Consider the following 112,530-nt stretch of genomic DNA (forward strand, 5'->3'; position numbering starts at 1 on the left):
GACTGGGGCGAGGACGGCTACAACGACCTCGTCACCCTGGAGTACGACAACGTCGACAAGCGCCGCAAGCTGTGGACCTACCCCAACAACGGCCTGGGCACCGCGACCGTCAACTTCGGCAAGAGGAAGCAGGAACTCAAGGTCTTCTGCCCGGTCGCCGATCCCGAGGGCACCTGCCCGGCCGGCAACGACCACTGGCAGAACGCCAATGCCCAGATCCTGTCGCCCGGCGACCTCAACGGCGACAAGATCCCCGACCTGCTGGTGCGCGACGGCAAGCTGCTCTGGGCCTACTACGGCGCACGCAACGACTACCTGGACAACGCCGACCCGGTCCTGGTCGGCGGTGACGACTGGGACAAGTTCACCGTGATCGCCCCCGGCGACATCAACGGCGACGGCGTCCCGGACCTCTGGCTGCGCAACGAGAGCACCGGTGAGCTCCTGCGCTCCCACGGCAGCAAGGACGCCAACGGCGTCATCGACCTGGCCACCTGGGGCACCAAGGACCGCGCCGTGATCGGCGGCAACCTCACCACCGCCCTCTACCCGACGGTCGGCTCGGTCGGCGACATCAACGGCGACGGCATCGCCGACCTGTGGGCGCGCAAGGCCGACAACACGCTCTACGAGTGGTACGGCAAGGTGACCGGCGGCACGGTCAACTCCTTCTCCGACGACGTGACCGTCGACGGCGTCATCGGTGCCCGGATCCCCTCCGGCACCAACCTGGCCTCCGGCCAGGAGTACGCCACCGGCAACGCCAAACTCACCATGCAGGCCGACGGCAACCTCGTGCTGACCAAGGCCGGCAAGGTCTTCTGGGCCTCCAACACCGCCGGCAACCCGAACGCGTTCGCCCGGATGCAGGCCGACGGCAACCTGGTCGTCTACAGCGCCGACGGCTCCAAGACGCTCTGGAACACCCACACCGACGGCAAGCCCAACTCCTACGCGATGGTCCTCGGCCACGGCGTCCTGGTGATCTACAACGCCATCGGCCAGGGCCAGTGGACCAGCGGCACCCAGACCCGTCCCGACTTCAACGCGGACGGCAAGACCGACGCCCTGGCCCGGGACGCCAATGGCGACCTGTGGGTCTATCCCGGCAGCGGCGGCTCCGGCACCTCCACCTTCAGCGGCCGCTACTTCGCCGGCAACGGCTGGTGGCGCGACTACTGGACCGGCCTGTACCCCACCGACCTCAACAACGACGGGCACACCGACATCGTCGCGGTCAGCCGCGAGGGCCAGATGTGGCTCTACCCCGGGACCGGTCGCACCGACCGGACGGTGGCCGACCCGATCCTGATCGGCACCGGCTGGACCTACCCCACGCTGGCGTTCGGCGACATCACCGGCGACGGGAAGACCGACGTCATCGCCCGCGACAACGGCGGCACCCTCTGGCTGTACCCGGGCACCGGCGGCACCGGCACCAGCACCTTCAACAGCCAGGTGTTCTTCGGCAGCGGCTGGTGGCCCGACAGCTGGACCACCATCCGGATCGGTGACGTCAACGGCGACTTCAAGCCCGACATCATCGGCCGCACCGACGGCGGCGAGATGTTCGTGTACCCCAACACGAGCACCTACCAGAACCCCGCCCTCGGCGCGCGCTACAGCTGGGGCATCGGCTGGTGGCCGGCCGAGTGGAACCCGTTCGTGAGCGACTTCGACAACGACGGCAGGCTGGAACAGATCGGCCTCTACCGGACCGGTGACCTGTACGACTACCTGCCGGGCGGCCGGTCGCTGGTGGGCACCGGCTGGAGCTCGTTCTTCGACCTCCTCCTGTAGCACCTGTCCTCCAGCGCACCCCCGGTGCCGGCCCACCGCCGGCCCGCCGAACCCGCGACGGCCCACCGCCGTCGCGGGTTCGGCTTTTCCGCGGCGGTCCCGCTGCCCTTCGGGACCCTTGTTCCCCCGGCCCGGGACCTACGGCCCGCAGACCCGCCGCCGCCGGACCGGCAGGCTGTATCCCAGCAGGACAGCACGGCACCGAGGAAGACCCCAACACCGCACCGCTGCACAGCAGTTGAACCGCACTACGGCACAGTCGCACGGTCCGGTCCGACAACCGTCGGTCCGCCGAGGTCCCGCCCGGGACCCCCCACCGAGGAGCCCGTCATGGCCGTTCAGCACGCCGCCGCCCACCGCAGCTTCGGCACCCCGCTGCGCCGCACCGCCGTCGATGCCACCCCGCGCACCCTGACCGCGGCCGGCGCCGCCCTCGCCACCGCCCGGATCGCGCTCGGCGCGGTGTTCCTCTGGGCCTTCGCCGACAAGACCTTCGGGCTCGGCTACTCCACCGCCGACGGCCGCGCCTGGATCGACGGCACCTCGCCCACCGAGGGCTTCCTGAGCCACGTCGCCGCCGGCCCGTTCCGGGAGACCTTCCACTCGATGGCCGGCCAGGCTTGGGCGGACTGGCTGTTCATGCTCGGCCTGCTCGGCATCGGGCTCGCCCTGGTCGGCGGTGTCGCCCTGCGGATCACCGCCGTCGGCGGAACCGCGCTGCTCGCCCTGATGTGGGCCGCCGAGTGGCCGCCCGCCCGCCACCTCGCCGACGGCAGCGCCAGCGGTTCGACCAACCCACTGCTCGACGACCACGTGCTCTACGCCGTCCTGCTCTTCGCCCTCGCCGCCACCGGCGCCGGCCGCACCTGGGGCCTCGCCCGCCGCTGGGCCGCCCTCCCGATCGTCCGCGACCACGCCTGGCTCCGCTGACCCACCACCCCCGACAGCCGGGGCCGGTCGCGATCTCCCCCGCGACCGGCCCCGGCTCGTTCCGCTTTTCGGGCCTCCTGAGAAGCTGGCGCCATGCCCAGGAAGCGCCCACGCACCGCCACCATGGCCGAACTGACGGCCGGCCTGCCGCCGGTCCAGTACACCTACGGCGCGGGCGTACCGTCGCCCGGCGGCCGGGCGGAGTTCGTCGACGACCTCGGGCAGCGCTGGCGCAAGGTCCGCGGGCCGCTCGACCCCCGGCTGGTGAAGCGCCTGCTCACCACGGCCGACGCGGTGATCGTCGGCGGCGCCGGCGGCTTCGCCTTCCGGCACATCGCCGCAGCCGACCGCGCCGACACCTGGCAGGCCGTCAAGAACCGGCTGTCCGATACCGGCGAGTCCCCGACCTATCGCCCCTTCGAGTTCGTCTCGGCCGACGGCCGGACCCTCCTCTACCTGGAGGAGTGGTGCTGAGGCGCTCCCCCGTCGCCCTCACCTTGCGCAGTGGCGCTTGCCGGGCGCCTGCGGAACGTATCCGGAGTGGTCAATTCACCTGCGAAGGTGCGGTAGTGGCGCTAGAGTCGCGCCCGTAACGACCGCCGCCCCGACCGCCGGCGGAGCACACGGAGCACCCCGTACCACCGCACGCACCAGCGGCCCGGTCCGCCGCACCGGCGCCGGACCGGGCCGACATGCCGCCGAGCAGACAGGGACCCCGTGCCATGACCGTCCGACCCGGCCGACGAACGGCGACCGCCGTCGCCGCCGCCGCCCTCAGCACCGGAGCACTGCTGGGAGCCGCCCCCGCCGCACCCGCCGCCCCGGCCACCTCCACCGCCTCCACCACCACCCCCGCCATGACCGCGCTGCCGACCGGCGTGCCCGGGAAGTCCTACAGCGACCCCACCGGGGTCAACGGCGCCGGCGTCGTCGTCGGCTACGCCTACGCCTCCGGGCAGGGCGTCGAGGCCAGCGCCGTCCGCTGGGCCGCCGACGGCACCCCCGCCACCCTCCCGCCGCTGCCCGGCGAGAACTTCGCGCAGGCCCTGGGGGTGAACGACGCGAACCTCGCCATCGGCATCTCCTGGCCCACCGGCCGCACTTCCTGGCAGTCGACCGCCGTCCGCTGGGCCGCCGACGGCACGCCCACCGCCCTGCCCCCGCTGCCCGGCGACCTGTACAGCAGGGCGGCGGCGATCAGCGGCAGCGGCATCGTGGTCGGCACGTCCTACACCGGTTCCGCCGGCACCCACGCGGTGGCCTGGCGCCCGGACGGCACCACCGTCACCCTCGCCCCGCTGCCCGGCGACACCGCCAGCGAGGTCACCGGGGTCAACGCCGCCGGCCTCGCCATCGGCCGCTCCTACACCACCGTCGGCTCGTTCCACGGCATCGTCTGGAGCCCGGACGGCACCCCGGTCCGGTTCCAGAGCGGCCCGACCTCCGGCAGCGGCGACTGGCCGGTGGGGATCAACGACGCCGGCACCGTGATCGGCGTCGCCGACCGGCCGCAGGGGATCGGCACCAGCCGCCACGGCCTGGTCCGCTCGCCCGGCGGTGCCCTGCGCGACCTGGGCCCGTACACCTCGCCGACCGCGATCAACGCCTCCGGCACCGTCGTCGGCCAGTACCAGCCGGACCTGGGACAGCTCACCACGCACGCCGCCCGCTGGAGCCCGGACGGCACCCTCACCCCGCTGCCCCGGGAGCCCCTGACCGGCGGCAACTCGGTCGCCGTCGGGATCAACGGCTCCGGCACCGCGATCGGCTACGCCTGGGACGGCATCCCGGCCCGCCAGTACCAGTCGGGCCGGATCTGGGCGCCCGACGGCACCCTCACCAACCTCGCCCCCAACAGCTCCGACAACACCACCCTGTTCGTCAACGACGCCGGTCTGGTCGTCGGCCTCTTCCTGCTCCGCTCGCCGGGCAGCCTCTACCCCTCCCACCTGACGGTGGTCTGGCGCCCCTGACGCCCGGCCGCCCCGCCGGCCGGCCACCCCGCCGGCCGGTTCACACGCTCATGCCGTAGCCGATCTCCTCCGCGGCGACGCACCAGAACGAGTTCTCGTCGGCGACGGCCGCGGCGTCGAGCTCTCCGAACCCCTCCAGCAGCCGTTCGGTGAGCGCCTCGGCCGCCTCCTCCGCCGCCTCCCAGGCGGCATCGTCGTCCGGGCCGTCACCCGCGCCGTCACCCGGGCCGTCGTACGCGGCGGCCTCGGTGGCGGCCGCGTCGTAGGCGCGGGTGAACGCGACGAAGGCCGCGACACCGCTGTTCACCAGATCGCGCCCACCGCCCTCCGGCAGGCACCACAGCGAACCGTCGTCACGCCGGACCGCGAGCGCGCTCAGCCCCGGGTCGACCGCGACCAGGGCGAAGCGGACGCCGTCGACCACGCGTTCCGCGAACGGGGCGTCCTGCCAGGCGCCGGGGTACGGGCAGCCGGCGCGGCCGGCCAGGAGGGAGGCGAGTTCGGCGTCGTCCATGCCGGCAAGCTACCCCGCGCCACCGACATCGCCCTCCCCGGCCGCCTCCACCAGGACCAACGTCCCGGTGCTGCCCGTCCGGACGGCGTGCCGGGCGCCCGCCGGCACCCGGTACAGCTCCCCCGGTCCCACCGTCACCCCGGCCCCGTCCACCAGCAGTTCGAGCCGGCCGTCGAGCACCAGCAGCAGCTCGGCGTCCTCGTGCACCTCGACCGGCAGCGGCCGCCCGTCCATCCGCAGCACCTTCACCGCGGCCGTCCCCACCCGCCCGAGCACGGTGGAGTCCCACGGCGTCGGCAGCTCGGACGCCGTCGCGTACAGGTCGAGCGGGTTCATGGCGGCCTCCTCGGCGGCCCCGCCCGCCGGGGAGGCGAACGGGGCTCACGGTGGTGTTCGGAAGGGACGGCTCCGGACGCTACCCGACCACCCGCTCCGGTTGGTCGACCGTTCGGTAAAACCTCTCCGCCGCCTCCGGCCCGGGCCCGGACCCGGTGCCGAGTCGGCGTCGCAGCAGCACGGCGGCCAGCGCCGCCAGCGCGAATCCCGCTCCGACCCACGGGAGTTGGCGCACTCCCGGGCCGGCGACGACGAGTCCGCCGACCGCGGTGCCGAGGGTGATGCCCAGGTTGGAGAAGGAGATGAACAGGCTGTTGCCGAACTCCGGCGCGTCCTTCGCGTCCCGGGCCAGCCAGGTCTGGCTTACCACCAGCCCGCCCGAGTGCACCGCGCCCCAGAGCAGCACCGCGAGCACCATCGGCGCGGGCCACGGACCGACCGCCCGGACCACGGCGTAGACGAGCACGAACAGGACGGGGAAGGCGGTCACCGTCCGGACCGGGTGGCGTTCCAGCAGCCGCCCGAAGACGAGGTTGCCGAGCACCATCACGATCCCGAAGGCCATCAGCAGGGCGCCGACCGTGGACCCGCCGAAGTGCGTGACGCGCTCCAGGTACTCGGCGAAGTAGCCGTAGACGGAGAACATCGCGGCGAACACGGACACCACGGCCGCCAGCGCGAGCCAGAGCCGGGGGCGGCGAAGGATCCCCAGCTGGGTGCCGTAGGAGAGCCGCCGCTCGGCGGGCATCTCCGGGAAGAGCGCCAGGATCCCGATCAGGGCGAGCAGGTTGGCGCCCGCCCCGAACCAGAAGGCCGCCGCGAGGGAGACGTGCTCGGCGAGCGCGGAGGTGACCGGCACGCCGAAGGCGAAGCCGAGCGTCACCCCGGCGAAGACGGTGGTGGCGGCCCGGGTCGCCTTCTCCGGGGGCACCAGCCGGGCGGCGGCGGTGAGCGCCACCGCGAAGAACACCGGGTGGAAGACCGCCGGCACGATCCGGAAGACCAGCATCACCGCGAACCGGTCGGTGAGCGCGTAGACGGCGTTGGACAGGGCGAACACCGCGAGGGCGACCGCCAGGACGGTCTTGCGCCGCACCCCGGAGGCCAGCAGCGTCGCGAACGGGCCGGCGACGGCCACCACCAGCGCGAACACGCCGACCAGCCACCCGGCGGTGGAGGGCGGCACGGAGAGTTCCTCGGAGACCCGGGGCAGGACGCCGACGACGCCCATCTCCGTGGTGATGATCCCGAACACCCCCAGCGAGAGGGTCAGGACGACCGGACCGGTCTTTCCCATGGCAGACCAACCTACAAATCTAGATAGTTAGATGAATTTTCCGCGCAGAAAGGCCCGCAGGAGGGCGCAGCGGGGCACGGTGCGGCCTCCTCCGGGCGTCAGAGCTCGTCGCGGACGTACGCCGCGAAGGCGGCGATCGTCTCCTCGTCGCGGCGGTAGAAGGTCCACTTGCCGATCCGCTCCGAGACCAGCAGTCCGGCGTCCCGCAGGATCTGCAGGTAGCCGGAGACCACCGACTGGGCCAGCCCCGAGCGTTCGCGGATGTCCGTCACGCAGACGCCGATGTGGAAGCCGACGCCGCGCTCGCGGTAGTACGCCTCGTCGAAGTAGCGCTCGGGCGTCTTCAGCCAGTGCAGGAACTCCGCCCGCGCGGGGTTCGCGAGCGCCTTGTGAACGGCCAGCGGGTCCACCGTGCACTCCTTTCGCGAGCCCCTCAAGACGCATCCAATATTCTCGATACGAAGAAACCTGTCAACCCGCCCGGCGGTCAGCGGGAGAGGCCCGCGTGGTGGGCGAGGATGGCCAGGCGGACCCGGTCGCGGGCGGCGAGCTTGTGCAGCAGGCGGCCGATGTGGGTCTTGGTGGTGCCCTCGGTGATGTGCAGCCGGGCGGCGATCTCGGGATTGGTGAGGCCGTCGCCGACCAGGGCGAGGACTTCGCGTTCGCGGGCCGTGAGGGCGGCGACGGCCTGGCGGGCCCGGGCCCGCGCCGGGTCCTCGGGGGCGCCGGCCGGCCCGTCGGCGAGCAGCCCGGCGATCAGCCGGCGGGTGACCCGGGGCGCGAGCGCGGCCTCGCCGGCGGCCACCGCCCGGGTGGCGGCGAGCAGTTCGGCCGGCTCGGCGTCCTTGAGCAGGAAGCCGCCGGCGCCGGCGCGCAGCGCACCGCGCACGTACTCGTCCAGTTCGAAGGTGGTGAGGATCAGCACCCGGCTGCCCGACGGCCCGGCGGTGATCCGGCGGGTGGCCTCGATGCCGTCCAGGCCGGGCATCCGGATGTCCATCAGCACGACGTCCGGCCGTTCGCGGTGGGCGAGTTCGACGGCCTGCGCGCCGTCGGCCGCCTCGCCGGCCACCGTGAAGCCGGGGGCGAGGCGCAGGATGCCGGCGAACCCGGCCCGCACCAGGGCCTGGTCGTCGGCGACCACGACACGGATCGTCACGCCCCGGCCCCCGTCGCGGCGGCCGGCGGCAGCCCCGCGTCCAGCGGCAGGCCCGCCGTGACGCGGAACCCGCCGGACGGCGTCGGCCCGGCGAGGCACCAACCGCCGTACGGGGCCACCCGTTCGCGCATTCCGGCCAGGCCGCTTCCGCCGGACGGCGCGGCGGCGCGGGCGCGGCCCTCCGCTCGGCCCTCCGCTCGGCCCTCCGCGGGACCGTCGTCGGTGACCTCCAGCCACAGCTCGCCGTCCCGGTACTCCACCTCCACCCGGGCCGCCGCCGCACCGGAGTGGCGGACCACGTTGGCGAGCGCCTCCTGCACGATCCGGTAGCCGGACAGGCCGACGCCGGGGGCCAGTTCGCGCTCCCGGCCGCGGATCCGCACCCGCACCGCGACGCCCGCCGCACGGGTGCGCTCCGCCAGCCGCTCCAGGTCCGCCGCCGCCAGACCGGGCGCGGGGGCGGACGGCGGCTCGCCGGGCCCGGCGTCCTCGCGTAGCACGGCCAGCAGCGCCCGGATCTCGCGCAGCGCCTCCGCGCTCACCGTCCGGATCGCGGCGAGCGCCGCCCCGGCCGGCCCGTCCTGCTGCCCGGACCGCTCCAGCGCGTACCGCCCGTAGCCCGCCTGCACGCTCACCACGCCCAGGCTGTGCGCCACCACATCGTGCAACTCCCGCGCCAGCCGCAGCCGTTCCTCCGAGGCCGCGGCGCGTTCCAGGGCCACCGCCCGGGCGGCCAACGCGGCGGTGTGCGCGCGGTGGCGGCGCACCGCGTCCCCCACCGCCCAGCCGGCCGACTGCCCGATCACCGCGAGCAGCACATTGCTGCCCACCTCGGCGGGCGCCGCCAGGGTGACCGCCCAGCCGACGGCCTGCGCGCCGAGCGCCACCCGCGCGGCCCGCCGGTCCCGGGCCGCCGCCGTGTACGCCACCAGCGTCCCGACCAGCACCGCCCAGAACCCGACGACCAGCGCGATCGCGGGCTGCCGGCAGGCCACCACCGTTCCCGCCCAGGCGAACAGGGCGAGCCCGCAGGCCCCGACCGGGTCCCGCCGCCGGGCGGCCAGGGCCATGCCGAGCACCACGGTGGCGAGCAGGGCGACGGCCACGGTGGCCGGGCTGTCCGGCGGCGGGTTGCCGCGCCCGTGCGGGTCGAAGTGCCGGGCGGCTTCGAGCACCCGGGCGGCGGTCACGGCCGTACCGGCCAGCGCGGTCAGCGGGTCGGTCCACACCCGGTGCGCGGGCGTCAGCCGCTTGGTCCACGGGACGGGCGCGACCCGCTCGTCGTTCTCCACCCGGCCAGGCTAGCCACGGGCGGGCGGGCCGGCATCCGACCACGGTCGTATGCCCACGGCCGGACGCGCCGGACGATCCCGGGGCGCCACCGTGGGGGCCGCAGAGACCAGCCCGCCCCCTCGGAGGAACAGCCCCATGGCGCACCACCCGCCGCACCACCGTTCACGCCCGGCCGTCGCCGCGCTCACCGTCCTGCTGGCCACCGGCGCGCTGGCCACCACGGCCGTCCCCGCCGCCCGGGCCACCCAGGCCGCCGGGGCCGCCGTCACGCGCACGGGCACCGGTACGGGCGCCACCGCCCCGATCCCGATCACCCTGCCCGCGCCCACCGGCCCGCTGCCCGTCGGCACCACCACGCTCCACCTCGTCGACCCGCAGCGCCCCGACCGCTGGGCCCCCACCCCGCGTCCGCGCGAACTGATGGCCCAGCTCTGGTACCCGGCCGCCGCCTGCGGAGCGCCCGGACACCGGCTCGCGCCGTGGACGGGTCCGGCCGAACAGGCCCACCTGGAGTCCGACTACCTCGGCGCCGCCCCCGGCCGGCTCGCCTGGCCGGTCACCCACTCCCGCGAGAACGCACCCGCCGACCGCACCGCCCGCCACCCGGTGGTCCTCTACTCCCCCGGCTCGCGCTCCGACCGCTCCTTCGGCACCCTCGCCGCCGAGGACCTCGCCTCCCGCGGTTATGTGGTGGTCTCCCTCGACCACACCTTCGACGCCGGTGAAGTCGTCTTCCCGGACGGCCGGCTGGAGGTCCGCAACAAGCCGGCCGTGTTCGCCATGACCGACGAGGAGATCGTCGCCTACCGCACCGCCGACACCCGCTTCGTCCTCGACCGCCTCACCGACCTCGCCGCCGGCACCAACCCCGACGCCGAGCAGCGCCCCCTCCCGCCGGGCCTCGGCGCGGCCCTGGACCTGGGCGCCGTCGGCGTGGCCGGGCACTCGATGGGCGGCGCCACCGCCGTCCAGACCCTGCACGACGACCCGCGCGTGCTCGCCGGGGCCTCCCTGGACGGGCCGGTCTTCGGCACCGTCGCCACCGACGGCCTGGACCGCCCGCTGCTCCTGTTCGGCGCCGCGGACGACCGGCCGACCCGCGACGCCATGTGGGACTCGCTCTGGCCGCGCCTCACCTCCTGGCGCCGCCAGCTCCTGATGGACGGCTCCGGGCACGGCAGCTTCGCCGACCTGGAGGTGCTGTTCTCCGCCGCCCGCTCCGCCATGTCCTGGACCGACGAGGAGGTCGACCACCTCATCGGCACGGTCCCACCGCTGCGCGCCGTCGCGGCCCAACGCGCCTATCTGGCCGCCTTCTTCGACCTCCACCTCCGCCACCGGCCGACCCCGCTGTTCACCGTCCCGTCCCCCGCGAACCCGGAGGTCCACCTGGTCCGCTGACGGCGGCGGCGCCCACAAGAAGCACCCCGCGATGACGGGCCGCGCCACGCTCCTCGTGCACGGCTTCGGCTTCCACGTCGCCGTCCTCGACGCGCCCGGTCACGGCGACCGCCCGCGCGGCGCGGACGACGAGCGCGACATCGCCGCCCTGCGCAAGGCCCAGGCGGCGGGCGAGCCGGTGGGCCCGATCGTCGTCCCGTACAACGCCCGCCTGGCCGAGTCGACGGTGGGCGAGTGGCGGGCGGCCCTGGACGCCCTCCAGGAGCTGCCGGAGATCGGCGCCGACGGGCCGGTGGGCTACTTCGGCATCGCCCTGGGCACCGCGCTCGGGATTCCGCTGGTGGCGGCCGAGCCGAGGATCAGGGCGGCCGTCTTCGGTCTGCACTGGCCCGACGCCCTGACCGAGTACGCGCGGCGGATCACCGTCCCGGTCGAGTTCGCCCTCCAGTGGGACGACGAGCTCATCCCGCGCGAGGACAGCCTCGCCCTGTTCGACGCCTTCGCCTCGCAGGAGAAGACCCTGCACGCCAACGCGGGCAAGCACTTCGACTTCCCGAGGTTCGAGGCCGACAGCGCCGCCAGGTTCCTGGCCCGCCACCTCGGCCACTGAGTCGAGCGATCCCCCGCCGCCACGCACCCTCCGGCGGCGGGGGATGAGCAGCCACTCACCGAGAACGCCGCCCACCGACCAGGTGGCGGGGCCGTCCCGGACGCCGTCGCGGTGGCGACGGCGTCGCGGGCACCGCCGGGGCTTCCGTAGGATCTCGTGCGTGGCCAATCGACGTGACATCGAGCGCGACGTCCTGGGCGCCATCGCGGAGTTGTCGGCGTGCGGGCTGTCGACGGGCGAGCTCTTCCGCGGCCTCCACACCCTGCTGGCGGGCCCGCTCGGCTTCGACGGCGGCTGCTGGCACGGCACCGACCCGGTCACCGGCTTCCCCACCTCCACCGTCGCCGACGGGCTCGACCCCAGCCGGTTCGAACAGGCCGTGCACCTGGAGATGTTCAGCGAGGACAGCACCAACTTCACCGCCATCCGCGCCGCCGGACACCGGGTGCAGACCCTCGACCGCGCCACCGGCGGCCACCGCGAGACCAGCATCCGCTACCGGGAGTTGCTCCGGTCCTGCGGCTACGGGGACGAACTGCGCATCAACTTCGACCTCGGCGGCGGCCGCTGGGCCAGCGCCGCCTTCATGCGCGGACACGGACGCGGCCGCTACGGCCCGGCCGAACTGCGGCTGGCCGAACGCATCACCACCCCCATCGGCGCCGCCCTGCGCAACGCCCACCTGGTGACGCTGCGCCGGGCCCGCACCGACGGGCCGGTGCAGGCCGGCCACCCGCCGGCCGTCGCGATCCTGGACGGGCAGGGGCGACTGCGCTCGGCCGACGCGGGAGCCCGCGAGCTGATCCGGCGGATGGCCGAACCCATCTCCCACGCCTGCGCCGTGCCCACCGGCTTCCTCACCGTCGCCTGCCAGGCCGCACGCAACGCCGGCACCTCGGAGGTGCGGGTGTGCACCCCGGACGGCCAGTGGTTCGCGCTGTACGCGTCGCCGCTGGACGGCGGCGGCGGCGGGGGCGGCCGGGGTGGCGGGGGCGGCGAGGTCGCCGTCCTCATCTCCCCCGCTTCGCCCCTGCACCGCCTGCCGGTGGCGATCCTCGCCCACGGCCTGTCCCCGCGCGAGCGCCAGGTCGCCCTGCACGCGGTGCGCGGCAGCAGTACCAAGGACATCGCTGCGCTGCTCCACCTGACGGTGCCCACGGTCCAGCAGCACGTCACGGCCATCCTCGACAAGACGGGCGTGCGCAACCGGCGCGAACTCGTCGCCCTCCTGACGGCCGATCACCTGCCGACGCTCGGCCTGCCTCCGCGGACGTAGCGGGGATTCCCGCAACGAGCGGCCGGCCGGTCCGAGGACCGGCCGGCCGCCGGAGACGGGCCGTTCAGTCCCAGGGGTTCGCGGGCTGGCCGCTGATCGCGGTCCAGAACCGGGTGCCCGTGGGCAGTGTGCCGTTGGCCCACAGGCCCCAGCCGTGGCCGTCGTGGAACTCCGCCATCCGCCAGCCGCCGCCGAAGCTGCCGGCACACTTCGCGTCGGCGACCGCGAGGCTCGGGAGCTGCCAGCCGGCCAGCCCGGTGGTCGCCTTCACCTCACCGCCCGCCCAGGCGTGGAACCCGCTGGTGGGTATCCCGTTGGGGGCCGAGCGTCCGTCCTGGCGGATGCACAGCACCGGCAGCACCGCGTTGGCGGGGTGGTCGCCCTGGTACGGGTTGCTGTGGCTCAGGTCGTCGAACCCGACGTGCACCAGGTTGTCCGCGCGCTGCTCCAGGGTGGTCCAGGTCATGCCGGCGTGCCCGCCCGGGGCACCCCAGACCGTCTCGTAGGTGGTGCGGTCGATGTCCCACTGCTGGAGGGCGGAGCCGCCCTGGGCGCAGACGTTCGCGATGAGCGTCCAGCCGCCGTAGCGCTTGCCGACGTTGTCCAGGCACCAGCCGGTGTCCGGGTTCCTGATCTTCATCCCGACCAGGCCGTAGAGCGCCGGCGAGGGTTCGTAGCGGGTGATCGAGAACAGCTGCTTGGCGTCCCACGGCGCGCAGGACTTGACGGTCGGCTTCACCTCGGTGAAGGACAGGCAGCCGTGGCCGCGGGACTCCGCGAGCATGAACTGGTCGGGCCCGAGCCGGTTGATCACCCACATGCCGGGGTTGTCCGACGGGGCGCAGGGGTGCATGTCCTGGCCATTGACCGCGCCGTCCGGACAGCGCTGGGAGGCCTGGTTGAGCAGCACGGTCGCCGGGCCGTCCGCCGAAGCGGCGGTCGGCAACAGCCCCAGACCCGCCAGTGCCAGCGCGAGCGCCAACAGGACACGTCTGACTGAGGTGAAACGCACGAAGCACTCCATGGTTGGTCGACTGGTGCAGGAAGAGGAGCGGGCCGGCCCGATCGGCCCCCAGTTTGTCCGTGTCCGGTCGACATCCGGTATCCGAGTTTTCTAGGAGGGCCCGCCCCCGCGCTCCCACCGAGCCTGTTGACCCTCACGCGACGGGAGGATCTAGCGTCCGGGGTCATGAAGATCATCGTTCATGACACGGCGAGCGGGATGCTCGCGATGTTCCGGCGTCCGATGGCCGAACGCAGGGACGCCCTGAGGGAGTTGTACCGTCCACTGGAGGGCGCGATGAGCGCGGTGATGGGCGAGGTCGACCTGGTCGCGATGCACGAGCGCCTGGGCGGCGGCTGCCGGCTCGACCGGGAGGACGACCGGTACCTGCCCGCCGTGCGGCGGATGCGCGAGGCGGGCGTCTGGCAGCGGGTCGAGGAGACGCTCGCCGCCGCGTGGGAGCGGATCGACGGCGCGGTGCCCGGCGTCGCGCACGCCGACACCGTGCACGTCGTCCTGGTGCTCGGCGACCCCGACGACGAGCACCTCACCGTCCGCAGCAGCGGCTACCTCGGCATGGGCGGGATCCCGGGCGCGATCCAGCTGGTCATGTGGCCCACCGAGACCGCCCTGGCCAGGATCGGCCACGCGGCGGCCCACGAGCTCCACCACAACGTGCGCTACGCCAACGTGGCCTGGAACCCGATGACCGTCACCGTCGGCGAGCAGGTCGTCGCCGAGGGGCTGGCCGAGGCCTTCGTCCGGGAGCTGGCCGGCGAGCGGGCCATGGGCCCGTGGGCCACGACGCTGACCGGCGAGGAGCTGGAACGCGCCTACCGGAAGGTCACCGCCGGGATCGACGTCGCCGGGATGGCGAACCTGCCCCCGTACGTGCACGGCGACGCGACGGCGCGGATCCTGGGCTGCGAGCCGGTCGGGCTGCCGGACTTCGCCGGGTACGCGGCCGGGCTGCGGATCGCGGACGCCCATCTGGCCGCCACCGGGCTGACCGCCGCCGCGAGCGTCGCGCTGCCCGCGCGGGAGGTCCTCACCAACGCGGGCGTGCCGACGACCGCCTGACCGGGCCGACGCTCCGAGCGTTCCAGGGCGGCGGAGTGGGAAGTCGGCGGGTCCGACTTCCCACTCCAGCGGCGGGTCAGCCCGGGATCCGGGCCCCGATGCCGTCGAGGACGAAGCCGAGGCCGGTCCGGAAGGTCCGGTCGGCGTCCAGGTGGGGGCCGTCGTGCACGACCGCGGCCAGCGCGGGGAACCGGCCGGTGGCGAAGGTCCGCCGCAGATACGGCCCGAGGGCGGCCTGCCACTGCTCCGTGTCCATCCCGCTGGTCCGCTCGGCACGCCGCTCGGTGACCTCCCGGCGCACCGCGCCGACCACGTACGCGGTGACCGCGCCGATCGCGGGAACCGCGACCTCCAGGTCGACACCGCCCATCGCCGCCGCCACCGTCTCCCCGCAGGCCAGCGTGTGCGGCCCGAGCTGCGGCCGCCCACCGATCAGGTCGGCGAACCACTCGTGGCGCTGGGCGGCCCCCCGGGTGGCGTCGGCGAGGGAGTGCAGCACCTCCCGCCAGCCGTCGCCGGACGGACGGATCTCGGCGTAGACCTGGTCGACCATCAGGTCGAGCAGCTCCTCCTTGGTGTCGATGTAGCCGTACAGCCGCATCGGCCCGACGCCCAGCACGGCCGCGACCTTGCGCAGCGACACCGCCTCCAGCCCGTCCGCGTCGGCCAGCCGGATCGCCGACCGCACGATCCGCTCCCGGCTCAGCGGGGCCGGCACCGGCCGCTCCGGCGGCTCGGGCCTCTCCCACACCAACATGCCATCACCCTACAGGGGTTGAGCGATACAGTGTATCGACCGATACAGCGGATCGCCGGGGGGCACCCATGACCATGAACATCGCCATCGTCGGAGCCGGCCTCGGCGGCCTGCTCCTGGCCCGCGTGCTGCACGTGAACGGCATCGACGCCGTCGTCTACGAGCGCGAGGCCTCGCGCGGCGCACGCGCACAGGGCGGCATGCTCGACCTGCACGCCGGGACCGGGCAGCAGGCGCTGCGCACCGCCGGTCTGATCGAACGGTTCCACACGATCGCCCGGGCCTCGGGCCAGGACATGCGCCTCCTCCAACCGGACGGCACCCTGCTGTGGCAGGAGGACACGCCGGACGACGCCCCGCTCGACCGCCCGGAGGTCGACCGCGCCGATCTGCGCAAGCTCCTGCTGGACGCCCTCCCGGAGCACACGGTGCGCTGGGGGCGCGCGTTCGAGTCCGCCGACGACGGCCGGCTGCGCTTCGCCGACGGCGGCAGCAGCGCCGCGCACGACCTGCTGGTCGGCGCCGACGGTGCGGACTCCCGGGTGCGCAGGCTGCTCAGCGACGCCCGGCCCGTGCACACCGGTCAGAACGTCGTCGAGCTCGGCATCCCCGACGTCGACCGCACCCACCCCGACCTCGCGGCGATGGTGGGGCGCGGCAACTACTGGGTGCTCGGCGACGGCCAGTCCCTGGCGGCACAGCGGAACGGCGACGGCCGCGTCCGCGTCTACCTCGGCTTCTACGACACCGGTGAGGACTGGTTCGCCGGCAGCGGGATCCCGTTCGACGACCCGGCCGCCGCCCGGGCACGGCTGATCGAGCTGTTCACCGGCTGGCATCCACGGTTCGCCGCGCTGATCGCGGCCTGCGACGACACGGTCCTGCCCCGGCCGATCACCACGCTCCCGGTCGGCCTGACCTGGCCGTCGACACCGGGCGTCACGCTGCTCGGCGACGCCGCGCACCTGATGCCCCCGGTGGGACAGGGCGCCAACATGGCACTGCTGGACGGCGCGCGGCTCGGCCTCGCCCTCGCCGCGCACCGGGACGACATCCCCGCCGCCGTCGCGGAGTACGAACGCGAGATGTTCGAGCGCACCGCTGCCGCCGGCCGGCAGTCCGCGCGGATCCAGGAGCTGCTGGCCTCGCCAGACGCCGCTCGCAAGATGCTCGCGTTCTTCCAACCCGCCTGAAGGCGAACGGCGGTGGAGTGGGAAGTCGGAGGGGCCGACTTCCCACTCCGGGGTTCAGTGGGGTGTGGCGGTGGAGGTGGCGGGACGGGGGGCGGGGTGGCGGTGGTCGCCGTGGTGGCGGGTGGTGAGGGGGTAGGCCCACGCCAGGAGGGCGAGGAGCAGCACGAACGGGAGCACGGTGCAGAGCGCGGCGCCGCCGGCGACGGCGGGCGGCGGTGCGCTATCGCGGGGTTCAGCGGGCATCGGTGAGGTCGAGTTCGGCCCAGACGGTCTTGGCGTTGGGGTGGCGGGGAACGGTGCCCCAGCGGTCGGCGAGGGCGTCGATCAGCACCAGGCCCCGGCCGGACTGCGCGTCCGAGGCGCTGCGGGCGGTCGGCAGGACCGGGAGGACGGGCAGGCGGTCGCCCCGGCAGTCCGAGACCTCGATCCGCAGGGTGGCGCCCCGGCGCACAAGGGTGGTGAGGCGGAGGTGCAGCTCGAATCCGCGCCCCGCAACGCGACCGTGCCTGATCGCGTTCGACGCCAACTCCGCAACGATGATCAGAGCGGAGTGGAAGGGCTCACCGAACGCGGAATCGACTCCCCAGAGGGCGAGTTGGCGTCTCGTCACGGCGCGGCAGAGGCAGGCTCCTTTGGGTGTGGCGTCGAGTGTGATGGTGTGGCGGCGGGGGTTGTCGAGCGGAATTTCGGTCGTCATGGAGAAAATCGTGGCGGCCCGGACGTACGCTGACCACGAGTCCGGCGGGCACGGAGCGTGCTTGTGCGGACGCGGAGGGTCGGCCGGTCGGGGCGGCCCGGATCATTCGGTCGCATACACGTGTGAGCAGGGGTGATTCCCATGGTGAGTGGCGTCGAGCGCACGGTCTTCGACGACGGGGAGACGGCGGAGAACTCGGACGGGGTGGCCGAGTTCTACAGCGCGGTGGGGAAGTTGATGAAGATGTTCCGCGAGCGGGCGGGGCTGACGCAGCGGGAACTGGCCGACATCATCGGCTACAGCGAGGACATGCTCGGCGCGGTCGAGCGGGGGAAGCGGACGCCGAGAGTCGAGATCCTGACGAAGGTGGACGACGCGGTGGGCGCGGGCGGGGCGCTGAAGCTCATCGCGGACGACGTGATGAGGGCGAAGATCCGGGTGAGTGAGCGACACCCGGCATTCTCCAAGGCCTTCACGGCCGAGGAGTCGAAGGCGATCGAGATCCACGAGTACAACAGCCTGCAGATTCCCGGACTGCTGCAAACGGAGGCGCACGCACGGGCGCTGTACGACATGCGCAGGCCGTGGCTCTCCGTCGAGGAGGTCGACGGGTGGGTGGCCGCGCGCATGGCCCGGCAGGAAATCCTGAGCCGCTGGCCGTTGCCGCTCATGAGCTGGGTGATCGACGAGAGCGCCCTTCGTAGGCCGTTGGGCGGCCGGGACATCCACCAGGCCCAACTGCGCCACCTCCTCAAGGTCGCCGAGATCCGCGGCGTGGAACTCCAGGTCATGCCGCTCGATCGGACAGAGAACGCGGGCATGGGCGGTTCGTTCATCCTCCTCACGCCGAGCGGCCGCACACAGATCGCCTACGTCGAAGTGCAGCACGTGAACAGGCTGATCACGGATCCGGCCGAGGTCCGTAAGATGGCTGCACGGTACGGCACCCTGAGGGGTCAGGCGCTCACCATGAGGGAGTCCCTGACCCTGATCGAGCAGATTCTGGGAGAGCGGTAGGCATGGCCGAACTGGCGTGGTTCAAGAGCAGCCACAGCAGCAATGAGGGCGCCGCGTGCGTCGAGGTCGCCGAGACCCCCGGCACCGTCCACGTCCGTGACTCCAAGGACAAGAGCGGCCCGCAACTGGCCTTCGAGCCGGCCGCCTGGAAGGCGTTCGTGTCCTTCGCCGCGAACGCCGACGTCTGAAACACCACCCCACCGACGGCCCGCCGCTTCCCCAGCGGCGGGCCGTCGGCGCATCCTGAACCCATGACCGAGCCGACCTGGTTCAAGAGCAGCCACAGCAGCAACGAGGACGCCCAGTGCCTCGAAGTCGCCAAGACCCCCGACACCGTCCACGTCCGCGACTCCAAGGACAAGACCGGCCCCCAGCTCGCCTTCGACCCCGCCGCCTGGCAGGCGTTCGTGAACTTTGCCGCAAGCTACGACATCTGAGCTACCACCACGATGGCCCGCCGCTCCCCAGCGGCGGGCCATCTGCGTTCCCGGCACTCAAACGCCACCCCTGCCGACAAGAGACAGCTGGACGGCTTAGCCGACGGATTGATACGCCTTGAAAAGTTGCTGACCCCGCACCGCAGGGAGTACTCCTGGTAGCGAATCGACTACAGAACGGGGCGACCCGCCGAGGCGGATGTTCCACCTCAGCCGGGATTGCACAACCCGGACACCTGGTCGAGCTGTTGATCCCGTCAGTACCACCAGCGAATTGGAGCGCAGCACAGATGGCAACCGCACCGTGGGGTACCACCCGCATGGGGCCGTTCACGGCCACCGTCCCGGTCCCGAAGTACCTGCCCACCATCGACCCCGAGACGCAGGTCGCCGTGTTCGTGGACGAGCACGGCCGCACCATCGAGATGGGCGGTCACGGCACCAGCACGAGCGGCCTGACGCCCACCGCGACGACGCCCGGGGACAGGTCCAGCCCTGGTGGCGCAACTGACTCGGACAGCACCGAGTCGTACGACCAGGACCAGAGTTCCGACTGATGCGCGACAGCAGGTCGGTACTGGCGCTGACCAACCCCTACGACGTTGACAGCGGACGTGGTGCTGAGACTTCGCGCTACCGTCAAGACCTGATGACGTGACGCGCACACCGATCGAGGTACCCGCGTCGGTGACACGTGCGGTCGCGTCGTCTCTCGCCGAACTCCTCTTGCATTACGGCGCGTTCGACTTCGCCGTGACCACCGCAGGCGACTGGTACTTCCTCGAGTGCCATCCGCACGGCCAATGGGCGTGGCCAGCCGGCGCAGACCACCGCCGCCATCGCCCATGCTCTTGCCGACCAACTGGAGAAAGGCCCCGACACGTGAGCACATCGGCTCAGCTGCGCAGCGCCCTGACGGAAAGCCTCGCCGAGGACGGCACCCTCACCGGACCCGAGTGGCGCAGCGCGGCCGCCGCGGTTCCCCGCGAGCTGTTCACGGGGTCCTACTTCCTTCCGGTGGCGGGCACCCTGCCCACCAGCTACCGACCCGTCCGCGAAGGCGAGCCCGGGTGGCTGGAGGGTGTCTACTCCGACCAGACGCTGATCACCCAACTGGACGGGCGGGTCAGGCCCGACGACGTGACCGAGGACGCCGTGACCGGCTCCCCGTCGTCGTCGTCCACCCTGCCGTCCCTGGTGCTGCAGATGTGGCAGCAGCTCGGCACGGAGGCCGGTCACCGGGTGCTGGAGATCGGCACCGGAACCGGGTACTCGACCGCCCTCGGCGCGCACCGCCTCGGGGACGCCAACCTGACCAGCATCGAGTACGACCCGGTGGTCGGCGGGGCTGCCGCCACGGCGCTCAAGGCGGCCGGGTTCGCGCCCCGGCTATTCATCGGTGACGGGCTGCGCGGCGCCCCACAGGATGGGCCGTACGACAGGCTCATTGCCACGTGCTCGGTCCGGTACATTCCCATGCCTTGGCTGCACCAGGTGAAGCCCGGCGGGAAAATCCTGGGCACCCTCTCCGGGTGGAGCTACGCCAACGCCCTCGCGCTGCTCGACGTGACCGGCCCCGGAGAGGCCGCGGGCCGGTTCCTCCCCGGGTACACGAGCTTCATGATCGCCCGGCCGCACGACCGGCCGCCGCGCGCGACGCTGGCCCTGCTGCCCGGGGAGGAGCGTCCAAGTCAGATCGACCCCGCGAAGCTCGACGACTGGACCGGAGGTTGGATCGCGCAGCTCGCGGCTCCCTCGGCCGAGCGCATGGGAGCGGGAGCCGAACAGATCCTCTGGGACGTGGCCACCGGTTCGCAGGCGCGGACCACGCCCAACCCTGACGGTGGGTGGACAGTCGTCCAACGCGGTCCCGTCCGCCTGTGGGACCGGGTGGAACGGGCCGTGCAGCGCTGGCAGGCCGCCAACGAGCCGCACCAGGAACGGTTCGGGATCACGGTCTCGGCCGCCGGACAGCGGGTCTGGCTCGGCACCGAGGCCGGGCCGGGCTGGAGCCTGCCCATCTGACGTGATCGATCCATGCGGGTGCACGCCGACCGCGCCGCCCGGGCGTGCGCCGCCGTGGCAACCCGGCCCACCACCGAGTGCCTACGGCACGGGACGGGGACGGTGACGGCCAAGGCCGTCCAGCGCGGCTCCGGTTGGGCCCCCTCCCCCAACCGCGCGCGTGGGAAGTCGGCCGGCCCGACTTCCCACGCGCGGACCTACGAGGCAGATGCCCTCACCTACGAGCAGGAGAGCGGGGCGAGGCCGCCACTGGTGAACACGTAGCTGACCGATCGCTTGTCCGGTCCCGGATAGGAGACGACCACGGCGCTCCCGTGGCTGTTGGTTCCGCCGTACTTCGGCGTGATCTGCGTGTAGGCGCGTCCGCGCAGATCGGCGGCCCAGGTCGCGGTGGGATCGGTCCAGGTGATCACGTCTCCGGCGACGTGGACCCAGTCGATGGCATCCCCCTCGACCACCGTCACCGGCGCCGGCCACCCCGCCCTCCAGGCGTACAGGTTCTTGTTGCCCGCTCCGGTCCACGCCCAGGTGGTTCCGTCGCTCGCCGAGGCCGGCGAGCCGTCGGCGGCGGCCAGCGCCTCGGGGAGGCTGCTCGGCGCGCCCTGCTCGGTGACCCCGGTGAGCTTGGTGGGGGTGTCGATGGCGAAGGCCTCCGGCCAGACCAGCGTGTCCCCGGCGAAGAACGAGGGCGCCATGCGCCCGGTGTGCACGATCCGGTCGCTCCCCGAGGCGAGATCGTAGAGATGGACCTGCCGCTGGACGTCGGCGAGCTTCTGGTCCTTGGACCCGTCGCTGAATCCCTGGACCCAGGTCGCCTTGCCGTTGTTGACCCACGGGTACAGGAACGGGCCGGGCACCGCGTTCCCGTCGGCGCCGACCTGGGTCCTGGCGATGCTCCTGGGCTCTCCGCCGGCCCGGGAGTCCCAGGCGAGCAGCTCCCACTTGGAGCCGACGTCGTTCGAGGCCAGGACGCTGAACACCAGCCAACGGCCGTCGAAGTCGGCCAGGCCGAGGCCGCCCTGGCCGGCGTTGGCGGCGGTGTAGACCGTGGTGCGCTCGCGCCCCTGGTCACGCACCCAGACCAGGGCCACCCGGCCGTCGTGCCGGCTGGCGGCGATCACCGAGGAGCCGTCGGGCGACACGGCCATCGGGTCCAGGGACTCGCCCGGCGCCGCCTGGAGGGCGCCGGCGGTCTGGGCCCGCTTCCAGGCGTCCGGGGTGTCCACCTTGCAGAACGGCTTGCCGGAATCGGCCGCGGGCAGCGAACCGGACGGCTGGGAGGACGCTGCGCTGTTCGGAGTCGGAGACCCTGCTGTCGCCTCGGACGTGCGCGGCGTCGACGAGCACCCGAAGGTGCCCGCCAGCGCCACGCCCACCGCTGCGATCAGCAGTCTCCTACCAGTTGTAACCACGGCCGCCCATGATCGTCACGAGGGTGCTGTTGGGCATTCCGCTCCGTGCCGGCACGCTGGACCACACGGTGGTCGCCGAGTCCAGGTAGGCCGCCCAGTCCCCGTCGTAGCCCTGGAACGGGAACCAGTGGTAGATCGTCGTGCCGCTGTTGGGGTGGCCGACGAGGTGCGGGCCGTTGTAGACCTCCATCGCGTTGCCGACCAGGGAGGCGCCGGCGTCGGTGTCGGCTATCAGGCGGCTCTTGAACGCGGCGACGTCCGAGCTGCTCGGGGAGTAGGGCAGGTCGACCCGGACGTACTGGAACCCGCCCGACTCGTCGTTCAGCTGCTTGCCCATCGCGTCCACGCCGGTACCGCCGTTGTTCGGCGAGATGCCGACCCAGTAGGCGAAGGTTCCCTGGTCGTACTTCCAGATCCCGCGCATGCCCAGGGCCATCACCAGCGTGGCGGGCCCGCAGTAGTTGTTGTACCACTGGCCCTGGTGGGTGTTCGCGAGCATGTTGGTGGTCGCGGTCGTCAGGGACTTGGGCTTGTTGGCCGCCATGTACGCCTCCTTCGAGGCGAGCTGGGCAGCGGTGGCGGGCGTGCCGCCCCAGCCGTCCTTGGACCTGTCGTTCCGGTCGTCGACGGCGGCCTTGGCCGCCCCGACCTCCTGCACGGACAGGGTGCCGTTCCCGACCGAGGGCGCGGACTGGGCCGCGGCGACCTCGGGACCGATGAGTCCGGCGATCACGAATGCGGCCAGCACCCCTGCCGTGGTGGCCTTCGCGGCAACTGCCATGATGTCTCCTTCGGATGATTGGTGGGCTGTGGGGACGGGCCTGCCGAGAATCCGTCGAAGGAATCCGGCCGTCGACCGTGTCCGAGTGCCCTGAGTGCTTGTCCACTCGGCCCGTCGGCCCGCCACCGACTCTTCCAGGCCCCGGCAGGCAGGTCGTTGGCGTGCAGTCCACAGTGCCTTGACGGAGAGTCGACTCGGTCGTCCTCGGCCACCCTGGGTGGATGTCGAATCACTCATCGACCGACGGAATCATCCCGTTCGGGCGCATACGGCCCACCCGGGAGGGGCCGGACCGAGGAAACCCTTGAACGGGCCGCACCGCTGGCTGTAAACACGTGGCCATGCTCCCTGAGACCACGTTCCGCAGTGCCGACCTGCCTCCCGCCGAACGCTTCGAGTGCTGGCGGGCCCTCATGTCGGAGACGCACGCACCGATGGAAATGCGGAGTGGGAACACCGCCGATTTCCAGGTGAACCAGCGGATCATTGCACTCGGCGAGATGACCGTCTATCCGCTGGAATGCGACCCCCTCACCTTCCTCCGCACGCCGAAGCTGATCGCGAGGTCCGACCCCGAGGCGTACCACCTTTCGCTCGTCAGACGCGGGGCCGGGGTGGTCACCTTAGGAAAGGACACCGTCGCGCACGGCGCATTCGAGTACCACACCAGCGACACCGGACGCCCGTTCGAGGTCGACACCGGCCTGGAGCCCTTCGAGATCACCGGAATCGAGATACCCAAGGCGCTCCTTCCGCTGCCCCCGCGCACCGCCGAGCAGGTCATCGGCAAACGCATCTCGGCCCGGGACGGCATGGGCGCCCTGCTGGCCACCTTCCTCACCCAGGTGACGAGGGACAGCCGCTCCTACCAGCCGGCCGACGCCCCACGCCTGGGCAACGTGCTCGCCAACCTGGTCGCCGCGCTCTTCGCCGGCGTCCTCGACGCCGACCGGTCCTTGACCCCCGAGACGCACCGACGCACCCTGACGCTCCGGATCATGGCCTTCGTCCGCGACAACGCCGACGACCCGGAGCTTGATGTCCCCGCGATCGCCGCCGCGCACCACATCTCCGTCAGCTACCTCCACCGCCTGTTCCAGCTGGAGGGAAGCGGCGCGACGGTCTCGGGCTTCCTGCAGCAACAACGACTCGCGCGAGCGCGCCGGGACCTGGCGGACCCGCTGAACCGGAGGGTGCCGGTGAAGGCCATCGCCGCCCAGCGGGGCTTCAGCCACGCGGCCGCCTTCAGCCGGGCGTTCCGCGACGCCTACGGCATGCCCCCCACGGACTTCCGGACGAAGTCCCTGCTCCCCTGACGCCGGCCGCGCCCCGCCGGGACGGCCCGGTGGCCCCGGTGGGGCACCTCGTCGCGTAGCGGAAGGTCACCGGAACCGCCTGCCGATCAGTGCCATGATCGGTTCGGTACGGGCGCGTTCACGACTGGAAGGTGATCACAGATGCTGCTTCGCGATGTCGGGCACGGCGACGTCGACGCCTACGTCCGGATGCGGTGCGACCCGCTCATGATGGCCGAGTTGGGCGGTCCGCAGCCCCGGGAGGGAATGGCGTCGAGGGTGGGCCGGGACATCGAGCGGGTGGCGGCGGGCACGGACTGGATCAAGATGATCGTGCCCGACGCGGCGGCGCCGGACGTGGTCGCCGGGGCCGTGAACCTGTGGATGCAGGGGAGCGGGGACGAGCGGACCACCGAGATCGGGTGGATGGTGCTGCCGGAGTTCCAGGGGCGGGGGCTGGGCAAGCGGGCGGTCCACACCCTGCTGGAGCAGGCCCGCGAGGACGGCCGGTGGGGGCTCGTGCACGCCTACCCGGCGACGACGAACGCCCCGTCCAACGGCATCTGCCGCACGCTGGGCTTCCGCCTCCTGGGCGAGCAGGACACGCCCTTCGGGGACCGGGTCATCCGGTCCAACCACTGGGTCCTGGACCCGCGCGGCGATCTGGCCTGAGCCCCGGGCGGTGGCGCGGCGGTCAGCCAGCACGGGCGCGCAGGTGGGCGCTGCGGCCCTTCACCTGCCCGGCCGACCGCACCCACCCGTTCAGACCGCCCGCCGCTCCTCCGCGGCGGGCGGTCTCCGGGCTAGACGCCGGTCTCGTACGTGACCCAGGTCGTGCGCTCGGCAAGGGTGTTGTACAGCGCCTGGGCCTGGTGGTTGTCCTCGGCGGTCACCCACTGCACGAACGTCCGCCCCTCGGCGGCGGCGAGTGCGCGCAGCTGCTCGATGAGCGCCCGTCCGACGCCCCGGCCGCGGACCTCGGGATCGGTGAACAGGTCGTCGAGGAAGAGGCCCGTCGTCCCGGTGTACGGGGAGGGGACGGGGCGGTGGTGCGCGAATCCGACGACGGCTCCGTCGACCTCCGCGACGAGGGCGTCGCACTCGTGCCCGGGATCCGTCAGCCAGGCCCAGGCGCGGGAGACGACCTCCTCGGACTCCTCCAGCCGGTAGAACGCGCGGTACTGGCGGAACAGCACGCGCCAGCGGGCTTCGTCGGCTGCGGCGAGGGGGCGGACGGTCGGGGAGTTCGTGCTCATGTGGTGCTCTTTCCTTACGTGGTGCTTGATCGGTGCGCGGGCGGCTTTCCGGTGAGGTCCGGCGCGTTATGCGCGGACGGCGGACAGGGACCGCTTCTGCCGGCCCTCCCCGTCGAAGTTCTCGGGCGAGAGCCACTGCCGCAGCGCCCCGCCGACCTGCGGCCACTCGGTGTCGACGACGGAGTACCAGGCGGTGTCGCGGCTGCGGCCCTTGTAGACCACGGCCTGGCGGAAGATCCCCTCGAAGGTGAAGCCCAGCCGCAGGGCCGCCCTGCGCGAGGGCTCGTTGAGGCTGTCGCACTTCCACTCGTAGCGGCGGTAGCCGAGCTCGTCGAAGGCGTAGGACATCAGCAGGAACTGGGCCTCCGTGGACAGCGGGGTCCGCTTCAGCAGCGGGGAGAAGGTCACGCTGCCGACCTCGACGACGCCGTTGGACGGGTCCTGGCGCATCAGGGCGAGGGTGCCGACGGCCCGGCCGGTGCGCGGGTCGACGACCGCGTACTGCAGGGGGTCGTCCGCCCGCGTCTCCGCCGTCACGTGGGCGCGGTAGTCGGCCGGGCCGTCGAACGGGCCGGACGTCATGTACGTCCAGTCCGCGCCGTCCGCCGCGAGGGCGTAGGCGGCGTACAGGTCGTCGGCGTGACGGTCCGCGTCCAGGGGTTCCACCCGGCAGAAGCGGCCTTCGAGGGTGACCCGGGCGGGCGCCGGGCGGGCCGTCCAGCCGGGCAGGGGGTGGCCGACGGGCTGGCCGTATTCGTTGGGACGTGCGGACATGTTCTTCTCCTGGTGTGCCGGTCCTTCCAGGCTAGGGAACCGCGTGGACCCTCGATAAGGTCCACGGTACGGTCGTTCCATGGAGCCACGACGTGAGACCCTCGGGCCGCAGCTCGACTTCCTGCTCCACGAACCGCTGTCCCGCACGCGCGGCGGGGACTCCCTGCAGAAGCAGCTGCTGCACCGCCTGCGGGCGGCCGTGCTCGACGGCCGGCTCCCGGCGGGCAGCCGCCTGCCGGGCTCGCGCGCCCTGGCCGAGGGCCTCGGGGTGTCACGCAACACCGTGACGCTCGTCTACGACGTGCTGGGCACGGAGGGCTACATCGAGCCCAGCCGGCAGGGCACCCGGGTCGCCGCACTGGCCCGCCCCGAACCGGCGGACCGCGCGTACCCCGCCCCGGCCACCCTGGGGCGGCGTGCCGCGCGGATCCGCAACCGCGACCCCGGCGGCGTCGACTCCTTCGCCTTCGCCTCGGGCGTCCCCGCGCTGGCCCAGTTCCCCCTCCCGGCCTGGCGACGCTCCCTGGACCGGGTGCTCCAGCGGGGCGGGACGGAGCTGCTGGGGTACGGCCCGCCGCGCGGCGAACCGGCCCTGCGGACGGCCGTCCTGCGCCACCTCGCGCTCGCCCGCGGCATGCGCTGCGCCCCGGAGCAGGTCGTCATCACCGAAGGGGCACAGGAGGCGCTCTCGCTGTGCGTGCGGCTGGTCACCGACCCGGGGGACACCGCCTGGGTCGAGGACCCGGGCTACCGGGGCGCGCAGACGGCGCTCGCCGGCGGCGACCTGACCGTCGTCCCCGTCCCAGTCGACGGGGACGGCCTGCGGACCTCCGCGTCCGACTGGACGGACCGCCCGCCGCGCCTCGTCTGCACCACCCCCGCGCACCAGTACCCGACGGGCGCGGTCCTCACCGCGGCCCGACGCCTCGACCTGATCGAGAAGTGCCGCCTGCACGGCGCCTGGATCGTCGAGGACGACTACGACAGCGAGTTCCGCCACAGCGGCGAACCCCTCACCTGCATGCAGGGCCTGACACCCGCCGCGCCCGTGTTCTACGTCGGCACCTTCAGCAAGACCCTCTTCCCCTCCCTGCGGCTGGGGTTCCTCGTGCTGCCCGAGCAACTGGTCGACCGGGCGGCGCCGGTCGTGGACGAGCTGCTGCGCGGCGGGCACCGTCACGAGCAACTCGCCCTCGCGCACTTCATGGAGAGCGGCCAGTACGGCCGGCACCTCGCCCGCATGCGCCGCCTCTACCGCCGCCGGCGCGACGCGCTCAGGGCGGCCCTGGTCGAACACTTCGACGTGCCCCACACCGTGACCGGCGGGGACAGCGGGATGCACCTGACCGTACGGCTGCCGCCGGACGTCCCCGACCGGGCCCTCGCCCACGCCGCCCGCCGCCACCGACTGGCCCCCCGGCCGCTGTCCCCGCACTCCCTGAACCCCGACACCGCCCCCAACGGACTCGTCCTGGGGTACGGCAACACCCCCGAATCGGCGTTCGCCCCCGGCCTGCGTCAACTCTCTTACCTGGCGCGGGCCTTGGACTGACCTCCAGGTCCCGGAACATCGACGGTTTCGCTACGGCTTCATGCGTTCCGCTCCCCCGCCGACGGCTTCCCTGGGACCATTCCCGCAGGGGGTTGCCATGAACGCTCGGATCAGGAAGACCACGCCTCCGGGCCGGTTCCGGCCCTCCGGAACCGTCTCCCGCCGACTGATACCGGCCCTGCTCGTCCTGGCAGGACTGGCCACCACCGCTCTCGGCTTCGCCTGGTTCGCCGACGCCGACATGCGGATGAACGCCTACCGCGCCGCCCCGCCGTGCAGCACGGCGGAGGCGCACGGGCCCGACGCACGCTGCGTGCGGCACGAGCCGGGCACCGTGACGGCCAAGGCCGTCCACCGCGGCTCCGGCCCCTCCGCCGACGACCCCGAGAAGGAGCACAAGCTGACCGTGGCGCGCGAGGCGGCTCCCACCCGCAGCTACGAGGTCGGCAGGGCCCTCTACGAGGACGTGGAGATCGGCGCGACCGTCGACCTGACGGTCTTCCGGGGGCGGGTGGCCGCGATCGCCTACCGGGGGCACCACATCGACACCCCGCGCCCGTCCATCACGGTCTACTTCGGAACGGTCCTCCTGGTCGGCCTGGGGGCCGCACTCACCTCCCACGGCCTGTCCTGGCCCCGCCTGGGCCCGAGCCCGGCCCGGTTCGCCACCGTCGGCGGTGCCGCCGCCGGCCTGGCCTTCCTCAGCGGCATGGCCTTCATGTGGCTGCCCCTGTCGTCCGGCCTCCTCCTCGCCCTCCCCGTCCTCCTCTGGCTGATCGTGACCGCCACCGCCACGGCGATCACCTGGAACGACTGACCCCGGCGGATGCGGAACCCCTGCAGAAGGCGGCTGTCGGCCGCCTACTTCGGTCGGCTCAACGTGGCGGTCGCGTCGAGGCTGACGATCGGCAGGCCCACCTCGTACGACACGCCGATGCCGCCGGCCAGCTCGGCGACGGCGTCCTTCAACTGCTTCGACGTCGTGCCTGCCTTCGTGGTGGCGATCCTGATGCCGGATCCGTCCGGGAGCATGGCGACGGAGTGCACGGGAGCCGGGAGCCTGTTCGACTTCGCCGCCTCGGCGATCAGATCGAGCACGGGGTCGACCTCCTGGCCGCTGTCAGGCGGCTTGGGCGTGAAGGTGGCCGGTGGCGGGGTCGAACGGACCGACGGACAACAGAAGTTCCCGGATGCGCAGGCCCAGGTGCAGGGTGGTGCGGTCCGCGCCGTTGTTGAGGTCGAGGCCGGTGATCTCCTGGATCTGCCGCAGTCGGTAGTACAGCGAGGTGCGGTGGACCCGGAGTGCTTCGGCCGTCCTGGGCATCGATCCGGCGTGGTCGAGGAAGCACCGCAGGGTCGCCTCCAGCCGAGGCCCGTTGCTCGATTCCAGCAGGGTGCGCAGCGGCCTCGGGAGCAGTGACTCGTTCAGGGCGTGGTCCGGCAGTTGCAGCAGCACGGCGAACTCGCCGAGGTCGTCCCAGGAGCCGATGCCCCCCAGTCCGGGCATCCGGCGCGCCGCACGCACCGCGACGAGCGCCTGCTCGTAGGAGGTCCGCGCGCCGGTGAGGCCCGTCTGGTGGGCGCCGATGCCGATGACGGGGTCGGCCGAGGCGCCCAGCCGGGTGCCGAGGGCGTCCAGGAGGCGTGCGGACTGCTCGCGGAGGGCGTCCTGGGTCAGTGGCCGGTCGGCGAGCTGGAGCAGGACGGCCCGGTGCGACGAGACCGCGAAGGCGGCGCTCACCGACCGGGTGCGGCCGAGTCCCTCCAGGGCCCGGTGGAGCGCGGTGGTCACCTGCCCGGCGGGCAGCTGGGAACGTTTCACCTGCACGACGCCGACCACCGCGTGGGGCGCGTCCGGGAGCAGCGCGTCGTCGAGCAGCCGCTGCCGGGACTCGGCGCGCGTGGCGGCGTCCGGGCCCAGCAGCGACAGCAGGAGCTCCCGGTGCCCGGTCCGCTCCTCCTCGGCCGCGAGGCGGTCGGCGTACAGCTGGCCGACGACGGCGGGCGTCGCCCGGGCGATGGCCCCGGTCTCCTCCGGCGTCAGGCGGCCCTCCGGCGCGATGACGGTCAGCAGGCCGAAGAAGTGGCCGCGCTCGCGCAGCGGCACGCAGTAGCGGGGAAGCAGGCCGAGATCGTCCCGGCCGTCGAGGTACCCCGGCTTCGACCACCGCGCGACGCCCCGGTCCAGGACGTGACGCGCGACCTCGCCGCAGGCCTCTCCGTGCAGCAGGCTGTGGACGCGGACCGGGTCCGCGTCGTCGAAGTGGCGGCTGGAGCAGAAACGCCTGACCGAGGGGTCGACCAGGGTCACGGACCGCCGGAGCGACTCCGCGAGGTCCTCGATCAGCGCCTGCAGCGCGGTACTGCAGCCGGGGGCTCGCAGCCACCGTTCGGTCATGGCGGTCCCCGTTCGCGCTCGCTGTCCCGTTCGTTCTCAGGACACGCTGGCACCACCGCGATGCCCCACGGTGCACGGTTCTTGTCCCTGTCCGCAGCGTCCGCGGCGTCCGGGGCGGCGCGCGGCGGCGCTCACCCTCGTGGCGGGGACGTCACCGTGCCGCGGAGCCGCCGCCACTCGCTCGGGGACACCCCGTGGGCCGACCGGAAGCGGCGGCTGAAGTGGCTCGGGCTGCTGAACCCGCAGCGGGCGGAGACGGCGGCGACGGTCAGCCGGTCGTACCGCGCGGAGGCGAGCATGCGCCGCGCCTTCCCGAGCCGCTCCTCGATGAGCCACTGCTCCAGGCTGATGCCCGCCCCGCCGAGCAGGGTGTAGAGGCGGCGGACCGAGACGGCGTGCTCCGCCGCGATCCGCTCCGGCGTCAGGTCACGGTCCGCCAGGTGGGCCCGCGCGTACGCCATGACCCGGGTGAGCAGGGTCTCGTCCATCGTCGACCTGACCTCGACGCTCTCCTCGGCGTGCGCGGCCGAGAGGAGCAGCGCGCGCACCAGTTCCGTGGTGGCGGACGCCAGGGCCTCCGCGCCGGGGTCGGCCTCCAGCCGGGCCGGATCGTGCCACAGGCCCCGCAGGTGCTGCAGCACCAGGCCGTGCAGCGGGCTGGCGCGCAAGCGCAGGGACGCCCGCTCCACCGTCTCCACCGGCACACCGAGGCGGTGCATGTCGAACATCAGGGCCTGGGAGGCGCCGTCCCCGGACCAGCCGTAGGTGCGGGGCGACAGCTCGTGGAAGACGCAGATGTCGTGGGAACCGAGGAGTTCCCGCCGGCCCGCGACCTCGGCCCGGTGGACGCCCAGGGGCTGGAGCGAGACCGAGACCACGGGGCTCTCCCGGTGGTGGCGGACGTGCTGGGCCGTCCGCCGGACCTCGAAGCCCGAGTTCCGGGTGGCGAAGAGGTCCAGCCCGCCGACCTGCCAGAGCTCCATGCGGGCGTGGATTCCGGCTTCCCCCTCCTCGTGGGCGATGTCGTTGGGCACCAACGAGTCGGTCAACGCATGACGGAACGCCTCCACGCGCTCACGCGGCGGAACGGTGTGGAGGTCGAGCAGCAGCACACTTTCTCCCAGGAAAGCCGGATTCGGACGGTCTGTCGCACCGGCCAACAGCGAGAACCCCGCACACCTTCCCGACCCCCGCGCGCGAGCGCGTACGCGAGCGGCGCGGCCCCGCTACTGCAGCCACACTCCGTCCCGCATGATGACGCGCCCGCGCAGTTCCCGCTCGCCGCGCCAGGCCCGCACCGCGCTCGGGACCACCCGGATGTACAGATAGGGGCTCTCCTCCGTCCGTGGGTCCCACCCGAACTTCTCCAGGAAGCCCTCAGCCGCCGCCGCGGGAACCTCGTGGTCCGGGAAGCACTGCGCCTCGCCCTGGAGCATGACCACGTCGGCGGTGTCCGGCAGCGCGAGGCGCACGCGCGGCTCCTTGCGCACGTTCCGCACGGTCACGGACGTGGCACCGGTGCACACCCACACCGCCTGACCGTCCCACCGGAACCACAGCGGCACCTGGTGCGGCCCGTGGTCGGGGTGGGCCGTCGACACCCAGACGTCCCTCTCGGTGGCGAGCCGTTCCAGGGTTTCGCGCTGACGTTCCGCCGCCCCGCGGCGGACGATCTCCGTGCTTTCCATGAGGCCCGACCCTAGCCACGCGGACCCCCGGCCGCCTGCGGCGCAGGACCTGGTCCGGCTACTCCCCGCGACCGATCACCCCCTCGGCCATTGTGCTGACCTCAGCCGTCGAGGCCCCGGTCAGCAGACCGTGCCCGGGCGCGCCGCCGTTGCCCGCAGGAGGTCCCGCAGCAGGGCGAAGTCGACGGCCTCCGGCCGGCGGAAGCGCAGACACCCCTTGCCCGTGTTCGGGCCCGCCAGCCGCTCGGCGAACGCCTCCCGCACATCACTGCGCATCACGTAGAACGAGATGTACTGCTTCTGGCTCGCGAACGCGGCCTCGGCGACACCGTCCCGCTCGTACGCGGGCATTCCGTAGGCCATGACCTCGGTGAAGCCCGTCAGTTCCCGACGGCAAAGCCGCCGCAGTTCGGCCAGCACGGCTCGACGGTCCTCGGGCGCCTCGGCCAGGTAGTCGTCCACCGTTGCCGCGGAGCTTTGCACCATATTTCAATGATATGCCGAATTCTCCATCGGGTTCGGCCGCTGTTCAGCGGCGTGTGGCCCGGCCGATGATCTCCGACCAGAACCGGTCCCTACCGTCGTGGCCCACACCACTTCGGGAGCGAACATGCACGACATCCACGAGTCCGGGCACGAGTGCGGGTGCCCGCGGACCGCCGACCTCGACGGGGACGGGCCGGCGGCGGCGGGCCGGCGCCGGTTCCTGCGCGGGGCGGGCCTCCTCGGGGCCGGGGTCGGGACGGTGGGACTCGGCCTGCTCGGCGCGGGGCCCGCTCAGGCGGCCGAGCCCGGGGCGGACCCGGCGACGGCGGACGGTGCGGCGAAGCCGGCCAAGGCGGCGAAGGCGGAGAAGGCCAAGAAGGGGCGCTGGCAGCCGGACCCGGACGCCCGGCGGTTCACCGTCGTCGTCATGCCGGACACCCAGTACCTGTTCGACCAGGACCGGATCCACCCGGCGCCGGTGGAGGCGTCGATCCGCTACGTGCTCGACGGCGGGGTCAACCGGGAGGACGGCACGGACGACAACATCGTCTTCCTGGCCCACCTCGGCGACGTCACCGAGAACGGGCTGCCCGCCGAGTTCGCCGCCGTCTCCAAGGTGTTCGGCCGGCTGGACGACGCCGGCGCGGCCTACGGCGTGCTCGCCGGCAACCACGACGTGCGCTCCTCGACCGACGACCAGCGCGGCAGCACCCCGTACCTGGAGACCTTCGGCAAGGCGCGGGCCGCCCGCACCTCCGGGTACCACGGCTCCAGCCCGGACGGCTACAACACCTGCCACGTCTTCACGGCGGGCGGCCGGCCGTGGATGCTGCTCTCGCTGGACTGGCGGCTCTCGGACGCGGGCTTCGCCTGGGCCAACGCGGTGATCGCCGCCAACCCGAAGGTGCCGGTGATCCTGACCACCCACGACCTGGCGTACGCCGACGACGCCGGCCGGGCCGAGCTGTCGGGCTACGGCCGGAAGCTCTGGGACCGGCTGATCAGCGGCAACGACCAGATCTTCCTCACCGTCAACGGCCACTACTGGCCGCCCGGCCGTACCGTGCTGCGCAACAAGGCCGGCCACGACGTGCACGTCCACATCACCAACTACCAGGACCGCTACTACGGCGGCGCCGCGATGATCCGGGCGTACCGCTTCGACCTGGACCGGAACACCGTCGACGTGTCGACCTTCTCGCCGTGGATCCAGGAGATCGCGGCCGAGGAGCGCAACACCCTGGCGGCGCAGCAGGTCGAGCTGACCTCGGACGTGGACCGCTTCTCGCTCGCGATCGACTTCGACCGGCGCTTCGCGGGCTTCGCGCCCGTCCCCCAGCGCCCCGCGCGCCGGGCGGCCGAGCTGCTGGGCCGGGACACGGTGGCGTACTGGCGCTTCGACGGCGGTGGCGGTGACGGCACGGCCCTCGCCCCGCAGCAGGTCGTCAAGGACCTCACCGGGCAGGGCAACGACCTGCTGTGGCGCAGTTCCCCGGGCACCCCCGACGGCGCGCTCACCTGGTCCGCCGAGCACCACCCGGACCAGCCGGGCCACGGCAGCCTGCTGTTCAAGGGCACCCGGTCGCCGGTGCGCGGCAGCTACCTGGAGACCGCGCCCACCGCGCCGCTGAACCGGGAGACCTTCGAGCGCGGCTTCACCGTCGAGGCCTTCTGCAAGCTGCCCGCCGACTGGGACTCCGGGCAGAGCCGCTGGTCCGCCCTGCTCAGCCGGTGGGGGACGGCGAGCGAGGCGGGCCGCAGCGGCCCGGGCACGGACGCGGACGAGCCCGTCGTCACCCTCAGCCTCTCCGAGGCGCCCGCCCTGCAGTGGTGCGTCTACCCGCTCAACCAGACCGGGGCGTCGACCTGTTGGGGCCACCAGCTGCCCCTGGACCGGTGGTGGCACGTCGCGGTCGTCAACGACGGCAGGCTCAGCCGGATGTACGTCGACGGCTGCGAGGTGGCCCGCAACCCGTCGACCCCGGCCGTGGGGCTGGCCACGCTGGGCCGGCCGTGGATGCTGGGCGGCTACGCGTACGCGGGTGTGCTGGACAAGGTGTTCCACGGGCACATCGGCGACGTCCGGATCGTCAAGCGCGCCCTGCGGGTGCGGGAGTTCATGACCGCCTGAGGTCGGCCGCGGCCGTGGAGCGGGGAGCCGGCCGGCTCCCCGCTCCACGTGCCACCGGTCCTGCGGGCGGGGGCGGCGTTACGGTGCGGTCGGGCAGACGAGGGAGCCGACGACGGGCGGATCGGGGAACTCGCTGCCCTGGTAGGTGCCGTTCGAGCCGTACTCGTAGTAGAAGTAGTAGATGCGGAAGTCCATGCGGGCGCCGATGGTGCAGTCCGAGTCGGCCGTGAAGTGGTAGGGCAGGGTCACGGTACGGCTCTCACCGGGCGCGATGGGGACCGTCGGTGAGACCAGGTTGAAGCGGACCGTCATGGGCGCGACCTCGCACCAGCTCGCACCGGTGCACCCGGTGAACTCGCGGCGCGCGCCGGTGATCGGCGAGCCCGCCTCGGAGGCGACGAGCGTCGTGTAGAGGAAGGTGACCGGGCTGGTCTGCCGGTTGGTGAAGGTCACCGACAGCGCGCCGTTCTGGCCCGGCGTGAGCGTGGTGTCGTCCAGGCTCAGCGCGAAGGAGGGCGCCGACACGGGCGGGGCCGCGGCGAAGGCCTGTTGGCCGAAGCCCAGCAGGCTGAGGAACAACGTCAGTGCGGCGACGAGGCGCACACGCCTCATCGCCGAAGTGGGGGTAGACATGGTCGCCCAGCGTAGGCACGCGCATCCCGCCCGTCTGCCCCGCGCCCGGGAAACCGGCCATGATCGGCCGCGTACGCGCGCGTTCACGAGTGAAGGGGGGCTACGGATGCTGCTCCCGCGAAGGCGCCCGCCACATGCTCGGCCGTTCCGCCAACTCACCTGCTGGACATCAGCATTGAGTCGCCGTCAGATCGGTGAACGCGAATACGCCCCGAAGGGGTGGTTTGCAGCCGCACGGCTCAAGGATTCCGGGAATCGGGGACCACGATGGAGTCCGGCGCTTCGCTCTCGAAGCACCGGCCCACCAACCGATTCCCGGATTCCCGGATTACCCGTGCGAGGAACGATGAAGCTTCTGCGTGCCCTGTCGGTGGCGGCCTCGGCCGCCGTGCTGAGCACCCTCTCGCTGGCCGGTCAGACGGCCCCGGCCTCCGCCGCCGGCTCCTTCGTGGTCAGCGAGTCCCAGTTCAACCAGCTGTTCCCGAACCGGAACGGCTTCTACACCTACCGCGGCCTGGTCGACGCGCTCGGCGCCTACCCGAAGTTCGCGGCCACCGGCGACACCCCGACCCGCAAGCGCGAGGCGGCGGCGTTCCTCGCCAACGTCAGCCACGAGACCGGCGGCCTGAAGTTCGTCGTCGAGCAGAACACCGCCAACTACTCGCACTACTGCGACTCTTCGCAGTCGTACGGCTGTCCGGCCGGCCAGTCCGCCTACTACGGGCGCGGTCCGCTGCAGTTGAGCTGGAACTTCAACTACAAGGCGGCGGGCGACGCCCTCGGCATCGACCTGCTGCACAACCCCAACCTGGCCCAGAACGACCCGGCGGTGTCCTGGAAGACCGCGCTCTGGTTCTGGAACACCCAGAACGGCGCCGGCCGGATGACCGCGCACGACGCCATCGTCAACAACAAGGGCTTCGGCGAGACCATCCGCACCATCAACGGCGCGCTGGAGTGCGACGGCAAGAACCCCTCCCAGCGCGACGACCGGATCAACCTCTTCAAGAAGTTCGTCGGCACCCTCGGCACCGACATCGGCGGCGGCAACCTCTCCTGCTGACGCACCGGCCGACGCATGACCGGGAGGCCGAGCCCACCGGCCTCCCGGTCATGCCCGCCAGTGCACGAAGGTCGGCGGCGAGCAGTCCCACAGCTCCCCCGCGATGCTGATCGGCCAGGACTCCCACCCGTCGAAGTCCTCCTGGACGATGCGCCGGAGGAACTCGACCATGCCGAACGGGTGGAGCACGAAGGCCGGGGTCGTGTGCCGGCCGAGGACCAGGACGGGCCACCGGTCAGGGTCGCCGTCGTCGGTCAGCCAGCAGAGGATGTCCGCGCCGGCGGTGACCCCCCAGGCGAGGATCCGGGCCGGGTCGACGTCGAGCGCGGCCCGGCCGCCCTCGGCCTCCCAGCCGAAGCGGGCGTTCTCGGTCTCCTCCTCCAGGTCCCCGCCCCCGCTCATGCCCTCCTCGGGGAGGGGGAGCAGGACGAAGGCCTGGCCGTTGATCGAGCCGCTGCCGTAGAGGGCCATGAAGGCCTTGTAGTCGGCGGGGAACCGGACGGCCCAGCGCGCCTCGGCCGCCGCCCAGTCGACCTCCTCGTCGGCGCCGCGCTCCGGCGACATGATCCGGGCGAGCGCGGCGAGGCCGGGGTGCTCCACGTGCGTGTTCCTTTCCTTCGGCCGTAGGAGATCACCTTAGCGACCGGGGCGCGATGGACAGCGGGAGACCGCGGACGCTTGCCGGGCGGACGATCCGTCGGCGTCCGATCGGCCCCTCGGCGGAGGTTCGGATTCGATTCCCCCGCGAAGGACCGCCCTTGGCCGCCGAGGCCGCGAGCAGCGGAAACGTCCGCCGGGTCGCGGCGGCGGGTCGGCGGGTGGCGGTGAACGAGAGCTGCGATTCCTGAACAACGGTAAATGGCCGACGAGTTGGATGGTGTGCGATCTCCCCGTGAAGCAGCGCCGCGGGCGCCGGTGCGCAGCGTGAAGCCTCGGGCACCGTCCGCAGTCACTCGAGCCCCAGGAGTCCACCCGGATAGCGCCGACCCCGTTCACATGTCAACCACACAACCTTGAAGCGACATCCTCAACAACCATTGTGGCTCCGCAGTCCCGGCGGGTAGAGTCCCGGTCCGCCGAGTACCGAACACGTGCTCGCACGGCATTCTTTGGGGCGGGCATGACAAATAACCGCAACATCAACGGGGCCACTTCCGACCTGATTGACGCGTTCACGGAAACCGTGCGCCGATATCCCGCACACCCGGCGATCGTCCACCACGGACAGAGTCTCAATTATCGCCAACTGCACGAATCGGCAAGCAGTTTGGCCACACGCATCGGCACCGGGCCGGGTGTGGTGGCGGTTCCGGCGACGCATACGCCGGACACCGTCATCGGCCTGCTCGGCATCCTGGCCGCCGGCGGGGCGTACTGCCCCGTCGACCCGGCGTTCCCGCCGCAACGGCAGCGCGAGATGCTGGCGGCGGTCGGGTGCCGAACGGCGCTCGGGCTCGATCCCGAACTGCTGCCGGAGACCGCCGAGTTACCTCGATTAGCCGAGACCTCCCGGGACGGCACGGAACACCCGGGGCGGCCGGCCTATCTGCTCTTCACGTCGGGCTCGACCGGGCAGCCGAAACCCGTCGTCACACCGCGACGGGCGATCTCCGCCGCCGTCGGCTCGCTGCGCACACTCTTCGGCCTCACCCCCGAGGACCGGGTGCTCCAGTTCGCCTCGCTGAACTGGGACACCTGCTTCGAGGAGATCCTGCCGACCCTCACCACCGGCGCCGCACTGGTCCTGGACCGCGAGGCGCACAGCGGGTCGTTCCCGCGCTTCCTGCGGATGATCGAGCGCGAGCGGATCACCGTGCTCGACCTGCCCACCGCCTTCTGGCACGAGCTCGTCCTGCACCTCGCCGAGGAGGGCGCCGGGCTGCCCGGTTGCGTGCGGCTGGTGGTGATCGGCGGCGAGCCGGCCGGCCCGGCGCGGCTGGCCGACTGGGCCGCCCTCGACACCGGACGGGTCCGGCTGCTCAACACCTACGGCTCCACCGAGACCACGCTGATCACCCATGCCGTCGACCTACACGGACCGCTGGCCGCCGTCCGGGACCGGCCCTGGGCGGCCGGCGACCGGGTGCCGATCGGCCGGGCACTGCCCCATGTACACGAACGGATCGACGAGCGCGGCGAGTTGCTGATCGGCGGACCGGCGGTGGCGCTCGGCTACCTCGGCCTGCCGGAGGCCACCGCGGCCCGGTTCACCGAGGACGCCGAGGGCGTGCGCTGGTACCGCACCGGCGACCGGGTGAGCCGGGCACCGGACGGCGTGCTGACCCACCAGGGCCGGATGGACGGCGAGCTCAAGGTCCGCGGGATCCGGGTCGACCCGGCCGAGGTGGAGGCGCACATCGGCGGGCACCCGGGCGTGCAGGCGGTGGCGGTGACGGGGGCGACCGTCGCCGGGCGCTCCGCGCTCGTCGCGTACGTGGTCCCGCGCGCCGGGACGGCGGCCGGGACGCTGGACGCCGAGGTCCGCGCCCACCTGCGGGACCGGGTGCCCGGCCACCTCGTGCCCAGCCGGATCACCGTCGTACCGGAGCTGGTGCTCACGGCGAGCGGCAAGGTCGACCGGGCCGCCTCGCACCGCCGCCACTCGGCACCGGCACCCGCCTCCCCGTAACGCTTCCACCCTCACGCGCCCCGGGCCCGCGCGCACCCAACGGCCCACCACCCTCACGCGGTACCGCCCCGGCGCGCCGCGACCCCGACGGTCCCTAGGAGACCCCGTTGAGCAGCGTAGACACCACCCCCGCCGACACCGAGGGCGTGACGGCGATCTTCCGTCGCGTCCTGGAGACCGAGGACGTCACGGCGGACTCCGACTTCTTCCTCCTCGGCGGCGACTCCCTCATCGCCACCCGCGTGCTGAGCGCCCTGGCCCGGACGTACGGCGTCGAGCTGTCCTTCGAGGACTTCGTGCTCGCGCCCACCCCGGCCGGCCTCGTCGCGCTGATCGCGGGCGTCAGATGACCGGCGGCAGAGCGCGCTCCGCGGTCGTCGTCGGCGCCGGACTGGCGGGCCTGACCGCCGCCGAGGGGCTGGCGGCCCGCGGGGTGGACGTCACCGTGCTGGAGGCCCGCGAGCGGGTCGGCGGGCGTACGCACGGGATCGAGGTCGCCCCCGACGCCTGGATCGACGCGGGCGCCGCCTACCTCGGCGCAAGACACACCGAACTCCTCGATCTCATCAAGGAGTTGGAACTCCACACCACGCCGACCACGATGCTCGGCGCGAGCCGCTTCGCGCTGGGAAGCCACCAGGACGGCGAACACGCCACCCGGGACGGCCGGTTCCCGCCGCTCAACGCGGTGGCGCTCGGCGACCTCTTCGACCACCTCGCCGAACTGACCGCCGTCGTCCGCCCGGAGGCGCCCTGGCTCACCCCGGACGCCGAGCGGCTGGACAGCCTCACCGCCGCCGAGTGGGCCGAGCAGTACCTCGACCACCCGGACGCCCGGCTGTTCTTCCCGCTCTTCCTGGGCGAGATGATGGCCGCCGACCCGGCCGAGGTCTCGGTCCTGCACATGGCCTTCTACCTGCGCTCCGGCGGCGGCCTGCGCTATCTCAACGCCTTCGAGGGCGGCGCCCAGCAGGACCGGATCGCGGGCGGCGCGCACCTGCTCTGCGAGCGGCTGGCCGGCCGGCTGGCCGAGCGGCACCACGGCGCCGTCCGGCTCGGCGAGGCGGTGCGCGCCGTCACCCAGGACGCCGACGCGGTCACCGTGCACACCGAGCGCGGCGCGACGTACCGGGCCGACGTCGCCGTGGTGGCCCTGCCGCCGCTGCTCGCCGACGCCCTGGACCTGGGACCCGAGCCGCCGGCCCGCCGGGCGGGCGAGCCGACCGGGCGCGGCTGCGCCGTCAAGGTCAACCTGGTCTACCCGTCGCCGGTCTGGCGCGAGCACGGGCTCTCCGGCTGGTCGGTCAACGCGGAGGGCCCGCTGCTCTCCACGGTGGACGACTCACCGGCCGGCTCGGCGGTCGGGGTGCTCACCGGCTTCGTCACCGGCGCCGAGGCGCACCGCTACGCCGCCCTCGGGCCGGGCGAGCAGCGCGCCGCCGCGGTCGCGCAGGCCGCCCGGCTGTTCCCGATGCTGCCCGAGCCAATCGGCTTCCACGTCACCGACTGGGTCAACGAGCCCTACAGCAAGGGCTGTTACGCCGCACTCTTCGGGCCCGGCGACTGGCTGCGGCTCGGCCCGACGCTGACCGCGCCGCACGGCCGGGTGCACTGGGCCGGCACCGAGACCAGCACGGAGTTCTTCGGCCTGCTGGAGGGCGCGATCCGCTCCGGCCACCGGGTCGTCGCGGAGATCCTCGACGGCGAGGCCTGACCCGCCGTCCCGGCCGACACGGCACAACCGCAAGACGGCAAGACGGCAACCGCACCACCCACCACCGCTCCCCCCGCCGCCCGTGCTCCCGTTCCACAAGAACCGCGGGCCACCCCCCTCTCAGGAGACGCCATGAGCGACCCGAGTTCCGCCCTGAGCAGCACCCCGCCCACCCCGATCGCACCGCTCGCCGCCCGCGAGCGGCTGATGGCCGAACCCGGCCTCGGGGCGGGCAACTTCCTCGACCACGCCATCGCGGTGAACCCGAACCGCGCGGTCCCGTTCGCCTACAGCCACCACACCGACCACCGCGGCGCCGTCGTGCTGCGCGGCCACAGCCTGCTCGACCTGGCCGCGCAGCGCGACCGGTACGCCGCCTGGTACCACGCCAACGGCGTGCGCCCGGGCGAGCCGGTGGCCGTGGTGATCGCCGAGGGCCTGGAGCCGCTGCTGCACTTCCTCGCGCTCAGCGCGCTGGGCGCGGTCCCGGCCCTGGTCAACGACGCGATGCGGCACGATGTGCTGGTCCGCTACCTCAACCACGTCGGCGTGGTCGGCGTGGTGGCCGACGACACCACCCGGCTGGCCGCCGCCTACCGCGAGGACCCGCAGCGCCGCCCCCGGTTCCTCGCGCTCGCCGCCGAGGTCCGGGCCTTCGACGTGGAGGCCTCCGGTGCCCTGCCGGCGCAGTACCCGTACCGGCACGCGCCGGACGACGTGGTCGCGCTGATCCACTCCTCCGGCACCACCGGCACCCCGAAGTCCACCATGCTCGGACACCGCCAGTTCTGGGACGGCAAGCAGCCGCGCATGGTGCGCTTCCCCGCCGAGCCGTCCGACCGGCTGATGTCGCTGATGCCGCACACCCACGCGGGCGGCCTGAGCTACTTCCTCACCGCGACCCTGCTCGGCCTGCCGACCGTGGTGATGGCCGACTGGCGCCGGGCGGTGGTCGAGCCGGTGATGGAGGCCTTCCAGCCGACCATGGTCGCCTCCTTCCCCCGCACCTTCGTCGAACTCGCCACCGGAGATCTCCCGGTGAAGGGCGCCGCCAAGGTGCACTCCTGGTTCAACACCGGCGACAGCGCGCACTACGGGCACATCCGCCGCCTGGTCCGGCTCGGCGAGCGCCCGGCCGGGCTGATCCGGCCCTGGCTGCTGCCGCAGGAGAAGGCGGAGCAGCCCGCCCTGCCCGGTTCGCAGTTCGTCGACGGCCTGGGCTCCTCCGAGATGGGCATGGCGCTGTTCGGCCAGGTGACCACACCGGAGTCGGACCGCAACGACCGCTGCGTCGGCAAGCCGCTGGAGGTGGTGCGCCGGGCCGCCGTGCTGGACCAGGACGGCGCCGAGGTGCCGGACGGCACGGTCGGGCTGCTGGCGATCGACTCGCCCTCGCGCACACCCGGCTACTGGAACGACGGGCGGCTGACCGGCAGCTTCGAGCTGGCCGGGTACTGGCTGACCGGGGACGTCGCCCGGCGCGACACCGAGGGCCGGTTCTACCACCTGGACCGGACGGTGGACGTCATCGACACCGCGGTCGGCCCGGTCTACAGCCTGCCGATCGAGGAGGTGCTGCTGGCGGACTGCGCCGAGCTGGTGCGGGACTGCTCGGTGGTCGGTGTGCCCGGCGCCGCCGGAGAGGGCCAACGGCCCATCGCTGTCGTCCAGTTGCAGCAGGAAGCGGAATCGGCGACGGACCCGGAGGTGCTGGAGGCCGCCAACAAGGCGCTCGCCGGGGCCGGCCTGGCCGCGCTCGCCGCCGTCCGGATCGCCCGCACCGCGTCGGAGTTCCCGCTCGGGCCGACCGGCAAGGTGCTCAAGCGCGAACTGCGCACCCGCTTCGCCACCCTCTTCACCGGCCAGTAGCCCCCGGATGGACGACCGCCACGCTGCCGCCGCGCACCCCGCGCCCGCGCAGCCCTACCAGTACGTCCGCACACCCCTGGTGGAACCCGACTGGCGCCGGCTGCCCGGCTGGCGCGAGGTGACCGGGGCGCAGTGGCGCGACGCCCAGTGGCAGCGCGCCCACTGCGTCAAGAACACCCGCCAGCTGCGCGCCGTCGTCGGCGACTTGCTCACCCCCGAGTGCTACGCCCAACTCGACGCCGACCAGGCCGAGTTCGCGACCATGCCGCTGCTGGTACCACCGCAGATGCTCAACACCATGGCCGCGAACGCCCCGACCACCCCGGAGGAGTACACCGCCGCGTTCCTGGCCGACCCGGTCCGCCGCTACATGCTGCCGGTGCTCGCCGACCGGCTCCCGCACTGGCCCAGCCACCCCAAGGCCGAGCGCGACTCGCTGCACGAGGCCGAGATGTGGGTGACCGAGGGGCTCACCCACCGCTACCCCACCAAGGTGCTGGCCGAACTGGTCGCCACCTGCCCGCAGTACTGCGGCCACTGCACCCGGATGGACCTGGTCGGCACCTCCACGCCCCAGGTCGCCAAGACCCGTCTGACGCTGCGGCCGGAGCACCGCCAGGAGCAGATGCTCGACTACCTCAAGCGCACCCCGGCCGTGCGCGACGTGGTGGTCTCCGGCGGCGACCTCGCCAACGTGCCCTGGCCGCAGCTGGAGTCCTTCCTGCGCCGGCTGCTGGAGCTGGAGACGGTGCGCGACATCCGGCTCGCCAGCAAGGCGGTGGTCGGCCTGCCGCAGCACTGGCTGCAGCCGCGGGTGCTGGAGGGCGTGCACCGGATGGCCACGCTCGCCGCCGGCCGGGCCGTCAACCTCGCCGTGCACACCCACGCCAACCACGTCCGCTCGGTGACCCCGCTGGTAGCCGAGGCGGCCCGGGCGCTGCTCGACGCGGGCGTGCGGGACGTGCGCAACCAGGGCGTGCTGATGCGCCGGATCAACGACACCCCCGAGGACCTGCTGGACCTCTGCTTCGCCCTCCAGGGCGAGGCGAACATCCTGCCGTACTACTTCTACCTCTGCGACATGATCCCCAACGCCGAGCACTGGCGCACCAGCCTCCACCAGGCGCAGCGCCTGCAGGAGGCGATCATGGGCTACCTGCCCGGCTACGCCACCCCGCGCCTGGTCTGCGACGTGCCGCGGCTCGGCAAGCGCTGGGTGCACCAGGTGGTGGCCTACGACCGCGAGCGCGGCATCTCGTACTGGACGAAGAACTACCGCACCGGCCTGGAGGCCCGCGACGCGGGCGCCGCCCCGGCCGGGCACGACGCGCTGGACCGCCTCCACCCCTACTACGACCCGGTGGACACCCTCCCCGAGGCCGGCCGCCGCTGGTGGGCGGAGCGGGCCGGGCACCCCGCACCCCAGGAAGGAGCCGCACGGTGAACCCGTCCGCCCCGCAGGACCCCGCCCCGCACGACCCAGGCCCGCACGACCCAGGCCCGCTGCGCCGGATGTGCTGGATCTTCCCCGACCGCGAGTCCACCCGGACCACCGCGACCTGGCACCACTACTTCTGGGACCTCTACGCCGAGGTGGCCGAGGAGCTGGGCCTCACCTGGTGCCGGCACGCGCCGGACGCGGTCACCGTGGACGCCACCGACCCGGCCCGCCCGCTGGTGTACGTCGACGAGGAGCCGGTGACCCCGCAGGACACCCTGTTCATCACCGCGCTCTACTCGCTGCCGTACCAGTCGATGGACGTCTTCAACCAGTACGCGCTGTACGCGGTGCTGGAGCAGGCCGGCTTCTACCTGCCGTTCCCGCCGCACATCTCGCTGATCGGCAACGACAAGCTGGCCACCGTGCTGCACCTGGCCGGCTCCCCGGTCCCGCCGATCCCGTCGATCCGGATCGGCACCGGCCGGGACGTCGCCAAGCACCACTACGAGGTGGCGCTCGGCTCGCTGACCTACCCGGCGATCGTCAAGCCGGCCGGCTGGTGCGGCGGCGGCGGCATCAACCTGGCACGCGGCCCGGAGGACGTCCGCGGCCTGGCCAGCCTCGCCCAGGGCGGCGACACCACGCTGATCGCCCAGCCCTACCTCGGCGACGGCACCGTGGACTACCGCGTCTACGTGATCGACGGCAAGCCGTACGCGGCGCTGCGGCGGGTGCCCGAGCCCGGTTCGCCGGTGGCCAACGCCAGCCGCGGCGGCTCGATGGAGTTCCCGCCGGTACCGCCCGAACTCGCCGAGGCCACCGCCTACTTCGCCGAGAAGCTGGCGATCCCGTTCTTCTGCGTGGACTTCCTCTACGACGGCGAGCGGTACTGGTTCTCCGAGCTGGAGCCGGACGGCGTGATCGCCCCGGACTTCGACGACCCGGGCCGCACCCTGCAACGGGACATCACCCGGGCCCGCTTCACCGCCTACCGGGACGCCCACGCCAAGTGGCTCGCGAACCGCCCCCTGTCCCCCACCCTCCGATCGGACGCCCGATGACCGACGCCTTCTCCCTGCCACCCGAGGCGGCCGAGGCCCGACTGGCCGTCGCCACAAGGACGTTGGAGCTGCTGCGGACGGTGCCCGGGCTCGCCCCGCGCTACGCCGCGCACCCCGGCGGCCTGCGCACCCTGGACGAGCTGGCCGCCCTGCCGCCGCTGCTCAAGGACGAGCTGAACACCGCGCTCGCCCACCTGGAGCCGCGCAGCGCGACGGCCGCCACCTGGCTGTTCCAGAGCGGCGGCTCCACCGGCGCGCCCAAGGTCGGCTACGCGCCGACCGGCTTCTACATGGCCGGCGTCCAGGAGCACTGGCGGGCGCTGGACCGCGACGACGTGTTCGCCAACGCCTGGGGCGCGGGCCGGATGTGGGGCGCGCACTTCCTGGCCGCCGCGCTCGCCGACCGGGCCGGCTGCCGGGTGATCGCGCTCGGCTCGATCACCCGCGAGGAGTACCCGGACTGGCTGGGCTTCCTCGCCGACCGGGGCGTCACCGCGATCGGCGGCACCCCGAGCGTGCTGCGCCTGTGGTTCGCGCACGCCCGCGCCGCCGGCCTCAAGCTGCCCGCCCTGCACAAGGTGCTCTGGCTCGGCGAGGCCTGGCAGCCGCAGCTGGAGGAGGACCTCGCGGCCGTCGCACCGCAGGCCCGCCGCTGGGGCATGTTCGGCTCCACCGAGACCTGGGTGGTCGGCACCAATACGCCCGACTGCCCCGCCGACACCTTCCACCCGCTGCCCGACCAGCTGGTGCACGCGGGCCCGGACGGACTGCTGGACTTCACCACCCTCAACCCGGAGATGCTCAACCCGGTGCTGCGCTACCGCACCGGTGACGCGGGCGAGCTGACCGACTGCCCGTGCGGGCGCCCGGGCCGGGCGATGCGGGTGCTGGGGCGGCGCGACAACGTCGTCCAGGTGCGCGGCCTCGGCCTGCACGTGGACGAGCTGGTCGCCCGGGCCGAGCGCGAACCCGGCGTCTCCCGGGCCCAGGTGGTGATCACCGAGGACGGCGGCCGGGCCACCGGGGTGGACGTCCTGCTGCTGGCCGACCCGGACACGGCGGTGGACGCCGCCGCGCTGCGCGCCGAACTGCTCTCCGCCACCTTCACGTTGAGCACCGCCTTCCAGCACGACCCGGAGCACGTCACGGTCCGGGTGACGGACGCGCTGGTCAGCAACGACCGCACCGGCAAGACGGCCTCCCTGGTGGTGCGCGCGTCCACCGAGGCCGCGGCGGCCACCGACGGGGAGGCCTCGTGAAGCCGCGGCGCCCGGAGGACCTGGGGCGCGGCTTCAACCTGTTCTGGGCCGGCCAGACGGTCAGCGTGGTCGGCGACCGGATCACGGTGTTCGTCGTCCCCACCCTGATGATCTTCGTACTGCACGCCTCCGCGCTCCAGGTCGGCGTGGTGGCGATGGCCCAGTACCTCGGCATCCCGCTGCTCGGCCCGGTCGCGGGCGTGCTGGTCGACCGCTGGGACAAACGCCTCACCATGCTGGTCTGCGACCTGCTGCGGCTGGCCGCCGTCCTGGTGATCCCGCTCGCGTACTGGCTGGACTTCCTCTCCACCGCGCTGCTGTTCGGCTGCGTGGCGGTGATCAGCGGCGCGACCATCTTCTTCAACGTCGGTTATCTGATCGCCGTCCCCGCCGTGGTGCCCGAGGACCGGATGGTGCGCGCCTACTCCCGGCTGGAGGGCAGCAACTCGGTCTCCGAGGTGGCCGGGCCGTCGATCGCCGCCGGCCTGTACAGCGCGCTCGGGGTGGGCGCGCTGCTGGTGGACGCGGCCAGCTACCTGGTGTCCGCCGCCTGCTTCCGCTCGATGGGGCCGTGGGGCGAGCGGACCGTCGTCGAGGGCACCGTGTGGGAGCGGCTGACCGCGGGCTTCCGGATGAACTGGGCCGACCCGGTGCTGCGCCGGGTGGTGCTGGCGGCCGTCACGCTCAACTCCGGCGGGCCGGTCTTCGTCACGGTGCTGCCCGTGCTCGCCTACCGCGGCCTCGGCGTGTCGGTCGGCGTGCTCGGCGCGGCGATGTCGGTCGGCGCGGTGGGCGCGCTGATCGGCGCCGTGGTCGCCCCGCGGATCAGCGCGCGCCTCGGTCTGGGGCGGACGCTGGCCTGGTCGCTGCTGCTGCACTGCCTGGTCGGGCTGGGCGTGCTGGCCGCGCCCGCGCTGCCCGCCGGGCCGGTGATCGCGGTGACCATGGGCTGCTACGGCTTCTTCATGTCCTGCATCAACGTGTGCAGCGCGCCCACCCGGCAGTCGCGGATGTCCGCCGAGCACCAGGGCGTGATGCACGCGGCGTTCCGCACCGTCACCTGGGGCGTGATCCCGCTCGCCGCGCTGGTCGGCGGCCTGGCCGTGTCGGCGCTCACCGAGCCGCTGGGCATCCGGGACGCGGCCCGCTGGGTGATGGCCGGCGGCACGCTGCTGGCGGCCTGCTCCTTCCTGCCCGCGCTCGGCATCCAGCCCCGGATGGACGCCGCCGCCCGCGAGGAGCAGCAGCAGGCGGCGGACATCTCGGCGGAGCTGACGGAGAGCGCGTCATGAGCGGCGACGTCCTGCTGATCACCGGCTGCTCCTCGGGCATCGGCCTGGCGACCGCCGTGGCCGCCGCCCGCGCCGGGTTCACCACCGTCGCGACGCTGCGCGATCCGGCCCGCTCCGACGCCCTGCGCAAGGCCGCCGAGCAGGCCGGGGTCACCCTGGACGTCCGCCCGCTCGACGTCACCGACGCCGCCTCCGTCACCGCCTGCGTCGACGGCGTGGCCGCGGCGTACGGGCGGCTGGACGCGGTGGTCAACAACGCCGGGGTCTCCAACTTCGACCCCACCCTGGAGATGTCCACCGACGCCGCGCTGCGGGCCAACCTGGAGGTGAACTTCTTCGGCGTGATCGCCGTCAGCCGCGCCGCGCTGCCGCTGCTGCGCGCCTCCGGCGGGCGGCTGGTCAGCGTCGGCAGCGTGCACGGCGTGGTCGGCCAGCCGTTCAACGAGGCCTACTGCGCCGCCAAGTTCGCGGTCGAGGGCTTCATGGAGAGCCTGGCCCCGGTGGCCGCCGCGCACGGCGTGCGGGTCTCCGTCGTGGTGCCCGGCTTCGTGCCCGACACCGGGTTCGGGATCTTCCCCGACATCGACCGCCGCACCATCGCGGCGGCCTCCGGCCCGTACGCGCCGACCTTCGCCGACTACCTGGCCCAGGTCGCCGGCCAGGGCTGGGAGGCCGCCGGCCAGCCGGCCGCCGAGGTGGCCGAGGTGGTGGTGCGGACGCTGCGCGCCGAGCGCCCCGCCTTCCGCGTGCCCACCAACGCCTGGGCCGCCGACCATCTGGCCCACAAGCTCGCCGACCCCGACGGCTCGGCCGTCCAGGCCCTCGCCCGCGACTGGATCGGCCTTCCGGATTCTCACTGACACATCATCAGGAGCCCTGTCATGCCTGCCAAACCACTCCCCGAGCTGGTCGACTTCGCCCGCCGCAACTCCCCCTTCTACGCGGAGCTGTACCGCGACCTGCCGCCGCGGATCGAGCACCTCGCCCAGCTGCCGCTGATCGAGCAGACCGCCTTCTGGGCGGCCAACTCCTGGCCGGACAACCGCCTGCTCACCGGCCCGCTGACGGACGCCGGCGTCTACAAGACCGGCGGCACCTCCGGTGTCCCCAAGTTCTCCCCCTGGTCGCGCACCGAGCACACCGACTCGGTCAGCGCCTTCGGCGCGGGCCTGGTCCAGGCCGGCCTCAAGCCGGGCCACCGGGTCGCCAACCTGTTCTGGGCCGGCGAGCTGTACGGCGGGTTCCTCTACATCGAGAACGCCCTGCACCACGCGCCGGTCGAGAACGTCCGGCTGCCCGTCGGCGCCGCGCCCGAGGCGTACATCGCCGACCTGATCCACGACTTCGGCGTGGACGTGCTGGCCGGCGAGCCGATGAAGCTCAGCTCCGTCGCCGAGCACCTGGTCAAGGAGGGCAGGGTCGCCGAGCGGATCGAACTGCTGCTGTTCGGCGGGGACCTGCTCTTCGCGGACCTGCGCCCGATCCTCTCCCGGGCGTTCCCCAACGCGGCCGTCTCCTCGATCGGCTACGCCTCGGTGGACGCCGGCCTGGTCGGCGCGCCGGTGCCGGGGGACGACGTCCGGGTGCACGAGGCCTTCCCGAACCGGACGGTGGTGGAGCTGGTCGACGACACCACCGGCGAGCCGATCACCGAGCCCGGGACGCCCGGCCGGGTCGTGGTCACCAACCTGTTCCGCACCCTGATGCCGATCCTGCGCTACCCGACCGGCGACCGCGCCGAGTGGGTCGACGTGGAACGCGGGCGGTTCCGCCTGGTCGGCCGGTCCACCGAGGGCGCCCGGGTCGGCACGGTGGCGATGCCGACCGAGGAGATCCGGGCCGTCCTGCTCGCCCACGACCCGGAGCAGATCATCTCCGGCCTGCAGATGGTGCAGCGGCGCTGGGACGGCAAGGACGGACTGATCCTGCGGCTCGGGTACACCGAGGAGCCGCCGGCCGGGCTGGCCGAGCGGCTCGTCGAGGCGGTCTACCGGGCCCGCCCGCTCTACCCGGACGACGTGGCGGCCGGGGTGATCCACGACCTGGCGATCGAGTGGGTGCCGCGCTCGGAGCTGGTCACCAACCCGCGCACCGGCAAGCTCCAGCAGGTCATCGACGAGCGTCCGCCGGCCTGACCCGGGCGCCGCCCGGGCGGGTGTCCCCCGCCCGGGCGGACGTACCCGGCCCTCGTGGCCGTGCTCAGCCCGTGTGCGGCGCTCCGGCCAGCATCACACTCTGGCCGCGGAACTCCGCGATCACCTTTCCGGCCGCGTTGCGCACCGTCACGTCGTAGACGCCGGTGCGCCCGGAGCGGGTGCGCTCCACCGCCTCCGCGGTCAGTTCGTCCCCCACCGCCGCCGGCGCCAGGAACGTCACCTGCGCGCCCTGGGCGACCGTCACCGGGCCGTAGCTGTTGCAGGCGTAGGAGAAGGCCGCGTCGGCGAGCAGGAAGAGAAAGCCTCCGTGCGCGATGCCGTGGCCGTTCACCATCGCCGGGCCGACCGTCATCCGCATCACCGCGTGCCCGGTGGACACCTGGTCGAGCGCGATGCCGAGCCCCTGGCAGGTCCGGTCGCGCTGGTAGAGGGCGGCCATCCGGGACTGCGGCACGGAGGTCTCCGCCGACGCCCCGGAAGCCGCGACGGCCTCGGTGTCCACGCTCATGACGCCCTGCTTTCCCCGGGAACAGCCCGAAACGGTCGGTGTCGGTGTGCCGTGCGTGCGTATTGCACCCGCATTACACCGAGGCCCGCGACGGGCTGTCAACGGCCTTCGGACGTGGACGGAAAGTCGGTCGGGGGAACTCAGAGCAGCCGCTTGATGTCGCCCCGGGCGCGGTAGAACGAGCCGCTGCCGGACTCCAGCACCTCCGCCACCAGGTACCGCGCGCCCGGCACCCGGATGTCCTTCGGGAACTGCACCCGGCGCAGCGGGTCGAAGCCCGGCGACACCACCCGCACCCGCAGCCGGGCGCCGTCCTGCACGCACTCCACCTCGATGCCGCCCGTCGCCGCCGCCGACCCGACCGTCACCGACTCGATCGCGGCGCCGGCCACCGCCGCCGTCCAGCCGCTGCCGTCCACCTCGGCGGCCTGCGGCAGCCGGCCCTCCTCGGCCGCGCGCACCGCCTGCTCGCTCGCGTCCAGGCAGACCAGCGAACCGTCCGTGGTCACCAGGTAGAGCCGGCCGTCGCGGTACTGCATGCTGTACGCCGAGCCGCAGCCGGTGCCGAGCTTCCACAGCCGGGTGCCGTCGGCCGCGAAGCAGTACACCGAGGAGTGGTTGTCGCCCGCGAACACGTAGCGGCCGTCGGGCGAGGCCGCGCAGGAGAACACCGCGGCGTCGCAGCGGTAGCGGGCCGCCTCGGAGCCGTCCGCCTTGCGCAGCCGGTGCACCGAGCCGCGCGAGGTGCCGGCGAACACCTCGTCGCGCTCCTGCCAGCCGAACAGGACCGCGCCGTCGGTCCCGGTGTGCCACACCGGCGCGCCGCCGCGCGAGGCGTAGCGGGCCACGCCGCGCGAGTGGCCGTGGTAGACGCCGTCGGCGTCGCAGCGCACCATCCAGCCGTCGGTGCCCTCGGCCTTGCGGCGCCACTGGAACTCGTCCTCGTGGTCGACGGTGGTGATACCGCCGCGCGCGTCGGCCACGCCGAGCACGCCGTCGTGGATGTCCAGCCAGTAGATGTCGACGTCCTCGGCTATCTCGTACGCCACCCGCGGCACCTTGCCGCCCAGGTCGTACACCTTGCCGTCGTCGCAGCCGGCGTAGATCCACCAGTCGTCGGCGACGATGCACTTGACGCCGTCGGGCAGGCCGTAGCGGCCGGTCACCTCGCCGTCGTGGGTGAGGGTGTAGACGTCGCCGCGCTCGTTGCCGACCCAGGCGTGCTCCTCGCCGACGAAGATGCCGAACGCCGCCGCGCCGGAGCGGAACCGCCACAGCACCGGCGCCTGGCGGGCCGTCGAGCGGGTGCTGACGATCGCCCGGCGGGTCACCGCCCGGTGCTGCCGTACCCCGCGCACCGCCGGGGCGTAGCCCTTGCGGACCTTCTCGCCGATCTTCTTGGCGGCGGCCGAGGCGGCCTTCTCCGGGGAGGGATAGCTGGTGGTCCTGGTCTGGCCGCTCTCGCCGATCCGCCCGTAGGTGATGGTGACGGCCGCCCCGCTGACCAGGACCTCGTAGAACTTGTGCGCGCTGCCGCTGTCCTCGGAGAGCTCCAGGTAGGTCGACTGCGCGTCGGTGGCGGTGGCTGACATGGCGTGGGCCCCTTCCGGGCACGGCGTGGCGTGGGCCGCTGGGTGTCTCGGTATCCGGCGACACCTCAGAACCTAGCCGCCGGTACCGACAACGGCGTCGCCGGGCCCCGCGGGCGCGGAGTCTGCCCGAAGGGGCCTTCCGCCGGGTCCGCCGCTCTGGCAGCATCGTCCGCTATCCGGTCACCAGGCACCGGAAGCGGAGGGAGCCGACGGATGCGGGACCCGGCGCCGCCCTCCGGGCTCCCGACGCACCCCGCGCGCCCCGGCCGGCGGCCCGCGCGGTGGGTGCGCACCCGGCTGCGGGCCGCGCCCTGGACGGCACTGCTCAACGCCGTGCTGGTGTTCGCGGTCGTGCTGCTCGCCACCGGCCTGCCCCGGGGCGTCGACCGCGGCGAGGACGCCGCGCTGCGCGACTTCCTGCGCGACCGCGGCATCGGCGCGACCAGCCTGGTCACCACCGCCGGGCTCCGCCAGGGCGACGACTCCGCCGAACTGGACGCCGTCGCCGAGCGGCTGACCGCCCACACCGGCGGGGAGTTCCGCGTCTCGGCGAGCGGACCGGTCTACGGCGTGCAGGGCAGGCAGGCCCGGACCCTCACCGACCCGCAGCTGTCCCGGCCCGACGGCCCGTCCCCCAAGCTGTCCCTGCGCCACCTCGCCGGCCTCGCCGAGCACACCGCCCTCGCCGAGGGCCGGTGGCCCGCGCCCGTCCCCACCGACCGGCCGCTCCAGATCGTGGTGTCGCGGACGACCGCCGAGAAGCTCAACGTCCGGGTCGGCGACGTGCTGACGGCCGAACCCCTCCCCCTCGCCCCGCCGTCCCCCGGCACGGAGGTGGTCGGCACCTTCGACGTCCACGACGAGGCCGACCCGTACTGGACGGACCTCGCCTGTCTGACCAGGCCCTGCCTCAGGATCCCCGACACCTACGAGCGGCTGCGGCTGTGGGAGGCCACCGGTCTGACCAGCGGCGACGACCTGTCCGGCCTCCAGCGGTGGGCGGACGGCGGACAGCTCTCCTGGCGGCTGCCGGTCGACACCGACGTGCTGCGCGCCGACCGGCTGGCACCGGCCGCGCGGGAGCTCGCGAGCTATCTGACCGGCCCCACCGCCGTCCGGCTCGCCGCCGGGACCGGCCGCTCCGACCTGCACACCTTCTCCTCCCTGCCCGAGCTGTTCGACCTGGCCACCGCCCGCCGGGACGCCGCCGCGCCCCTCGCGGCGATCGGCCCGGCCGGGCTGTCCGGCGTCGTGGTGGTGGTGCTGTGCCTGGCCGCCGCGCTGGCCGCCGACCGGCGCGGCCCCGAACTCCTGCTGCTCCAGGCCCGCGGCGGCTCCCGCCGGGGCGTGCTGCGGCGGCTGCTCGGCGAGGGCGCGGCCCTCGTACTGCCCGGGGCGGCGGCCGGAACACTGCTCGCCCTCCTGCTGCTGCCCGCCCCGCGCTGGGGCTCCGCCGTGCTCGCCGGCACGGCGGCCGCCGCCTTCGCGCTGCTCGCCTTCCCGGCCCGCGCGCTCGTGCTGCTCCACCCGCGCGCCCGGGCCCGGCAGCGCGCGCGGGCCCTGCCGGGCGCGCGACGCGGCGGCCCACGCCGGGTGGTCGGCGAGTTCGCCGTACTCGCCGTCACCGCCGCCGCCGTGGCCGAGGTCCGCCGGCGCGGCGCCGCCCCGCCCGGCGCCGGGATCGACCCACTGCTCGTCGCCGCCCCGCTGCTGGTCGCGCTCTGCACCGGCCTGCTGCTCGCCCGGCTGCAGCCGCCCCTGCTCGGCGCACTCGCCCGGGCGGTCGGCCGGCGGCGCGGCGCCGTCGGTTTCCTCGGGCTCGCCGGAGCGGCACGCGGATCGGGTCGCTCGGGCGGCTCGGGCGGCTCGGGCGGCTCGGGCGGCTCGGGCGGGAACCCCCGCCCGACCGTCCTGCCGGTGCTCGCGCTGCTGCTCGCCGTCACCACCGCCGGGTTCGGCGCGAACCTGCTCAACGCCGTCGACGCCGGCCGCACCCGCGAGTCCCGCCTCGCCACCGGTGGTGACGTCATGGTGAGCGCGCCCAAGGGCTTCGGCCTGGCGGCCTCCTTCACCGAGGCGGCCGGCCGACTGCCCGGCGTCCGCGCCGCCACCGCCGTCACCCTGCTCACCGACGCGGCCGTGCTGCGCCCCGGACAGCGCCACCTCACCATCAGCCTGATCGTGGTCGACCCGCCGGCCTACGCCGAGATCTCCCGCTCCCTCGGCCGCGGCGCCTTCGACCCGGCCCGGCTCGCCGCCCCCGACGGCCCCGTCTGGCCGGCCGGGCGCGACGTCCCCGTCCCCGCCCTCTACTCCCGCGGCCTGGTCGAGCAGCTCGGCGGCCACGCCGGGGCCGAACGGATCTACCTGACCAGCACCGGCGAACTGCGCGCCCAGTACGCGGGCACCGTCGACGCCACCCCCGCGCTGCGCGACTCCACTCACCCCTTCATCGTCCTGCCCGCCGGCCCCGCCACCGCCCGGGTGCCCGAACTGGCGGACCACGGCCACTGGTTCGCCGTCGGCGACCCCGACGAGGCGGCCGTCCGACGGCTGCTGCACGACCAGCCGGTCCACCCCCTGCTCGCCGACACCGCCAGGCTGAGCGGCGTCCCCTACGTCGGCCCGCACCCCGAGTCCGTCCCGGACGGCTACCTGCTGAAGACCGCCGCCGGCCTCACCGCCGCGCTCGCCGACGACCCGCTGCAACGGGCCGCCGCCCGGGCCTTCCTGGCCACCACCGCCGGCGCGGGCGCCTTCGCCCTGCTGGCCGCCCTGCTCACCCTGCTGCGCGCCGCCCCCGACCGCGCCGCCGCCCTCGCCCGGCTGCGCACCATGGGCCTGCGCCCGCGCCAGGGCCTGGCCCTCATCCTGGTCGAGGCCCTGCCGCAGACCCTGCTCGCGGCGGCCGGCGGCGTCCTCGCCTCCCTGGCCGCCACCGCCCTGCTCGGCCCCGCCCTCGACCTGTCCGCGCTGCTCGGCACCCCCGTCCCGCCGGGCGTGCCGCTCCGCCCCGCCGCCGTGCTGCCCCCGGCCCTCGCCCTCACCGCCCTGGTCGCGGCCGGCGTCCTCACCGAGGCCCTGCTGACCGGCCGCCGCCAGGTGACCACCGACCTCCGGGTCGGCGACGCGCCCTGACGGCGGCGCCCGCCCGGCCTCAGCCGATCTCGGCCAGGTACCCGCCGACCAGCTCCGGAGTGGCCAGCCAGGCGGCGTAATCGGCGGGCTCGGCGTAGGTGTTCGCCAGCCGCCTGGCCACCGCCTCGTGCTCGGCGGCGGCGGCGAACACCGCCTGGAGGTGGTCCGGCATCGTCAGCAGCGCCGCCGTCAGCGCCACCCCGTGCCGGGCGTGCCGCTCCCAGAACTCCTCGAAGACCTCGCTCATCCACGCCGCGGTGAACGGCCCGTCCCCGCGCTCGACGATCGCCCGCAGGTACGCGTCCGCCGCCCGCGCCGCGCTGTTGGCGCCCTGCCCGGTGATGGGATCGTTCACCACCACCGCGTCCCCGATCCCCCACACGGCCACCCCGTCACCGAGGTCCGCCACCGGCCGCCGCACCACCGGGGTGAGCGCGCCGTACAGCGAGCCGCCGGGGTCGGTGGGCTCGGCGGCGGTCCACAGCTCCGCCTCCCAGGGCAGGTACTCCCCCATCAGCTCCCGCATCCTGCCTAGCTGTTCGACACCGTCCGGCCGGTCGCCGAAACAGTCGAACGGGCTGCCCGGCAGCGCCTCCCACAGCAGGATGTCGCACGGCCCCGACAGCGTCAGCGCCGGCTGAAGGTACAACTCCCCCACCCCGGGCACCGCGTGCATCCGCGCCCGCGGCCCGGCCGCCGGATCCGGCGCCCCCACCCCGTGCGCGTACACCGCCGCCAGCCGTCGCTGCGGCGCGTCGAACGGCGAACGGGCGTCGTCCCGTTCGAAGATCCCGGCCAGCTCGCCGCGCCCCGCCGCGACCACCGTCAGATCGTGCGCCGCCGCCACCTCCCGCAGCCCGGCGAGGTCCAGCTCCCGGTACTCCACCCGCCCGCCGCGCTCCTCCACCAGCTCCAGCCAGCGCGCCATCTTCACCCGCTGGTCCACCGACTGCGCCGGCTCGTCCAGCGTCATGGTGAACTCCATGGCCCGCAGCCCGGGTTCGGGCACCAGCACGGCATCCACCGACCGCACCCCGGGCGCCTGCCCCTCCCACAGATCCAGCCCCGCCGCCCGCTCCACCCGCAACGCCGGCCCGAACATCGCCTGCGTCGACATCACCCGCCCACCCCGCACCTGCGCCGGCGTCCGCGCCGCCACCACCGTCACCTCGTACCCACCCACCCCCAACAACCCCAACCCCACCTGCAACCCCGCCTGCCCCGCCCCCACCACCGCGATCCGCCGCACCACGACACACCGTCCCTTCCCACAGGTCTACATGACGTCCGATCAGTTCTACCTCTTCTCCCCGACCACCGGACCAGAACACCAGCGGCCCCACCGGAAACCGGTGGGGCCGCTGAGCTCCCCGACTACGGAATCGCGTCGGCCACCTTCAACGACGACCGCACGGTCACCATCGCGGGTCAGTGGCTCGGTATCAAGGACAACCGCACGGACGCGGGAGCTCCCGTCGCAAGGAGGACCTTCCCCGGCTCAGGGGGGTGGCCACTTCTCCGATGAGCTGGGGCGGGTGATGAGCTCGGCGGGGAGTTCGAGGCCGGTGGTGGGGGTGGGCTCGCCGCGGACCTGGGCGAGGAGGCGGGTGACGAGGGCGGTGGCGATGGGGCGCAGGGGGAGGCGCAGGGAGGTGAGGGGTGGGCGGAGGTGGCGGGCGAGGGGGGTGTCGTGGAAACCGGTGACGGCGAGGTCGCGGCCGATGTGCAGGCCCTCGGTGCGGGCGGCCTCGTAGATGTCGAGGGCGGCGAGGTCGTTGTCGGCGGCGAGGGCGGTGGGGCGGTCGGGGTCGCGCAGCAGGGAACGCAGCTCGCCGTCGGCGGGCGGCGGGACGAGGGTCAGGCCGAGGCGGACCGCCTCGCGGTGGAAGCCCTCGCGGCGGGCGGCCAGCCAGGGCAGCGGGCCGGTCCCGCCGACGTAGCCGACCCGGCGGTGGCCGCGTTCGGCGAGGTGGCGGGCGGCCTCGGCGGTGGCGGCGGCGTTGTCGATGTCGACCCAGTGCTGCGGCAGGCCCGGCCCGGTGCGGCCGAAGGCGGCGAAGGGGATGCCGAGGCGGGCGGCGTGCACGGCGCGCGGGTCGTCCGGCAGGACGTCGGCGAGGACGAGGCCGTCGACCTGGCGGGCCGCCGTCACGGCGTCGATCACCGCCCTCGCGTGCTGCTCCCCCGCCGCCGGGCGCAGGAGCAGCACGTGGTGGCCCTCGGCGCCGGCGGCGTCGACCAGGGCTTCGAGGAAGCCGGCCATCAGCGGGTTGGGGTCGTGCGGGTCGTCGACCGGGGCGAGGTAGCCGATGGTGCGGCGCTCGCCGGTGCGCAGCGAGCGGGCGGACTGGTCGGGCCGGTAGCCGAGCCGGTCGATGGCGGCGGCGACCCGGGCCAGGGTGTCGGGGTGGACGCGCTGCGGGGCGTTGAGCGTGTTGGAGACGGTCTGCCGGGACACCCCGGCCGCGCGCGCGACGTCCGCCACGGTGGTGGCGCGGCGGGCCGGGCGCGGTGCCGGGGTGGTCATCGGCTCTCCTCGGAGGGGAGGGGCGGGGCCTCAGACCCGGCGGAGGGTCAGCAGGCCGCCCCGGGGGACGTGGACGGTGGCCCCGCCGTCGAGGTCGACGGTCGAGGTGTCGACGGTCCGGCCGCGGGCGTCCTGGACGGTGGCCTCCGCGGTGCCGCGGCCGCCGACCAGGCGGACGTCCGGGTCGGCGTCGGCATTGGCGACCAGCAGGTTACGCCACGTGCCGCCGGCCGCGACCGGCAGCGCCGTGTAGCGGCCGACGATCACCTCGCCGTCGCCGACGGCCGTCACCAGCGGGTAGCCGAGGTCGGGCCGGGCCGGGCGCAGCGCGCCGAGCTGCAGGGTGTCGACGTGGGCGCGGGCGACGCCCAGCCAGAAGGCGAGCGCCTCCCGCTGCCCGGCGTTCTGCGCGGCGAGGTCGACGGAGATCTGCGGGACGCCGAACAGGACGTTGATCAGGTGGCAGGCGACCTGCTCGGCCGTCTCGGTGGGGTGCCACATCAGCATGTCGGAGTGGACCGCGAGCGGCCCGGCGACCAGCCGGGTGTCGACGATGCGCTGGCGGTTCTCGTGCGGGCTGAGCGGGCAGTCGGTGGCCCGGACCATGGTGGCGTAGGGCCACAGGCCAGGGCTGACGTAGGGCTGGCGGTGTTCGATCATCGCCTCGGGGCGGGCGGCGTCGACCCGGCGGCGGATCTCGCCGAGCAGCAGGCGCAGGCCCTCGTCGACGGTGGCGCAGTCGGCCTCGGGGCCGGGGGCCGGCGGGTCCTGGACGCCGAACCAGTCGACGAAGTCGACCTTCAGCCCGTCCATGCCCCACTCCTCGGCGGCGCGGGCGAGGCGGTCGGCGAGGTGGGCGCGGACCTGCGGGTAGCGGGGGTCGACGACGACGGCGCCGAGGTGGCCGACGTCGGCGAGTGCGTACTGGGAGAGGGTGTCCCAGGCGGCGCTGTCCTTGCCGATGAAGGGGAGCGCGTACCAGAGGAGGTAGCGCACGCCGAGGTCGTGGACGCGGGCGACGTGTGCGGCGGTGTCGGGCAGCGAGTGGGGTTCCCAGTCGCCGCAGTGGGCGTAGCCGCGGGTGCGGTCGGTGGTCATCCAGCCGTCGTCGACGATGATCGTGTCGAGGCCGAGGTCCTTTCCGAGGGCGGCCTGGCGCTCGACGGCCTCGGGGGTGATGTTCTGGTGCAGCGCGTACCAGGTGGAGTAGGCGGGGCGGCGCGCGGCGTCGGGGACGTGCGCCGGGCGGTCGGCACCGGCGGCCCACCAGTCGGCGAGGTCGGCGAGGCTGTGGGCGAAGTGCCGGCCGGAGGTGTCGATGCGGACGGTGAGGCTGTCGGCGGCCTGGACCCAGAAGCGGAACTCCCCGGTCTCCTCGACGACCCCGGCGCTCGCCCGGGCGTCCTCGCGGTCGGCGGCGAAGGCGCAGAGGGTGGTGTCGCCGACGCCGACCAGGGCGGCGACGGGGGCGCCGCGGGAGAGGGTGGTGCGGCGCGGGGCGCTCCAGGCGGCGGGCAGCCAGCCGGTGCCGCGCGGCTCGGGGGTCCAGAAGGAGGTGGCACCGGTGCAGGGGGTGCGCCACTCGATCCGGACCTCGCCGCCGCTCTCCCGCTCCTCGGCGGTGACCTCGGCGGTGACCTCGATGACCTCCTCGGTGATGGTGCGCACGCTCGCGGTGCCGGTGACCAGCAGTTCCAGCCGGCCGGCGGGGAGGCCGGGCACGGCGAGCGGACGCGGGCGACCGGTGGTGGCGGTGGCGTGCGGCTCCCAGATCTCCGCGGCCTCGGTGGTCTCGGTGGTCTCGGTGGCTTCCGTGGCCTCCGCGGCTTCGACGGCCTCGGTGCCCTCGGCGTTTTCCGTCATGGTTCGGTTCAGCCTTTCGTGGCGCCGGCCAGCAGGCCGGAGATGAACTGCCGCTGGAGGACCAGGAAGAGGACCATCATCGGCAGGGTGGACAGCGCGGTTCCGGCGAGGATCGGGCCGTAGTCGGTATTGGTCTTCATGCCCTGGAGGGTGGCGAGCGCGACCGGCATGGTGTGCATCTCGGGGCTGCGCAGGGCGATCAGCGGCCAGACGAAGTTGTTCCACGAGCCGAGGAACAGGAAGATCCCGAGCGCCGCGAGCACCGGCCGCATGACCGGTACCACGACCCCGAACAGCACCCGCAGTTCGCCGGCGCCGTCGACCCGGGCGGCGTCGAGGAGTTCGTCGGGCATGCTGGAGAGCGCCTGGCGCATCAGGAAGATGGCGAACGGTACGCACAGGCCGGGCAGGATCAGGGCCTGGTAGCTGTCGAGCAGGCCGAAGGACATCATCATCTTGAACAGCGGGACGAGCATCACCTGGTCCGGCACGACCAGGGTCGACAGCAGGACGGCGAAGAGCACCGTGCGGCCGCGGAACCGGAACTTGGCGAAGGCGTAGCCGGCGAGCAGCGCCACGACGAGCGCGCCGACGGTCTGGATCCCGGACACCAGCAGGGAGTTGAGCACGACCCGACCGAGGCCGACCCGGTCCTGGAGGTGGCGGAGGTTCTCGCCGAGGTGGGAGCCGGGCAGCAGGTGCGGCGGCCAGGAGAAGATCTCGTTGTCGGTGAGGGTGGCGGAGACCACCAGCCAGTAGAACGGGGCGATGGACAGGCCGGTGACGGCGGCCAGCACCAGGGTCACCGGCCAGCCGCGCAGCCGGCGTCGTCCCGGGCGGGCGGCGGACGCCGCCGGCACGGCGGGGACCGCGGGGGTGACAGGCGTGACGGGCGTCATTCGCGTTCTCCCATCAGGCGCATCTGCACCGCGCCGAGCACCGAGACGATCAGGGTGAGCGCGTAGGCGATGGCGGAGGCGTAGCCGAAGTCGAAGTAGCGGAAGCCGTTGTCGTAGAGGTACATCGACACGGTGAGGGTCGCGTTGTCGGGGCCGCCGCGGGTGAGGACGTACGGCTCGTCGAACAGTTGCAGGGTGCCGATGCTGGAGAGCACGACGGTGAACAGCACCACCGGCCGCAGCGCGGGCAGCGTGACGGAGAAGAAGCGGCGCACCGGGCCGGCACCGTCGACCATCGCGGCCTCGTACAGCTCGCGCGGGATGCCCTGCAGCCCGGCCAGGTAGATGACGGCGTTGTAGCCGGTGTAGTGCCAGGTCAGCACGAGGACGACGGCCATCTGCGCCCAGAAGCCGTTGCCGAACCAGTCGACGCCGGACAGGCCGATCGCTTCGAGCGCCTTGTTGACGGCGCCGTTCTCCTTGTTGAGCAGGAAGGAGAACAGGATGCCGGTGGCGACCAGGCCGGTGACGGTGGGCATGAAGATGCCGAGCCGCCACACCACGCGCCAGCGGACCAGGGCGGCGTTGAGGCCGACCGCCATCAGCAGGGCGAGCCCGAGCATCACCGGGACCTGCACGACGAGGATCCGGGCGGTGTTGCCGAGCGCCGTCCAGAACAGCGGATCGTCCAGCAGACGGCGGTAGTTGGCGAGTCCGGCGCCTTGGGTGGCGCTGCCGGAGCCGGTGGTCAGCGACAGCAGCAGCGAGGAGACGATGGGGTAGGCCTTGAAGGTCCCGAACAGCACCAGCGCCGGCGCGAGCAGCAGGTAGGGCACGGCCCGGCGGCGCAGCCGGGCGCGCCGGACCTGCTTGCTCGGCGCGGCCGGTCGGGCGGCCACCGAGGGGGCGGCGGCGGTCACTTGATCTTGCGCCCGGTCTGCTGGGCGAGCTGCTTGGCGGCCTCCTGGAGCGCGTCGGCCGGGTCGGCGCCCTTGGTCAGCACCTTGGCCTGGGCGTCGCTGACGAGCTTGAGCGCGCGGGCGAAGTCGCCGGAGTAGTTGGTGGCGTCGCCGCCCTCGGAGAGCAGCTCGGTGAAGGTCTTCAGGACCGGCTGGCCGCCGTAGTAGGCGCTCGGCTCGTTGTAGACCGGGTCCTGGTAGGCGGCGGTGAGCGCGGGGAAGACGCTGCCGGCCTTGAACATCGCGTTGACGGCGTCGGGCCGGGTGAGCGCGTACTCGACGAACTTCCAGGCGGCGGCGCGGCGCGGGCTGGAGGAGGCGACGGCGAGGTGGGTGGAGTTGACCAGGGCGGTGCGCTTGCCGCCGGGGGTGACGGCCGGCGGCCGGGTGAGCCGCCAGTTGCCGCTGAGCTCGGGGAACTTGGTCTCGATGAAGTGCGCCGCCCAGGAGGGCTGCGGGCCGGCGCCGAGCTTGCTGTCCTTGATCTGGGCGCGCCAGGCGGTGGCGCCGGGCGTCTCGATGAGCAGGCCGGCCTCGTCGAGGCGCTTGACCAGGGTGAGGGCGCGCACGCACTCGGGCGAGGTGAGGGTGATGTCGCCCTGGAGGTCGAAGAAGAAGGCGCCCTGCTGCTGCATGAGGGACTGCAGGAAGTCCGTGTCGGGGCCGGGGGTGCCGGTCTTGTTGATGCCGACCAGGCCTACGCCGGGGTTGGCCGCCTTGAACGCGCCGGCGGCGGCGACCACGTCGTCCCAGGTCGCGAAGGTGGTCGGGTCGAGCCCGGCCTTGTCGAACATGTCCTTGCGGTAGAAGAAGCCCTGGGCGTTGACCTCCCAGGGCAGGGCGCGGGCCCGTCCGGACTTGTCGGTGACGACCGGCCACAGGCCGGGGGCGAACTTGTCCTTGTGGGCGTCGGCGCCGAGGGCGGAGAGGTCGGCGAGGCCGTTGGGGAACTTCTCCAGGTAGCCGGGCAGGTAGTCGCAGCCGATGTGCAGGACGTCGGCGAGTCCCTGGCCGCCGGCGGCCAGGCCGACGGTGATCTTGTCCCAGATGGCCGGGTTGCCGACGTCCTGGACGTCGACCTTGATGCCGGGGTTGTCCTTCTCGAAGAGGGGGACCACGCCGCGCAGGGCGTCGGCCGCGCTGGTCCAGGACCAGACGGTGATCGTACCGGTGGCGGCGTCCCCGCCCGAGGAGCCGGTGCCGTTCGAGCCGCCACAGGCGGAGAGGGCTCCACCGGCGGACAGGGCCAGCAGGCCGGCGCCGGAGGCGCGCAGCAGTTCGCGACGGGTGAGGTGTGACATGGCAGGCCTTTCCGAGGGGGGTGAAGGGCGGGTGGAACAGGGTCTGGGAGGTGGTCCGCTCAGGCGGCGCGGACCTCCTGCCGGGCGCGGTCGAGCACCTCGGCGAGCGGCACGGCGGCGAGGGGGTCGGTGCTGGCGTGCGGCGACAGCCGGATCCAGCCGGCGCGCAGGGTGGTGGCCAGGCCGGCGGCGGCCAGCGCGGCGTGGACGGCGGCGGGGTCGACGCCGGGCAGCCGCAGGCGGCCGATGCCGCTGCCGGGCTCCCCCGGCCTCCCCGGCCCGCCGTCGGTCTCGGCGCCGACGGCGCGGGCGGCGTCGAGCAGCCCGCCGAGCACCTCGGCGATCCGGGCCTCGATCCGGTCGGCGCCGGTGTCCCGCACCAGGGCGAGCGCCGCGCCCAGTGCGGCGACGGCGGGCCCGTCCGGGTTGGTGAGGGTGTGGGCGACGGCGCCGGGCCGGGGCGGGCACGGGTGGGCGGGCGCCTCGATCGGGTCCTGGACGCCGGACCAGCCACCGAGGCCGGGCCCGAGCCGTCCGGCCACCCGGTCGCGCACCATCAGCACGGCCGCGCCCCAGCCCGCCCGCAGCCACTTCTGACCGCCGGCGGCGAGCACGTCGGCGGCGTCGGCGGCGATTTCGACGGCGCCGAGGGCCTGGACGGCGTCGACCACCAGGACCCGGTCCGGGCCGATCAGCTCCTTCAGCCCGGCCAGCGGCGCCCGGAAGCCGGTGGCGGCGTCCACGGCGCAGACGGCGACGGCGCGCACCCGGTCGTCGAGATGGGCGCGGACGGTGTCCACGGTGAGCGGTCCGTCGATCTGACGGACCTTCAAGCCCCGGTTCTCCTCGGCGCGCAGCCAGGGATAGAGGGCGCCGGGGAAGTCCGTCCGCGCCATCAGGACGGTGCCGTCCGCACGACCGGGCGACTGCGCGAAGGCGTGCGCCGCGGCGAAGAGCCCGTGCGAGGTGGAGCTCACGAAGGCGACCTCGTGCGGCGCGCAGCCGAGCAGCCCGCCCGCCGTCCGGGCGGCCTCGGCCGTCTGCGCGTCGAGCTCGTCGAGCGCGGACCAGCCGTGCCGGTGAAGCCGGTCGGCCTCGCGGACGAGCACCCGGCGGACCGGCTCCGACACCGGTCCGAACCGGGCAAAGTCCAAGTAACCGAACGGTTCGGCGAACTGCGTCAGGTAATCACGCATAGCGCACTCCCCCACCTTTGGGGCGATTTGAACGTTCAAATCACACATAAACAAACAGAAGTAATCAACATCGAACGAGCGGGAGCCAGCAAACGCTCTTGGTCGAGCCCACGTCAAGACCCCTGCGCCCACAATCGGCAGGTCGAGACCCTCTCGTTACCCGCCGCCGTCCCCTGGCGGGCAACCTCTTGCGCAATGCAATTTGACATTACTATTTTACTCATCGACGGGTTGAGCGAATCCACGCAGAGCCCGTCGTGCTCACCCAACTCCCGTGCGACCCAGCGGCCCTGGCGCTCCCCCACGCCCTCGGCCCGAACCGCGCCCGGCGTCGCGCACCCCCACTCCCACAGGAGAACTGGTGTCAGCCACCCCACGTCTGCGCACAGTCCTGCTCTCCGCGGCCCTCGCCGCCACCCTCGCGGCCCCGCTCCTCCAGAGCGCCCAGGCCGCCACGCCCGGCCCCGCGGCCCCGGCCGCCTCGGCGCCGGTCGCCTCCACGCCCTCCACCTTCGGCGAGACGACCCGGGCCCACCACCCGGCCGGCCCGGCGGGCGAGGTCGCCCACGGGACCGCCTCCACCGGTCTCCCCGGCCCGCAGGGCGCGCCGGAGAACGCGAACCGCCAGTCGATCGCGACCGCCGGGCAGCCGGTCGCCGACCCGGACGGTGCGCCGACCCCGACCGCCCCCGCCACCCTCACCGCCGCCACCGGCTGTGACCTGGCCGTCTTCAGCGCGCTCTCCCCCACCGCCCTCGCCGACTTCCTGAGCGACCCGGCGCACGGCTACGACAACTGTCTGCTCCCCCTGCTCGGCAGCTGGCGGCCCGAACTCGCCAAGGTTCTCACCCAGGACCACGTGCGCACCGTCGCCGACCGGATCACCTCCCTCGCGCCGGACTTCGACAGCGCCAACACCCACAACCAGCGCGGGCTCTGGTACTTCCTGCACGTCGCCGTCTACTTCGACTTCGATCACGAGGAGCTCGACTTCGGCGACGACACCACCAAGGCCGCGATCAAGAGCGCCACCGCCGCATACCTCGCCAACCCGCACGTCTTCGAGCCGACCGAGCACGCCGGCAACGCCATGGGCGAGGTGTTCCAGGCCAACAGCGGCCCGGGGCTGCGTTCCGGCCTCCTCCCGCTCGGTGAGCGGGTGATGCGCCAGTACGCCACCTCCGGCAGCCCGTACATCGGCAACCGCGGGTGGAACTGGGCCCTCCAGTCCGCGCTCACCATCAACTACCAGGGCATCCGCAACGTCGTCGAGGACAAAGGAAGGTTCCAGGAAGCCGTCGCCGACAACCCCTCCTACCGGCAGGCGATCCGGGCGTTCGCCGGCTACGGCCACCTCAAGGGCACCGGCACCGAGTGGGCCGCCGGCGACGCGATGCTGGAGTTCGCCCGCCTCGGAAGCATCCCGGCACTCCTGCCCGAGGTGAAGGCCGACGCCGGCGCGGTCCTCACCGCCACCCGCGACAACTTCGGCCGCCTGAGCCCCGCGTGGGTCAACGCCGCCGTCCCGGTCAACGACTTCGGCCTCTGCCAGGCGTACGACGCCTGCCGGGCCGACCTGATGCGGCAGTTCTTCCCGAACACCTACAGCTACGACAACGGCACGCTCGTCGTCCGCACCGCCCTCGACAAGGCCACCGCCGACCAGCTCTACTACGCCACCAAGCAGGTCAAGGCCCAGTTCTTCCGCACCATCGGCACCGACCAGCCGCTCGCCGACGACACCCACCCCACCCTCACGGTGCAGCTGTACGACACCAAGAGCAACTACAAACTGCTGCAGAACCTGCTCTTCGGCGTCGGGGACGTCGACAACGGCGGCATGTTCATCGAGGAGCAGTCCACCTTCTACACCTACCAGCGCCTCAGCACCGAGTCCTACTTCAGCCTGGAGGAGCTCTTCCGGCACGAGTACACCCACTACCTCAACGCCCGCTGGGCCATCCCCGAGAGCGGCTACACCAAGCGCTGGCCGGCCGACACCACCTTCGCCATGAACGAGGGCACCGCCGAGTACTTCGCCGGCGCCACCGCCAAGGACGGCGTCAAGGCCCGCAAGTGGATGCTCAAAGAGATCAGCTGGGAGAAGCGCGACGGAAAGCCGCGCATGACGGTCGATCAGATCGTGCACGCCACACGGGACGTGGGCTTCCGCGTGTACCCGTACGCGGCCGTCTTCTTCAACCTGCTCGGCGAGAAGCACCCCGAGCAGCTGGCCGAGATGTACCGCCTGCTGCGCGCGGACGACCTCGACGGCTACAACGCCTGGCGCGACCGGATCGGCCGGGACGCCGGACTCCAGCGCGAGTACGACGACTACCTGGACACCGAGATCCCGCGCGCCGATGACCTCTACGTCCCGGCCACCGACTTCACCCCCAACGGCCGGCTCCGCTTCGCCTACGCCTACGAGGTGCAGGACGCCTTCGCCCGCGCCACCCAGAACACCCCGGTCTGCAAGGACAACGCCGACTGGAACAACACCGTGCGCTTCACCTGCACCGGCCGGATCACCGCCAACCTGAACAACACCCTGGACGCCGGCCGGATCCGCGAGTCGATGGCCGACACCGTCGACTACTACCTGCTCACCCGCGCCGGCGAGGCCGCCAACAACCTCGCCGACATGAACTGCTGGTTCGGCAAGGTCGACATCTGGCCCACCGGCCAGGCCGGCAGCGCCGACTACACCTGTGAGGGCCCGCTCCGCCGCTGACCGTCCTCCCGCGGGAGGACCCGGACCAGGGACGGCCGGGTCCTCCCGCGGGGCGACACGTTGTGGATCCAGCCGCCGGGACCGAGGACCAGGAGTTCTCCCCCCGGCTACCCGGCCGCGGGGACCGCCTGGTGGATGGCGGCGATGGTCGCGGCGGCGTCGAAGCCGAGCACCCGGTCGGGGCGGCCGGAGAGCAGGCCGGCGTAGAGCGGGCGGTAGTGGGCCACCTTGCGCGGGGTGCGGCCGTCGTTGCCGAAGGTGGCGATCAACTCGCCGCCACGGGCGGCGAATCCGGTCATGGCCGTGTGGTCGATCCAGACCTCCACCCCGGAGCGGCCGAACACCAGGCTGCTCTCCTTGCTGCTGGACCCGGTCAGCCAGCTGCTGCGCAGCCGCGCCGTGCCCACCGCACCCCGCGAGCGGAACTCCACGGTGCACCAGGCGCTCGCGCCGCCGTCCGCCGGCCGGACGGAGGTGAGCGCGGTGAGGTCGTCGACGAAGCGGGTGATCATGCTCAGCTGGTTCACCCCCGAGTCCGTCCAGCTGGACCCGTACGACGCGAAGGCCGCGGGCAGCCGCTGGGCGTACGGGTCGTAGAACGCCGAGGTGATGCCCGTGACCGGCCCCCACTCGGGGTGCGCGGCGAGCAGCTCCGCCGCCCATTCCACCTCCGGCGAGAAGGCGAAGTGGTGGGCGGTGAACAGCCGGCGCCAGACGTCGGCCCTCCCGTCCAGCTCACGCAGCTCCGCGAGCGCGGCCGGATCGTGGACGATGGGCTTCTCCACCAGCACCGTGGCCGCGGAGCGCAGCAGCGCCTCGGTCACCAGCTCGGCGTGCGTCACCGTCGGGGTGGCGAGCACGATCAGGTCCGGCTCGTGCGCGCCGAGCGCCCGGGCGAGCCCGTCGTAGTGCGGCGGCGGCGCGGCACCCCGGAACCCGGACGGCCCGACCGGCCGCGGATCGACGGTGAACTCCAGCGTCACGTCGTCCCGTTCGGCCAGCACCGTGAGGTGGGTCTCGGCGATGATGCCGACCCCGACCAGTCCGACGCGCACCGGATCCGCCATCCGCTCCGTCCTCCTCAGCCGTTCTGTCCCGCTCAGTGGACCCTACCCCGGCCGCGTCAGGAGCCGGCGAGCGCATCCACCAGCTCCTGGAGCCGGGCGTCGTCGACGGGCGTGCGGTGGGCGAGCTTGTTGCGTGCCTGCCGGAGCGTGCGCAGCCGGCCGAACTGCTCGTCGGTCAGGGTGATGTCCCGCTGCACCGCCGCGTGGTAGAGCTCGCCCAGCTCCAGGGAGGCCGCGTCCGGCGGTGCGCCCCTGGTGTCGCGCGGGGACTGCCGGGCGTAGGTGTCGACGAGCCGGGCGACGCCGCGCACCGCTATCCGCGGGAGGAGTTCGACGAAGCCGAGGCGGGCGTCGTCGATGAGCGGCAGGAGGACACGGTTCTGGGCCTGCCAGACCAGCTTGTCGAGCTCCGCGCCACCGGAGCCCCGCACACCGGAGCCGAGGCTGTGCCGGACCTGCCCCTCCCAGCTGTCCACCAGCCCCGCCGACCACGCCTCGCGCAGACCGTTCTCGGGCAGCGGTGCGTACGCCGCGGCGGGCGTGCCCCGCCCCTGGGAGCCCGGCTCGACGGCCCCGTCCGTGGGCCGGCACTCGCGCAGGGCGGACGCCAGGTCGCCGGTCCTGCCGCTCCAGGCCCTGGCCAGTTCCACCGCGAGTCCCAGATCGGGCCCGGCCGTCTGGACCACGGTCTCGCGGCGCAGGGCGTGCCGGATGAGCTTGGTCGGCGTCATGCGGCTGTGGGCGTGTCCGGAGGCCGGGTGCGGCATCGCGTCGGCCACCACGGTGGCCGTGTCGAGGTGGCTCCAGACCCCCCACCACCAGTGCGGCCGCGACACCGTCGCGTCGAGCAGCCCCACGGTGTCCTCCTCCAGGTCCTGCAGCCGGGAGGCCACCAGCAGCCGCGGACGGTCACTCGGCTTGAGGCCGGCCTCCTTCACGGCGGCCTGGAAGCGACGCACCAGCCGGGACACCGCGTACGGGTCCGCCTCCGTCCAGGCCCGCACGACGAGCACGGGCGCACCGCCGTCCGCGCCGCCGACCAGCTCGGAGACCAGGTCCCCGTCCAGACCGAGACTGCGGGCCAGCCGGGCGGCGACGTCGGTGTCCCGGTCGCCGGTGTCCCGATCGTCGGAGAGCCCGGCGTCGGGGATCGGGTCGCCGAGGACCGGCTCCTCGACGACGGGTGCGGGCGACAGACCCCCGGGCGCCTGGACACCCGTACCCGCGAAGACGCCGAACGGGTCCCAGCCCCCGAAGCCGTCGTCGATGTCGAGGGTGTCCTCGGACGAGTGGGCGGCCCACTCGCCCCCGCCGCCGTCCGGCTCCCAGGGATCCCGGGCGTGCGGCACCGCCGCGACCGGGGCCGGGCGCGGAGCCGTCCCCTTGCCCGGCGCCTCCACGGCGTGGTCCAGCCCGTGGACCACCTGCTCCACGGCCCGGTCGGCGCGCTCCGACTCCACCTCGGCGTCCGGGAACAGCCAGACGCAGCTCAGCCCGGCCCGCAGGTCGGCGAGCACCCTGGCGCAGTGGCGCCGTGCACCCGGCAGGTACCGGACCGCCTCCGGGGACAGCCCGCCGGCCGGATCGAGGAGCTCGGTCACGCCGACCCGCCCTGCGCACCCGCCACGGTCCTGAGCGCGCGGAAGGTGACGCTGTCCACGGTGAGGACCTCACCGTCGTCGTCGAGGACCCCGAGCGCCTCCAGGTCCGCCAGCAGTGCCTCGGCCTCGTCCAGGTCGTCGTCGAGCACGACGGCCAGGTCCTGCGGGATGGCGTGGACCCGGCCCTGCCGGTGCTCCTCCGGGCTGAACAGGTCGGCCCAGCCGGCCAGCTGCTCGACGTGGCGGTCGGAGAGGCCGACCCGCCGCAGGTGGTCACGGGCGAACTCCGGGTCGTCCGCCCGGGCCCGCACCAGGTCGAAGAGCCGCTCCCGGGGAGCGCCCTGGAGGTACTGGGCGATGGCCCACTCGACGAAGCCGGGCCAGCCGCCGGTCACCTCGATCAGGTTGCGCCGCTCCGGGGCCGAGACGAACGGCAGCTCCGGCCAGGCCCGCAGGCTGGTCGTGTTCCAGCGCCGCGGCTGCACCCGGGACACCTCCGGGAAGTCGGAGTGCAGCGCGGTCAACGGGTCGACGACGACCAGCGCGCGCCGGCGCGGGATCTCCTTGCCGTCCTCCTCCGACGCCGAGGTGTACTTGGCGAGTCGCTCGACGTCGGCCCGCACCTGCGCGACGGGGACGCCGCGCAGGTCGACGAAGAGCAGGTGCGGCGAGCGTTCCCGGGCCCACCTGGTGACCGCCTGGGTCAGTTCCGCGGACGCCACGGGCACCACCTGGCACGCGCGTCCGACGTGCTGCCCTGCGGCCTTGGCCAGGAAGTCGGCGCCGAGCGCCGCGGTGGCCGTGACCATCCCGGTGCGCCGGGAGAGCACGGCGTGCCACTGCTCGTCCGTCAGCGGGCTCATCCGCAGGATCTGCCGGCGGTCGCGGTCGCGGCCGATGGACCGGCGGGCGACGCGCGGGTTGTAGTCGTACTTCTGGGTGAACTCGCTGGTGTGCAGCTCCGCCTCCAGCTCGTCACGGGTGCCGAGCATGTTGACGAGGTTCGGGCTGCGCATGACGAAGCTGTTGCTCCGGCCCGGGAGCGGGAGGACCAGTCCGAGGCCCTCCATCTCCACCAGGTCGGTGCGGACCTCGTCCACGCCGTTCTGCTCCGGGAACCCGTCCGGCCAGACCCGGTGCGCCTCCTCCTGCAGCTCCTGCGGCGTGTAGCCGCGGGCGTAGCCGTCCGTGAGGCTGCGCAGGGCCAGGATCAGCGTCAGGACCCGGTACCGGTCCTCCAGGTCGATGGTCAGCCGGAGCCGGTCCCGGATCTTGTCCCGGATGCCCCCGTTCTCGACGACCTTCTGCACGTCGGCGTTGGTGATCCGGGGGCGCCCGCCCTCCGGGGACAGGGCGCGGCCCTGCATCTCCTCGACCAGGCCCTCGCAGACGATCTGGACGAGGTTGGCCTGGTTGTTGGTCAGGGCCAGGATGCTCCAGACCAGGTCGGGGTTCTCGAAGAAGAGTCCGGCGGCGGCCAGCGGCTCGACGACCAGGTCGATCGCGGCCTTCGCCCGCAGCGGACCGACCAGGACCGGTTCGCCGCCGTGCCCGGTGATGGAGTTGGTGAGCCGGTTGTAGCGCTGCACCTGGTGCAGACCCGCGAACACGACCTTGAAGCGGCGTTCGGTGTCGGCCATCAGCTTCATCAGGCCGGTGAGGGTCCGGAAGGTCGACTGCGCGCCCGCCGTCGCCGTCTCGACCGGCCGGGCGTCCGCGTTGAGGAACGCGTCCGCCTCGTCGGCGAGGAAGAGGATGCGGCGCTCCTCGCTCTCGTTCAGCCACTGCTGGACGAGGTCGCCGATGGCCGTGGCGTTGGCGTGCTCCGAGACTCTGCGGTCGAGCACCCCGGCGGCCTTCAGCTGCTGGGCCAGCACGCTCCAGATCTCCTGCGGGAGGCGGCTGAGCCCGATCTCGGCGAACCGCAGGTCGGTGTAGACCGCGACCTGGTTGCCGCCGTGCCCGGCGCGGAAGCTGTCGGCCACCTGCTGGAGCAGCGAGGACTTGCCCAGCTGCCGCCCGCCGTAGAGGAAGAGGCCGCCCTCGCGGGCCATGATCGTGTGCTTCTCGTGGTCGCGGCCCTTGAACACCTCGGCGGCGACCTGACCGGCCTGGAACGGCTCGTACGGCCGGTACGCGGCCCAGGGCAGCGTCACCCGCTGCACCGCGCGGAAGGAGCGGGCCTCGCCGGCGGCGATCCAGCCGAACACCGCCGGGTCGACGACGATCGCCTGCTGCGGCTTCTGGTGGGAGGCCTGGGCGAGCCGCCGGCGCCCGCCGATGCCGAGCGGCTGCAGGTAGAGGATGATGTTGGCCCCGAGCGCGGACTCGGGCAGATGACGCATCAGGGCGTCGGGCCCGACCTCCTCGGTGCCGACGATGAGGACCCGGTAGACGCCCTTGGCCCGGGAGCCGATCCGGGACACGTAGCCCGGGACGTTGTCGCTGATCTCCGCGGTGATCGAGAGCGTCATCACCTGCCAGTCCTTGCGGTCCTGGTCCACCAGCCGGACCGGGCCCTTGACGCTCAGACCGAGCATCCGCAGCACGCTGGGGACGTGCTTCTGGAAGGAGTTGCGGCGCTCGTTCAGCCGCCCGAGCGACTCCCAGGCCTGCAGGGCGACCGTGACCGCGTCGGTCTCCGCCTGCCCGGAGCGCCCGCGCGCGTAGTGGTCGAACCACCAGCGGGCGTCGGCGCCGGTGCTGCCGGCCCTGGGCGAGTCCGGGTGGCCCACGCCCTCCAGGAAGGCCGCCAGCTCGGTGCCGGTCTCGACGACCTGCTCCGGTATGCGGTCGCCCTTGCGGGCGAAGGAGAGCAGTTCCTCGGCGGTGGCGACGTCGCCGCGGTCGATCAGGGCGCTGACCCGGTCGAGGTCCGCCCCTTCGAGCTTCAGGTCGACCAGCTGCTCGCGCAGCTGGTCGGTCTTCTCCAGCATCCGGTCGTCCAGCCGGGAGACGAAGCCCCGCACCCGCTCCAGCAGCGGACGGAACCGCAGGCTGCGCTCCGAGGTCTTGAGGTCGAGCAGCTGGGCCGCCAGCTCGTTCTCCTGCCCGGGGGTGAGCAGGTTCTGCAGGCGGACCCGGGCGAAGAGGTTGTCGGCCTGGCGCAGGGCCGTACCGGTCCTCTCGCGCCACTGCGCCTCGGCGTCACCGAGCCTGCGCCGCCACACCTCCAGCTGGTTCGCCTCGGGTCCGGTGGCGGCGGCCGGCCGGCCCGCCGCCAGGTCGAGGAGCCGCCCGGCGATGTGCAGGTCACCGCGGTCGAGGTGGGCGGCGAAGGCCTTCGCCGGGTCGGCCGGCCGCAGGAGCTCCAGCAGGGCGTCCAGGGCGTCCGGAGCCGCGAGGTCCGGCGTGTCCTGGCCGTCGGCGGTCGCCGTCCAGGCCAGGCCCGGCAGCACGAGCAGCGGGTCGGTGCCGGGCGGACCGGCCGGGGCCCTCGAAACGCCCAGGGCGACTCCGTCGTCGATCCAGTCCAGCAGCAGCCGGACCGCTTCGCCGCCGGGACCCGGCAGCAGTGCCGCCTGGCGCGCCGCCCGCCGCGCGGCGACCAGCTCGCTCCCGAGTCGCCGGCTGTCGCCGCGCGGCGGCAGCTCGGCGACCTGGACCGCCTCGCGCAGCAGCGTCATCACCTCACCGATGCGCCCGCGCAGTTGGTCCAGGGCGGTGGCGATGATCTTGGTCTTGCGCTGGTTGGGCGAGCTGACCCGGCGCGTGGTCTCCCGGATGATCCGGTCGATCGCGTCGTCCTCGCCGTAGGTGTCCTCCAGGTCCTGACGCAGCTGTTCGGCGGTGGCACCGCCCACCGACCAGGCCACGATCAGGTTGAGGCTGTGCCCGAGTTCCGCGTCGTCCTTGAGCAGGGTCTGCAGCACCCGGGAGGCGAGCTGATAGGCCGTCTTGCTCGTTCCCAGACGGGCCTTGAGGGCCTCCGCCCGGTCCCGCAGGTCCGCCGGGTCGACGGTGTCGTCCTGTCCGAGCCCGGCCTCGTCGCCCGGCTGGAAGGGCACCCCCTTGCGGATCTCCAGCGCCAGCGTGCGGAAGAGCTCGTTCCAGACCTCGGGCAGGCCGGGGAGCTGTGCGAAGTCGTTGACGATCGGCAGCGCCCAGCCCGCCTGCAGTCCGCTGCGCACCGCGGCGGCCAGGGCGATGAGGTAGCCGTCCCGGTCCTCGGCGGTCGGCAGCGCCCGGTCCTCGACGCTGACCTGCAGGGTGATCGCCGCCTGCTGCCCGGGGGCCAGCCCGAACGCCGAGGTGGCGAAGGCCAGCGACCGGCACCGCTCCCCGCGGTCCCCGGCGGCCCGGGTCAGCCAGTACGCCTCGGCCAGCCGGCCGTCGGCGATCAGCTGCTCGACCGGGGAGGGGGCCTCGCCGGTCCGCGTCCAGACGTCGGTCGGTTCGGCGGCCGGCTGTTCGACGGCCACCGGTGCGTCGACCGGCTCGACCGGCTCGGCGGGCTTCGGCGCGGCCTCGGCCGACGGCTGCTTCGGGTGGGCGATCAGGTGCGCGGTCGGGTGGGCGGTACGCGTTTCCACCGACTGCCGCGGCACGCCCACGGCGGTGGCGGGCCCGGTCCGGCCGGGCCGCTCCTCCGCGGCCGGCTCCGCCGGTACGGCCTCCTCCTCGGAGCCCGGCGCGTCGACGGTGTCGGCGATGTCGGCGGGCTGCTCGGGGGCCTCGGGCGCGGTCTCCGGCTGCGGTGCCTCCCGCTCGGCCTCGGCCGGGACGGCACCCTCGGCCGCCGGGACCGGCAGCTCCTCGTCCACGACGTCGCCCGTGCCGTCGCCCGTGCCGTCGCCCGTGGCCTCGGCCGTGACGTCGGCCGTGACGTCGGCCGTGACCTCGCCCGCCGCAGCCGGCCCGGCGGGCTCCTCCGGGCGGACGGTGTCGACCGGGCCGCTCACCGGCCGCCCGCCCTTGAGCGACCGCAGCTCCCGGAGCCGGGCGCTCTTCGCCTCGACCTCCGCCTGCAGCGCACTGTGCACGGCCGGATAGCTCACCATCGCGGCCACCATGGCGGCGAGCTTCTCCAGCTCGGCCTCCGTGTTCGCGATCTCCTCGTCGGCCTTCGCCGCGCGGACGTCCGCCAGGATCCGGTCGAGGTCGTCATGGGTCTGCGTGGACGCCCACCGCACGTCACCGCCGAGGCCGAGCGCCAGTTCGGCCGTGGCGGCCCGCTGGTCGAACCAGGCGTCCACGGCCGCGGCCAGACCGGCGTCCCGCCGCCCCACGCCGCCGCGGACGTCCACCGCCAAGCGCTCCAGCCGACCGGCCAGCTCCTCGCCCTCCCCGCGCAGACGGCGCGCAGCGGCTTCGAGCTGCTCCGCCAGGTCGTCAGACACCGAGTTCTCCCTGTCCGCGGCTGCGGGTCGTGTGCTGTGCTGGTCGCCGTCCGGGGCCTCCGGCGCGGTCGTGCCGGAGGCGCGCTCCGTTCTGCTCGCACGGCGGCGAGGCCTCGGCTCGGGCCAGTCCGCCGGGGTCGCGGCGGCCTCCCAGAGGGTGTCCCAGTGCTCCAGGACCTGGCCGCGTTCGGGGGCTTCCTGGTCGGTCAGCGGATACCAGTGGAGTGCGAGACAGGCCAGCGACGGCGGCAGGTTCGTCAGCGCCGACCTCAGGCACTCGGCGTCCGCACCCCGGAGACCCTGTTTCACGAAGCCGTTCTGACGTGCCACCTGGTCGGCCGCCTCGCGCCCGACCTCGGCGATGTGCAGCAGCAGGTCGGCGGGAGCCTTGGCGACCCAGGCGCGCATGCCCGCGGCACTCGCTCGGACCTGCCGGGTCGACTCGCCCTTGTAGCTGAAGGTCCGGCCGTGCGCGACGGCGAGGAAGGCGAGAAGTTGTTGCAGGGTGTCCGGTGGCTGTTGGGAGAGCCACCGGCGGAGTTCAGGAGCTGACGACACGCCGCCCATCTTCACACGGTTCCGAAGCCCTCCGCAGCGGAATCGACCAGTACAACGGGCATCTCCCGGCTTTCAAACATCGGAATTGACACGAGATCGTACAGAGCTTGACAGCGGGTCGGCCGAGTGTCGGAGCGGAGCTTCGGTGCTTGGGCTCCGCGATGTGCCCAGGGGCCGGAGCGCCAGGGAAATATTGGTCTACTCCAATTCTGTCCGGAATACGTCGTCACAACGGGCGCCGGTGTGCCGTTCACTGTTGCACCCGAGCAGCCGGGTCCACTGGCCGCACGACTGGTCACTGTGGAGGCGGAATGCGAAGGGCCGTGCGCTGTCTGATCGTTGGGGTTGCAGCCGGAGTCGGTGCCGGGGTGCTGGCGGCCGTGCACGCCGGTGGACGGCTCCCCTTGCTGCCCGCCCTGTGTGTGGACGGGTTCGTCGTGGTCGGGTGGCTCTCGCTCGCCGCGCTGCTCCTCCCGCGGCGACGGCCCCCGATCGTCGCGGTGGACGAGGCCGTGGGGCGGCCGTTCCTCTCCGACCTGCCCCACCCGACGGAGAACGAGCCCCGCGCCATGGCGCCCTGGAGAGGACGCCACTGGCCCTGAGCTTGGGGTTGGGAACCGGCCGAGATCACTGCGCGCCCTTTCGGCGGCGGGGCGGCTCCTGTCACGATGACACGAGACCCCAGAGACGAGGGAGAGCCAAGGTGTCGACGGTGCGCGTGAGTTCAGCGGTCATGACCCACCCGGTACGCCTGGTCCAGGCCCGCGAACTGGCCGAGCGGCTCGGGCTGGACGGCCTGGCACTCGACCCGGAGCCGGACGGTCCGCCCTCGGCCATGCGGACGGCCATGGTCGCCTGGGCGGCGGCGGACTCCGCGGCGAGCCACCACCTCGTCGTCCAGGACGACGTGTCCGCCCCGGAGAACCTGGTGGCGCTCGTGGGCCGCGCGGCCGGCCGGTTCCCCGACGAGGCCCTGGTGTATTACACCAACTGGCACGCGCGCAACGGCGGAGCCTCCCGGCTCGCCGCGCTCGCCGGCGCCGCCTGGGTACGGGCCGTGCCCGACGAGTTCACGCCGTCGCTCGCGGTCTGTCTGCCGCTCGGCACCGCGGACGACTTCCGCGCGTTCGCCGCCGGCAGCGACGAGCGCCACGACGACGAGCTCTTCTCCGTCTTCTTCCGCGCCCGCGGCCGGATGAGCCTGATCGCGGTGCCCAACGTGGTGGAGCACATCGGCACCAGCAGCATCAACGGCCATGCCACGCAGGGGATCCGGCTCGCCGTCTGCCCCACCGACGCCGCCGACGCCGAGCCGCTGCTGGCGCGCGGCCGGGTCCTGGAGGAGCCGGGGTGGATCCCGTACATGCGCTACGGCGAGGGCTACATCCGGCTCGTGGGCCAGGAGAACGGCCCGGACGGCGGGCGCGGCCACCACCGCTGGCTCGACGCCCTGCCGATGACCGGCCTCACCGAGCGCGCGGTGCGCGAGGCGGTGGCCGAGGGCATGCCGGCGGACCTGGCGTCGCAGGTGGCCGAGCGGTTCGGCCGGGCATTCGCCGAGGAACTGTGGATCCACTGCCTGCTGCTCGGCCGGCAGGCGGCCGAAGCCGCCCGCCGGCTGGGCGACCCCGGCAGCCCCGGCGAGGTACCGCCGGCCGCCCTCGCCCGGCTGCGGGACGCGGCGGTGTCCACCGCCGGTCCCGCCGGGCTGCCGCCCGAGCGCCGCCCGGAGGCCGGTCCGGACGAGGTGCGTCTGATGTCCGCCTTCGCCTGGACCGCCGTCAGGGCCGGGGAGCAGTGGTCTCCGGCGTGAGGCCTCGGACGTGAGCTCCCCGACGGCCTACGCGGAGGTCCCCGCAGCCGCCTCCGCGGCGGCCTCCGAGGTGACCGGGTGGGTGATCCACACCGCGGGCTCCCAGTACGAGCCGAGGTCACGCTCGCGCTCGATCCGCAGGGTGGCGAGTCCGCTCGGGAACACGTAGTCGCCGTCCTCCGGGTAGTCGATGCCGGTCCAGCGCTCCCATTCGGCCACCGTGCCGGTGATCCGCGAGGAGCGCTCCGAGGCCCCGGCGATCGCGCCGCCGGCCTTCACCTGGGTGCGGATCCAGGGGTCGAACGGGGCGCCGTCCGCGCGCCGCCAGGTCGCGTACCGCTCGATCGGCACCAGCGGGTAGCGGTCCTTCCAGGTGGGCCGCACCGGCACCAGCACCGTCTCCAGCCCGGCCCGCCGCGCCACCTGGCGCATCCCGTCCAGCAGCACGCTGGAGAAACCCCTGCGCTGGTAGTCCTCCGCGACCTCGATGCCCAGCGCGACCAGGGCGCCGGCCGGCCGGTCCGCCGCACGGTCGGCGAACGCCCGGGCGATGGAGTCGTCCAGTCCGGGGCCGAGGTCGGCGGCCGTGCCGTCCCAGGTCCGCGGCAGCGAGCGTCCGGCGCCCGCCACCACCTCGCGCTCGTCGTCGTACAGGACGAACTGGTAGTCGGCGAAGTCCTCGAACAGCCGGTCCCAGTAGCCGTCGTTGACGTCGCCGTGCAGGTTGTACTCGGGCACGATGCCGGCGAACCGTTCCGGCATGCGGTCCCACAGCTCGGGCTTCTCCGCGTGGGTCACCACGATCAGGGCCATCGGTCCGTCCTCCTCTTCCTGTTCTCCTAGGCGGGGACTTCGACGTCCCAGACGATGACGATCGGCAGCCCGTCCCAGGCCGCGCGGGCGGCGTCGGCGATGAACTCCTCGTAACCCCCGGGCGCGAGACGGCCGTTGAACAGCGGCTCGTGAAGGGCCCGGACCCGAAGCCCGGCTCCGGTGAACGCCTCCAGGTACCGCCCGGGCAGGTGGACGTGGTTGCGGACGAACGCGAGCTGCTCGGAGCCGTGCACGAAGACGCACTGCCCCTGGAGGGCGATGACGAACGGGTGCAGGTCCGAGACGATGATCCGCCCGCCCGGACGGACCACCCTGGCCAGCTCCGCCACGCCCGCCGCCAGGTCCGGCAGATGGGTCATGGCCAGCGAACAGACGGCGAGGTCGACCGAGTCGTCCTCCAGCGGCAGGCTCTCCAGCCGCCCGACCCGGAACTCGGCCTGCGGGGCGCGCTCGCGGGCCTTGGCCAGCATCTCGGGCGACTGGTCCACGCCGATGGTGCGGTGCCCGCGGGCGACCAGGGCGCCGGTCTGCCGCCCGGTGCCGCAGGCGGCGTCCAGGGCGACGCCGGTGGGAAGGGTGTCGAGGATCCCGTGCAGCACGGGCTCCTCCACCTCGATGTACGAGTTGGGCAGCGAGTCGTAGACCGCCGACCAGGAGGCGTAGCCCTCGGCCAGGCCGAGTTCGCTGACGCCGGTGCCTCCTTCCGGCAGCTCCCCGTCGTCCGACGCGAAGCGCCGGATGTCCTCGACGCGCGCCTTGAGGAACTCCTCCTCCCCGTCCATGGCGTGGCGCAGCAGCGCCAGGCCCTGGATTCCCAGGACGAGCTCCCTCACGCGAAATTCATTGCTCATGCGAATGCCTCGTTCTTGCCCGGAGGTGACGGATTTGCGGTAGCCGGTCGGCCTCGGCTGAATTCCGACTACCCGGCCCGGCGGTAGAGGATTCTCCCGATCCGGTTCGCTGTCCGAAAGGAGGCCCTGAATGACCGGTTCCACGGCACCGTTGCCCGGAATTCCCGGAATCCCCTACGATGGCGGGCCGAAGCGGCCGGGCACCTATTCACCGGCCGTTCGCCCTACCTGGGAGGCGGAATGATCGAGGGATATCTCGGCCGGGAAAGCGTCACCGCCGGGGAACAGCTGACCGTCCACGTCTCCACCGACGCCGCCGGGTTCCGGCTGAGGTTCTACCGGCTGGGAACGGAGCCGGTCCTGGTGGCGGAGAGCGGCCGGCACCCCGGGTCGCTGCACCTGCCGCCGCCGCACCCCGACGGCGTGCCCGGCCGGGCCTCGCCCGCCGAGGCCTGGGGCTGGCCGCCGCTCACCGTGCCCGTGCCGGAGGACTGGACGCCCGGCATGCACCTGGTCCAGTTCGTCGAGGACGGCGAGCAGGACGAGGACGGACCGGACCACGAGGACCCGCCACTGCTCGACGCCGCGAGCATCGAGGGCCCGGACCGCGAGTTCTTCGTCGTGCGGCCCCGGCGGCCCGGCAGCCGGTCCCGCATCCTCTACAAGAAGTCGACCTTCACCCGGCACGCCTACAACCGCGCCGACCGGCCGGGCGAGGACCGCGGCGCCAGCCTCTACGACCACCCCGTGTACCTGCCGGACGGCGATCCGCACGGCCACCGGGTGAGCCTGCACCGGCCCGGCGGAATCATCGACCTCGCCTACTGGGACGCCCCTTTCATCGCCTGGCTGGAGCGCAACGGCTACCCGGTCGAATTCTGCACGGATCTCGATCTGCACGAGGATCCGGAGCTGCTTTCCTCGTACGATCTACTGCTCAGCGTCGGCCATGACGAATACTGGAGCGAGGAGATGCGGAGCCACGCCGAACAATTCGTCCGGGACGGCGGGAACATCGCCTTCCTCAGTGCCAACACCTGCTGGTGGCGCATTCGTCCGACCGACCGGAACACCGCCTTCGCCTCGGACACCGACCACCACGTGGGGGACGCGTACCCGCACCTTCCGGCGACCGACCAGTGGTGGCCGGCGGCGCCCGACGGTGTGGGCCGCCCCGAGAACTCCCTCACCGGGGTGAGCTTCCGCAACGGCGGCATGTGGGCGAGCGCCGAGGGGTGGCCCGGGGACCGTCCGCGCGAGGGCTACACCGTGCAGCACACCGACCACTGGGTCTTCGCCGGCACCGGACTGCGCGACGGCTCCGACGGCGGTGAGCCCGACCGGCTCGGCGCGGGCACCACACTGATCGGGTACGAGTGCGACGGCGCCGCCTACACCCGGGACGACCGCGGCGTCGCCCGCGCGAGCGGCGAGGACGGCACTCCCGCCTCCTTCCTCATCCTCGGCATCCACGTCCTCGAACCCGTGCACGAGGACTTCCACGACTTCAAGTGGGGCCACTGGAACGGACCGGCCCGGGAGCCGGGTGTCACCAGCCCCCGGGCCGCGACCATGGGCGTCTTCACCGCCGGCGGCACCGTGTTCTCCGCGGGCACCACCGACTGGCCCGTGGTCTGCGGGAAGGACCAGGACGCCGCGGTCGCCCGGGTCACCCGCAATCTGCTGGACCGGCTGCGGCACCGCTCGCCACGAGCGTGAGCAGTTCCCCCAGCCCGCGGATCCGGGCCGCCCCGTCCACCAGGGGCGGCTCGGATCCGAGCACCGCGGGGTCCGGCCGGGACAGGTGGACGGAGCGCATCCCGGCGGTGAGCGGGCCGAGCACGTCCGGTGCCCACATGTCGCCGACGAACAGCACGTGCTCGGGCCGCAATCGGCACCGCTCCAGCAGCGTCCGGTAGATCAGCGGGTGCGGCTTGCGCGCGCCCGCCCGGGCGGAGCCGACCACGACGTCGACCGACCCGTCCAGGCCGACCTCCCGCAGGCAGTCCTCCAGGTTCCAGAACCAGTTGGAGCAGATGCCGAGCAGCAGGCCGCGGGCGCGGAGCTCTCCGAGGACGGGGAGGGTGTCCTCGAAGAGCTCCAGCCGGACGGCCTTCATGGCCCGGTCGATCTCCTCGACCAGCCCCTCCAGCGCGCCGTCCGGCACCCCGCAGTCCCGGGCCCTGCGCCGAAGCCGCCCCAACTCCCAACGGTGGTAGTCGAGTTCACTGGCGGAGTGGGCCGCGTGCTCCTCGCCCTCGGCGGGGCCCACCGTCCACTGGTCGCCCCAGCGGGCGCCCTGGGCGGACAGGCCCCGGCGGTCGAAGATCGCGCGGTGGTCGGGCGGCAGCGGCTCGACCATCCGCGCCAGCGTCCCGTAGAAGTCGAAGACGACGGCACGGATCTCCACCGGCCCCGCGGTCGGCACGGGCCCGGCCTCAGTAACGGCCGTGCCGGCGCGGGAAGTAGTCCTGCAGCTCGCCCTCGCGCTCGATGTCGACGGTCGCGCAGTGCAGCCCGCCGCCGAACGGCCCGACCGCCCGGAACGGCACCGGGACGATGTCGAAGCCGTAGGAGGACAGCTGCTCCGAGAGCCGGACCTCCTTCTCCTCGATGCACAGGGTGTTCTCGTCGAGGTTCAGCATGTTGCCGGCGAGCCACGGGCTGCAGAACGACAGCTTCGGCGGGTGGTCCCAGCTCGCGGGCTGCACCGCCTCGATGATCTCCCAGTCGTTGAGCCGGAAGAACTCCATCAGCTCGGCGTCCGCGAGCCGTTCGCCGCAGTGCAGCACGAGCCCGGGGCGCAGCGGCACCCAGGTCGCGTCGATGTGCAGCGGGTGGGTGTTGGTGGAGGTGACCACGTGCACCCGGTGGTCGGGGAAGTGGCGCTTGAGCCACTGGTAGCCGCTGCGGTTGGTGACGAAGGACAGCTGGACGAAGAGGTCCTTGCCGAAGCGGGCGACGTCGGCGGCGTCGAACAGCGGCTCGGCCTCGGTCAGCACCAGGTCGTAGTCGCGGACCCGGGCCAGCTGCTCCTCGGTCGGCAGGTCGTTGTAGGTGTCCCAGAACTTGGTGTTGTAGGAGGCGTCGGTGAGCCGCGGCTTCGGTGCGGCCTCCCAGCGCATGTTCTGGTCGGAGTCGAACAGGTTCTGCAGCAGGGGCCGGTAGGCCAGGTACTCGTGCCAGCGGCTGCGGTAGGACATGGTCGCTTCCAGGACCTCGTTGCCCACGGTCAGCAGCAGGTCGCGGGGCGGCATGCAGCCGAACATCGAGTCCTGCGTCCACTCGGGCGTGCTGACCTGCTGGTTGAAGTCGACGGGGGTGGGGCGGTCCACCCGGATGCCGCGCCGGCGCAGCATCTCGGCGAAGTCGTCCAGCTGCTCCTCGGCCTCGGCGACCATGTCCTCGGGCATCGGGCCGAAGGTGCCCAGCGGGAAGCCGTCCTCGGGGTAGTCGCGGCGCACCGCGTGCTCGGGGGCCTGGACCACGGTGCCCTCGGCCCGTCCCACGACCACGTGGCGCAGCGGGTCCCAGCCGTTCCAGGCGTTGACCCGGATCGGTCGGGCGGAAGTGTCGGGGGTCTGCTCGGTCGAAGAAGTCGTCTGCTCGGTCACGTTACAAGCCCTTCGTATCGGGATCACGTGGGTGCAGAGGCCTAACCTGCGGGTACCGCCCGGGAGGAGTCAAGTGTTGATCTCTCTGCGGGACACTGAACGTCATCTTCCGGCCGAATGTCTAAACCTCTGCGACTCTGGGCGATCAGACGGGTAATCAGAAGAGCACCCCCATAGCGAACTTGGAGACCTCATGGCCATTCGCATGTCCTACCGCCCCCTTGTCCTCACGTTTCTCCTGTCCCTCGCCGCCACCGGCTGTACCTCCAGTAGCGGGGACGGAGGCGACGCGGGCGGCAAACTGACGGTGTGGCTGGCCGTGGACGCGCAGGAGAGTTGGCCGCAATTGGTCCAGTCCACTAACGACCGGTTCACCCAGGCCCACCCCGGGGTCAAGGTCGACGTCCAGTACCAGCAGTGGACGACCAAGAACCAGAAGCTGGACGCCGTCCTCGCCGGGAAGAACGTCCCGGACGTGGTCGAGATGGGCAACAGCGAGACCACCAACTACATCGTGAACGGCGCCTTCGCCGCGGTGGACCCGGCGAAGTACGACCAGTCGGCCAACTGGCTGCCGGCCCTCGCCGACGCCTGCCGCGCCGACGGCAAGACGTACTGCGTGCCGTACTACGTCGGGGCCCGGGTCGGCATCTACCGCACCGACCAGTTCGCCCGCGCCGGTGTCGCCGACGCCCCGAAGACCTACCCCGAGCTGCTCTCCGCGCTCGACAAGCTGAAGGCCACCCTGGGCCCCGAGGACCCCAACTACTCGGCGCTCTACATGCCCGGCCGCTACTGGTACGCCGCCATGGCGTTCGTGAAGGACGCGGGCGGCGAGATCGCCGTGAAGGAGGGCGACAAGTGGAAGAGCACGCTGGGCGCGCCGGGCTCGGTGGCCGGTCTCACCGAGTGGAAGCGGCTGATCGACACCTACTACGTCGGTGACCGGGCCAAGGACAACTCCGACCAGCCGGCCGTGGTCGGCCAGGGCCGGGTGGGCGTCTTCTACGGCAACACCTGGGAGTCCGCCATGGCCACCGACGAGCGCTCCGGCGGGGACCCGAAGCTGAAGGACAAGTTCGGCACCTTCCCCTTCCCCGGCCCGTCCGGCAAGCTCCTGCCGCCGTTCCTCGGCGGCTCCACCCTGGCGGTGCCGGCCAAGTCGAGCCGTAAGGAGCTGGCCTCCGACTGGATCAGGATGTTCACCGACACGCAGTCGCAGAAGGCCCTGATCGCGGTGGACACCCTGCCCAACAACACCGTCCAGCTGGCCGAGGTGGCGGCCGGCGGCATCAACGGCCCGGCCGCCCAGGCCGCGGCCACCGGGGGCTGGATGACGCCGTTCGCGCCCGGCTGGACGTCGGTGGAGAAGTCCAACATCCTGCCCGAGATGCTCGAGCGCATCGCCAACAACAAGGCGTCCGTGCAGGACGCCGCCCGCGAGGCCGACCAGCGGATCAACGAAGTGATCAATGAGCGCTGACCGGGGCCGGCAGCAGCGGCGTCGGCCACTGCTGCCGTACCTGCTGATCGCCCCCACCGTCCTGGCGCTCGTCCTGGTCCTCGGCTACCCGCTGGTGGACATGGTCCTGCTCTCCTTCCAGGACATGACCCGGGAACAGCTCTTCAGCGGCGCCGCACCGCCGTGGGCCGGGCTCGACCAGTTCGGCAAGATCCTCGGGGACGGCTTCTTCTGGAAGGTCGTGGGCCGCACGGTGCTCTTCACCGCGGTGACCGTCGTGCTCACCGTGGTCTGCGGGCTGTTCACGGCGCAGCTCATGCACCGGGTCTCCCCCTGGGTGCGCGCCGTCATCGCCGGAGTGCTGGTCACCGTGTGGGCGATGCCCGCGATGGTCGCGGCGTCGATCTTCCGCTGGCTGTTCGACACCGACTACGGCGTCACGAACTGGGTGCTGTCCAACCTGCCGGGGGTCGACATGACCCACCACAACTGGTTCACCAACCCCTGGCAGGGGTTCACGGTCATCGTCGCCGTCGTGGTGTGGGGCTCGCTCCCGTTCGCCGCGATCACCCTGCGAGCTGCGCTCTCGCAGGTACCGCCCGAACTGGAGGAGTCCGCGATCCTGGACGGCGCCCGGCCGTTCCAGGTCTTCCGGCACGTCACCCTCCCGGTGATCAGACCGGTCCTGCTCATGGTCACCACGCTGAACGCGATCTGGAACTTCGGTGTCTTCAACCAGATCTGGCTCATGCGCGGCGGCCAGCCCGAGCGGGAGTACTACCTGCTGGGCGTCTACTCCTTCATCGAGTCCTTCGCGGTGAACCGGTACAGCACCGGCGCCGCGATCGCCCTCGTGACCGTCGTCCTGCTGCTCGCCGGCTCGGTCGTCTACCTGCGTCAGATGCTCAGGACGGGAGAGCTCGATTGAGGCGCCAACGCTCGCTCGGCCACGACCTCCTCGGGCTGCTCGTCGCCGCGGTGATCGGCTTCCCCATCTACTGGATGGTGCTCACCGCGTTCCGGCCGGCCTCGGAGATCCTGAGCCTGCCGCCGAAGTTCTGGCCGAGTTCGCCCACCTGGGACAACTTCGCACGGGCCCTGGGCTCGGAGACCTTCTGGGCCAACGTCCGCTCCAGCGTCCTCATCGGCCTCGGCACCGTCGTGGTGTCGCTGATCGTCGGGACGCTCGCCGCGTTCGCCCTCGCCCGCTTCCGCTTCACGGGCCGCAAGACCTTCGTCGTGGTGATCCTCATCGTCCAGATGGTGCCGCTGACGGCCCTGATCATCCCGCTGTACCTGCTGCTGAACGACGCCGGGCTGACCGACAGCCTGACCGGGGTGATCCTCACCTACCTGGTGTTCACCCTGCCGTTCACGGTATGGATGCTGCGGGGATTCATCGACGGGGTGCCCGTGGAGCTGGAGGAGGCGGCCATGGTCGACGGCTGCGGCCGCCTCGGCGCCTTCCGCCGGGTGGTGCTGCCACTGCTCGCCCCCGGCATCGTCGCCACCTCGGTCTTCGCGCTCGTCCAGGCCTGGAACGAATACGTGCTCGTCTACATCCTGTTGTCCACCCCTGAGAAGCAGACCGTCAGCATCTGGCTGGTCTCCTTCACGACCAGCCGCGGGACCGACTACGGCGGCCTGATGGCGGGAGCCACGCTCACCGCCCTGCCCGTCGTGGTCTTCTTCCTCATCATCCAGCGCAGGATCGCCTCCGGCCTCGCCGCCGGGGCGATCAAGGGGTGATCAAGGGGTGATCCCGCGCACCGAACACCCGACTCTCCCGGTCGCACCCCGTTCACGCCCACAGGAGGACTCCGTGACGCACGACCGTCTCGATCTCGTCTCCAAGCTCTACCAGCCGTCCGGCTGGCCCCGTGTGCTGCAGGTGGCCGAAGGGGCCGCGTCGGACGCCCCGCTCGTCGTGGACCTCGACCCGACCACCTTCTGCGACCTGGCCTGCCCCGAGTGCATCAGCGGAAAGCTGCTCAACCAGGGCCGCTTCACCCCCGAGCGGCTGGCCGCGCTCGCGGAGGAACTGGTCTCCATGTCCGTCCGGGCCGTGGTGCTCATCGGGGGCGGCGAACCGCTCGCCCACCGCGGCACCCGTCAGGTCCTGCGCGTCCTCGGCGAGGCCGGCCTGGCCGTCGGGGTCGTCACCAACGGCACCATGATCGACAAGAACCTCGACGAACTCGCCGCCTACGCCTCCTGGGTCCGCGTCTCCATGGACGCCGGGAGCTCCGGCACGTACGGCCTGTTCCGTCCCGACCGCAAGGGCCGCAGCGTCTTCGACAAGGTCGTCGCCAACATGCGGCTGCTCGCCGGGGCGAAGACCGGCGCGCTCGGCTACTCCTTCCTCGTCATGACCCGCCAGGAGCCGGACGGCCGGGTCGTCAGCAACCACACGGAGGTGCTGCAGGCGGCCGAACTCGCCCACGACATCGGCTGCGACTACTTCGAGACCAAGGCGATGTTCGACGAGGAGCACCACGTCATCCAGGTCTCCGAGGACATCCTCGACTCGGTCGACCGCCAGCTCGCCGAGGCCGCCCGGCTGGAGAGCGACACCTTCCAGCTCATCAACTCCTCCACGCTCACCTCGCTGCGCCGGCACACCGGGCCGGTCCAGCCCAAGGAGTACCACCGCTGCAAGGTGGCCGAGCTGCGCACCCTGATCACCCCGTCCGGGGTGTACATCTGCTCCTACCACCGGGGCAACCCGCTGGCCCGGATCGGCGACGCTGTCACCGACAGCCTGCCCGACATCTGGAAGACCTCGGACCGCGGCATCGTGGACCCGAGCCGGGACTGCCGCTTCCACTGCGCCCGGCACCGCTCCAACCTGGAGCTCGACCTGATAGCGGAAGGAACGGGCGCAGTCCCCCCGGGAGAGGACTACGACCCGTTCCTGTGACCTGACCGTCAGCCTGCGCTGACGCCGACCCGGTTCCCCGCCCGGGCACTCCGGCTCCCCGGAGCCGCCCGGGCGGGGATCACGCGTGCCAGGGGGAACGGAGCGCGCAGCGCGTCGGCCAGCCGCGCCACCACCCCCGGCGTGTCGGCCGCGGGGCAGACGCCGACCAGCGAACCGCCGCCGCCGGCCCCGCTGAGCTTCAACGGCAGGCCGGCGGCGCGCAGCGCCAGCGTCCGCAGCTCCTCCAGCACCGGGGTCGACATGCCCTGGAAGTCGCGCATCGCGTCGTGCGCCCGGGTCATCGCCTCCCCCAGCGCCTCGTGGTCGCGCCGGCGCAGCGCCGCCCACGCGGCCCCCGACGCCCGGTCGGCCTCGGTCCGGTACGCCGCGAGCGCCGGATCACCGGCCGCCAGCTGCGCCCGCACCGTGCGGATGTGGTCGGCGGTGTTCTTCCGGGTCCCGGAGTCCACCACGACCACCCGCCAGTCCTCCGGGAACTCCAGCCGTTCCCGGACCACCGGCAGACCGCGCTCCCGGCCGTCGATCAGCAGCGCACCGCCCTCGGCGACGGCCAGGTGGTCCATGCCGCCGCCGTTGAAGCGGGCGAACTCGAACTCGTACGCCCACTGGACGAGCAGGGCGTCCGGCACCGGCTCGCCGCCCGGCACCGCGGCCGCCCGGGCGAACGCCCGGAACAGCGCCACGATCAGTGCCGTGGACGAGGACAGCCCGCTCGCCGAGGGCGCCTCACTGCTGACGCGCACGGCCGGCGCAGGGCCATGCACCTCAGGGAGCCGCTCGCGCAGGAACGTCCACACCTGCGCCGACCAGTCGCTCTCGGCCGGCTGCGGCGCGCCGGACGGTTCGCCGGGCACCACCTCGACGGTGGTCGGCAGGTCGAGGGCGAGGCTGACCGAGCGGCCGTCGCCCAGCCAGTCCAGGTCCTCCCCCGACAGACACGCCCGGCACGGCACCGCGACGCGGATCGCTTCTTCCTCGCTCACCTTGCCCGGAACCTCCCGTCCGTGAGAAACGCCCGGTACATCTCCAGTACGACCCGCGTGGGCGGATGCAGCGGCGCCGGCAGGTCGTCCAGCGGCCGGAACTCCGCCCGGCGCACCTCGTCCGCCCCCGGGGACAGCTCCCCCGACCAGCGCGTCGCCGCGAAGCACAGCGCGAAGCAGTGGTTGACGTCCCCGTTCGGGTAGGTCACGGTGTGCAGGGCCGGATCGGACAGCGAGCCGAAGGCGACCAGGTCCTCCTTCGCGACCCGCAGCCCGGTCTCCTCCGCCACCTCGCGGACGGCGGCCTCGGCGAAGCCCCCGTCCTCCTCGCAGGCACCCGCGGGAAGCTCCCAGACACCGTTGTCCGCCCGCTGCTGGAAGAGACCCCGGCCCGCCGCGTCGATCAGCAGGACCTGGGCCCCCGGAACCAACAGGGTCCGGCCACCCACCTTCTGACGCAGCGACCAGACGTACGACCCGACATAGCCCATGCTCGCACCACCCCCTCCGACGTCCGCCCGACGTCGGGCGGCCACGGGGGCACAGACTGTCACGCGCCGTCCTCGGCGAGCCAGCGCGGCACGGCCTCGGGCGTCTTCTCCAGCCACCGCACATAGCGGTCGACGCCCTCCGCGACATCGACCCGGGCCTGCCAGCGCAGCAGCTCCCGGCTCCGCTCGGTGGAGGCGAAGCCCCCGAGCGGGTCGCCCTCGGGGCGCGGGGTGACGATCCGCTGCGCCTGCGGGAAGTACGGCATCAGCAGGTCCGCGACGTCCCGGACCGCCGTCGGGCGCCCGGTCCCCACGTTGACCGTCCGGCCCGCCATCCCCTCCTCGACGAGCGCGAGCGCCGTCGCCTCGGCCACGTCCTGGACGTGGATCATGTCGCGCACCTGGACGCCGCCGCCGTTCAGCCGCATCGGGCGGCCGAGCTTGGCCTGCAGGGACAGCCAGGGGACCATCCAGGAGTGGCTGCCCGGCTTCGGGATCTGCGGGTCGCCGTAGACGGAGAAGTAGCGCACGATCGCGTACTCGGTACCCGACGACGCCCCGAGCATCAGCCGGGTCTGGTGCTCCGCCCACAGCTTGCCGTTGGCGTACACCGACAGCGGGAACAGCGCCTGGTCCTCGTGGAACATGTGCGGGCCGGGCGAGTCGGTGGGGCCGTCGCCGTACACCGACGCGGAGGAGACCAGCACCAGGCGGCGCACACCGGTGCGGGCCAGCTCCTCCAGGATGACCTGGGTACCCTGCACATTGGCCCGGAAGGCGACGTCGGGGTTCCGGGTGCAGGCGGCCACGTCGGCGTAGGCGGCGGCGTGGACCACGAAGTCGGCGTCCCGGAGCAGGCCGGCGACCAGCTCGCGGTCGCAGACGTCACCGACGACGAGCTCGGCCCCGGTCCTCTCGACCCCGAATATGGTGTGGCCGTCCTCGGGGTAGGCGTCCATCCGGTCCAGGACGACCACCTGGGCGCCGGCCCGGCACAACAGGGACGTGAGGTGGCTGCCGACCAGGCCGCCGCCTCCCGTCACGACGATGCGAGCATCGCGGAGCTTCTCCAACCGGGACTCGACGCTCTCACCGTCGTCGCTTCCGGCCTCGTTCAACGGCGCGTGCGATTCAGCGGACATAGGGGGTTCCCTCCGTGAAGACGGCGAACTCTCGATTACTCGCTCAAGCACAGCCACATGCTTCACTCGGAAGGTGGCGTGCCAGTCCAGCATCCTTGGGACACCAACCGTGACACCAGTGCGAATTCGGCACTCTTGCCAGCCTCCGGCTCTATCCGTACTGTCCGGAATCGATGGCACCCGCAGTAGCCGATAGCGACACGAGTGCCACCAAGTCCCCCACACCCCACCAGAAAGAGGGAAACCACGTGACGCGCCATCAGCTCAGCGCGGTGGTCATGACCCACCCCAAGCGCCGGCGGGCCGCCGAGCAGATGGCCCTGACCGCGCCTCCGGGCGCCCTGCGCGTCGTCATGGACCCGGACCCGACCGGCACCCCGTCGGTGCTGCGCACGGCCCTCGCGGCCTGGGACTCCATCGAGGACGGCGCCACCCATCAACTCGTGGTCCAGGACGACATGCTGTTGTCCGAATCGTTCTTCGAGCGGGTCGACCTGGCCATCGCGGCGATGCCGGACGCGGCACTGGCGCTCTTCGCCCTCTGGGACTCGCGCAACGGTGCCGCGGTCCGCTTCGGCGCCATGGCCGGTGCCCGCTGGGTCGGCGCGGTCAACGAGTACTTCCCGTGCGTCGCGATCGTACTGCCCCGGGCCGTCGCCGAAGGCTTCGTGCACTACGGCCGCGCGCGCCTCGGCGGCTGGCCCGACGACATCCTGATGCACCGTTACCTGACCGACCTCGGTGTCCCCCGCTACGTCTCCGTGCCCAACCTCGCCGAGCACCAGGACCAGGGCTCGATCTCGGGCAACGCCTTCCGCGGCCCGCGCCGCTCGGTCTGCTTCCTGCCCGACGACCGCCCCGGCGACGAGGGACAGCGGCTGACCGGCCTGAGGGTCCTGCCGTTCTTCAAGTACGGCGTCGCGCGCTGCGCGGTACGGGTCGCCGGGCCCGGCCCCGAGCGCTGGCTGCACATGGACGGCGAGCAGTACCTGCGCGGCCTGGAACTGCCCGGCTCGCTGTTCACGCCGCCCGGGCCGGAGTCCGACGCACCCGACGTCCGGGGCACCTGGCTCACCGCCCTCGCCATGGGCCACGAGGCCGCCCGCCTCGGCCTGGACCCCGACGGCTCCGCACCGATGGTGCGCGCCGACGTGTACGCCGAGGCGATCGCCACGACCGGGCCGGGCGGCATCAGCAACACCAGCACCGAGGAGCGGATCGCCGAACGCCGCGAGGTGCTGGCGGCCGTGGCGCAGCGGGCACTGGCCGCCGGCCACGAGTTCGCCGACCGGCCGGGCCCCCGTCGCTCCCGGCGGCCCGGCGGCCTCACCGTCCGCGGCGGCGCCTCACCGCTCGGCGAGCACCTCGTGCGCAGGATCACCGACCTGGCCGACCTCGCCGACCCGGCCGGGGACGGCCTTCCGGACGCCACCCTCGACCTGACCGGCCTGCGCGAGGGCGCCCCGGCCCAGGAGTTGACGGTCCGCCTGCCCGGCGACCCGCGCCCGTACACCCTCGCCGTGGGCGAGGTCTACGGCCCCGGCTGCTCCCGCGACACCCTCATCGGCCGCATGGTGTGGGACGCCCTGCGCAGCCACCCGGTGACCGTCCACGGCGATCCCGACAGCGAGCTGCACCCCGTCTACGTGGACGACCTGGCCGACGCCGTCCTGTCGGTGCTCCGCTCCCGCCCGACCACCCGCGCCTTCACCGTCGCGGCCGAGAAGCCCACCACCCTCGCCGAGCTGGCGAACGCCGTGCACGCGGCCGTCCGCCCGGTGCCGGTGCAGACCGCCCCCTCGTCCCACGACCTCACCGTCCCCCCACGGGAGTTCACGGACGGCCTGCGCCCGCCCGGCTGGGCGCCGGCAACCGACCCGGCCAAGGGGCTGCACGCCTTCTCCCAGTGGCTGGCGTACGAGGGAACCCTGCTCACCGTCGTCTGACCCCACCGGCCCCCGCCGCCGCACCCCCGGCCGAGGCCCATCGCCTCGGCCGGGCCGCTGCCGCAGTCCTCTTCCAGCCGTGCGGCCAGCGACGTCGAGCCCCGATCCGGGAGGGCGGGCGGCCGGCGGCCGGCGGCCGGCACGACCGGCTATCAGGCGGGGAAGCTGCCGCCCATGCTCCACATGACGGACCAGGGCTGACCGGGAACGACGGTCTTCTCGTAGATGTTGCCGCTGGTGCCGTGGGAGTAGACCCGGACGGTGCCGTCGGTGTCGGTGAGGGTGGCGGGTGAGCCGTCGAGGTTGCTGCCGCCGAGGTTCATGCCGAAGTTCCAGCCCTGGAAGGGGCGGAGGTCGTTCTCGTACAGGGTGTGGTCCGCGCCGTGGGCGACAACGATCACCGTGTTGTCCTTCCCGATCGTGGCGGAAGGAGAGTTGACGAGGTTGTTGCCACCCATGTCCCACATCACGGACCAGGGCTGACCCGGAACCACCGTCTTCTCGTAGAGGTGACCGTTGGTGCCGTGGGAGTAGACCCGGACCGTGCCGTTGTTGTCGGTGACCGCGGCGGGGCTGTTGTCGAGGTTGCCGCCACCGAGGTTCATGCCGAGATTCCAGCCCTGGAAGGGGCGGAGGTCGTTCTCGTACAGGGTGTGGTCCGCGCCGTGGGCGACAACGATCACCGTGTTGTCCTTCCCGATCGTGGCGGAAGGAGAGTTGACGAGGTTGTTGCCACCCATGTCCCACATGACCGACCAGGGCTGACCCGGAACCACCGTCTTCTCGTAGAGGTGACCGTTGGTGCCGTGGGAGTAGACCCGGACCGTGCCGTTGTTGTCGGTGACCGCGGCGGGATTGTTGTCGAGGTTGCCGCCACCGAGGTTCATCCACATGTTCCAGCCCTGGAAGGGGCGGAGGTCGGCCTCGTAGAGGACGTGGTCCGCGCCGTGGGCGACGACGATGATCGTCCCGTCCTTGGCCACGGTCGCGGCCGGCTCGCTGGCCACGTTGCCGCCCATGTCCCACCAGCCGGACCACGAAGCGCCCTTGTCCAGGTGGTTCTCGTAGATGTGGCTGTCGGACCCGCGGCGGTAGACCCGGACCGTACCCTTCTGGTCCACCACCGTCGAGGACGAGTGCGACAGGGGCGCCGGGGCGCTGTCCACGATGTTGTCGTAGCGGTAGGCGCTGAAGCCACCGGCGGCGAGGGCGCTGCGAGTCCGGGTGGAGACGCGCGCGTTGGTACCGCTGTGGGCCTCCTCCATGACGGTGGCGGTGGTGTGGCCCGAGTCGGCCCATTCCTTGAAGAGCACAACGTGGCTGTCGATGTTGTCCAGCATGTCGCCGGGCTTCAGGTCGTCGTAACTGCCCAGCTTCGTGGCGAAGTTGGGAAGCGTCCAGGTCGTCTCGCCGTAGTTGTTGGCGCTGGACGACGAGAGGTGCCAGGCCATCGAGACGAAGCCGGAGCAGTCCTGGCGGTAGGTGCCGTTGGCGTCCTTCCAGTAGCTGGTCTGGCTGTACGGGACGCCCTGGTCGACCCAGGACTGGGCCCGGGCTATGACCTCGTCGCGGGTGATCGTGCCGTTGACCGGGGAAGCGGTGTCACCGGCGGAGAGGCCCGGGTGCTGCGCGGCGGCTGCGGCGAGCTCCGACGAGGTGGCCGTCGTGGGGTTCTCGACGGTGGGCGAGAAGGCGGTCCCGTATCCGGTCGCGGCGGCGCCGGGCTGCGGCGAGCTGCCGGCGACCGGGCTCCCGGTGGGCGACGGGCTCGCGGAGGCGCTCTGGGCTCCGAGCCCCAGGGCCATCGGCAGGGCTGCCGCAGCAGCGATCGCTGCGGCCACCCGGATGGTACGGCTGAGCATGGTGACTCCTTGACGAGGTGTGGGAAGGCATGGCAATGCCCGGGCTTCGGGCGGCCATGGGAGAGGGAACGCGTCGCCGGGGCGACACGGAGGAAGGGCCTCATTGGTGCGCCGGGCCTTCGGTGGCTACCGCCGGACCGGGTCGTCGCTGTCACGGTCGGAGGTCCGGATCCGGCAGGCATCCGGGGCCGCCCGTCAGGACAGCCGGGGTTCCCGCCAGCAGCGGCGATCTTGATCCGCGGGTGGCCGGAGCCGCCGCCGGCCGGGGGCGCCGTGCCGCCGCCCCCGGCCCGCGACGGCCACGACGGTCGGCGCTGCCGCCAACCGGCCGCGGACGATGGACATGCGGGTTCTCGGTTTCACTGCTCCCCCCCGGGTCGGCGGCGCATCCGCCGCTGATCGATGGGAGGGAGCCTGGCCGACACGCCTGTCACGCCGCCGAGATCCGCCTGTCACGGCCCCAAGACGAATCGGAGGTCGCTTCCCGGACGACGCGAAGCTCAGCGGCAGCCCGTGTTCGCGAGCTGGTCGAGGCCTTCGCGCGCCTGCCGCATCCCGTCCGACAGGTCGTGCTCGACCGCGATCCCGAGGGCGCGTTCGAAGCAGGACCGGGCGTCGCTCCACTCGGCGAACAGGAGGTGCACCCGCCCGGTGACGACCAGACAGTCGGCGACCCTGGCGAGGTTTCCGACGCGGTACTGGAGGTCGAGGGCCTCCGCAAGCGCGGCGACGGCCTCCGCGCGTCGGCCGGAGCGCCCCAGCGTGTCGCCGAGCAGGGCGAGCGTGATCGCGACATTGCCCAGGTGGCCTTCGCCGCGCCAGTCGGCGAGGGAACGCCGGAAGTTCGCCTCGGCGGCGGGGAGGTCGCCGTTGAGCAGCAGCGTGCGGCCCATGGCGCAGAGCACCTTCGGGGACGGGGCCACACCGGCTTCCCGTTCTCGTTCGAGCGCTCGGGTTCCGTACGCGAGCGCCTGCTCGCCCCGCTCCAGACTCACGGACACGTGGGTGAGGTTCCACAGGGCGGTTGTCACGCCCTTCTCCTCGCCGACCTCCTCCAGCGTCGCCAGCTCGGTCCGGAACACTTCGGCGGCCTCCGCGGGGCGGCCCGCCCGGGCGTGCGTGACACCGATGTGGCGGTGCAGTCTGGCCTGCCCCAGTCGGTCTCCGTTGTCCTGGGCGGTGCGCAGGGCCATGCTCAGGCAGGTACTCGTCTCCCCGGTCCACCAGTGCGTCGAGGCGTACCCCCTCAGGTGGACGGCGATGAGCCAGGCGAGGTCCGGACGTGTCGACGACCCTGCGTGCCGGATCGCCTCCTTGACGTGCGGCAGTTCCCGAACGCACCACTGCAGCGCCTGCTGGTGGCCGTCGAAGACCGGCAGCGGCGCGGCGATGCTCTCGTTGACGGGCGCGTTGGTCTCGATGCCCGGGGCCATCGCTTCGCCGGCCCGCTCCAGGGCCGCCGCGTACCAGGCGGCGAGCCGGACCACGGCCGCGTCGAGACTCTCGGCCGTCTCCTCCTCGCCGGCCCGCTCGGCGGCGAACTCGCCGACCAGGTCGTGGAGGCGGTAACGCAACGGTTCCGGGCTCTGGACCAGCTGGTAGTCCACGAGGAGTTCCAGCAGGCGACCCGTCGTGCTCGCCGTACGCCCCACCACCGCCGATGCGGAGTCGATCCCGAAGACGACGCCCGGCCACAGCCCGAGCAGGCGGAACGCCCGCGCGGCATCCCGCTCCAGCGGTGCGACGCCGTCGCGCAGGGCCAGGTAGCTCGACGACAGCGAGGCCCGCACGCCGAGATCGCCCACCGCCAGCTCCTCCAGCCGTCGACCGCCCTCGAGCTGCTGTGCCAGCACACCCATCGGCCAGGCCGGCCGCGCGACCAGGCGGGCCGCGGCGATGCGCAGGGCGAGCGGGAGTCCGGCGCAGGCGGCCAGCACCCGCAACGCACCGTCCGGGTCCCCCTCGACGCGGTCGGCTCCGCAGGCGACGGAGAGGAAGGACCGCTGTTCCTCGATGCCGAGGACCGCCAGGTGCAGTTGGAAGGCCCTCGGAAGGGTGGTCAGGCTGTTGCGGCTGGTCACGAGCACCGCGGAGCGGCCGTCACCGGGCAGCAGGGGGAGGATCTGCGCGGCGTCGCGGGCGTTGTCGAGGACCAGCAGCACCCGACGTGCGGCCAGGACGGTGCGCAGCCGTGCGGCGCAGTCGTCGGTGTCCTCGGGGAGCCCGCGCAGGTCGGGAGTGAGGGCGGTGAGGAATCGGGCCAGCACCTCGTGGGCTTCGCGGTGCCTCCCGTTGCCGAAGCCGAGCAGGTCGACGTACAGCTGTCCGTCCGGGAAGCGGTCCTTGACCCGGTGGGCCGCGTGCAGGGCGAGGGCGGTCTTGCCGATGCCTCCCATGCCGGAGATGACCGCCAGGCAGGTTCCGTGGCCGCCCGCGGCCGCGATCAAGCGCTCGGACAGCTGGTCCAGTTCCTGCTCGCGCCCGGTGAAGTCGGCGATGTCGGCAGGGAGTTGCGCCGGGCGGTGGTGCGGTGCGCGCACCGGGGCCGGGCTGCCGCCGGATCGCCGGGGTGGTGGCGTCCCGACATCCTCGGCGCTCAGAATCGCCCGCTGGATCTCCTGGGCCCTGGCACTCGGTTCGACGCCGAGTTCCTCGCGCAGCGTCGTGCGCAGACGCCGGTAGGCGGCGAGCGCCTCCGCTCGCCGGCCTTCGCCTTGGAGGGCGAGCATCAGCTGGTGGTGGAATGCCTCGTGCAGCGGCTGCTCGTCGACGAGCCGGGTGAGCTCGGTGACCAGGCCGGCCGACCGGCCCAGCCGCACACGCGCCTCGCAGTGCCATTCGAGGGCCTGCAGCCGGGCTTCCTGCCACTGCTCGCGCGGCGCCCGGGCAACCGCGAGGTCCGGTAACTCGGCCAGCGGGACGCCGCGCCACAGGGCCAGCGCCGCGGACGACTCCTGGTGGACGGTGTTCCAGTCGCCGGTCGGCCATGCGCCGCGTGCCCGGTCGAGGTGGTGCTCGAACACCCGGTAGTCCAGTTCGTCGTCGGCGACCGCGAGTCGGTATCCCAGCGGTGTGGCCGACAGCCTCGTGCCGGTGCCGTCGGACAGGACCTTGCGCAGCCGCGCCGCCAGGTTGTGCAGGGCGGCGGAGCCGGAGGCCGGTGGGTCGTCGTGCCACAGGGCGTCCTGGAGGCGGTCGGTGGTGACCGCCTGGTTCGGGTGCAGCAGCAGCACCACCAGCAGTGAGCGAAGCCTGGCACCACGAACAGCACGCTCCTGCTTGCCTTCCTGGACGCTCAGTTCGCCAAGGAGCCGGAACCGCATCTTCCCCCCTGAAAGACGATCTTCGCCTCATAGTAGGGCTGGGCGGGTGATGCGGGCCGGTCGCGCTGGACCGGTCGCGGGAGGGCCGCCGTTCCCCTGCGAGGCAAGGGGCGGCGGCCCTCCCGCGTCGACGGCCCAGGGGCCGTCACGGGTGGCGGACGGTTCAGAGGCGGGGGTCCACCAGGATCTTCACGGCCGTCTCGTTGTGGTGGATGAGGGTCTCGAAGCCTTCGCTGACGAGATCGTCCAGCCCGATGGTCCTGGTGATGAACGGCGCCAGGTCGATACGCCCCTCCTGCACGAGCTTGATGGTCTGCGGGTGGGAGTTGACGTAGGCGATCGTGCCGCGCAGGTCGACCTCCTTGAGGACCAGCTTCTGCATGTCGAGCGACGCCGGCTTGCCCCAGATCGAGATGACGGTGATGACGCCGCCCGGCTTGACGGCGTCGAACAGCGTGTCGAGGACGGCGTTGACGGACGTAGCCTCGAACGCGACGTCCGCGCCCCTGCCACCGGTGAGGCGCCGGACCTCCTCCGCGACATCGGTGACGGCGGGGTCGATGACGTGGTCGGCGGCCTTGGCGTCCAGCGCCTTCTGCCGGCGCAGCGAGCTGAGCTCGGAGACCGCGACCTCGACGCCCATCGCCTTGAGCACCGCGCAGGTCAGCAGCCCGATGGGGCCGGCGCCGCCCACGAGGGCGAAGTCGCCCGCCTTGGCACCCGAGCGCTGGAAGGCGTGGTACCCCACCGACAGCGGCTCGATGAGGGCCGCCTGGTCCAGCGGGACGTCGCCGACCGGGTGGACCCAGCGGCGCTCGACGACGACCTTCTCGGCGAGCCCCCCGCCGCGGCCGCCCAGCCCGATGAAGTTCATGTCGGGCGAGAGGTGGTAGACCGGATTGTTCTCACTGGTGTCGACATCGGGGCGCAGGATGTAGGGCTCGACGACGACGCGGTCGCCCGGCTCCAGGTCCTCGACGCCCTCGCCCACCGCGTAGACGACGCCGGACATCTCGTGGCCGAGGGTCACGGGGGCGGACTCGCCGGAGACCGGGTGCGGGTGGCCCGCCGGCGGTACGAAGATCGGCCCGTCGAGGTACTCGTGCAGGTCGGTGCCGCAGATCCCGCAGTAGGCGACGTCGATGCCGACCGTTCCCGGGCCGACCGTGGGCTCCGGAGTGTCTTCGATGCGGATGTCACCGCGGTCGTAGTAGCGCGCAGCCTTCATTTGAACTGTCCTCTTCACCTGTTGTGCTCACGGCCCGCGTCGGGTCGTACCGTGCAGTGAGGCCTGCGCCTCACCAGGCGGATTTAAGTTGACCCTTAAACATTACCTCCGGCGCCGCGCACCGGCGCGGCGACACGCCCGGCACCGGGGCATCTCCGCAGCTCAGCGCTCGCGGCCGCGTGCCTTCAGCGGGAGCCCCGGGAGTTCCGGGGCGTGGAGGCGGGCGCCGTCGTAGCCGTGGACCTCGCCGAAGCGGGTGCCCTGCTCCCAGTCGGTGCGGGCCTGGGTGATCTCGTCGCCGGTGCGGCCGATGAAGTTCCACCACATGACGAGTTTTTCGGCGAAGGGTTCGCCGCCGAGGAGGAGGAAGGTGGCGTCGGTGGTGGCGTGGAGGGGGAGGGTGCGGCGGCCGGTGCCGAGGTAGAGCATGGCGCCGGGGTCGAGGGAGACGGTGTCGACGTCGACGGTGCCGGACATGGTGAGGACGGCGTACTCGAAATCGGGGTCCAGCGGCAGGCGCAGGTCGGTGCCGGCGGTGAGGGTGAGGTCGGCGCCGACGAGGGGGGTGTGGGTGGTGCCCGGGGAGGTGGCGCCGTCGAGGGTGCCGAGGATGACGGTGGCGGACAGGCCCGGGGCGGTGACGGTGGGCAGGTCGGGATGGTGTTCGAAGGCGGGTTCGCGGTGGCGGTGGGCGTCGGGCAGGGCGACCCAGAGCTGGGCGCCGTGCAGGAAGCGGGCGTGCGGGCGGGGGGACTCCTCGGAGTGGGAGATCGCCCGCCCGGAGGTCATCAGGCCCAGCTCGCGCGGGCGCACGGTCTGCAGGCTGCCGAGGCTGTCGCGATGCAGGACCTCCCCGGCGTGCAGCCAGCTGACCGTCTGCAGGCCCATGTGCGGGTGCGGGGGCACCTGCATGCCCGGCTCGTCCGCGATGTCGTCCGGACCGTAGTGGTCCACGAAGCACCACGCCCCCACCATCCGCCGACCCAGGTTCGGCAGGAGACGGCGCACGACGGTGCTCTCGCCGAGCGGCACCCGGCGGGCGGTCAGCAGGTCGCGGACCGGTCCGGTGCCGGGCTCGCCGCCGCAGGTGGTCGGGGCGGGCTTGACGTCGAGGTTGCTCATGGGGCGGTCACCGCCGTGTGCGTCGGGCCGGGGAGGGGTGGCAGGGCCCGCCCCGCCCCGGCCGGAGGGGTCGTCGCAACGATCCTCCTCCAGGGCCCGGCGATCCTCCAGCCGGGACCGCCCGGCCGGGCCCCCTCGGCCTCAGTGCGCGCAGGCCCAGTCCGCACCGGCGCTCGCGCCCTCGGCGAGCGTGCGCAGCTTGGCGACCGCCTCGGCCGGGTCCTCGGCGCCGTACACCGCCGAGCCGGCGACGAAGACGTCCGCGCCGGCCTCGGCGCAGCGCTCGATGGTGCTCGCCGACACACCGCCGTCGACCTGGAGCCACAGCTCCAGCCCGTGCTCGGCGATCAGCTGCCTGGTCCGGCGGATCTTCGGCAGCATGATGTCCAGGAACGCCTGGCCGCCGAAGCCCGGCTCGACGGTCATGATCAGCAGCATGTCCAGCTCGGGCAGCAGGTCCTCGTAGGGCTCGATCGGCGTGGCCGGCTTGAGCGCCATCGACGCGCGGGCGCCCTTGGCCCGGATCTCGCGGGCGAGCCGGACGGGCGCGGCGGCGGCCTCGACGTGGAAGGTCACCGAACCGGCGCCCGCCTCCACGTACTGGGGGGCCCAGCGGTCCGGGTCCTCGATCATGAGGTGGCAGTCGAGCGGGATGTCGGTGGCCCGGGCCAGCGACTCGACCACCGGCACGCCGAGGGTCAGGTTGGGCACGAAGTGGTTGTCCATCACGTCGACGTGCAGCCAGTCCGAGCCCCGCACGGCCTCGGCCTCCTGGGCGAGCCGGGCGAAGTCCGCGGACAGGATGCTGGGGTTGATCTGCGCCATGGGGCCTGTTACCTCTTCTGCCTTCTTGCCAACGTGCCGACGTACCGACGTAGCGAGGGATCGGGCGTGCGCGGGGGCGCACCCCGGCCATCATCTCGTGCGCCGCCGGCCACGTGTCACCACCGAGACCTCCGCGTGACCGTCATCACACCCCGAGCAGGGTTATCGTGGCCGCCGCCGTGGTCATCAGCCTCTACGAGAACACTCGTACGGCGCGCCAGTCCCTCCCCGAGGAAGGTTCCCCTTTGGCCGATCTCGTCCATCCCGCCCGGGCCCTGTGGTGGCTCTTCGAGCCGGTGCACGCCGTCACCTACTTCACCCCGGAAGGCCTCGGCGCCTTCGAGGACGTGGGCCTGCGCGGGGTCGCGCGCAGCTACTTCGCCGGCCGCGCCGCCCCGCTCGGCCCGGTGGACGCGCCACCCGTGATCGCCGCCTTCTTCAACTTCGCGCCCGCCCCGATCGAGCGCGCCCTGCCGGCGATCTGGAAGCTCGCCGACCCGGACACGGCGCTCGCCGCCCGGGCCGCCGGTGCCTCGGCGGCCCTGGCGCGGCTGCTGGAGCACGTCGACCGGGCGCAGATCGAGCTGGCGACCGACCTCCTGGAGGACGCCGTCACCCGGCTGGACTGCGCCGGGCGGGTCCTGGCCGCTGCCAACGCCGCCCTCCCCCGCCCGTCCGACCTGCACGGCCGGCTCTGGCAGGCCGCCACCGTGATGCGCGAGCACCGCGGCGACGGCCACATCGCCGCCCTGGTCTCGGCGGGGCTGGACGGCTGCGAGGCGCTGGTCGTGCGCTGCGCCCTGGACGTGCGGCGCGAGGCGCTGCAGCCGTTCCGCGGCTGGACGGACGAGGAGTGGGACGCGGCCGCCGCCCGGCTGACCGAACGCGGCTGGCTCACCGAGCGCGGCACCATCACCGAGTGCGGCCGGATGCGCCACCAGTCCCTGGAGGCGGCGACCGACCTCGCCGCCGCCCGGGTCTGGGAGGACCACCCGCGCGCCGAGCTCGACCGGCTCGCCGCCGCCCTCAAGCCGATCTCGGCGCTCTGTCGCACGGCCCTGCCCCCGATCAACCCGATCGGGCTCCCGGCGACCACCACCGCCTGACGTTCCCGGCCGGTCACCGTCCCCGCCCGTCCGATGGCGGGGACGGTGGCCGGCCGGCTGGCTACTTGGCCGCCGCCTGCCCTGCCGCCGCCTGCCCTGTCGCCTGCCCCGCCGCCTGCCCCGCCGCCGCCTGCCCCTCCGCTTCCGAGCGGAAGGCGAACCGCTGCGCGGCGCTCCGACCGCGGCGCTCCACCGGCAGCACCCCGGTCGCGCCCGCGAGCCCGAACGGCGGCATGTCGAAGTACACGCACTCGTACGACCCCTCCGGCACGACGTACGTCTCGTGCCAGAGCCCGACCCGCCCGCGCAGCCGGCCCTCCTTGAGCTCCCTGTTGGCGATCTTCCACACCCGGTGGTGGAAGGCGTCCGGAGCGCTCGCGTACCGGTACAGCTTCTCCTTGGACTCCCAGTACTGGACGACGTAGTAGGTGCGCGGCGAGGCGGTCAGCAGGACCTTGCCGCGCAGGCCGCGCTCCGGTTCCTTCGCCAGGTCGTGCAGCATCCGGAACATCGCCAGCATTACCGGCACCCACTGGTGGACGGCCCAGAACCGGTTGATCCGCATCCCGATGAGCAGGACGACGGTGTCCCCGGTGGCGGCCGCGGTGGTGAAGCCCGGAGTCGGTTTCGCGAACACGTCTGCCCCCAGCCTGTCGGCGTTTTCCGGCCCTCCCGCCGCTTCGGCTACTCGCGGGTAGAGGCCGATGTGAGCGGTGATTACACCAGCGCGGACAGAGCCGGTCAACCCTTCGCGCGCGCGAAGTCCCTTTTGCTCAAGGGGTGTTGGCGACGCCCCGAGAGGTTCGTTCAAGCAGCACCTCGAGCCTCGGGTCGCGCAACAGCCGTCGCCACCCCGGTCATCGAACTCGGGCCGGTCCCTGGGCCGGTCCCTGGGCCGGGGCGCCCCACCACCGGGTCAACGCGGCCTCCAAGTCCCCCTGGTCGTCGCCGGTCCAGGCCACATGGCCGTCCGGCCGCAGCAGCAGCGCGGGCGCATCCAGCTCCGTGCCCGCACCGTCCACGTGGTCGACGCGATCCGCCCAGCCGTCGACGGAGAGCCGTCCGCCGGTGCGGTCGAGGAGCAACCCTCGGCCGCCGTGCATCAGTTGGTAAAGCCTGCGGTCCCCCGCGAGCCGGACGTCCCGCAGCCGCCGGCCGACGAGCTCGCCGCCCCCTCCGCCCCCTCCACCGAAGTCGTAGCGGAGGTCGACGGCGGTGATCATCCCGGTCACATAGCGGTTGACCTCCTCGATCTCCATCAGCCGCGTGAACAGCCCCCGCAGCGCGGTCGGCCCCGACGCGCTGCCGAGCAGGGTCATCTGCGCGCGGGTGTTGCTCAGCACCCTCGCCCCGACCGGGTGGCGCTCCGCGTGGTAGCTGTCCAGCAGCCCCTCCGGCGCCCAGCCGGCGACCTCGGCGGCGAGCTTCCAGCCGAGGTTGAACGCGTCCTGCACGCCGAGGTTGAGGCCCTGCCCGCCGGTCGGCGGGTGGATGTGCGCGGCGTCGCCGGCCAGCAGCACCCGGCCGACCCGGTAGCGCTCGGCCTGCCGGGTGGCGTCGCCGAACCGGGAGAGCCAGTGCGCCGCGTGAGCGCCGAAGTCGGTGCCCGCGACGGCGCGCAGCCGCGCCTTGAACTCCTCCAGCGTCGGCGGCGTCGCCCGGTCCTCGGCGACGCCGGCCGCCGGTACGATCACCCGCGCGACCCCCGGCCGGCCGTCCACGTCGGGAGCCACGCCGAACCGCAGCTCGGTGCGGCGCACCCGCTCCACCACGGCGGCCACCTCCGCCGGGTCCGCGGACAGTTCCAGGTCGCCGATCAGCGTCTCCACCGTGGCGGGCTCACCGGGGAAGCCCACGCCGAGCGCCTTGCGCACCGTACTGCGCCCGCCGTCGCAGCCGACGACGTAGCGCGAGCGCAGCCGCGTGCCGTCCACCAGTTCGACACTCACGCCGTCCGCGTCCTGACCCAGACCGTTGGCCTCGCACCCGCGCCTGATCTCGGCCCCGAGTTCGAGGGCGCGCTCCTCCAGCAGCCGCTCGGTGACCGCCTGCGGGGTGGCCAGCCCGTACGGGTGGGCGGTGTCCAGACTCGCCGGCCAGGGCGCCATGACGCCCCCGAACAGCCCGCCCACCTGGAACTTCTCGCTCACCGCAAGGAACCGCTCCAGCAGCCCCCGCTGGTCCATGATCTCCACGCTGCGCGCATGCAACCCGCGCCCGCGCGACTCCCCGCCCCGCTCCGCCCGCCGCTCCAGCACGAGCACACCGACCCCGTGCAGCCGCAGCTCGCACGCCAGCATCAGCCCGGTCGGCCCGCCACCGACCACGATCACATCCAGCACCGAAGGCCCCGTTCCGTCGTTCCCGCACATCCGCCGACCGGGGCAGAACGTCATGGACTCCGCGAATCCCACCGAATCCCGCCGTTCCGCCCCATCCCGGCCCAGGGCGACGATTCTGCGCCTCCCCCACCCCCTTGCCGCAAGGCCCCCCGTGCGCTATACGTTGAGAGTGGCGGTGAGTGGACACTCCTCCCGCTCTCGAAATCCTCCCCTTCCGCATCCGGCACACGGGTGCCCGCTTCTCGTCTCGGCGAGAACCGGGAAGCGGGCACCCGCGTGTCTGTCTCCCTCGTCCTCCGCCGCTACCAGGCGTAGTCCTCCGGCGCGGGCTTGTGGCCCGGGAAGAGGGTGTCGAGGCGGGCGAGGACCTCGTCGTCGAGCTTGATGTCCAGGGCGTGGACGGCGGCGTCGAGGTGGGCGGCGGTGCGCGGACCGACGATCGGCGCGGTGACGGCGGGACGCGAGAGCAGCCAGGCGAGGGCCAGGTCGGCGGGGTGCTCGCCGAGCTCGTCGGCAAGATCCTCGTAGGCCTGGATACGGGGCCGGTTGGCCTCCAGGATCTCGCCGGCGTGGGGCATCGCGCCGCGGACGAGGCTGCCCTCGCGCTCCTTGCGCAGGGCACCGCTGAGCACGCCGCTGCGCAGCGGGGACCACGGGATCAGGCCGAGCCCGTAGTGCTGGACGGCGGGGACGACCTCCAGTTCGATGGCGCGGTCGAGCAGGTTGTAGAGGGACTGCTCGCTGACCAGGCCGAGGAAGTTTCGGCTGCGGGCGGCCTCCTGGGCCTGGGCGATGTGCCAGCCGGCGAAGTTGCTGGAGCCGACGTAGATGATCTTGCCCTGGGCGACCAGGACCTCCATCGCCTGCCAGATCTCCTCCCAGGGCGTGTCCCGGTCGATGTGGTGCATCTGGTAGAGGTCGATGTGGTCGGTGCCGAGGCGGCGCAGACTGGCCTCGACGGAGCGGCGGATGGCGAGGGCGGAGAGCCGGCCCTCGTTCGGCCAGTCCCCCATCGGAGCGTAGGCCTTGGTGGCGAGCACGGTGCGTTCACGGCGGCCGTCGCCCTTGGCGAACCAGCGGCCGATGATCTCCTCCGTGTGACCCCTCCGGCCGCCGTCGACGGTCCGGCCGTAACTGTTGGAGGTGTCGAAGAAGTTGATGCCCAGTTCGTGGGCGCTGTCCATGATCAGATGGGCGTCGGACTCCTCCGTATGCGGGCCGAAGTTCATGGTGCCCAGGCAGAGTCGGGAGACGGTGAGGCCGGTGCGGCCGAGGTGGGTGAACTCCATGGGGCCACCCTGAGCCGCACCGGCCGTACTGTCCAGCACATTTCACCCCGCGGGACACGGGTCGCACCGGCCCCGGCGGTTTGCCTGCCCGTCAGCGCCCGCGGGTGCCGTGGGTGGCGAACTTCCGTACCGCGAGCGGACCGCAGAGCAGCAGCAGGAGCCCGCACCGGAGCAGGGTTGCCGGAGTCGCGTGCCGCATCGACCGGGCGGCGGACGGGGCCAAGTGGCTGGCGGAGCCGGCCGGTTACCTCGGCCCCGACGCCGCCTTCGACCGCACCTTCGACCGCACCCTCGACCGCGTCATCACCGCCGCGCCGGCCCCGCTGAAACAGCCCTGACCGGCGGCCCCGGCGTCACCCCGTCAAAATCGTTTCCCCAGGACCCCGTCCTCCCCCTACCGTGACCCGGTCAACGATCGCGCTCAGGAGCCCAGGAGGCGGACACCGCCATGCAGACCCACCACCACGGCTGGGCCGACGAGGGCTTCGGCGCCGTCGCCGACACCTTCGCCCGCAACTTCGCCGACTTCCCCGAACTCGGGGCCGCCGTCACCGTCCACGCGGGCGGCCGCAAGGTGGTCGAACTGTGGGGCGGCGTCGCCGACGAGCGCACCGGCAGGCCCTGGCAGGCGGACACCGTCGTCCCGGTCTTCTCCTGCGCCAAGGCACTCGTCTCCCTCTCCGCCCACCTGCTCGCCCAGCAGGGCCGACTCGACCTGGACGCGCCGATCGCCCGCTACTGGCCCGAGTTCGCGAGGAACGGCAAGCAGGCGATCACCACCCGCATGGTGCTGGCCCACCGCGCCGGCATCCCGGCCCTCGACGCGCCCCTCACCTTCGCCGAGCTCGCCGCCTGGACGCCGGTCATCCGCGCCATCGAGAACCAGAAGCCCCTCTGGGAACCGGACACCACCCACGAGTACCACGGCCACGTCTTCGGCTTCGCGATCGGCGAAGTGATCCGCCGCATCACCGGCCTCACGCCGGGGCAGTTCTTCCATCGCACCTTCTCCTCCCCCCTCGGCCTGGACGCCTGGCTCGGCCTGCCCGCCACCGAACTCCCCCGCCTGGCCCGCCTCTCCGAGGCCGATGGCCGCCGCCCGATGCCCGGCCCCGAGCACCTGCTCACCCGCATCGTCACGATGAACGGCGCCCTCGTCTTCCCCGGCCTCGACGCCCCGCACGGCTGGAACGACCCCGACCTGCACGCCGTCGAACTCCCCGGCGCTGGCGCCGTCGCCTCCGCCACCGCCCTCTCCACCCTCCTCGCCGCCACCGTCACCGGCCTCGACGACACCCCACCCCTGCTCACCCCGGCCACCCTCGCCGAGGCCACCCGCGAACTCTCCTCCGGCCCCGGCTACCTGGGCTTCGACCTCGGCGCCCGCTGGTCCTCCGGCTTCCTCCTCCCCTCCCCCACCCTCCGCCCCATGCTCAGCCCCCACAGCTTCGGCAACGACGGCGCCGGCGGCCAATTCACCTTCGCCGACCCCCACCACGGCATCACCTTCGCCTACACCGCCAACCGCATGATCGGCCACGCCGACCCCCGCGCCAACAACCTCATTGACGCCGTCCGCACCTCCCTCGCCGCCTGACAGGTCGTGCGCTCCGGCTGGAGGGTCCAGCGCTGGTTGTCCTGGAGTCCGGGGCAGTCCCAGATGCCCAGGCGCGTTCCCTGCTCGGTCGCCCGCGGGGTCGGTAGCGGCCCCGGAAGGCCGTCCGAGGGCACGGCTGAAGAGGTCGCGCTGGAGGCGGAGCCTGACGTGTAATGGTGACGTCGGGTACTGGAACTGCCCGGATACCTCCGGCAGAGCGGCTTAGGCTCGGGCTCAGGTGTAGTCGAAGAAGCGGTCCCACCAGGTCTGCGGTCCGAAGCAGGAGTTGAGGCTTCTGACCCCGTCGTAGCGGGTCCAGAGCAGATGCTCGGAGACGGTGATGTAGCCGAGCGCGTCGAGTTCGTCATCGATGCGGCGACGGTCGGTGCTCTCGAAGAGCACGCTTTCTTCTTCCGCGTCATAGCTTCCAGGGTTCCCCAGCGTCACAGCGGCGAGGCCGCCGAAGTTGCTGACCCTGATGGTGATGTGGTCGCCGCTGGCCGTCGCGGTGGCGGGGACGACGATCGTCCCGTGGTGGCTGGCGTCCTGAACACCTCGATCGACGCTGCAGGTGCAGCGGAACCGCTGGTTCAGCGTGGCTGAAAGCTGATCGAATCGGGCTCGCGTCGCGGTGTGGTCGTAGTTCTCGGGGAACTCGATGTGGTCGGGATCGTCGAGGTCCCTCAGCAGAGCCCAGATGTGCTGGTCATCGAGGGGCACGGTCATCGTCTCCGTGTCGGTGCGGATGAGTGCGGGCGAGGATAATGGCGGGACTCCGTGTCGCTCAGTGCCAACCCCAGCAGCGGTAGTTCGGGACGCGCTCGGTTCCTCGGAGGACTCTCTCGGCTCCGTCCGGGATGAGCGGGAAGTTCGGGGCCATCCCCTCCAGGCACTCGGCGCACCAGAGCGCCGCCAGGCCCGTCCCGGCATCAAGCCCGGTGACCGTGCAGATCAGCCTGAGGGACGAGCCGGCCCCGCAGTTCGGACACCGCCTGGTCGAGGCCGACGGAGCATCGACCATCAGGTCGTCGTAGAGCGCACCCCAGGCCTCGTGCTGGTCCATCCGACGAGCCTCCGTCCAACTCCCGCCCGTCTCCGTGCCCCCGCCCACGGGCCGAACGATGCGTCAGCATAGCGGGGCGCGCGTGGAGGGGGTTCGCGCTCCCGGGGTGGGGTCAGGTGAGGGCGTGGGGGAGGGTGGTGCGGACCCATTGCTCGGGTTCGGAGAGGTGCGGAGCGTGACCGGCCTGGGGGTAGACGTGGCGGTCGGGCTTGGGGAGGGAGAGGTCGATCAGGTCGAGGATCTCGCCGTACATCAGTTCGCTGTCGTCGCTCTGGGTGAGGAGGACACGTTCGGTGAAGCGGTTGAGGGCGGTGAGGTCGAGGTCGAGGGCGTCCGGGTCGCGCAGTTCGTCGAGGTAGGTGGGCGCGTTGCGGATGAAGGTGTGGCGGACCGGCGCGGGGAGTTGTTCCCACGCCCCCGGGCCGAGGGCGATGGTGTCGACGTAACGCTCGGCGCCGGCCGCTGATTCGGCCTGTTCGAGGAGTTCGCGGACGGCGGAGATCCGTTCGGCGAAGGCGACGCCGAGGGGTCTCAGCTCCGGGTCGGCGAGCAGGGTGCCGGTCGCGGGCGGTTCGTGGACGGCCACGCCGCGCAGCAGGTCGGGGCGGGCGGCGGCGAGGCGGAGGGCGATCAGGCCGCCGTAGGAGTCGCCGCAGACGTAGGCGGGCGCGAGGCCCAGGCCGACGATCAGACCGGCCAGGTCGGCGGCGTCCTCGTACACGGAGCCCTGGGTGAGCAGGTCGTCGCTGCGGCTGTGCCCGCGCCGGTCGTAGGCGACGACGGTGGTCTCCTCGGCGAGCCCAGGCAGCACGCGTGCCCAGCTGTCGGCGTCCGTCCAGGAGCCGTGCACCAGCACCAGCCCCGGCCCCGCGCCCCGGGTCTCGTAGTACAGCGACACCCCGTTCACCCTGATCTCGGCCATCGCGAGCCTCCCGACCTCGGTCGTGCACCGACAACGCCCCACCCACCAGCGTGACACACCCCCGTCAGACCGGTCGGATGAGCGGACAGGAGCCCATGGAGGTGGTTTCACCGAGGGTGACGGGGGCGGCCTCGTCGAGCAGCACGCGCGCCCAAACCCGCTTGCCGGTTCCGCGGCGGACGATGACGCCGAAGTCGAGGGCGAGTTGGCGGACGAGGTCGATGCCGCGCCCGCCCTCGTTGAAGCGGCGCGGCCGGCGCTCCTGGAGCGGGAGGTCGTGCCGCGGGTCCCAGACTTCGATCCGGCAGTCGCCGTCGAACTCCTGGAGGTAGAGCCGGACTTCGCCGTGCCCCTGGCAGGCGTGGACGACGGCGTTGGTGACCAGCTCGGAGGCGATGAGGACGAGGTCGTCGACCCGCTCCCCGGTCCACCCCCACGCGGTGAGCTGGTCGCGGATGTGACGGCGGGCGACCCGCACCGAGGTGCCGTGCTCGGTGAGGGAGGTCTCCCAGGTGCGGAGGACGGGTCTGCGCAAGGCGGACATGGCAGGGCCCCTTCTGGAGCGTGTCCATTCGGTCACGTTGAGTGTGGGGCATCCAAAATCGAAACTGCAACATCATTGCTGGAAGAAATTAATTGATCTTGAAGCGGACTTGAGTGCGCGGCCCCGATCTGGTGAGACTGGACACCCATACCCGAAGGGAGGGGCGCCACTTGAGCAAGCAACTGTCGGCGATCAGGCAGATCCGTCTCGGCGACGAACTGCGCGCCTGGCGGCTGGAGAACAACAGGACCCTCGTCGACATGACGGCCGGTCTGAAGGGCTGGAGCCCCGGTCGGTTGAGCCGAATCGAACGGGCCCAGCAGCAGATCAGCCCGGCCGACCTGACCAAGCTGCTCGATCACGCCGGTGTCACGGGCCAGGACCGTGAGGATCTGGAGAGTCTGCTCGGAGACGCCCCGCCCAAGCAGTGGTGGCGCGACCTGGACTACGCGGAGACGATCACGCCGGCCTTCGCCGAATACCTGGCGTTGGAAGCCGATGCGTCGCACATACTGAACTTCTTCCCGTCCGCGTTCCCCGGTCTCGTCCAGACCGAGGGCTATGCGCGCGAGATGATCGCGGCTGGCGTCGATGCGCCCAACGACGAGCTCGTCGAGGCCGGAGCCGAGGTGCGCGTCCTGCGCCAGCGCAGACTGACCGAGGAGCCACGGCTCGACTTCAAGGCCTACTTCGGCGAGGTCGCGCTGCTGATCGCGGGCGACCAAACGGTGCTGGCCGGCCAGATCCGGCACGCGATCAAGGTCGCCAACTACCCGAACGTGACCCTGCGCATGGTGCCGCTGAGCGCCGGTCGGCCAGGCGTTCTGGCCTCGGGAATCACCCTCATGCGCTTCCCTGACGACCAATCCGACGGCTTCGTCTTCGTGGAAGCCATCGGCGGTATGCTCCCCAGGAGAACGGGACGCGACGTCAAGCGAGCCGAGAGGACCTTCGTGCGCGTCGAGCAGTTCGCGTTGTCGCCGGAAGACACCATCGCCGCCCTCGAACGCAAGCTGGAAGAGCTGACGTGAGCAAGAAGCACGACCCCTACGCCCACAACCCGGCCGACGCCGAGTGGTCGAAGTCCCCGTTCTCCGCCGAGGGCAACGGCGACTGCGTGATCATCGCCCGCTTCCCCAACGGCGACGTCTGGCTCGGCGACGACAAGAACCCCGGCCGGCCCCACCTCGCGTTCGACCACGCCGAGTGGGCCGCGTTCGTCAAGGCGATCGAGAGCCGCTCCCCCAACTTCACCGCCTGAACCGCCTGATTTGCCGGAGCGTCGGAGTGGGAAGTCGGATCTGCCGACTTCCCACTCCCCCACCGACTCGCCCTACTCGACGCCGAGCGCCTTGCCGTAGACCGCCGAGCCACGACGGACCGTCATGCCCACGCGCTGGTACAGCGCCAGCGCGCCGGTCTCCGAATGCGTCCACAGCGTGCACGTCCGGCGGCCCCGGCGGTAGAAGGCCCGGAACGACGTCTGCAACAGCAAACGGGCGATCCCCCGGTTCCGGTGGTCCTTCCGGACGGCGACCCGCTCGACGTAGCCCTCCCCGGTCTCCGGGACGTTCAGCGACAGCACCGCACCGACCATCTCGTCACCGGCGAACGCCACCGCCGAGAGCTCCGACTCGAACGTGTCGAGCTCGACGGTGTGCCGGGCCCACTCCTCGTAGGACTTCCGCCGCTTCTGCCACTCGTCGAACGCGTCCTCGGTGAGCCGGTACGCGGCCCGTTCGTCGCCGGGCCGGAAGGGCCGCACGGTGATACCGGGCGGCGGGCCGGGCACCACGGGTTCGGCGGACATCTCGATCTCCAGCAGCCACTGGGTGACGAACGGCTCGTACCCCCGTGACCGCAACAGCTCCACCGCCGCCCGGTCGCCGTCCGAGAGCGTCTGGCTGAGCCGTTCACCGCCCGCCTGCCGTGCCCGCGCCTCGGCCCAGTCGAGCAGGGCGCTGCCCAGCCCCCTCCCCCGGTGGTCGGGGTGGACGTCGACCGCGCTGCGCCGGCCGCCGTGCACCCAGGCCCGGCCGACGAGGCACTCGGCCGTGTCGTACACGAGCAGCGTGTCGACGGCCGGGTCGAGACCGGGCAGGGTGAGGTCCGCGGCTATGCGGTCGGGTTCGGTGTCGGGGCGGCCCAGGAGTTCGCGCTCGCGGGCGGCGACCAGCTCGTAGATCGCGCCGGCATCGGCGACGGTCGCCGCCCGCAGCTCGTAGGAGTCCGGGAACGAGGAGGAGGACAGATCAGCCATGCCGTGACTCTGCGCCAACCGATCTCGCCCTGTCGACCGACTTACCCTCCTCCGGGCGCGGAAAGTCGGCCCCGCCGACTTCCCACTCCGGCGCTCCAACCGGCCGTGACCTGCTCGCCGACAGGTCGTTGCGCCGGGCGTGAAGACGACCCAAGCCCTCGCCCTCCTCGTGACCACCCTGTTCACCACCGCTCTTGCGGACACCGCCAACGCCGTCGCCCCCATCGCCCCGGCCACGGAAGCGAGCCTGCGGCTCACGGTGGCGCACGGCGCGACGCCCGGCGCCGGCATGCCGCACGTCGTCACCCTCGACTGCCCGCCGGACGGCGCCACCACCCACCCCGACCCGATCACCGCCTGTCGGCTGCTCGACTCCGTCAACGGCGACCTCGACCGGCTGAACGTCAACCCCGGCGTCTGCAACGACCTCTACGACCCGTACACCGTGACCGCCACCGGCGTGTACCGGGGACGGCAGCTCTCCTTCCAGCACACCTACGGCAACCACTGCGTCCTGCAACGCACCGCCGGCGCGTTCTTCGACTTCTGACCCGACCCCGCCGACGGCCGGGGACGGCGACCTGGGATGCTCTCCTCGGCCATCGATCGCACAGAGAGCGGGGGGACGGGGCATGGAGAACGGGGAGATCGGGGCGCTCCTGCGGGAGCGGGACGCGCGGGCGTGGCGGCGGGCCGAGGGCGCATGGGGCCGCGGCGTGCACCTGCTGGGGCTGCTGGCGCTCGGCGCGTGGCTGTGGGCGGTCGGGCTGGCCTTCGTACCGGCCTCGCACGAGTTCCCGAACGGCACCTCGGTGGACTGCGGCTCGCCGATGTTCTACGAGTACTACAGCGGCCGGGACTACACCCACTGCGCCGCCGTCACGGACGGCCGGATGCGCGACGCGGTCGGCGTCGGGCTGGTGACCCTGCCGCTCTCGGTGGTCTGGCTCTGGCGGACGGTCAGCATCCGCCTGGAGCGGCTGGAGCGCCGGGGCTGAGCAGCACCCCGCCCGGGCCCCGGCGGACGTGACGTCCACCGGGGGCGGGAGGGCGGCGGATCGTCAGCCGCGCGGCACGGCGTAGGTCCACCAGGCGCTCCAGGCGCCACCGGCGCTGCGGTCGCGGTAGACGTCCGCGTTGATGGCGGCGGAGCGCGAGGCGATGCTGAACGCGTCGCCCTTCTTGTTGACGATCTTCACCTTGCTGATGAAGTCGTTGGTGCCGCCGAGGGACATCCACGGCACCTGCGAGCCCTTCGGCGGGGTCCAGGTCGTCCAGACGTTGTGGTCGGTGCCGATCACGAAGATCTGCTTGGTGCCGTCGCTCAGGGTGACGTAGGTCTTGCCGTCGCCGTAGTCGCCGCCGCAGTAGAAGGTGCCACCACTGGCGCTGCAGGTCTGCGCCGCGGGCTGCAGCTTGCCCATGTCGCCGGCCAGGGCCGGGGAAGCCCCCAGGCCGACGACGGTGAGGGCGGCGAGGGCCACCGCGGCGGACTTGATCGTGCTCATCGGATACTCCCGGAGATGCCGGAGTGGTCAGGGGAAGCGTGGGCCCCGTTCGGCCCGCCGGACAGCCTCGGGCAGCCGTTGACGGAGCGTCAACGCCGTCCGGGCGCGGTGCCCTCGGCACGGTCGGCGGATGCCTCTAGGGGCATGGATCCGCGGAGATCTGAACCCTCCGGGGCTCCGGGCCCGAGGGAAAGGGAAACCCTGACGCGGGAACCCGGGGGCCTCAGTACCCGTCGCCGCCGTCGCCGTCGCCGCTGCTCACCTGGCGGCGCTGGGACTTCTGGTAGCGGCGCAGCGTGCGCCCGGCGCCGACGGTGGCGGCGGCCACGGCCCGGGTCCACCGGGGGCCGCCCCGGTCGGCCCACACCACGCAGACGCAGCCCCCGACGACGAGTGCCAGGACGGCGATCAGCAGCGCACCGATCATCTCGTCGGCCTCCGTTCACGGTTCTCGGTTCCGGTCGTGCCAGTGCCGGGGAGCGGCCCCGCCCG

General features: G+C 72.9%; 101 protein-coding genes and 1 pseudogene. 47 read left to right on the top strand and 55 right to left on the bottom strand.

Annotated elements, in window-relative coordinates:
- From ABZW10_RS20830 to ABZW10_RS20845, 4 genes are all read left to right on the top strand, one after another.
- Nucleotides 1-1,800: FG-GAP-like repeat-containing protein (locus ABZW10_RS20830; protein WP_355367791.1), on the top strand; the 1,800-nt coding region annotated here is incomplete at its 5' end.
- A gap of 330 nt (nucleotides 1,801-2,130) precedes the next feature.
- A complete protein-coding gene (locus ABZW10_RS20835) occupies nucleotides 2,131-2,730 on the top strand; it encodes a hypothetical protein (RefSeq protein ID WP_355367794.1) in 600 nt (199 codons plus the stop codon).
- Between the two features lie 93 nt (nucleotides 2,731-2,823).
- The gene (locus ABZW10_RS20840; protein WP_355367797.1) at nucleotides 2,824-3,204 is read left to right on the top strand and encodes a hypothetical protein; all 381 of its coding nucleotides are present in this window, start codon (nucleotides 2,824-2,826) and stop codon (nucleotides 3,202-3,204) included.
- 248 nt (nucleotides 3,205-3,452) lie between these two features.
- Nucleotides 3,453-4,703, top strand: a complete 1,251-nt coding sequence (locus tag ABZW10_RS20845; protein ID WP_355367800.1) for a hypothetical protein — start codon at nucleotides 3,453-3,455, stop codon at nucleotides 4,701-4,703.
- A gap of 40 nt (nucleotides 4,704-4,743) precedes the next feature.
- Here ABZW10_RS20845 and ABZW10_RS20850 read toward each other — a convergent pair whose 3' ends face one another.
- The 6 genes from ABZW10_RS20850 to ABZW10_RS20875 form a co-directional block, all read right to left on the bottom strand.
- Nucleotides 4,744-5,217, bottom strand: a complete 474-nt coding sequence (locus ABZW10_RS20850; RefSeq protein ID WP_355367803.1) for an SUKH-4 family immunity protein — start codon at nucleotides 5,215-5,217, stop codon at nucleotides 4,744-4,746.
- A gap of 9 nt (nucleotides 5,218-5,226) precedes the next feature.
- Complete coding sequence (locus ABZW10_RS20855) at nucleotides 5,227-5,553, bottom strand: cupin domain-containing protein (protein ID WP_355367806.1); 327 nt, start codon at nucleotides 5,551-5,553, stop codon at nucleotides 5,227-5,229.
- A 79-nt stretch (nucleotides 5,554-5,632) separates the two neighbouring features.
- Nucleotides 5,633-6,850: an MFS transporter gene (locus ABZW10_RS20860; RefSeq protein ID WP_355367809.1), complete on the bottom strand. Its 1,218-nt coding sequence runs from the start codon at nucleotides 6,848-6,850 to the stop codon at nucleotides 5,633-5,635.
- Between the two features lie 98 nt (nucleotides 6,851-6,948).
- Nucleotides 6,949-7,260, bottom strand: a complete 312-nt coding sequence (locus tag ABZW10_RS20865; protein ID WP_355367812.1) for a helix-turn-helix transcriptional regulator — start codon at nucleotides 7,258-7,260, stop codon at nucleotides 6,949-6,951.
- A 77-nt stretch (nucleotides 7,261-7,337) separates the two neighbouring features.
- Nucleotides 7,338-8,009, bottom strand: a complete 672-nt coding sequence (locus tag ABZW10_RS20870; RefSeq protein ID WP_355367815.1) for a response regulator transcription factor — start codon at nucleotides 8,007-8,009, stop codon at nucleotides 7,338-7,340.
- Nucleotides 8,006-9,301, bottom strand: a complete 1,296-nt coding sequence (locus ABZW10_RS20875; protein WP_355367818.1) for a histidine kinase — start codon at nucleotides 9,299-9,301, stop codon at nucleotides 8,006-8,008. The genes ABZW10_RS20870 and ABZW10_RS20875 overlap by 4 nt, the downstream gene beginning before the upstream one ends.
- 136 nt (nucleotides 9,302-9,437) lie before the next feature.
- Here ABZW10_RS20875 and ABZW10_RS20880 point away from each other — a divergent pair, with 136 nt between their 5' ends.
- The 3 genes and pseudogenes from ABZW10_RS20880 (at nucleotide 9,438) to ABZW10_RS20890 (ending at nucleotide 12,589) form a co-directional block, all read left to right on the top strand.
- Nucleotides 9,438-10,703, top strand: coding sequence for a lipase (locus ABZW10_RS20880; protein WP_355367821.1), 1,266 nt, complete (start codon nucleotides 9,438-9,440; stop codon nucleotides 10,701-10,703).
- Between the two features lies 1 nt (nucleotide 10,704).
- Nucleotides 10,705-11,313 (top strand): annotated as a pseudogene (locus tag ABZW10_RS20885) (alpha/beta hydrolase); the annotation flags it as partial.
- Nucleotides 11,314-11,473: 160 nt separating this feature from the next.
- Entirely contained in the window at nucleotides 11,474-12,589 is a 1,116-nt protein-coding gene (locus tag ABZW10_RS20890) for a helix-turn-helix transcriptional regulator (protein ID WP_355367825.1), read from the top strand.
- A 64-nt stretch (nucleotides 12,590-12,653) separates the two neighbouring features.
- Here ABZW10_RS20890 and ABZW10_RS20895 read toward each other — a convergent pair whose 3' ends face one another.
- Entirely contained in the window at nucleotides 12,654-13,601 is a 948-nt protein-coding gene (locus ABZW10_RS20895; RefSeq protein WP_355367828.1) for an RICIN domain-containing protein, read from the bottom strand.
- Between the two features lie 177 nt (nucleotides 13,602-13,778).
- Between ABZW10_RS20895 and ABZW10_RS20900 the strand changes: the two genes are divergently transcribed.
- Nucleotides 13,779-14,672 carry a DUF2268 domain-containing putative Zn-dependent protease gene (locus tag ABZW10_RS20900; protein ID WP_355367831.1) on the top strand — a complete coding sequence of 298 codons (894 nt, stop codon included), beginning with the start codon at nucleotides 13,779-13,781 and terminating at the stop codon, nucleotides 14,670-14,672.
- 76 nt (nucleotides 14,673-14,748) lie between these two features.
- Here ABZW10_RS20900 and ABZW10_RS20905 read toward each other — a convergent pair whose 3' ends face one another.
- Nucleotides 14,749-15,429, bottom strand: coding sequence for a TetR/AcrR family transcriptional regulator C-terminal domain-containing protein (locus ABZW10_RS20905; protein ID WP_355367834.1), 681 nt, complete (start codon nucleotides 15,427-15,429; stop codon nucleotides 14,749-14,751).
- Nucleotides 15,430-15,503: 74 nt separating this feature from the next.
- Between ABZW10_RS20905 and ABZW10_RS20910 the strand changes: the two genes are divergently transcribed.
- Nucleotides 15,504-16,622 (top strand): NAD(P)/FAD-dependent oxidoreductase, encoded by a 1,119-nt coding sequence (locus tag ABZW10_RS20910; protein ID WP_355368129.1) that lies wholly within the window; start codon nucleotides 15,504-15,506, stop codon nucleotides 16,620-16,622.
- Between the two features lie 54 nt (nucleotides 16,623-16,676).
- On the opposite strand, the gene ABZW10_RS20915 is transcribed toward ABZW10_RS20910, so the two are convergent.
- Nucleotides 16,677-16,865 carry a hypothetical protein gene (locus tag ABZW10_RS20915; RefSeq protein ID WP_355367837.1) on the bottom strand — a complete coding sequence of 63 codons (189 nt, stop codon included), beginning with the start codon at nucleotides 16,863-16,865 and terminating at the stop codon, nucleotides 16,677-16,679.
- Nucleotides 16,855-17,319, bottom strand: coding sequence for an ATP-binding protein (locus ABZW10_RS20920; RefSeq protein ID WP_355367840.1), 465 nt, complete (start codon nucleotides 17,317-17,319; stop codon nucleotides 16,855-16,857). The genes ABZW10_RS20915 and ABZW10_RS20920 overlap by 11 nt, the downstream gene beginning before the upstream one ends.
- A 141-nt stretch (nucleotides 17,320-17,460) precedes the next feature.
- On the opposite strand from ABZW10_RS20920, the gene ABZW10_RS20925 reads away from it, so the two are divergent.
- The 5 genes from ABZW10_RS20925 to tgmC all read left to right on the top strand — a co-directional run bounded on the left by ABZW10_RS20925 (nucleotide 17,461) and on the right by tgmC (nucleotide 20,798).
- Nucleotides 17,461-18,336, top strand: a complete 876-nt coding sequence (locus ABZW10_RS20925; RefSeq protein WP_355367843.1) for a helix-turn-helix transcriptional regulator — start codon at nucleotides 17,461-17,463, stop codon at nucleotides 18,334-18,336.
- A 2-nt stretch (nucleotides 18,337-18,338) separates the two neighbouring features.
- Nucleotides 18,339-18,524 carry a DUF397 domain-containing protein gene (locus ABZW10_RS20930; RefSeq protein WP_355367846.1) on the top strand — a complete coding sequence of 62 codons (186 nt, stop codon included), beginning with the start codon at nucleotides 18,339-18,341 and terminating at the stop codon, nucleotides 18,522-18,524.
- A gap of 63 nt (nucleotides 18,525-18,587) precedes the next feature.
- Nucleotides 18,588-18,773: a DUF397 domain-containing protein gene (locus ABZW10_RS20935; RefSeq protein WP_355367849.1), complete on the top strand. Its 186-nt coding sequence runs from the start codon at nucleotides 18,588-18,590 to the stop codon at nucleotides 18,771-18,773.
- A gap of 290 nt (nucleotides 18,774-19,063) precedes the next feature.
- Nucleotides 19,064-19,330 carry a putative ATP-grasp-modified RiPP gene (tgmA, locus tag ABZW10_RS20940; protein WP_355367852.1) on the top strand — a complete coding sequence of 89 codons (267 nt, stop codon included), beginning with the start codon at nucleotides 19,064-19,066 and terminating at the stop codon, nucleotides 19,328-19,330.
- Between the two features lie 325 nt (nucleotides 19,331-19,655).
- Nucleotides 19,656-20,798 (top strand): ATP-grasp peptide maturase system methyltransferase, encoded by a 1,143-nt coding sequence (tgmC, locus tag ABZW10_RS20945; RefSeq protein ID WP_355367855.1) that lies wholly within the window; start codon nucleotides 19,656-19,658, stop codon nucleotides 20,796-20,798.
- Between the two features lie 218 nt (nucleotides 20,799-21,016).
- On the opposite strand, the gene ABZW10_RS20950 is transcribed toward tgmC, so the two are convergent.
- Together ABZW10_RS20950 and ABZW10_RS20955 are read right to left on the bottom strand one after the other, a co-directional pair.
- Nucleotides 21,017-22,210 carry a hypothetical protein gene (locus tag ABZW10_RS20950; protein ID WP_355367858.1) on the bottom strand — a complete coding sequence of 398 codons (1,194 nt, stop codon included), beginning with the start codon at nucleotides 22,208-22,210 and terminating at the stop codon, nucleotides 21,017-21,019.
- Nucleotides 22,194-22,991, bottom strand: coding sequence for a hypothetical protein (locus ABZW10_RS20955; protein WP_355367861.1), 798 nt, complete (start codon nucleotides 22,989-22,991; stop codon nucleotides 22,194-22,196). Before ABZW10_RS20955 ends, ABZW10_RS20950 begins: the two co-directional genes overlap by 17 nt.
- A 341-nt stretch (nucleotides 22,992-23,332) precedes the next feature.
- Between ABZW10_RS20955 and ABZW10_RS20960 the strand changes: the two genes are divergently transcribed.
- Both ABZW10_RS20960 and ABZW10_RS20965 read left to right on the top strand, forming a co-directional pair.
- Nucleotides 23,333-24,307, top strand: a complete 975-nt coding sequence (locus tag ABZW10_RS20960; protein WP_355367864.1) for an AraC family transcriptional regulator — start codon at nucleotides 23,333-23,335, stop codon at nucleotides 24,305-24,307.
- Between the two features lie 141 nt (nucleotides 24,308-24,448).
- Nucleotides 24,449-24,958 (top strand): GNAT family N-acetyltransferase, encoded by a 510-nt coding sequence (locus ABZW10_RS20965; RefSeq protein ID WP_355367867.1) that lies wholly within the window; start codon nucleotides 24,449-24,451, stop codon nucleotides 24,956-24,958.
- Nucleotides 24,959-25,089: 131 nt separating this feature from the next.
- Here the strand turns inward: ABZW10_RS20965 and ABZW10_RS20970 are convergent, their stop codons facing one another.
- Both ABZW10_RS20970 and ABZW10_RS20975 read right to left on the bottom strand, forming a co-directional pair.
- Nucleotides 25,090-25,542, bottom strand: a complete 453-nt coding sequence (locus ABZW10_RS20970; RefSeq protein ID WP_355367870.1) for a GNAT family N-acetyltransferase — start codon at nucleotides 25,540-25,542, stop codon at nucleotides 25,090-25,092.
- Nucleotides 25,543-25,608: 66 nt separating this feature from the next.
- Complete coding sequence (locus ABZW10_RS20975; protein WP_355367873.1) at nucleotides 25,609-26,316, bottom strand: GNAT family protein; 708 nt, start codon at nucleotides 26,314-26,316, stop codon at nucleotides 25,609-25,611.
- A 79-nt stretch (nucleotides 26,317-26,395) separates the two neighbouring features.
- On the opposite strand from ABZW10_RS20975, the gene ABZW10_RS20980 reads away from it, so the two are divergent.
- Nucleotides 26,396-27,868 carry a PLP-dependent aminotransferase family protein gene (locus tag ABZW10_RS20980; RefSeq protein WP_355367876.1) on the top strand — a complete coding sequence of 491 codons (1,473 nt, stop codon included), beginning with the start codon at nucleotides 26,396-26,398 and terminating at the stop codon, nucleotides 27,866-27,868.
- Nucleotides 27,869-27,965: 97 nt separating this feature from the next.
- A complete protein-coding gene (locus ABZW10_RS20985) occupies nucleotides 27,966-28,685 on the top strand; it encodes a hypothetical protein (protein WP_355367879.1) in 720 nt (239 codons plus the stop codon).
- A 44-nt stretch (nucleotides 28,686-28,729) separates the two neighbouring features.
- Here the strand turns inward: ABZW10_RS20985 and ABZW10_RS20990 are convergent, their stop codons facing one another.
- From ABZW10_RS20990 to ABZW10_RS21010, 5 genes are all read right to left on the bottom strand, one after another.
- Nucleotides 28,730-28,966, bottom strand: coding sequence for a hypothetical protein (locus ABZW10_RS20990; RefSeq protein ID WP_355367882.1), 237 nt, complete (start codon nucleotides 28,964-28,966; stop codon nucleotides 28,730-28,732).
- Between the two features lie 22 nt (nucleotides 28,967-28,988).
- Nucleotides 28,989-30,266: a helix-turn-helix domain-containing protein gene (locus ABZW10_RS20995; protein ID WP_355367885.1), complete on the bottom strand. Its 1,278-nt coding sequence runs from the start codon at nucleotides 30,264-30,266 to the stop codon at nucleotides 28,989-28,991.
- A gap of 131 nt (nucleotides 30,267-30,397) precedes the next feature.
- On the bottom strand, nucleotides 30,398-31,378 hold the full coding sequence (locus ABZW10_RS21000) for an AraC family transcriptional regulator (protein ID WP_355367888.1): 981 nt from the start codon (nucleotides 31,376-31,378) through the stop codon (nucleotides 30,398-30,400).
- 114 nt (nucleotides 31,379-31,492) lie between these two features.
- A complete protein-coding gene (locus tag ABZW10_RS21005) occupies nucleotides 31,493-31,954 on the bottom strand; it encodes a pyridoxamine 5'-phosphate oxidase family protein (RefSeq protein ID WP_355367891.1) in 462 nt (153 codons plus the stop codon).
- Between the two features lie 120 nt (nucleotides 31,955-32,074).
- Entirely contained in the window at nucleotides 32,075-32,440 is a 366-nt protein-coding gene (locus ABZW10_RS21010; protein WP_355367894.1) for a DUF1801 domain-containing protein, read from the bottom strand.
- Between the two features lie 124 nt (nucleotides 32,441-32,564).
- Here ABZW10_RS21010 and ABZW10_RS21015 point away from each other — a divergent pair, with 124 nt between their 5' ends.
- Entirely contained in the window at nucleotides 32,565-34,571 is a 2,007-nt protein-coding gene (locus ABZW10_RS21015) for a LamG-like jellyroll fold domain-containing protein (RefSeq protein WP_355367897.1), read from the top strand.
- A gap of 78 nt (nucleotides 34,572-34,649) precedes the next feature.
- Here ABZW10_RS21015 and ABZW10_RS21020 read toward each other — a convergent pair whose 3' ends face one another.
- Nucleotides 34,650-35,204, bottom strand: coding sequence for a hypothetical protein (locus tag ABZW10_RS21020; RefSeq protein WP_355367900.1), 555 nt, complete (start codon nucleotides 35,202-35,204; stop codon nucleotides 34,650-34,652).
- A 346-nt stretch (nucleotides 35,205-35,550) separates the two neighbouring features.
- On the opposite strand from ABZW10_RS21020, the gene ABZW10_RS21025 reads away from it, so the two are divergent.
- Nucleotides 35,551-36,267 carry a chitinase gene (locus ABZW10_RS21025; protein ID WP_355367903.1) on the top strand — a complete coding sequence of 239 codons (717 nt, stop codon included), beginning with the start codon at nucleotides 35,551-35,553 and terminating at the stop codon, nucleotides 36,265-36,267.
- 48 nt (nucleotides 36,268-36,315) lie between these two features.
- Here the strand turns inward: ABZW10_RS21025 and ABZW10_RS21030 are convergent, their stop codons facing one another.
- The gene (locus tag ABZW10_RS21030) at nucleotides 36,316-36,867 is read right to left on the bottom strand and encodes an SMI1/KNR4 family protein (RefSeq protein WP_355367906.1); all 552 of its coding nucleotides are present in this window, start codon (nucleotides 36,865-36,867) and stop codon (nucleotides 36,316-36,318) included.
- A gap of 520 nt (nucleotides 36,868-37,387) precedes the next feature.
- Here ABZW10_RS21030 and ABZW10_RS21035 point away from each other — a divergent pair.
- The 10 genes from ABZW10_RS21035 to ABZW10_RS21080 all read left to right on the top strand — a co-directional run bounded on the left by ABZW10_RS21035 (nucleotide 37,388) and on the right by ABZW10_RS21080 (nucleotide 49,667).
- Nucleotides 37,388-38,896: an amino acid adenylation domain-containing protein gene (locus ABZW10_RS21035; protein ID WP_355367909.1), complete on the top strand. Its 1,509-nt coding sequence runs from the start codon at nucleotides 37,388-37,390 to the stop codon at nucleotides 38,894-38,896.
- Nucleotides 38,897-39,003: 107 nt separating this feature from the next.
- Entirely contained in the window at nucleotides 39,004-39,246 is a 243-nt protein-coding gene (locus ABZW10_RS21040; protein ID WP_355367912.1) for a phosphopantetheine-binding protein, read from the top strand.
- A complete protein-coding gene (locus ABZW10_RS21045) occupies nucleotides 39,243-40,610 on the top strand; it encodes an FAD-dependent oxidoreductase (RefSeq protein ID WP_355367915.1) in 1,368 nt (455 codons plus the stop codon). Before ABZW10_RS21040 ends, ABZW10_RS21045 begins: the two co-directional genes overlap by 4 nt.
- 132 nt (nucleotides 40,611-40,742) lie before the next feature.
- On the top strand, nucleotides 40,743-42,479 hold the full coding sequence (locus ABZW10_RS21050; protein WP_355367918.1) for a class I adenylate-forming enzyme family protein: 1,737 nt from the start codon (nucleotides 40,743-40,745) through the stop codon (nucleotides 42,477-42,479).
- A gap of 7 nt (nucleotides 42,480-42,486) precedes the next feature.
- Nucleotides 42,487-43,923: a lysine 2,3-aminomutase gene (locus tag ABZW10_RS21055; RefSeq protein ID WP_355367921.1), complete on the top strand. Its 1,437-nt coding sequence runs from the start codon at nucleotides 42,487-42,489 to the stop codon at nucleotides 43,921-43,923.
- Nucleotides 43,920-44,981, top strand: a complete 1,062-nt coding sequence (locus ABZW10_RS21060; RefSeq protein ID WP_355367924.1) for a hypothetical protein — start codon at nucleotides 43,920-43,922, stop codon at nucleotides 44,979-44,981. Before ABZW10_RS21055 ends, ABZW10_RS21060 begins: the two co-directional genes overlap by 4 nt.
- Entirely contained in the window at nucleotides 44,978-46,240 is a 1,263-nt protein-coding gene (locus ABZW10_RS21065; protein ID WP_355367927.1) for an AMP-binding protein, read from the top strand. Before ABZW10_RS21060 ends, ABZW10_RS21065 begins: the two co-directional genes overlap by 4 nt.
- The gene (locus tag ABZW10_RS21070) at nucleotides 46,237-47,532 is read left to right on the top strand and encodes an MFS transporter (protein ID WP_355367930.1); all 1,296 of its coding nucleotides are present in this window, start codon (nucleotides 46,237-46,239) and stop codon (nucleotides 47,530-47,532) included. The genes ABZW10_RS21065 and ABZW10_RS21070 overlap by 4 nt, the downstream gene beginning before the upstream one ends.
- On the top strand, nucleotides 47,529-48,392 hold the full coding sequence (locus ABZW10_RS21075) for an SDR family NAD(P)-dependent oxidoreductase (protein ID WP_355367932.1): 864 nt from the start codon (nucleotides 47,529-47,531) through the stop codon (nucleotides 48,390-48,392). The genes ABZW10_RS21070 and ABZW10_RS21075 overlap by 4 nt, the downstream gene beginning before the upstream one ends.
- 21 nt (nucleotides 48,393-48,413) lie before the next feature.
- Complete coding sequence (locus tag ABZW10_RS21080) at nucleotides 48,414-49,667, top strand: phenylacetate--CoA ligase family protein (RefSeq protein ID WP_355367935.1); 1,254 nt, start codon at nucleotides 48,414-48,416, stop codon at nucleotides 49,665-49,667.
- A gap of 64 nt (nucleotides 49,668-49,731) precedes the next feature.
- On the opposite strand, the gene paaI is transcribed toward ABZW10_RS21080, so the two are convergent.
- Entirely contained in the window at nucleotides 49,732-50,127 is a 396-nt protein-coding gene (gene paaI, locus ABZW10_RS21085) for a hydroxyphenylacetyl-CoA thioesterase PaaI (RefSeq protein ID WP_355368132.1), read from the bottom strand.
- Nucleotides 50,128-50,336: 209 nt separating this feature from the next.
- Nucleotides 50,337-51,788: a WGR domain-containing protein gene (locus ABZW10_RS21090; RefSeq protein ID WP_355367938.1), complete on the bottom strand. Its 1,452-nt coding sequence runs from the start codon at nucleotides 51,786-51,788 to the stop codon at nucleotides 50,337-50,339.
- A 213-nt stretch (nucleotides 51,789-52,001) separates the two neighbouring features.
- On the opposite strand from ABZW10_RS21090, the gene ABZW10_RS21095 reads away from it, so the two are divergent.
- Nucleotides 52,002-54,926 (top strand): hypothetical protein, encoded by a 2,925-nt coding sequence (locus tag ABZW10_RS21095; protein WP_355367940.1) that lies wholly within the window; start codon nucleotides 52,002-52,004, stop codon nucleotides 54,924-54,926.
- A gap of 19 nt (nucleotides 54,927-54,945) precedes the next feature.
- Here the strand turns inward: ABZW10_RS21095 and ABZW10_RS21100 are convergent, their stop codons facing one another.
- From ABZW10_RS21100 to ABZW10_RS21130, 7 genes are all read right to left on the bottom strand, one after another.
- On the bottom strand, nucleotides 54,946-56,043 hold the full coding sequence (locus ABZW10_RS21100) for a styrene monooxygenase/indole monooxygenase family protein (RefSeq protein ID WP_355367943.1): 1,098 nt from the start codon (nucleotides 56,041-56,043) through the stop codon (nucleotides 54,946-54,948).
- 381 nt (nucleotides 56,044-56,424) lie between these two features.
- Nucleotides 56,425-57,453, bottom strand: a complete 1,029-nt coding sequence (locus tag ABZW10_RS21105) for a LacI family DNA-binding transcriptional regulator (protein ID WP_355367946.1) — start codon at nucleotides 57,451-57,453, stop codon at nucleotides 56,425-56,427.
- 30 nt (nucleotides 57,454-57,483) lie between these two features.
- Complete coding sequence (locus tag ABZW10_RS21110; RefSeq protein WP_355367949.1) at nucleotides 57,484-59,316, bottom strand: glycoside hydrolase family 36 protein; 1,833 nt, start codon at nucleotides 59,314-59,316, stop codon at nucleotides 57,484-57,486.
- 8 nt (nucleotides 59,317-59,324) lie between these two features.
- Nucleotides 59,325-60,215 (bottom strand): carbohydrate ABC transporter permease, encoded by an 891-nt coding sequence (locus ABZW10_RS21115; protein WP_355367952.1) that lies wholly within the window; start codon nucleotides 60,213-60,215, stop codon nucleotides 59,325-59,327.
- The gene (locus ABZW10_RS21120; protein ID WP_355367955.1) at nucleotides 60,212-61,135 is read right to left on the bottom strand and encodes a sugar ABC transporter permease; all 924 of its coding nucleotides are present in this window, start codon (nucleotides 61,133-61,135) and stop codon (nucleotides 60,212-60,214) included. Before ABZW10_RS21120 ends, ABZW10_RS21115 begins: the two co-directional genes overlap by 4 nt.
- Nucleotides 61,132-62,475: an extracellular solute-binding protein gene (locus ABZW10_RS21125; protein WP_355367958.1), complete on the bottom strand. Its 1,344-nt coding sequence runs from the start codon at nucleotides 62,473-62,475 to the stop codon at nucleotides 61,132-61,134. The genes ABZW10_RS21120 and ABZW10_RS21125 overlap by 4 nt, the downstream gene beginning before the upstream one ends.
- A 59-nt stretch (nucleotides 62,476-62,534) precedes the next feature.
- Complete coding sequence (locus tag ABZW10_RS21130) at nucleotides 62,535-63,671, bottom strand: aminotransferase class V-fold PLP-dependent enzyme (RefSeq protein WP_355367961.1); 1,137 nt, start codon at nucleotides 63,669-63,671, stop codon at nucleotides 62,535-62,537.
- Nucleotides 63,672-64,032: 361 nt separating this feature from the next.
- On the opposite strand from ABZW10_RS21130, the gene ABZW10_RS21135 reads away from it, so the two are divergent.
- Nucleotides 64,033-66,405, top strand: a complete 2,373-nt coding sequence (locus ABZW10_RS21135) for a collagenase (protein WP_355367964.1) — start codon at nucleotides 64,033-64,035, stop codon at nucleotides 66,403-66,405.
- 107 nt (nucleotides 66,406-66,512) lie between these two features.
- On the opposite strand, the gene ABZW10_RS21140 is transcribed toward ABZW10_RS21135, so the two are convergent.
- Genes ABZW10_RS21140 through ABZW10_RS21150 form a run of 3 tightly spaced genes read right to left on the bottom strand, consistent with a single transcriptional unit; the run spans nucleotide 66,513 to nucleotide 74,970 of the window.
- Complete coding sequence (locus ABZW10_RS21140) at nucleotides 66,513-67,472, bottom strand: Gfo/Idh/MocA family oxidoreductase (RefSeq protein WP_355367967.1); 960 nt, start codon at nucleotides 67,470-67,472, stop codon at nucleotides 66,513-66,515.
- 56 nt (nucleotides 67,473-67,528) lie between these two features.
- On the bottom strand, nucleotides 67,529-69,073 hold the full coding sequence (locus ABZW10_RS21145) for a hypothetical protein (protein WP_355367970.1): 1,545 nt from the start codon (nucleotides 69,071-69,073) through the stop codon (nucleotides 67,529-67,531).
- Nucleotides 69,070-74,970, bottom strand: coding sequence for a hypothetical protein (locus ABZW10_RS21150; protein WP_355367973.1), 5,901 nt, complete (start codon nucleotides 74,968-74,970; stop codon nucleotides 69,070-69,072). Before ABZW10_RS21150 ends, ABZW10_RS21145 begins: the two co-directional genes overlap by 4 nt.
- 404 nt (nucleotides 74,971-75,374) lie before the next feature.
- On the opposite strand from ABZW10_RS21150, the gene ABZW10_RS21155 reads away from it, so the two are divergent.
- Nucleotides 75,375-75,572 (top strand): hypothetical protein, encoded by a 198-nt coding sequence (locus tag ABZW10_RS21155; RefSeq protein ID WP_355367976.1) that lies wholly within the window; start codon nucleotides 75,375-75,377, stop codon nucleotides 75,570-75,572.
- Nucleotides 75,573-75,688: 116 nt separating this feature from the next.
- Nucleotides 75,689-76,783, top strand: coding sequence for a hypothetical protein (locus ABZW10_RS21160; protein ID WP_355367979.1), 1,095 nt, complete (start codon nucleotides 75,689-75,691; stop codon nucleotides 76,781-76,783).
- Nucleotides 76,784-76,810: 27 nt separating this feature from the next.
- On the opposite strand, the gene ABZW10_RS21165 is transcribed toward ABZW10_RS21160, so the two are convergent.
- Nucleotides 76,811-77,596: an N-acetyltransferase gene (locus ABZW10_RS21165; RefSeq protein ID WP_355367982.1), complete on the bottom strand. Its 786-nt coding sequence runs from the start codon at nucleotides 77,594-77,596 to the stop codon at nucleotides 76,811-76,813.
- Between the two features lie 26 nt (nucleotides 77,597-77,622).
- The gene (locus tag ABZW10_RS21170; RefSeq protein ID WP_355367985.1) at nucleotides 77,623-78,450 is read right to left on the bottom strand and encodes a class I SAM-dependent methyltransferase; all 828 of its coding nucleotides are present in this window, start codon (nucleotides 78,448-78,450) and stop codon (nucleotides 77,623-77,625) included.
- 258 nt (nucleotides 78,451-78,708) lie between these two features.
- Between ABZW10_RS21170 and ABZW10_RS21175 the strand changes: the two genes are divergently transcribed.
- The gene (locus tag ABZW10_RS21175) at nucleotides 78,709-80,187 is read left to right on the top strand and encodes a N,N-dimethylformamidase beta subunit family domain-containing protein (RefSeq protein ID WP_355367988.1); all 1,479 of its coding nucleotides are present in this window, start codon (nucleotides 78,709-78,711) and stop codon (nucleotides 80,185-80,187) included.
- Here ABZW10_RS21175 and ABZW10_RS21180 read toward each other — a convergent pair.
- Nucleotides 80,138-80,878: an HAD family hydrolase gene (locus ABZW10_RS21180; protein ID WP_355367991.1), complete on the bottom strand. Its 741-nt coding sequence runs from the start codon at nucleotides 80,876-80,878 to the stop codon at nucleotides 80,138-80,140. The two genes, ABZW10_RS21175 and ABZW10_RS21180, sit on opposite strands and share 50 nt — an antisense overlap.
- A gap of 28 nt (nucleotides 80,879-80,906) precedes the next feature.
- Nucleotides 80,907-82,082: a serine/threonine protein kinase gene (locus ABZW10_RS21185; protein ID WP_355367994.1), complete on the bottom strand. Its 1,176-nt coding sequence runs from the start codon at nucleotides 82,080-82,082 to the stop codon at nucleotides 80,907-80,909.
- Between the two features lie 193 nt (nucleotides 82,083-82,275).
- Between ABZW10_RS21185 and ABZW10_RS21190 the strand changes: the two genes are divergently transcribed.
- The 4 genes from ABZW10_RS21190 to ABZW10_RS21205 all read left to right on the top strand — a co-directional run bounded on the left by ABZW10_RS21190 (nucleotide 82,276) and on the right by ABZW10_RS21205 (nucleotide 86,464).
- On the top strand, nucleotides 82,276-83,565 hold the full coding sequence (locus ABZW10_RS21190; protein WP_355367997.1) for an extracellular solute-binding protein: 1,290 nt from the start codon (nucleotides 82,276-82,278) through the stop codon (nucleotides 83,563-83,565).
- Nucleotides 83,555-84,472: a sugar ABC transporter permease gene (locus tag ABZW10_RS21195; protein ID WP_355368000.1), complete on the top strand. Its 918-nt coding sequence runs from the start codon at nucleotides 83,555-83,557 to the stop codon at nucleotides 84,470-84,472. The genes ABZW10_RS21190 and ABZW10_RS21195 overlap by 11 nt, the downstream gene beginning before the upstream one ends.
- Entirely contained in the window at nucleotides 84,469-85,293 is an 825-nt protein-coding gene (locus ABZW10_RS21200; RefSeq protein ID WP_355368003.1) for a carbohydrate ABC transporter permease, read from the top strand. Before ABZW10_RS21195 ends, ABZW10_RS21200 begins: the two co-directional genes overlap by 4 nt.
- A gap of 73 nt (nucleotides 85,294-85,366) precedes the next feature.
- On the top strand, nucleotides 85,367-86,464 hold the full coding sequence (locus ABZW10_RS21205) for a radical SAM protein (RefSeq protein ID WP_355368006.1): 1,098 nt from the start codon (nucleotides 85,367-85,369) through the stop codon (nucleotides 86,462-86,464).
- A gap of 8 nt (nucleotides 86,465-86,472) precedes the next feature.
- On the opposite strand, the gene ABZW10_RS21210 is transcribed toward ABZW10_RS21205, so the two are convergent.
- The 3 genes from ABZW10_RS21210 to ABZW10_RS21220 are packed head-to-tail and all read right to left on the bottom strand — an operon-like array spanning nucleotide 86,473 to nucleotide 89,101.
- Nucleotides 86,473-87,468 (bottom strand): galactokinase, encoded by a 996-nt coding sequence (locus tag ABZW10_RS21210; RefSeq protein WP_355368009.1) that lies wholly within the window; start codon nucleotides 87,466-87,468, stop codon nucleotides 86,473-86,475.
- Nucleotides 87,465-87,959, bottom strand: coding sequence for an NUDIX domain-containing protein (locus ABZW10_RS21215; RefSeq protein ID WP_355368012.1), 495 nt, complete (start codon nucleotides 87,957-87,959; stop codon nucleotides 87,465-87,467). The genes ABZW10_RS21210 and ABZW10_RS21215 overlap by 4 nt, the downstream gene beginning before the upstream one ends.
- A gap of 59 nt (nucleotides 87,960-88,018) precedes the next feature.
- Nucleotides 88,019-89,101, bottom strand: a complete 1,083-nt coding sequence (locus ABZW10_RS21220) for an NAD(P)-dependent oxidoreductase (protein WP_355368015.1) — start codon at nucleotides 89,099-89,101, stop codon at nucleotides 88,019-88,021.
- Between the two features lie 248 nt (nucleotides 89,102-89,349).
- Here ABZW10_RS21220 and ABZW10_RS21225 point away from each other — a divergent pair, with 248 nt between their 5' ends.
- Nucleotides 89,350-91,047, top strand: a complete 1,698-nt coding sequence (locus ABZW10_RS21225; protein ID WP_355368018.1) for a hypothetical protein — start codon at nucleotides 89,350-89,352, stop codon at nucleotides 91,045-91,047.
- A gap of 152 nt (nucleotides 91,048-91,199) precedes the next feature.
- Here ABZW10_RS21225 and ABZW10_RS21230 read toward each other — a convergent pair whose 3' ends face one another.
- The 5 genes from ABZW10_RS21230 to rpe all read right to left on the bottom strand — a co-directional run bounded on the left by ABZW10_RS21230 (nucleotide 91,200) and on the right by rpe (nucleotide 99,407).
- On the bottom strand, nucleotides 91,200-92,909 hold the full coding sequence (locus tag ABZW10_RS21230; RefSeq protein ID WP_355368021.1) for a hypothetical protein: 1,710 nt from the start codon (nucleotides 92,907-92,909) through the stop codon (nucleotides 91,200-91,202).
- Between the two features lie 500 nt (nucleotides 92,910-93,409).
- Nucleotides 93,410-96,232 (bottom strand): BTAD domain-containing putative transcriptional regulator, encoded by a 2,823-nt coding sequence (locus ABZW10_RS21235; RefSeq protein WP_355368024.1) that lies wholly within the window; start codon nucleotides 96,230-96,232, stop codon nucleotides 93,410-93,412.
- A 163-nt stretch (nucleotides 96,233-96,395) separates the two neighbouring features.
- A complete protein-coding gene (locus tag ABZW10_RS21240; protein ID WP_355368027.1) occupies nucleotides 96,396-97,460 on the bottom strand; it encodes a 2,3-butanediol dehydrogenase in 1,065 nt (354 codons plus the stop codon).
- Nucleotides 97,461-97,622: 162 nt separating this feature from the next.
- On the bottom strand, nucleotides 97,623-98,582 hold the full coding sequence (locus ABZW10_RS21245; RefSeq protein ID WP_355368030.1) for a pirin family protein: 960 nt from the start codon (nucleotides 98,580-98,582) through the stop codon (nucleotides 97,623-97,625).
- Nucleotides 98,583-98,723: 141 nt separating this feature from the next.
- Nucleotides 98,724-99,407: a ribulose-phosphate 3-epimerase gene (gene rpe, locus ABZW10_RS21250; protein WP_355368033.1), complete on the bottom strand. Its 684-nt coding sequence runs from the start codon at nucleotides 99,405-99,407 to the stop codon at nucleotides 98,724-98,726.
- A gap of 167 nt (nucleotides 99,408-99,574) precedes the next feature.
- Here rpe and ABZW10_RS21255 point away from each other — a divergent pair, with 167 nt between their 5' ends.
- Nucleotides 99,575-100,513 (top strand): hypothetical protein, encoded by a 939-nt coding sequence (locus ABZW10_RS21255; RefSeq protein ID WP_355368036.1) that lies wholly within the window; start codon nucleotides 99,575-99,577, stop codon nucleotides 100,511-100,513.
- A gap of 61 nt (nucleotides 100,514-100,574) precedes the next feature.
- Here the strand turns inward: ABZW10_RS21255 and ABZW10_RS21260 are convergent, their stop codons facing one another.
- From ABZW10_RS21260 to ABZW10_RS21270, 3 genes are all read right to left on the bottom strand, one after another.
- Nucleotides 100,575-101,150 (bottom strand): DUF4188 domain-containing protein, encoded by a 576-nt coding sequence (locus ABZW10_RS21260; RefSeq protein WP_355368039.1) that lies wholly within the window; start codon nucleotides 101,148-101,150, stop codon nucleotides 100,575-100,577.
- A 220-nt stretch (nucleotides 101,151-101,370) separates the two neighbouring features.
- Nucleotides 101,371-102,855, bottom strand: coding sequence for an FAD-dependent monooxygenase (locus tag ABZW10_RS21265; protein WP_355368042.1), 1,485 nt, complete (start codon nucleotides 102,853-102,855; stop codon nucleotides 101,371-101,373).
- A 302-nt stretch (nucleotides 102,856-103,157) separates the two neighbouring features.
- Nucleotides 103,158-104,144: an aldo/keto reductase gene (locus tag ABZW10_RS21270; protein WP_355368045.1), complete on the bottom strand. Its 987-nt coding sequence runs from the start codon at nucleotides 104,142-104,144 to the stop codon at nucleotides 103,158-103,160.
- Nucleotides 104,145-104,257: 113 nt separating this feature from the next.
- On the opposite strand from ABZW10_RS21270, the gene ABZW10_RS21275 reads away from it, so the two are divergent.
- Complete coding sequence (locus ABZW10_RS21275; protein ID WP_355368048.1) at nucleotides 104,258-104,482, top strand: hypothetical protein; 225 nt, start codon at nucleotides 104,258-104,260, stop codon at nucleotides 104,480-104,482.
- 110 nt (nucleotides 104,483-104,592) lie between these two features.
- Nucleotides 104,593-105,741 (top strand): serine hydrolase domain-containing protein, encoded by a 1,149-nt coding sequence (locus ABZW10_RS21280; RefSeq protein ID WP_355368051.1) that lies wholly within the window; start codon nucleotides 104,593-104,595, stop codon nucleotides 105,739-105,741.
- Nucleotides 105,742-105,975: 234 nt separating this feature from the next.
- Here ABZW10_RS21280 and ABZW10_RS21285 read toward each other — a convergent pair whose 3' ends face one another.
- The 4 genes from ABZW10_RS21285 to ABZW10_RS21300 all read right to left on the bottom strand — a co-directional run bounded on the left by ABZW10_RS21285 (nucleotide 105,976) and on the right by ABZW10_RS21300 (nucleotide 108,261).
- Nucleotides 105,976-106,467 carry a hypothetical protein gene (locus ABZW10_RS21285; RefSeq protein ID WP_355368054.1) on the bottom strand — a complete coding sequence of 164 codons (492 nt, stop codon included), beginning with the start codon at nucleotides 106,465-106,467 and terminating at the stop codon, nucleotides 105,976-105,978.
- Between the two features lie 58 nt (nucleotides 106,468-106,525).
- Nucleotides 106,526-106,804: a hypothetical protein gene (locus tag ABZW10_RS21290; protein WP_355368057.1), complete on the bottom strand. Its 279-nt coding sequence runs from the start codon at nucleotides 106,802-106,804 to the stop codon at nucleotides 106,526-106,528.
- Nucleotides 106,805-106,916: 112 nt separating this feature from the next.
- Nucleotides 106,917-107,726, bottom strand: coding sequence for an alpha/beta hydrolase (locus ABZW10_RS21295; protein WP_355368060.1), 810 nt, complete (start codon nucleotides 107,724-107,726; stop codon nucleotides 106,917-106,919).
- A gap of 64 nt (nucleotides 107,727-107,790) precedes the next feature.
- Nucleotides 107,791-108,261: an ATP-binding protein gene (locus ABZW10_RS21300; protein WP_355368063.1), complete on the bottom strand. Its 471-nt coding sequence runs from the start codon at nucleotides 108,259-108,261 to the stop codon at nucleotides 107,791-107,793.
- A 179-nt stretch (nucleotides 108,262-108,440) separates the two neighbouring features.
- On the opposite strand from ABZW10_RS21300, the gene ABZW10_RS21305 reads away from it, so the two are divergent.
- Both ABZW10_RS21305 and ABZW10_RS21310 read left to right on the top strand, forming a co-directional pair.
- Nucleotides 108,441-109,301 carry a helix-turn-helix transcriptional regulator gene (locus ABZW10_RS21305; RefSeq protein WP_355368067.1) on the top strand — a complete coding sequence of 287 codons (861 nt, stop codon included), beginning with the start codon at nucleotides 108,441-108,443 and terminating at the stop codon, nucleotides 109,299-109,301.
- Nucleotides 109,298-109,531: a DUF397 domain-containing protein gene (locus ABZW10_RS21310; RefSeq protein ID WP_355368070.1), complete on the top strand. Its 234-nt coding sequence runs from the start codon at nucleotides 109,298-109,300 to the stop codon at nucleotides 109,529-109,531. Before ABZW10_RS21305 ends, ABZW10_RS21310 begins: the two co-directional genes overlap by 4 nt.
- 72 nt (nucleotides 109,532-109,603) lie before the next feature.
- Here the strand turns inward: ABZW10_RS21310 and ABZW10_RS21315 are convergent, their stop codons facing one another.
- The gene (locus ABZW10_RS21315; RefSeq protein WP_355368073.1) at nucleotides 109,604-110,530 is read right to left on the bottom strand and encodes a GNAT family N-acetyltransferase; all 927 of its coding nucleotides are present in this window, start codon (nucleotides 110,528-110,530) and stop codon (nucleotides 109,604-109,606) included.
- Nucleotides 110,531-110,669: 139 nt separating this feature from the next.
- Here ABZW10_RS21315 and ABZW10_RS21320 point away from each other — a divergent pair, with 139 nt between their 5' ends.
- Together ABZW10_RS21320 and ABZW10_RS21325 are read left to right on the top strand one after the other, a co-directional pair.
- Nucleotides 110,670-111,080 (top strand): SSI family serine proteinase inhibitor, encoded by a 411-nt coding sequence (locus ABZW10_RS21320; RefSeq protein WP_355368076.1) that lies wholly within the window; start codon nucleotides 110,670-110,672, stop codon nucleotides 111,078-111,080.
- A gap of 82 nt (nucleotides 111,081-111,162) precedes the next feature.
- Nucleotides 111,163-111,528 carry a hypothetical protein gene (locus ABZW10_RS21325; protein ID WP_355368079.1) on the top strand — a complete coding sequence of 122 codons (366 nt, stop codon included), beginning with the start codon at nucleotides 111,163-111,165 and terminating at the stop codon, nucleotides 111,526-111,528.
- 63 nt (nucleotides 111,529-111,591) lie between these two features.
- Here ABZW10_RS21325 and ABZW10_RS21330 read toward each other — a convergent pair whose 3' ends face one another.
- Nucleotides 111,592-112,038: a hypothetical protein gene (locus ABZW10_RS21330; RefSeq protein ID WP_355368082.1), complete on the bottom strand. Its 447-nt coding sequence runs from the start codon at nucleotides 112,036-112,038 to the stop codon at nucleotides 111,592-111,594.
- A 223-nt stretch (nucleotides 112,039-112,261) separates the two neighbouring features.
- Nucleotides 112,262-112,465 (bottom strand): hypothetical protein, encoded by a 204-nt coding sequence (locus ABZW10_RS21335; RefSeq protein WP_355368085.1) that lies wholly within the window; start codon nucleotides 112,463-112,465, stop codon nucleotides 112,262-112,264.
- Nucleotides 112,466-112,530 lie beyond the last annotated feature (65 nt).

The sequence above is a fragment of the Kitasatospora sp. NPDC004723 genome, from assembly GCF_040609255.1.
Lineage (GTDB): Bacteria > Actinomycetota > Actinomycetes > Streptomycetales > Streptomycetaceae > Kitasatospora.

What these genes read in the sequence shown, in the direction of transcription:
- ABZW10_RS20835 (WP_355367794.1), top strand. Translation starts at nt 2,131, where the DNA reads ATGGCCGTTCAGCACGCCGCCGCCCACCGCAGCTTCGGCACCCCGCTG.
- ABZW10_RS20840 (WP_355367797.1), top strand. Translation starts at nt 2,824, where the DNA reads ATGCCCAGGAAGCGCCCACGCACCGCCACCATGGCCGAACTGACGGCC.
- ABZW10_RS20845 (WP_355367800.1), top strand. Translation starts at nt 3,453, where the DNA reads ATGACCGTCCGACCCGGCCGACGAACGGCGACCGCCGTCGCCGCCGCC.
- ABZW10_RS20850 (WP_355367803.1), bottom strand. Translation starts at nt 5,217, where the DNA reads ATGGACGACGCCGAACTCGCCTCCCTCCTGGCCGGCCGCGCCGGCTGC.
- ABZW10_RS20855 (WP_355367806.1), bottom strand. Translation starts at nt 5,553, where the DNA reads ATGAACCCGCTCGACCTGTACGCGACGGCGTCCGAGCTGCCGACGCCG.
- ABZW10_RS20860 (WP_355367809.1), bottom strand. Translation starts at nt 6,850, where the DNA reads ATGGGAAAGACCGGTCCGGTCGTCCTGACCCTCTCGCTGGGGGTGTTC.
- ABZW10_RS20880 (WP_355367821.1), top strand. Translation starts at nt 9,438, where the DNA reads ATGGCGCACCACCCGCCGCACCACCGTTCACGCCCGGCCGTCGCCGCG.
- ABZW10_RS20900 (WP_355367831.1), top strand. Translation starts at nt 13,779, where the DNA reads ATGAAGATCATCGTTCATGACACGGCGAGCGGGATGCTCGCGATGTTC.
- ABZW10_RS20905 (WP_355367834.1), bottom strand. Translation starts at nt 15,429, where the DNA reads ATGTTGGTGTGGGAGAGGCCCGAGCCGCCGGAGCGGCCGGTGCCGGCC.
- ABZW10_RS20910 (WP_355368129.1), top strand. Translation starts at nt 15,504, where the DNA reads ATGAACATCGCCATCGTCGGAGCCGGCCTCGGCGGCCTGCTCCTGGCC.
- ABZW10_RS20915 (WP_355367837.1), bottom strand. Translation starts at nt 16,865, where the DNA reads ATGCCCGCTGAACCCCGCGATAGCGCACCGCCGCCCGCCGTCGCCGGC.
- ABZW10_RS20920 (WP_355367840.1), bottom strand. Translation starts at nt 17,319, where the DNA reads ATGACGACCGAAATTCCGCTCGACAACCCCCGCCGCCACACCATCACA.
- ABZW10_RS20925 (WP_355367843.1), top strand. Translation starts at nt 17,461, where the DNA reads ATGGTGAGTGGCGTCGAGCGCACGGTCTTCGACGACGGGGAGACGGCG.
- ABZW10_RS20930 (WP_355367846.1), top strand. Translation starts at nt 18,339, where the DNA reads ATGGCCGAACTGGCGTGGTTCAAGAGCAGCCACAGCAGCAATGAGGGC.
- ABZW10_RS20935 (WP_355367849.1), top strand. Translation starts at nt 18,588, where the DNA reads ATGACCGAGCCGACCTGGTTCAAGAGCAGCCACAGCAGCAACGAGGAC.
- tgmA (WP_355367852.1), top strand. Translation starts at nt 19,064, where the DNA reads ATGGCAACCGCACCGTGGGGTACCACCCGCATGGGGCCGTTCACGGCC.
- ABZW10_RS20955 (WP_355367861.1), bottom strand. Translation starts at nt 22,991, where the DNA reads ATGGCAGTTGCCGCGAAGGCCACCACGGCAGGGGTGCTGGCCGCATTC.
- ABZW10_RS20960 (WP_355367864.1), top strand. Translation starts at nt 23,333, where the DNA reads ATGCTCCCTGAGACCACGTTCCGCAGTGCCGACCTGCCTCCCGCCGAA.
- ABZW10_RS20965 (WP_355367867.1), top strand. Translation starts at nt 24,449, where the DNA reads ATGCTGCTTCGCGATGTCGGGCACGGCGACGTCGACGCCTACGTCCGG.
- ABZW10_RS20970 (WP_355367870.1), bottom strand. Translation starts at nt 25,542, where the DNA reads ATGAGCACGAACTCCCCGACCGTCCGCCCCCTCGCCGCAGCCGACGAA.
- ABZW10_RS20975 (WP_355367873.1), bottom strand. Translation starts at nt 26,316, where the DNA reads ATGTCCGCACGTCCCAACGAATACGGCCAGCCCGTCGGCCACCCCCTG.
- ABZW10_RS20980 (WP_355367876.1), top strand. Translation starts at nt 26,396, where the DNA reads ATGGAGCCACGACGTGAGACCCTCGGGCCGCAGCTCGACTTCCTGCTC.
- ABZW10_RS20985 (WP_355367879.1), top strand. Translation starts at nt 27,966, where the DNA reads ATGAACGCTCGGATCAGGAAGACCACGCCTCCGGGCCGGTTCCGGCCC.
- ABZW10_RS20995 (WP_355367885.1), bottom strand. Translation starts at nt 30,266, where the DNA reads ATGACCGAACGGTGGCTGCGAGCCCCCGGCTGCAGTACCGCGCTGCAG.
- ABZW10_RS21005 (WP_355367891.1), bottom strand. Translation starts at nt 31,954, where the DNA reads ATGGAAAGCACGGAGATCGTCCGCCGCGGGGCGGCGGAACGTCAGCGC.
- ABZW10_RS21010 (WP_355367894.1), bottom strand. Translation starts at nt 32,440, where the DNA reads ATGGTGCAAAGCTCCGCGGCAACGGTGGACGACTACCTGGCCGAGGCG.
- ABZW10_RS21015 (WP_355367897.1), top strand. Translation starts at nt 32,565, where the DNA reads ATGCACGACATCCACGAGTCCGGGCACGAGTGCGGGTGCCCGCGGACC.
- ABZW10_RS21020 (WP_355367900.1), bottom strand. Translation starts at nt 35,204, where the DNA reads ATGTCTACCCCCACTTCGGCGATGAGGCGTGTGCGCCTCGTCGCCGCA.
- ABZW10_RS21025 (WP_355367903.1), top strand. Translation starts at nt 35,551, where the DNA reads ATGAAGCTTCTGCGTGCCCTGTCGGTGGCGGCCTCGGCCGCCGTGCTG.
- ABZW10_RS21035 (WP_355367909.1), top strand. Translation starts at nt 37,388, where the DNA reads ATGACAAATAACCGCAACATCAACGGGGCCACTTCCGACCTGATTGAC.
- ABZW10_RS21045 (WP_355367915.1), top strand. Translation starts at nt 39,243, where the DNA reads ATGACCGGCGGCAGAGCGCGCTCCGCGGTCGTCGTCGGCGCCGGACTG.
- ABZW10_RS21050 (WP_355367918.1), top strand. Translation starts at nt 40,743, where the DNA reads ATGAGCGACCCGAGTTCCGCCCTGAGCAGCACCCCGCCCACCCCGATC.
- ABZW10_RS21055 (WP_355367921.1), top strand. Translation starts at nt 42,487, where the DNA reads ATGGACGACCGCCACGCTGCCGCCGCGCACCCCGCGCCCGCGCAGCCC.
- ABZW10_RS21065 (WP_355367927.1), top strand. Translation starts at nt 44,978, where the DNA reads ATGACCGACGCCTTCTCCCTGCCACCCGAGGCGGCCGAGGCCCGACTG.
- ABZW10_RS21075 (WP_355367932.1), top strand. Translation starts at nt 47,529, where the DNA reads ATGAGCGGCGACGTCCTGCTGATCACCGGCTGCTCCTCGGGCATCGGC.
- ABZW10_RS21080 (WP_355367935.1), top strand. Translation starts at nt 48,414, where the DNA reads ATGCCTGCCAAACCACTCCCCGAGCTGGTCGACTTCGCCCGCCGCAAC.
- paaI (WP_355368132.1), bottom strand. Translation starts at nt 50,127, where the DNA reads ATGGCCGCCCTCTACCAGCGCGACCGGACCTGCCAGGGGCTCGGCATC.
- ABZW10_RS21090 (WP_355367938.1), bottom strand. Translation starts at nt 51,788, where the DNA reads ATGTCAGCCACCGCCACCGACGCGCAGTCGACCTACCTGGAGCTCTCC.
- ABZW10_RS21095 (WP_355367940.1), top strand. Translation starts at nt 52,002, where the DNA reads ATGCGGGACCCGGCGCCGCCCTCCGGGCTCCCGACGCACCCCGCGCGC.
- ABZW10_RS21100 (WP_355367943.1), bottom strand. Translation starts at nt 56,043, where the DNA reads ATGTCGACGCAGGCGATGTTCGGGCCGGCGTTGCGGGTGGAGCGGGCG.
- ABZW10_RS21105 (WP_355367946.1), bottom strand. Translation starts at nt 57,453, where the DNA reads ATGACCACCCCGGCACCGCGCCCGGCCCGCCGCGCCACCACCGTGGCG.
- ABZW10_RS21110 (WP_355367949.1), bottom strand. Translation starts at nt 59,316, where the DNA reads ATGACGGAAAACGCCGAGGGCACCGAGGCCGTCGAAGCCGCGGAGGCC.
- ABZW10_RS21115 (WP_355367952.1), bottom strand. Translation starts at nt 60,215, where the DNA reads ATGACGCCCGTCACGCCTGTCACCCCCGCGGTCCCCGCCGTGCCGGCG.
- ABZW10_RS21125 (WP_355367958.1), bottom strand. Translation starts at nt 62,475, where the DNA reads ATGTCACACCTCACCCGTCGCGAACTGCTGCGCGCCTCCGGCGCCGGC.
- ABZW10_RS21130 (WP_355367961.1), bottom strand. Translation starts at nt 63,671, where the DNA reads ATGCGTGATTACCTGACGCAGTTCGCCGAACCGTTCGGTTACTTGGAC.
- ABZW10_RS21140 (WP_355367967.1), bottom strand. Translation starts at nt 67,472, where the DNA reads ATGGCGGATCCGGTGCGCGTCGGACTGGTCGGGGTCGGCATCATCGCC.
- ABZW10_RS21165 (WP_355367982.1), bottom strand. Translation starts at nt 77,596, where the DNA reads ATGGCCCTGATCGTGGTGACCCACGCGGAGAAGCCCGAGCTGTGGGAC.
- ABZW10_RS21175 (WP_355367988.1), top strand. Translation starts at nt 78,709, where the DNA reads ATGATCGAGGGATATCTCGGCCGGGAAAGCGTCACCGCCGGGGAACAG.
- ABZW10_RS21190 (WP_355367997.1), top strand. Translation starts at nt 82,276, where the DNA reads ATGGCCATTCGCATGTCCTACCGCCCCCTTGTCCTCACGTTTCTCCTG.
- ABZW10_RS21195 (WP_355368000.1), top strand. Translation starts at nt 83,555, where the DNA reads ATGAGCGCTGACCGGGGCCGGCAGCAGCGGCGTCGGCCACTGCTGCCG.
- ABZW10_RS21215 (WP_355368012.1), bottom strand. Translation starts at nt 87,959, where the DNA reads ATGGGCTATGTCGGGTCGTACGTCTGGTCGCTGCGTCAGAAGGTGGGT.
- ABZW10_RS21220 (WP_355368015.1), bottom strand. Translation starts at nt 89,101, where the DNA reads ATGTCCGCTGAATCGCACGCGCCGTTGAACGAGGCCGGAAGCGACGAC.
- ABZW10_RS21230 (WP_355368021.1), bottom strand. Translation starts at nt 92,909, where the DNA reads ATGCTCAGCCGTACCATCCGGGTGGCCGCAGCGATCGCTGCTGCGGCA.
- ABZW10_RS21235 (WP_355368024.1), bottom strand. Translation starts at nt 96,232, where the DNA reads ATGCGGTTCCGGCTCCTTGGCGAACTGAGCGTCCAGGAAGGCAAGCAG.
- ABZW10_RS21240 (WP_355368027.1), bottom strand. Translation starts at nt 97,460, where the DNA reads ATGAAGGCTGCGCGCTACTACGACCGCGGTGACATCCGCATCGAAGAC.
- ABZW10_RS21245 (WP_355368030.1), bottom strand. Translation starts at nt 98,582, where the DNA reads ATGAGCAACCTCGACGTCAAGCCCGCCCCGACCACCTGCGGCGGCGAG.
- rpe (WP_355368033.1), bottom strand. Translation starts at nt 99,407, where the DNA reads ATGGCGCAGATCAACCCCAGCATCCTGTCCGCGGACTTCGCCCGGCTC.
- ABZW10_RS21270 (WP_355368045.1), bottom strand. Translation starts at nt 104,144, where the DNA reads ATGGAGTTCACCCACCTCGGCCGCACCGGCCTCACCGTCTCCCGACTC.
- ABZW10_RS21280 (WP_355368051.1), top strand. Translation starts at nt 104,593, where the DNA reads ATGCAGACCCACCACCACGGCTGGGCCGACGAGGGCTTCGGCGCCGTC.
- ABZW10_RS21285 (WP_355368054.1), bottom strand. Translation starts at nt 106,467, where the DNA reads ATGACCGTGCCCCTCGATGACCAGCACATCTGGGCTCTGCTGAGGGAC.
- ABZW10_RS21290 (WP_355368057.1), bottom strand. Translation starts at nt 106,804, where the DNA reads ATGGACCAGCACGAGGCCTGGGGTGCGCTCTACGACGACCTGATGGTC.
- ABZW10_RS21295 (WP_355368060.1), bottom strand. Translation starts at nt 107,726, where the DNA reads ATGGCCGAGATCAGGGTGAACGGGGTGTCGCTGTACTACGAGACCCGG.
- ABZW10_RS21315 (WP_355368073.1), bottom strand. Translation starts at nt 110,530, where the DNA reads ATGGCTGATCTGTCCTCCTCCTCGTTCCCGGACTCCTACGAGCTGCGG.
- ABZW10_RS21325 (WP_355368079.1), top strand. Translation starts at nt 111,163, where the DNA reads ATGGAGAACGGGGAGATCGGGGCGCTCCTGCGGGAGCGGGACGCGCGG.
- ABZW10_RS21330 (WP_355368082.1), bottom strand. Translation starts at nt 112,038, where the DNA reads ATGAGCACGATCAAGTCCGCCGCGGTGGCCCTCGCCGCCCTCACCGTC.
- ABZW10_RS21335 (WP_355368085.1), bottom strand. Translation starts at nt 112,465, where the DNA reads ATGATCGGTGCGCTGCTGATCGCCGTCCTGGCACTCGTCGTCGGGGGC.